A 114480-nucleotide genomic window follows, 5' to 3' on the forward strand; every position below is an offset into this window, starting at 1 on the left:
CCGCCTCTACATGCACTACGAGGCCGGACAGCGAGGGAACACCAACATCGCGATCGCGCGGGCCGGCTGACCAGCGGCGGCGGCCGACGTCACGGGCCGGTCGGCTCCGGCGCGGCCGTCGCAGAGGCCGACGGGTCCGGCGTCGGCTCGGCACTCGGACCGGGCGAGGGCTCGGCACTCGGCTCCGACGTCGGGCGGGCGGTCGGGGGCGGCGCGGTGGCCGTCGGCGTCGTCGTGCCACCGCCGGTCGAGCCGGTGCCCCCCGTGGCGCCGCCCTCGGAACCGCCGCCGGAGGCCTCGCCACCGCCGGTCCCGGCGTCGCCCCCGCCCGTTCCGCCCTGGTCGCGCGACGGGCCGGTCGCCGCCGTGCCGTCGGACCCGTGCCCGGCAGGCGACCACGGTGTCGCGGGACCCGGCGCGGCGTGCCGGGCGTCCGCGACGTCGGCCGCCGCCTCGAGGATGGCCGACCGGCGCGCATCGAGGGTCTCGACGTAGTGAGCGGTGCGCGATTCAGGGCTCTCTTCGACCGGTGGCCGCAGCTCCAGAGCCGCCTTGCCCGCATCGAGCGCCTGGCGCAGGCCGCGCAGGACCGCGGAGGACGTCGCACCCCGAGCGGCAGCTCCGGCGTGCGTCGCCTCGCCGTCCTCGACCGCGTCGGCGAGGCGGGTTCGCGCCTCCCCCACCCGGTCCTCCGCCCCGGTGGCGCCGTCCGACGGCCGGTCGCCGATCGCGATGGCCGGCAGGTCCAGGACGCCCACGACCGGCGTGGCGTCACCGACGTCGTTCGGGCGGTCCCCGCGCAGCGCCAGGGCTCCGCCGATACCCAGCGCGACCACCGCGAGCGTCACGCCCCCGGCCACCACGGCCCGCACCCGCGACCGCGCCTGGTCAGGGACGGGGCCGGCCTCGGCACCGTTCGCCGGCGGCGACCCGGGGTCGCCGTCCGCTGCCGGTCCGTCCGTCGGCACCGGGTCGCCCTCCGGCGTCACTGCCCACGCCTGCGCCGACCCCGGTATCGGCGTGCCGACCCGGGCCGGCTCGATGTGCTCAAGGTGGCGGGTCGGCCTCGGATTCTCGATCACGGGGGAACGATAGCGCCTATGGGTGAAATGTCGGTTACATACAGTCCGGCGAACGACCGGCGGACCGCACCGTGGGCTCTCTCAGTGAGCCGGTGCGCGCTGTGCCGCACGGGACCGAGCCCTGCGGCCGCCGACGCTCGGCGCCCCGTTGGCGCCTCCCGCGTCCCAGGCGCGCGAGACGCCGAGACGCCGCAGGTGGTCGCCGGTCACCGTGACGCCGTCAGGTCCGATCCAGTGCTCGAGACCGAAGCGGTCATCGGTCGCCGCGTCCCAGCGGCGCATGAAGGGCGTGCCGTTGTCGGCGATCACGACCGACCCGTAGGTGGTGGGCAGCACCGTGGCCGGAAGATGGATGAGGGTATAGATCTCCGCGAGGTCCGCCGGGCCCACCGACGACACGCTGTACCAGTTGCCGTCCGCGTCCCGCTGGACCGCATACCCGCTGGCGTCCAGGACGACGCTCAGGCGGGGCAGGTCGGCATCGAGTAGCTCCTGGCTGGTCTGGTAGACGGTGCCGACCTGGGCTCCCTGGGTCATCGCGCGATCTCCTTGCCGTCGAAGGTGGTATTCGCCTATCAAAGCGGATTCGTCGTGATTCGGGGGTTCTGGCGGTGATGGCCGGTCAGGAACTTCAGCAGGGCGCGCTCGTCGGCGTCCATCCAGCGGGACGTGCGGACGGCGTTGGCGCCGGACCGCTCGATCAGGCGGTCGAGCTCCTCGCGGTCGTCGGCGAGGATCGCGGGGTGGATGTAGCTCTTGCGGCAGACCGCAGGAGTGTTGTGGAGGTGGGCGGCGGCGATCCGGACCGCCTCGGCGCGCTGCTCGTCGTGCTCGCGCCCGTTCGCAGGCTCGAGGCGCCGCAGATGGCCGAACGCGACCGCGCTGGCACCCCACGTCCGGAACGTCTTGGCCGTGTAGTCGGCGGCGGTCACGAGCCCGAGGTACTCGTTGACGTCGCGTGACCCGATGCTCCGGACCTCGTCACCGTCCACGTACTGCAGCAGCTGCTGGCCGGGCAGCTCACGGCAGCGGCGGACGATGTTCGCGACCCGTCGGTCATGGACCACGACGTCGTGGGGCGTACCCGACTTGCCGGGAAAGCGGAACCGCACCTCGGCCCCGTCGACCGTCGCGTGCCGGTTGCGCAGCGTCGTCAGCCCGAACGACTCACCGGACCGCACGTACTCGTCGTTGCCGACCCGGACGAGCGTCGCGTCGAGCAGCCAGACGACCGTCGCGACCACGCGATCCAGGCTGAGACGTGGCGCGCGCCGGTCGGCGTCGACCCGCCTGCGCAGAGCGACCAGCCCCGCACCGAAGCCGACCAGCTCGTGGAACTTGGCGGCGTCGCGGTACTCGCGCCACTGGCGGTGGTACAGGTACTGCTTCCGGTTCTTGGCGTCCCGCCCCGTCGCCTGGACATGACCGGCGGGATCCACGCAGATCCAGACGTCGGTCCACGCGGGCGGGACGGCGAGCGCGCGGACCCGCGCGAGCGTCTCCGGGTCGGTGATCCTGACACCCCGATGGTCCACGTACGTGAACCCCCTGCCGCGCCGGTGGCGGTGGATGCCGCGGTCGGCGTCGCAGCTGTAGGTGAGCTGGTCCCCGACGCTCATCGCCGCTCCCTCCGCACGCCCTGCCCCCACCGGCAGGTCTTGCCTCCAGCCACTATGGCCCGGCGGCCCGTGGCAGGCATCCGGCGTCGCCTCGACCGGTGACCGAGCCAGGTCGGGTCACCGGATTTTGTTTCTGAGAATGATTATCAGTACTGTTCCGTCCGTGCTGCTGAATCCGCCCGCGCGGGCGCCCCGACCTCAGAGCGACGTGGCCGGACCGGTCCCGCCAGGCCGCGTGCGTCGGCGGCTGGTCCGGCGCACGTGGCTGCTCTGCCTCGGGCTGGTCGTGGCCGCGTGCCTGCTGGTGGTGGTCTCTGGTGCCGTCGGGTCCGTTGCGGTGAGCCCGGTGCAGGCGGCGCAGATCGTGCTCGGGCACCTGCTGCCTGGCATGCCATGGATGTCCGACGGGTCGCTGACGCCGCTGCAGGACCAGGCGGTCTGGCAGTTCCGCCTGCCCAGGACCCTGCTGGCAGGCCTTGCCGGTGCCGGGCTCGCCCTGGCGGGCGCGCTGATGCAGGTCACCGTCCGCAACCCCCTGGCAGAGCCCTACATCCTCGGCGTCTCCTCCGGAGCGAGCGTCGGCGCGGTGCTGGTGATCGTGCTCGGCTCGGCCGCGCTGGGCGGGCTCTCCCTGAACCTCGCGGCCTTCGCCGGTGCGCTGGGCGCCTGTGCGTGCGTGGCGACCCTGGCGCGCAAGAACGGCACCCTGTCCCCGACGCGGATGATCCTGGCGGGCGTGGCGCTCGGCACGCTGTTCAGCGCCGTCACGAGCTACCTGACCATCTCCACCAGTGCGCAGAACGTCGTGAGCGTGCTGTTCTTCCTGCTGGGCAGCGTGTCGGCGGCGACCATGTCCAGCCTGATCGGCCCCGCCGTCGCGCTCGCCGTGGCCGGAGTGGTCTCAGCGCTGCTCGCGCGGTCGCTCAACGCGCTCATGACCGGGGACGAGTCGGCGGTCTCCCTGGGGGTGGACGCCGCACGCCTGCGCGGGCTGCTGCTCGTGGTCGCGTCGCTGCTGACGGGCACGGTGGTGTCGGTAGCAGGAGGGATCGGGTTCGTCGGGCTCGTCGTCCCGCACGTCGCCCGCATCGCGGTCGGCGCGGACCACCGGCGGATGCTGCCGGTCACGGTGCTGGGCGGCGCGGTGTTCCTGACCGCCGCCGACCTCCTGGCGCGTACCGTGACGGCGCCGACCGAGATCCCGCTGGGCATCCTCACCGCGTTCGTCGGCGCACCGTTCTTCCTGTGGCTGATGCGCCGCGGGGACGCCGAGCGGGCGGGGTTCGGCCGATGAGGGTGGAGTTCGACGACGTCACCGTGCGCCTCGGGGGCCGCGACGTCGTACAGCAGGCGTCGCTGCGGGTCGAGCCGGGATCCGTGGTCGGCCTGGTCGGGCCGAACGGCAGCGGCAAGTCCTCGCTGCTGCGGACGCTCTACCGGGCCGTGCGCCCCCGGGAGGGAACCGTGCGGATCGACGGGCGGGACGTCCAGCACCTGACGGGCCGCCGGGCGGCCCGCGCGGTCGCGGTGATGCTGCAGGACCCGCCCACCGACTTCGACCTCAGCGTCGAGGAGACGGTGCTGCTCGGCCGCGTCCCGCACCACGCGGCCTTCGGTCGGGACACCTCGGAAGATCTCGACGTCGTCGCCGACGCGATGCGCCGCGCCGGGATCACCGACCTGGCCGACCGCATGGTCGCCACCCTGTCCGGCGGTCAGCGGCAGCGCGTCATGCTCGCGCGCGCCCTCGCCCAGCAGAGTCCGGTGCTCGTGCTGGACGAACCGAGCAACCATCTGGACATCAGCCACCAGCACGAGCTGATGACGACCGTTCGCAGCCTCGGGCGCACGGTGCTGGCGGCCTTGCACGACCTGAACCTGGCGGCCCAGTACTGCGACCGGGTGGTCGTGCTGGACGCCGGCCGCATCGTCGCCGCAGGGCCGCCCGCCCTCGTGCTGACCCCTGACCTGATCCGCACCACCTTCGGCGTCGATGTCCGCGTGCACGGGGACGCCGACGAACCGGTCTTCGCGTTCCGCCGGCTCACCACCGGCGACGACGCCGTCCCGACCCACGACGAACCCCTACCGGAAAGCAGCCTCCCCAGATGACTCGCATGTCGCATGCTCGTACCCGCTCCGCCGGAGCCGCCGTGCTCGCCGCCGGTGCCCTGCTCCTCTCCGGCTGCGGGTCAGCGGTCTCGACGGACCCGGCACGGACCGGCACGGACGAAGCGGTGACCGTGGAGAACTGCGGCCGCGAGGTGACCATCGACGACGCCCCCGAGGCCGCGGTCGGCATGCACCCGGCGCAGACCGAGCTGCTGCTGCGCCTGGGGCTGGCCGACCGCCTCGCCGCGCAGGCGCAGGCCACCGCGCAGGCGCTGCCCGACGACGTCGCCCCGCTCGCCGAGGACGTCCCGGTCCTCGGCGACGCCATGCCTCCGAGCCGCGAGGACCTCCTCGCCGTCGAGCCCGACTTCGTGTACTCGCCGACCACCTACGAGTTCACGGCCGAGCAGGGGTTCGCAGGCATCGACCAGCTCGAGCAGGCCGGGGCGGCCGTCTACGTCGCGACCGGTGGTTGCGCGGAGCGACGCATGACCGGCCAGGTCACCGACCTGTTCGACGACCTGGAGAATGTCGGCGAGATCTTCGGCGTCCGCGAGGAGGCCGCCGGTCTCGTCGCGGACAGCGAGGCAGCGCTGGACGAGGTCGCCACCGCGGTCGCCGACGTCGAGCAGCTGCGGGTGGCGCAGGTGTACGTCGAGGGAACCACGCTGCAGGCCATCGGTGCCGGCATCGAGCACGACATCCTGCGCCTCGCCGGAGCCGACAACGTCTACGGCCCGGACGACCCGGCGTTCGCGGAGTTCTTCGCCGCGACGATCACGCCGGAGTCGCTCGCCGCCGAACAGCCCGACGCGCTCGTGTTCTCGGTCTACGACGAGGAGCACGAGGCCGCGACCCGCGAGTACCTGACGACCACGTTCCCCGACATGCCTGCCGTGCGCGAGAACCGGCTGATCGCCGTCTCGAGCGCCGACGTGTTCCCTGGGACTCTCGGCAACATCTCGATCGTGCGGGAGATCGCGGAGCAGCTCTACCCCGGCGCGTTCTGACCAGTGGTCCACCGCCGCCTGCTCCAGCTCGCCGGGGCCGTCCCTGGCGCGATCCTCGCCCTGGCCGGCCTCGGGGTCGCACTCTCCGCGCTGCACGTGGCGTTCGCGATCGCCACGGGCTCGGTCATCGCGGTGCTCGTCCGGGGCGAGGGAGACCCGCTGCCCGCCGTGGCGGCGCTCGTCGCGATCGCCCTGCTCCGGGGCGTGCTGACCGGGGCGCGTGAACCCGTCGCCGCACATCTCGGCGCCGTCGTGCGGGTGAGGCTCCGCCGACGTCTCCTGGCCCGGCTCGCGGCCGTACCGATTGCCGAGCGCGACTCCGGCCAGGCCACTGCGACGGTCGTCGACGGGGTGGACGGCCTGGACGCCTACTACACGCGCTACCTGCCGCAGCTGCTCGTCGTGCTGGTCGTCCCCGCCGTCGTCGTCACGCTCGTGATGGCGCGCTCGACCGGAGCCGGCGTCGTGCTCGCGATCGCCGGCACGGTCGCGATACTCGCGCCACGGGCGTGGGACGTCCGGCTCCTGCGCACCGGGCGGCGCCGGTGGGACCGGTTCACGCGGCTGTCCTCCGACTACGTCGAGGCGCTGCAGCAGATCCCGCTGCTGCGCGCCTTCGGCGCGACCGAGCGGATCTCCGCACGGCTCGCCGACGACGCCGACCAGCTGCGCGGGTCCACCATGGCTCAGCTGCGTCTCTCGCTCGTCGAGACCTTCGTGAGCGCCGCCGCCATGCACCTGGGCACCGTCCTCGCGGTGATCGCCGCCCTGTCGGCGGTGCTGTCCGGTGACCTGCGCGCCGCGTCCGCCGTGACCGTGCTCCTGCTGGCCCGCGAGTGCTTCCGTCCCGTGCAGGACCTGGGCACCAGCTGGCACGCCGGGTACCTCGGCCTGACCGCCGTCGACGGCCTCGACCAGCTCCTCTCCCGGACCCCGGCCGTCGCGGAGGACGGCACCCGTTCGGCCCCCGCCCGGGCCGGGTCCGTCGACGTGGACGACGTCACCTACCACTACCCCGGGACGGGACGGGGGGTCAGCCGCCTGAGCCTTCGGGTGGGCCCCGGCGAGACCCTCGCCGTCGTCGGGCCCTCGGGCTCGGGCAAGAGCACCCTCGCGCGCCTGCTGGAACGCGAGGTCGACCCGGGCACAGGGCAGCTCCGCATCGACGACGTCGACCTGCGCGACTACACCCGGCGCGCACGCAGCCGGAGCGTCGTTGTCGTGCCGCAGGACCCGACCCTGTTCGCCTGGACGGTGCGCGACAACCTGCGCCTCTACCGGCCGGAGGCATCCGACGCCGAGGTCGAGCGCGCCTGCGCGGTCGCCGACGTCCACGACGTGGTCCGCGCGCTGCCCGACGGGTACGACACGGTGCTGGCCGAGAACGGCGAGCAGCTCTCGGGCGGGCAACGACAGCGGCTCGCCATCGCAAGGGCGCTGCTGTCGCAGGCACCCGTGCTCGTGCTCGACGAGGTCACCTCGGCGCTGGACGCCGACACCGAACGGCGCGTCATGGACGCCCTCGCCACGGTCTCGCCCGCACGAACGACGGTCATCATCGCTCACCGGGAGAGTGCCTGCACGCACGCCGACCGATGGGTCGCCCTGCAGGACGGCCGCACGGTGGCGCACGGCGACGGACCGCCGGCGCTACCGGCGCTCGCCGCGCGAGGTGCCAGGTGAGGGCGGTGCTGCGGCTGCTGCCCGTCATCGCGACCCGCCGCGGCCTGTTCGTCGAGACCGTGCTGTGGAGCGTCATCAGCCAGACCGTCATGCTCACGATCGCGCTCGGTCTCGCCCTTGCCGTCGGACGCGTCATGGCGGGCGAGCCCCTGTCCCTCCGGCTCCCCGCACTCACGCTGTGTGCCCTCGGCATCGTGGCGGCCGCTGCCGCGTGGCGCGAGTCGTGGGTGTCGCACGACCTGGCGTACCGGCTCATCGGGATGCTCCGTTGCCGGGTCTTCGACACCCTGCGCCACGCCCTCCCTGCCCGCACCCGCCACCGGCGCACCGGCGACCTCGTGACGACGATCGTCGCCGACATCGAGACGCTCGAGTGGCTCTACGCGCACACCGCCGCGCAGACCCTGAGCGCGCTGCTCATCCTGTCCGCCAGCACCGCCGTCTCCGTCTCGCTCAGCCCGCTGCTGCTCCTCGTGTGGGTTCCCCTGCTCATCGTCGGCGTCGTCGTGCCGCTGGGCACCGCCCGACTGGCACGCCGCGACGGCGCGGTGCTCGCCGCAGGCTCCGCGACGCTGCGGTCCGACCTGCTCGACACCGTCCGCGGGCTGCGCGAGCTCGCCGGGGCCGACGCCCTCGACGCCCAGCTCGACCGGATCACCGACGACACCCGCGCTCTCGCCCGCACCCAGGTCAGGGAGGCCGCTCGCCTCGGCCTCGAGCGCTGCGTCGCCGACATCACCCTGGCCGCCGCCGCGCTCGGCGCCCTCTGCGTCGTGCTGCTCGACCGTGCCGCGATCGCCCCCGCCGACATCCCGCTCGCCGTCACGGTGGCCGTCGCAGGGCTCGGTCCGGCGGCACAGATCGCCGACCTGCTGCGCAACGCAGGCACCCTGCGCGCGTCCGCCGAACGCATCACGGAGGTGCTCGCCACCCCGCCCGCGGTCGACGGGACCCCTGCCGGGCGCTCCGTGCACGCGGGCGCCGACGAAGCGGGCCTCGTCCTCGACCAGGTCACGTTCGCCTACGACGGGCGCCGTCCCGTGCTCGACGGACTCAGCCTGCACGTCCGGCCCGGCCAGATCGTCGCCCTCACCGGTCCCTCCGGCGCGGGCAAGACCACCGCCGCACGGCTGGCGCTCCGCACCTGGGACCCTGACGCCGGAAGCGTGCGCATCGACGGGACCGACCTCCGGAACCTGCCCGACGCCGAGCTCCGCGGCCTCGTCGCCGTGGTCCCCCAGTCGTCACCCCTGCTGCGCGGGACCATCCGCAGCAACATCACGCTCGGTGACCCGCACGCCACCGACGGCATGGTCGACGTCGCCGCGCGTGCGGCGGGGCTGCTCGACACCTCGAGCGGACTCCCGCTCGGCCTGGCGACCCCCGTCGGCGAGCACGGCGCCGGCCTGTCCGGTGGCCAGCGCGCCCGCGTCGCCATCGCCCGCGCGCTGCTCCGCGACCCCCGCGTCCTCGTCCTCGACGAGCCGACGGCGTCGCTCGACACCGAGGCGGACACCGCCATCATGGACTTCCTCACGCGCCCCTCCGACCGTGCCACCCTCCTCGTCGCGCACCGGTCCGCGACCATCGCCGCCGCCCATGCCGAGGTCGGCCTCCGCCCCGCGCACGAGCGGTGAGCCGCCGCGCTCGCTCACGGTGCGGAGCGAGTGCGGGCGCCGGGTGTCAGGCTGGTGTGATGCCGAACCGCCTGGGGACCGCGACCAGCCCGTACCTCCTCCAGCACGCGGGCAATCCCGTCGACTGGTGGGAGTGGGGCGACGAGGCGTTCGCGGAGGCCCGGCGTCGCGACGTCCCGGTCCTCCTGTCCGTCGGGTACGCCGCGTGCCACTGGTGCCACGTCATGGCGCACGAGTCGTTCGAGGACGCCGGCGTGGCCGCGGCCGTCAACGCTCGCTTCGTCGCGGTGAAGGTCGACCGGGAGGAGCGGCCCGACGTCGACGCCGTCTACATGAGCGCGACGACCGCGCTGACCGGGCAGGGCGGCTGGCCCATGACCTGCTTCCTGACCCCGGACGGCCAGCCCTTCTACTGCGGCACCTACTATCCCCGCGAGCAGTTCCTCGCGCTGCTCGACGCGATCACCGAGGCCTGGACGCAGCGCAGGGACGCCGTCGCGCAGCAGGGCGCTGCGATCACCGACGCCGTCGCGCGCACGTCCGCACGGCTCACGCCCGACGCGCTCGACGACGCAGCGCTCGGCCAGGCCGCGCGGCTCGTCGCCCACGCCGCCGACCCGGTGCGGGGCGGGTTCGGCGGCGCGCCCAAGTTCCCACCGTCCATGACGCTCGAGCACCTCCTGCGCCACCACGCCCGCACCGGTGATCCCGAGTCGCTGCGCATCGTCGGGCGCACGTGCGAGGCCATGGCCCGCGGCGGCATCTACGACCAGCTGGCAGGCGGGTTCTCCCGATACGCGGTGGACGACGCCTGGGTCGTGCCGCACTTCGAGAAGATGCTGTACGACAACGCCCAGCTCCTGCGCGTCTACCTGCACCTGTACCGCGCGACCGGCTCGGCGCTCGCCGGGCGCGTCGCCCGCGAGACCGCCGGCTTCCTCCTGGCGGACCTGCGCACGCCCGAGGGCGGGTTCGCCTCGGCGCTCGACGCCGACACCGACGGCGTCGAGGGCCTCACCTACGTCTGGACTCCAGAGCAGCTCGCGGACGTCCTCGGCCCGGCGGACGGCGCGAGGGCCGCGCAGGTCCTGTCCGTCACGGCCCAGGGCACGTTCGAGCAGCGCGCCTCGACGCTCCAGCTCCCCGAGGACCCCGACCCGGCCTGGTGGAGCGGGGTGCGGGCGCGGCTGGCCGAGGCGCGGGCCGCGCGGCCCCAGCCCGCGCGCGACGACAAGGTCGTCACCGCATGGAACGGCCTGGCGATCGCCGCCCTCGCCGAGGCCGGGGTGCTGCTCGGCGTCCCTGACCACGTCGGGGCGGCCAGGGAGTGCGCAGAGCTCGTCCTGCGCCTCCACCTCGTCGACGGGCGCCTGCGCCGGGCGTCGCGCGGCGGCGTGGTCGGCGCAGCACTCGGGGTCGCCGCCGACCACGGCGACCTCGCCGAGGGGCTGCTCGCCCTGCACCAGGCGACCGGCGAGGCGTGGTGGCTCCAGGCCGCCGGCGACCTGCTGGACACCGCGCTCGCCCGGTTCGGCGACGGGGCCGGCGGCTTCTTCGACGCGGCCGACGACGCCGAGCGTCTCGTGAGCCGGCCGAAGGACCCCACGGACGGACCGGAGCCCTCGGGGCAGTCCGCCCTTGCCGGCGCGCTGTGCACCTACGCGGCCCTGACCGGCTCGGCCCGGCACCGAGCGGCCGCCGAGGCCGCCGTGGCCGCAGCAGGCGCCCTGGCCCGGCAGGCACCACGGTTCGCTGGCTGGACGCTCGCCACCGCGGAGGCGCTCGCCACCGGCCCCCTGCAGGTCGCCGTCGTCGGGCACGACGACGAGGCGCGGGCCGCGCTGGAGCACGTGGCCCGGCGCGCGGTGTCGCCAGGGCTGGTGGTCGCCGTCGGCGGACCCGACGCACCGGGCGTTCCCCTGCTCGCCGACCGTCCGCTGGTCGACGGCCGGGCGGCCGCGTACGTGTGCAGGGGGTTCGTGTGCGACCGGCCGGTGACCTCGACCGAGGACCTGCGGGAGGCGCTGCGCGGTTGACCGGCGGTCAGTGCCGAACGCGTGCGCGGGACCGGGCGACGCTGGCGAGCGTGGCCCGCACGGGTGTCCCGAGGTAGATGCCCAGCGACGCGCCGGCCGCCAGCCCGACGCCGACCGACGCGGCGAGGACCAGGGAGGCCGCACCGCCGCCGGCCGATGCCGGGTCGGCGTGCACCATGCCGAGCAGCCCGTAGAACACGGCGCCGCCGGGCACGAGCGGCACGATCGCCGCCGTCGTCACCGCGACCGACGGCACGTGCAGCTTGTGCGCGATCAGCACGCCGACGAAGCTGGCCAGCAACGCCGCGACGCCGCTCGCGGCCGCCTCGTGCAGCTGTGACGTCAGCGCAACGATGTGGCCGACGGCGGCGACGGCGCCCAGCACGGCGCTGACGGCGAGGATGCGCGCGCCGGCACCGTTGAACAGCGCGACGGCGACCGCGACGATGACCGCTCCGGCGAGCTGGTTCGGCAGCGGGCCGAGCGGTGGCGGGCCGTCCGGCAGGGTCATCCGGAACCCGAGCACGCTGCCGAGCTCCAGCCCGGCCAGGATTCCCACCACCAGGCCGAGGGTCTGCAGCGTGACGTCGAGGATGCGTCCGGCGGCCGTGAGCGCGAACCCGTCGATCGCGTCCTGCGCGGCGCCCACCACGGTGAGGCCGGAGAGCATGAGGACGATCCCTGACGCCACGATGATGGAGGGCGCGACGCCGGCGAACGGCACGACGTCGGCGGCCGCGAGCGCCGAGACAGCCACCGCGACCACCGTGGTGACGAACGCTCCGGCGATCTGGCTGAAGAACGACGGCACCCGCAGCCGTGCGAGCCCGGACTGGGTCGCCGCGGCACCCAGCGCCGCGACGAAGGTGAGCACCACGATCACCGCCGATCCCCCGGCAAGGATGCTCGCACCGACCGCCAGGAGGGCCCGCGCGACCACGACGACCGGCTGCCGGTACCGGAACGGCACGCGACGGATCACCCGGAACGCCGTACGCGCCTCGTCGAGATCCAGCCCCTCGTCGATGTCGACCAGCAGCGCCTGGAGACGCTGCAGCTTCGTGTGGTCGGGGGCCGACACGCGCACGACCCGGAGCAGCGTGTGCGGCCAGCCCTCGCCGCCACGGTGGTACGACAGGGTGATCGACGTGTAGGTGACGTCCACGTGCACGTTCCGGAGCCCGTACGCGTGGGCGACGCGCGTGATCGCCAGGGTCACCTCGTGGGCGGACGCGCCGACCGCGAACATCGACTCGCCGATGCGCATGGCCAGGTCGAGGGCGCGGAGCACCATGGTGTCGTCGACGGCGGGCTGCACCTCGGTGTCCGGTCCCTGTGCCGGATCGGCGTGCAGGACCCTGCGCACCGACGAGTACAGGCTCCGACGAGGTGGCTGGGTCATGCCCTCCATTCTGCAGCCGCGGGCGCTCCGGCATCCGTCGGGGAGGCTCGAAGCCTCCTCGCACCCCTCGGCCGGCTCTGCTACGCCTGGATCGCTCCTTCGAAGCGGTGGGTACCGAAGCCGACGGCGACGGGCGCCGCCGCGCCGGGAACCCACACCTCCGCGGCGACCCCGTAGGGCACCTCGACCGCGAGCAGCACGCGTCCGTCGTCGATCCGCCAGGAGCTCTCGATCCGGCCGTACGGCGAGTCGACGGTGGTTCGCGCGTGCGAGAGCCGACCCGTGACGAGCGGACGCACCTCGACCCGCCGCCAGCCGGGTGCCGTCGGCGCGAGGCCGCCGACGCACCGGTGCAGCCAGTCCGCCACCGCGCCGTACGCGTAGTGGTTGAACGACGTCATGTCGCCGGGGTTGACGCTGCCGTCGGGCAGCATCGAGTCCCAGCGCTCCCAGATGGTGGTGGCGCCCATCGTGACGGCGTACAGCCAGGAGGGCGATGCCTTCTGGAGCAGCATCCGGTACGCGACGTCCGGCCGGCCTGCCACGCACAGCGCGTCGAGGATCAGCGGCGTGCCGAGGAACCCGGTGGCGACCCGGTAGTCGGCGGCGACGACCAGCTCCGCCAGGCGGTCACCTGCGGCGTCGCGCGCTGCCGGGTCCGCGATGAGGTCCCAGCACAGGGCGAGGGCGTAGACCGTCTGGCAGTCGCTGAGCACCCGCCCGCCCGGCGTCACGTACTCGTGGTCGAACGCGTGGGCGATCTCGTCGGCGAGGGCGCCGTACCGGTCGGCGTCCTCGTCGTGGCCGAGCGCCCGCGCGGCGGCCGCGAGCAGGCCCGCCGAGCGCGCGAAGTACGCCGTCGCCACGACGTCGGGGTCTGCCGCCGCCTTCGCCGGCTCGTCGGGCGGCGCCGCCGGATCGAGCCAGTCACCGAACTGGAAACCGGTCCGCCACAGCCTGCTGTCACCGGCGAGGCCTGCGACCTTGTCGACCCAGGCGCGCATCGACGGGTACTGCCGTTCGAGCATGCCGTGGTCCGCGTACGCCAGGTGGAGCACCGACGGCACCACCGTGGCGGCGTCGCTCCATCCCGCTGCGGCCGGTTCCAGCTCCCTGAGCACGTCGGGGACGACGTAGGGCACTCCGCCGTCGGGCCGCTGCTCGGCCGAGAGGTCCTCGAGCCAGCCCGCCAGGAAACCGGACGTGTCGAAGAGCGTCGCGGCGGTCGGGGCGAACACCTGGATGTCCCCCGTCCAGCCGAGCCGCTCGTCGCGCTGCGGGCAGTCGGTCGGCAGGTCGAGAAAGTTGCCGCGCATGCTCCACACCACGTTCTCGTACAGCCGGTCGAGGTCCGGGTCCGACGACTCGAACCACGCGGTGCGGCGCAGGTCGGAGCCCAGCACCAGGGCCGTGACGTCGGCGGCCGCTATCTCGGGCGGGCCCGAGATCTCCGCGTAGCGGAAGCCGTTGAACGTGAACGTCGGGTGCAGCACCTCGACGTCCGCACCGCTCAGCACGTAGCTCGCCGTCGCCTTGGCGCTGCGCAGCGGGCGCATCGCGAGCTCACCCTCCTCGAGCACCTCCGCATGGCGCACCGTGACCTCGTCGCCCGCGCGCCCGCCGCGGACCACCAGCTCCACCCAGCCGACGAGATTCTGCCCGAAGTCGACGATCGTCGCGCCCGGCCCTGACGCCGACGTCGCCGCCACCGGCACCCGCTCCGTCACGCGCACCGCCGGGCCGCGGCGGGCGACCAGCCGCGCGAGGTCCCCGGGCACCACCTCGACGGGCTCGCCGCCCCCGCGGTCGGGAACGTTCGGCACCCGCAGGTCGCGGCGCTCGCCGTCGTAGAGGTCGTCGAAGAGGATGCCGCTCCGGCTCGCCCGCCACGACCCGTCCGTCACGATCCGTCGGCGTGTGCCGTCGGCGAACTCCAGCTCGAGCTGCGCGAGGAACGCGAGCCGCGACCCGTAGCTCGACCGGTTGCCCGGCCAGACCAGCTGGCCGCGGTACCAGCCGTTGCCGATCAGGGCGCTCAGGGTGTTCGGCCCCCTGCGCAGACCGGACAGCACGTCGTGGACCTGGTAGCGCAGGCGGTGCTCGTAGGCGGTCCAGCCGGGCGCGAGGACGTCGTCCCCGATCCGGCCGCCGTTGAGCGAGGCCTCGTAGACGCCGTGCGCCGACGCATACAGACGCGCACGCACCGGCAGCTCGTCGAGGTCGAAGTCGGTGAAGACCAGCGGCGCGCCGTCGTCGAGCCCGCCGAGGGACACGGCGCTGACGAAGGCCGCCGACCAGTCCTCCGGCCCCAGCAGCCCGACCTCGACGGGGACGGCGTCGCTCCACGGCGTCCATCGCTCGCCCGACCCGACCCGGACGCGCACCCAGCCGTGCCGGCGTGACGCGAGCGGTGCGAGCGGCCAGTCGACGAGGACGCTCTCGCCGCCCGGCACCGTGGCCACCGAGGTCGCGCCGGCCGCGTCCTGGAGCTCGACCTCGTACCGGTCCGACGACCAGCCCGGTGCGCGGACGTCGAGCACCCAGGAGAGCCGTGGCGTGGCGGTGCCGAGCACCGCGCCGGGCTCCGACTGCTCGAGACGGAGCCGGGTCACCAGTGCGGTCACTCGAGCCCGGTTCCGACGACGCCCTTGATGTACCACTTCTGCAGCGCGATGAAGACGATGAGCACCGGGATCATCGCCAGCACAGCGCCGGCCAGCCCGATCGCCGGTGAGAGCACCGAGTTCTCTCCTCCTGCGAGGGGTGCGAGCGCCACGTTGATCACGCGGTGCTCGGGGTTCGGGGCCACCACCTGCGGCCAGATGTACATGTTCCAGGCCGTCAGGAAGCTGATCGAGCAGAACGTGGCCAGGGCCGGCCGGGCGAGCGGCAGCGCGATCGAGACGAAGACGCGCAACCAGCCCGCGCCGTCGATCCGTGCCGCGTCGATGAGACCGGGCGGGAGCGTCGCGAAGAACTGGCGGAACAGCAGGATCGCGAACGCGCACTGCGCGGCCATCGGGATGATCAGACCCGCGAACGAGTTGAGCCACCCGAGCTGGAAGGTCACGACGAACAGCGGGATCAGCGTGAGGTTCGCCGGCACGAACATCGGCACGACGAGCGTCGCGAGGATCGCGGCGCTCCACCGGAACGGGATCTTCGCCAGGGCGAACGCGGCCGGGAGCGAGATGAGGAGCTGGAGCCCCACGACGCCGAGGCTGAAGACGAAGGAGTTGCCGATGACCTGAGGGGTGAGGTACTCCCACGCATCGACGAAGTTCTGCCACACGGGAGTCTCGGGCAGCAACGGCTGGGGGAACGCGCTGATCTCGCGTGCGGACTTGAGCGAGCCCGACGCCATGAACAGCAAGGGGAACGCCAGGACGAGCCCGCACACGACGACGAGCGCGTAGCGCAGGGAGTGGTACAGCCGCGTGGACATCAGCCGCGCTCCTTCCGGAAGCGGACGATCGCCCGCGAGAGCACCACGACGCCGATGATGAGGGCGAGCTGGAAGAGGGACAGTGCGCTCCCGTAGCCGATGTCGCGTTCCGTGAACGCGACCTTGTACGAGTACAGCGCGAGCGACTGGGTGGTGCCGAGCGGCCCGCCGTCGGTCATGATCAGCGCGACCTCGAACGAACCGCTGACGAAGCTCACCGCCTGCAGCACCGCGACCAGCACGGTGGTGCCCCACACGTTGGGCCACGTCATGCTCCAGAGCTGGCGCCACCGGCCAGCCCCGTCGAGCGACGCCGCCGCGTAGATGTCGTCGGGCACCCGCTGGAGCCCCGCGAGGTACAGGATGACGACGATCGGCAGCGCTCCCCAGATCATCATGAGCACGAGCGCAGGCAACGCCCAGGTCGGGTCGGCGAGCCAGTTCGGCCCGTCGACGCCGAACAGCGCCAGGAACTGGTTCACCAGGCCGCTGCGGCCGTTGTACAGGTTCACCCAGATGATGGCGGAGACGGCGGCGGAGGCGATCATCGGCGTGAAGTAGAGAACTCGCCAGGCGCCGATGCCCGGCATGTTGACGTTCACGACGACCGCGAGGACGAACCCGACGAGGATCGTCGGGACGACCCCCAGCAGCACGAACATGGCGGTCACGCCGAGCGCCTGCCACATCGCCGTATCGGTGAAGAGCCGGGCGACGTTGTCGAGCCCGACGAACTCGGGCGTGCCGAAGAGGTCCCACTCGAAGAAGGCGAGCACGAGGCCGCCGAGCGCCGGCACGATCACGAAGACCGTGAAGGCGAGCATGGCCGGCGAGATGAAGAGGGCGGCGACGAGCGTGTCACCGCGTCGGTCCTTCCGCCCGGGCGAACGCTCGGGGGGCTCGGCCGGGCGTGGCTCCTCCACCGGGCGCGACGGCGTCGCCGTCACTGGGGTTCCTGTCACAGGTTGTTCCTCCGAACCGAGGCCGGGTGCGGGAGCGCCTGCCCCCGCGCCCGGCCGGCGACCTACTCGGTCTCCTTGACGATGGCGGCGTTGACGGTCGCCTCGGCCTCCTGGAAGGCCTCCGCGACGTCCCGCCCCTCGAGCAGCACTTCCTGGGTCGCCTTCTTCGTGGCCTCTGCCATGACGCTGGCGCTCGCTCCCGGCATCTGCGTGAGCAGCACCGCGGTGCGGGCGGACTCACCGAAGATCTCGATGCTGGCGGGCGGCGGCTCGCCGTCCTTCCAGGTGCCGTTGCTGATGCCGTCCTCGGTCGGCGGGATGACGCCGCCCACCTCCTGCGCGACCTTCATCCCGGCGTCGGTGTCGTAGAACCACGCGAGGAACGCCCACGCGGCGTCCTGGTTCTCGCTCGTCTGGGCGATGGAGAGGCCGTAGGACCCGCCGCCGGCCGTCGAGCTGCCGTCGATCGTGGGCAACACCTGCACGTCCCAGTCGGCGTCGGTGAGCGCCAGCTGCGTCTGCGGGACGGATCCGCGCGAGGCGATCGCCATCGCGATGTTGCCGGACCCGAACTGCAGGGTCGGGTCGTCGCCCGTTGTCGTGTACTCCCCGGACGCGGTGCCGTACGGCTCGAGCAGCGTGGTCCAGGCCTCGACCGCCTCCGGCCGGCCGATACCGGACTTCCCCGTCTCGGCGTCGTACACGTACCCGCCGTAGGCCTGGATCACCGGGCCGTACACGATCTGCGCGGAGCCGTCGGCGAGCGGGGCGGCGAGGCCGGTGACCGCGCCGTCCGACGCGGTCTGGATCTCCTCGGCGACCCGATACATGTCCTCCCAGGTCCAGTCCGCCTCGGGGTACTCCGTGACGCCGGCCTGCTCGAACAGCGACTTGTTGTAGTAGAGCCCGACGGAGTCGGCGCTCACCGGCAGGCCGGTCACCTGCTCCGGGTCGGCGAGCGGGCGGTACTGCCCGACGAACTGGGGCAGGAAGTCGTCCATCGTCAGGTCGCCCAGCTTGCCCTTCTCGATGCCGGGCGCGAGGTCGAGCGTGACGTTGTTCTTCGCCAGCGTGTCGGCGAGGAAGTCGACGTTGAAGAACACGTCGGGCAGGTCCTCGCTCAGGCGAGCGGTCGCGAGCTGCTGCGCGTACTCGGCGCCGTCGTCGGTGGTGCTGCGCACCTCGACCGTGCGGTCGGGGAACTGCTTCATGTACGCGTCGGCGTACTCCTTGAACTGCGGCTCGAGGCTGGTGATGGTCGTGAGGACCAGCGTGCTGCCCTCGACCTCGTTGCTTGCGCCGGGCGTGTTCGAGCTGCCGCACGCGGCGAACAGCGGGATGGCTACGAGGGCGGCGGCGGCCGCCGTCGGCCTACGGACGCGATGGGGACGTGACGTCATTGTCGACAGATCCTCTCCTGTGAGGGCTGCAAGGGGCGCTTCATGGCATCAGCCCCGGGGACCGACGTCGATTGAAACCTTTCATGCGATCGTTCTCCAGGCACGCTCGAATGTCAAGAATAGGAGCGGAAACACGGTGCCAGATCGTTATGATACGTTTCAATCCGCCCACGAAAGGTGAGGTTGCCTGCCATGACAGAGCTGTCAGGACGAGCCGGCGCGGTACCCGGGCGACTGCGCGTCGACGCGCGCTCCACGGCGCGGGACGACCGCTTCATCATCCTCGCCACGTCGGCCCGCCCACGCCTGTCCTGGAGCCTGCCACTCGTGCGCGACGGCCAGGCACAGACCGCCTTCGAGGCCGTCGTGCACACGGGGTCCGGGGCGGCACCCGCGTGGACGAGCGGGACCGTCGAGAGCGCCGACCCCTGGACGCGGGTCTCGGTCGGCCTCGCCCCGCACACCGCAGGGACCTTCACGGTGCGCTGCCGCGACGAGGCAGGGGTGTGGTCGCCGTGGGCGACGCCGGTGCCGCTGGAGACCGGGCCGCACACGCTCGCGGACTGGGGCGGCGCGAGCTGGGTCGCCACTCCCCCGCCGGCCGTCGCACGCCGTACCTTCGAGCTGCCCGGCGCACCCCGCCGCGCGCGGCTCCACCTCACCGCTCAGGGCCTGGTCCGCGCGAGCGTCAACGGCACCCCGGTCAACGCCTCGGCGAGCGACCCCTCGCGCACCGATGCCGGTCTGGCGCTCTACCGCACCTACGAGGTCACCGATCTCGTCGTGCCGGGCGCCAACGTGCTCGACCTCGCGGTCGCCCGGGGCGAGTGGGCACGTACCGGCCTCGACCCACGCATCCTGGCCACGCTCGTCGTCGAGCACGCCGACGGCACCCGCACGTTCCACGGCACCGGAGCCGGCATGCTCGTGGGCGCCGGGCCGGTCACGATCGAGGAACCGTTCTACCTGGAGGCGCACGAGCCCGACCGCGCTCCCGCCTTCGGCACGGCATCGGTCTCGGTACTCTCGCCCGGCGGGTCGGGGAACGACGTCACGGCGCCGCCGCGCACCGTCCTGCCCGACCCCGGACCTCCGCTGCACGGGGTCGAGATCCTCGTCCCGACCCCCGTCGGCGGCACCGACCCGGCGGTACGGCTCTTCGACGTCGGCGTGAACGTGGCCGGCCGAAGCCGGCTGATCCTCGGGGACCCGTTGCCACCAGGAACCGTCGTCCAGGCGGTGCACGGCGAGCACGTGGGCAGCGACGGCCGGCTCGACACGACGAACCTCACCATGCCGTTCGACGACGGACGCGTACGGCAGGCGGTGCGGTACACGATCGGAGCGTCGGCGACCGGCGCAGGCCGCGCACTCGAGCCGTGGTTCAGCTACCACGGGTTCCGCTACCTCGAGGTGACCGGCCTGCCGGCGGACGCGCGGATGCGGGTCGAGGTGCGGACCCTGCACAGCGACCTGCGCCCGACCGGCGACCTCACCACCGACGCGCCCATGGTTGACGCGCTCGTCGCCAGAGGCCGGCGCACCGTGCTCAACAACGTGCACGGCATCCCGGAGGACTGCCCCACCCGCGAGCAGTCGGGCTGGACCGGTGACACCGCCAGCGCCGCGGAGCTCCAGGTCGCGGCGTTCGACATGCAGGCCTTCTTCACGAAGTGGCTGGCCGACCTCCGGACGAGCCAGCGGGCGGACGGCGCGATCCCCGCGATCGCGCCCGACGTACGCCCTGAGCGCGTCCCCGCCGACCCGGTCTGGGGCGCCGCGCTGCAGCGGGTCCTGGAGAACCACTGGCTGCACTACGGCGACCTCGACGTGGTGCTCGAGACCCTGCCCGCGCTACGCCGCTGGGTCGACTTCCAGCTCTCGTGCGCCGGCGACGACGGCACGATCAGCCGCGCCCCGATCAGCTACGGCCACGACTGGCTCGCCCTCGAGCAGACTCCGCCAGAGCTGCACCACACGGCCGCGACGCTCGACGCGCTCCGGGTGCTCGCCCTGTTCGAGAAGCTGACCGGGGCGGCAGAGGCAGCGGGCGCACGCCGGGCACAGGCCGACGCGCTGCGCCAGGCCGCGCGCGCGGCCTTCGTCGACCCGGCGGTCGACCCAGCGGTCGACCCTGCCGTCGACCCCGCCGTCGACCCAACGGCCGACCCGGCGGCCGCGCGGGGCGAGCTCTCGGTGGGCAACGGGTCCCAGGGGTCCCTCGCGGTCGCGGTCGAGAGCGGCTGGCTCACCCCTGCCGAGTCGGCCGTCGCCGTGGCGCGGCTCGAACGCGCCGTCCGCCGGCGTGGCAACCGCGTCTCGTCGGGCTTCGCCACCACCCGCACCGTGGTGCGCGCGCTCGCCCGCAACGGCCGGTCCCAGGTGCTCTTCGACGCCCTGCACCAGCCCGACGAACCAGGCATCGGGGCCATGCTCGACCACGGCCCCGGCACCTTCTGGGAGTGCTGGTGGATCGACCCGGAGAACACGGGGACCGGGTCGCTCGACCACGTCGGCCTCGGTGGCCCGTTCGCCGCGTGGGCGTGGGAGTTCCTCGCCGGGGTGCGCCCCGTCGCGGGCGGCTACGCGCGGTTCGTCGTCGAACCGTGCGTCGTGGCAGGGCTCACCAGGCTCACCCTCGACACCGAGACGGTCCGGGGGCGCATCGAGGTCCGGCTCGACCGGAACGGCTCGCGGCTCGGCCTCGCCCTGACGGTTCCCGTCGGCGCGGAGGCTCTCGTGCGCCTTCCCGGTTCGGCCGAGCAGGCCGCCGGACCCGGCCGGCACCGCTTCGTCGCGGACGTACCCGTGCCACGGCCCGTGCTGCCACCCCCCGAGGCAGGGGCCACGACCGCTCGGTGGGCGCCGACCTCGACGGACGTCGTCGGTGACGCGCTGCTCCTCCAGTCGGCGATAGCGGACCAGCGGTTCGAACCCGCAGGCTCGGCCTCAGCGGTCGCCGTGCTCGAGCACGGCCTGCGCTGCATGCCGGTACCGCACGCGCAGCTCGACGGGCCCGTCCTGCGGGTCAGCGGCGGCGCCACCGGCGAGCCGGCCGGCCCGCTCGCTCGCCTCCGGTTCCCCGGTCCGCTCGACCTCTCGCAGGCCCGGTTCGTGTTCGCGATGTTCGACCTGTGCTCCGACCTGTCCGCCCGTGCGCTGCGCACCGAGCTCCGGCTGATCTCCGCCGACGGCGAGACCCTCGTCACGAGCCATCGGCTCTGGCCGGCGGGCTGGGTGCGTACGACGCTCGCGGTCGCCGGCTGGGCGGGGGCGGACGCCGTGGTCGCGATCGAGGCCGGCCTCCGGTACGTCGACGGCGGCCCGACGGCGCCGTCGGGCCCACCTGCCGTGTTCCATCTCGGCCGGATCGGGTTCTCGCGCGCTCGTCCGACCTGGCCGTGACCCGCGGCGCCCGTCGCACGCGCGCTCAGCGTGGCGCGGAGCTCTCCCGGACCATCAGCTCGGGCGGGAGCCTCAGCTGCTGGTGCTCGTGCTCCGGGTCGTTCGACTCGGCGAGCACCAGCTCGATCGCACGCTCGGCCAGGAGCTCGGTGGACTGGCGGACCGTGCTCAGGGGGACGACGGCGGACTGGGCGTAGTCGATGTCGTCGTACCCCACGATCGCGATGTCTTCCGGCACGCGGATGCCCTCGGACAGCACGAGCGCCTGCAACAGCCCGAGCGCCAGCAGGTCGTTGGCGGCGAAGACGGCGTCGGGCCGTTCGTGCTGGGGCATCGCCTCGATCACGGCACCGGCGGCGCGGCCTTCGGCGATCGTCTGATCACGGGTGTCGACATGGCTGAGGCGGACACCCTGGTTCCCCGCGCAGACGTCCTGCGCGCCGAGCCAGCGGTCCTCCACCTGGTGCCGCGGACCGCCGAGGAAGGCGATGTGCCTGCGGCCCGTCTCGATCAGGTGCCGCGCGACCATCGCCCCGCCGGCCCGGCCGTCGAGAGAGATCGAGCAGAAGCCAGGATCGCCGTGGATGTCGAACAGGACGAGCGGCATCCCCCGGGCGCGCAGCTGCCGCATGCGGGCGGTGATCCCGTCGAGCGGCGCCACGAGCATGCCGCGCACCCGCTGCTCCTCGAACAGGTCGAGGTAGCGGTCCTCCCGCGCCTCGAGCTGATCGCTCGAGCCGAGCACGACCGTCTGCCCGACCCGCTCGCCGGCCGCCTCGCACGCGTGCGCGAGGTCGGCGAAGAACGGGTTGGCCACGTTGAGCACGATCATCCCGAGCGTGGTGCCCGTGCCCATCCGGAGCTGCCGGGCCAGGCCGTTCCGCACGAAGCCGAGGCCGTCCATGACCCCCAGCACACGGTCGAGAGTGGCCTGGGAGACCCGGTCGGGCTTGTTGAGCACGTTGGAGACGGTGCCCACCGACACACGAGCCGCCTCGGCGACCTCGCGAATGCCGACCGACCTGTCCATCACCCCTCCGACCGCTTGACCGAGCCTCCATCCTAGAGGCCGACCCGGGGCCGTCAGCGGCATGCCGTCGGCACCGGCTTCGGTCCCGCTACGAGATGGTTGACAGCCCGGGTCTTCGTCCCTAGCCTACTTGAAACGTTTCATCTTTGACATAGCAACGGAGCTATCCGATGAGCACCAGCGATGACCGTTCCACTCTGAGCCGACGCCTCTTCTTCCAGCGAGCCGGGGTCGTCGCCGCAGCGACCGCGCTGGTCCCCCACCCCGCACGCACGGCCGCTGCGGCGGACGCCGCCTCGTACCGGCTGGAGAACGGGTACGTCCGCCTCTCCGGCGCGCACGGCAAGCTCACCGAGCTGGCCTGCGACCCGGCCGGCACGGGACGCTACGAACCAACGGCCTTCCGGTCGGTGTTCCTCGGCGACTCCGACTTCTTCGACGCCGGGCACAACGGCGACGTCAGCTGGACCACCGAGGGAACGACGCTGCGGCTGTCCGGGATCCAGCTCCCCTCCCCGGCGAACCTCCGCCAGGAGCAGCTCAACGCACCCGTCGCCCTCCCGTCGGGCGGCACCCTTGGCCAGACGTTCGTCGCGACGGCCCACCGCTTCACGCGCGTCGGCGGCCAGTTCCCGACGTGGAACAGCTCGAGCTCCACCATGACGCTGACGCTGTACGCGGGCACCCCGTCCACCGGCCTGACGGAGATCGGCCGTCAGGTGGTCGATCCAGTACGGGACAACGGATGGGCCTACGTCGAGGTACCCGCTCAGCCCGCAGGCACCTACTACCTCGAGGCCTCCGACGGTTCAGGCTCCCCCGGCTGGTGGGCGTACAGCGGTGACACCAGCGTCGACGTCGGCGGCGCCGCCTACAGCGACCGGGCCAGGCTGTCCGGGCGAACGATGACCCTCGACGTCGTCGGCTTCGACGTCGACGGCATCGCGTCATGGGACCTGAGCCTCGACGGCCCCCGGCTGACGATGTCGCACGAGCTGCGGTGGCAGGGTGACCCGCGTGCCGACCTCGGCATGACGCTCAACACGTCCTGGGCCAAGGACGGCTTCTCGGTCGACTACGCAGACGGCGTCCTGTTCAGCCGGTTCATCGGCGACGACGGGTACTACATCCCGGCGCAGCAGCTCAAGCGCCGGACCGCCTGGACCAACCCCGTGCTGGGCACCAAGTGGGTGGGGGCCACCGGCACCGGCCCCTACGACCTCCGGTTCACGGCACCCAAGCCGATCCTCGGCGGCACGATGACCGACGACTCGATGAAGCTCTCGCTGAGCACCGGCAGCACCGAACCGGCGCAGGTGGTCTCGCGGTCGGTCACGATCGACGTGCAGGCCCACACCGAGGCGCTGCCCGACGCGTTCCCCGAGTTCCTGGCGTCGGACCAGGTCCGGGCGGCGCAGCTCTCGACGTTCTACTGGGAGCGCGCCCTGAGCTTCCGGTTCAGCGGGCACGCGGCCGACTGGGCCGACTGGGAGGGACGCGTCCTGGACTGGACGGGCACCGTCGGGGCGGCGGAGCAGTCGGCGAGCCTCCTGAACACCAAGCAGGACGACGACGGGTACGTCTGGTCCTGGACGGACTCACAGGGCTGGCCGTTCCCCGATCCCGAGCTCTACGACAGCAGGCACTTCACGTCCAACGCCATGTACATCCTTGGTGCCTGGCGCTACTTCTCCTGGACCGGCGACTCGGCGTTCCTGAGCACGATGCTGCCCCGCGTCCGGCGTGCCATGGACTTCTACCTCGACTCGCTCGGCGGCAGCAGCGGCGTCGTCACCATCGACTCGCCCGACCACGACGCGCGGGACGGGGCGGTGCCCTCCAACTACTGGGACATCACGTCGCACGGCTACCTCGACGCCTACGCCAACGCGTACTTCTACGGTGCCCTGAAGGCGATGGCCCAGCTCGAGGACTTCGTCGGCAACAAGGACCGGGCGAACGAGCTGAACGCCCTGCGCCCGACCGTCCGGGCGCGGTACAACGAGCTGTTCTGGAACGACGCCGACGGCCGGTACGTGCAGTCGATCGATGTCGACGGCGTGGTGCACGACTACGGCGCGACCTACGTGAATCTCGAGGCTGCGTCGTTCGGGCTGCCGTCGGCGGCACAGGCCGACCGGATCTTCGACTGGCTCGACAACGGTCGTACCGAGCTGCAGGACTCGGTGGTGCTCATCGAGGGCGGGAGCCAGGCGCCCAAGATCGAGCCGGGGCACACCATGGGGCAGAGCTTCACCGCCGACGCGCCGTTCACGAGCGTCGCGGCCCGGTTCCCGACCTACGGTGCGCGCGGGGCGGAGTTCACGATGACGCTCTACCGGGGCCTGCCGGGCAGCACGCCGCAGGACAAGGTCGCAGAGCAGGAGTTCAGCGACTGGGGCGACGGCGGCGTGGCGCACATCGAGGTGCCGAGCCAGGCACCGGGCGTCTACTACGTGGAGGTCTCCGACGTCACCGGGTCGCTCGCGTGGTGGTCGTCGGCGACCGCAGTGACCGGCGCGGCGGCCTACTCCGACGGCGTTCCGGCGACGGACTCCCGCTCGCGGTTCGTCGTCGCGCTCGGCGAGCACTACGAAGGGCCTGCGGACATCTACTCGACGTGGGTGTTCGCGCCGCGGGCGACCACCCGCCGGAACAGCTACTGGTTCTTCCTGAACAACCTCAACACCCCGTGGGGGCACCAGGTGCAGGACGGCGGTGCCATCCTCTACACCTCGGGGTTCGACGTGATGGCTCGTGCCAGCTATCGCTCCGCCGACGACGCATGGGCCCGGCTGACGGCGATCCTCGATCGCTGGAGCGAGCCCGACCACATCTCGGGCGGCACACCGCTGTTCCGCGGTGAGAGCACCGTCGACAGCGGCACGGGCAGCACCTCGGTCGGGACCGACATCCCGTTCCCGGAGAGCGGGCTGGCGCCGGCCAGCTTCATGTACGCCTTCGTGGGGGTGGAGGCAGAGCCGGACGGCCTCGTGATCACCCCCAACCTGCCCTCGTCGCTCAGCCACGTGGGCGTCCGAAACCTCTACTGGCACGGCAAGCGGCTCGAGCTGACGGTGACCCGCGACAGGATCACGCTGCGGGGCAACGGCGTCCGTATGAGCCGGCCGTACAAGCCCGGCAGGTCGGTGCGGCTCAGCTCCAAGCTGCTGTCGCGCTGACCCGACCGGCCCGAGGCGGAACCGGTCCGGCCTCGGCGACGTGAGACCGAACGAAGTCGTCAAAGGAGACGTCTGTGCTGATCACGAACTTCCGGCAGGCCGTGCGGCGAAGTCTGGCACCCGCCCTCGCAGCAGTCCTGGTCGGTGTCTCGCTCACCGGGACCGCCGCCGTCGGCCGCGCGGAGACCGGCGACCCCGGTGCGGTCACGGTCGGGACGCTGTCCGTGAACCACCTGGAGGACGCCCTCGGCATCCCCACGGACCCGCCTGTCTTCTCCTGGCACCTCGAAGGGCCCGGACGCGGGATCGTGCAGACGGCGAGACAGGTTCAGGTCGCGACGTCGGCCGACGGCTTCGACGACCCGGACGTGTGGGACAGCGGCCGGGTGGAGAGCAGCGAGTCGGTGAACGTTCCGTACGGCGGCGACCAGCTCGAGGCGACGACCCGCCACCACTGGCGGGTCCGGGTGTGGGACGGCGACGGCACGGCCACTCCATGGAGCGACCCGAGCTCGTTCGAGACCGCGCTGCCTGCCGACGCCACCAGTGCCCGGTCGTGGGATGCGAAGTGGGTCGGCGGCCCCCAGGACGGGGTGCTGGGCACCGAGTGGAGCGACTACACGCTGCGCATCCGGACCAGGAACATCACCGAGGCGCTCGGGATCGTCTTCTACTCCGACTCCGGGGCGGACAACGCCTACATGTGGCAGCTGTCCGCACGGGGCGAGCCAAGTCTGCGGCCGCACAGCCGGACCAACGGGAGCTGGGCACTGCTCGACGACGTCCCGGTCCCTGACGGGGCCCTGCCGGGCGGTTTCGCCGCCGAGCACGAGATCGCCATCGCCCTGGCCGACGGCCGGGCGACCACGAGCATCGACGGACAGGTCGTCGACTCGCGGGTCGTCCCCCTGCGGTCGTCCGGCACCATCGGGTTCCGGACGGCCCAGGGTGAGTCCGGCGACGTCGACGAGGTGACCGTCGTCCGGGGTGGCGAGACGCTCCTCCACACGGACTTTTCTGACGGGGTGAACCCGTTCGCGATCGGCAGCGTGGAGGACGGACGCCTGAAGGTCTCCGGCGTGGTGGAGGACGGCGTGCTCACCAGCGAGGAGCGTGCGCTGCCGCTGCTGCGCAGGGACTTCGGGATCGACGGCCCCGTGGCCTCCGCCCGGCTCTACTCCACGGCGCTCGGCGTCTACCGCGCCGAGATCAACGGGAGCCGGGTCGGGGACCACGAGCTGGCGCCGGGCTGGACCGACTACAGCCAGCTGGTCCAGTACCAGGTCTACGACGTCACCGAGCTGCTCCGGCAGGGGGAGAACACGATCGGCGCGATGCTCGGGACGGGCTGGTACGCGGGCCACCTCGCCTGGGTCGGCCAGCATCGTTACGGAACCGACCCCGCGTTCCTCGGCCGCCTCGAGGTCACCTACGAGGACGGGACCACCTCTGTCGTGACCACCGACGCGTCGTGGGAGACGGCGCAAGGGCCTGTCCTCGACGCGGACATCCTCATGGGCGAGACCTACGACGCCCGCAGGGAGATGCCAGGGTGGAGCGAACCCGGCAGCCCGGGCGACTGGACCCCTGCCCGCGTCTCCACTCCCCCGGTCGGTGACCTGCGGGCCCAGACGGATCCGCCGGTGCGCGTGACGGAAGAACGGCCCACCGAAGCCGTGACCACGCCCGCCGACGGCGTCACGGTCTACGACATGGTCCAGAACATGGTCGGCTGGGTCCGGGCCCGGCTGACCGGGCAGCCCGGCGACGTCGTGACGATCCGCCACGGCGAGGTCCTCAACCCCGACGGCACGCTCTACACCGCGAACCTGCGCACAGCCCGGGCGACCGACACGATCACCCTCGGCGCCGACGGGACCGCCGAGTACAGCCCGACGTTCACCTTCCACGGGTTCAGGTACGCCGAGATCACCGGTCTCGACTCTCCGCCCACCGCCGACGACGTCACCGGCGTCGTCGTGGGCACGGACAACCGCGCGACGTCGACGTTCGACACGTCCGACCCCATGCTGGACCGGCTGCACTCGAACATCGTCTGGGGTGTGCGGGGCAACTTCCTCTCCGTGCCGACCGACACGCCCGCCCGCGACGAACGGCTCGGCTATTCCGGTGACCTCAACGTCATCGCCGAGACGGCGACGTTCAACCACGACGCCTACGCCTTCCTGACCAAGTGGCTGCGGGACATGCGGCTCCGGCAGGCGCCGAACGGGGCGCTCCCCGGTGTCGCTCCCGGCACCGAGCCCGGCGTCGGCGAGAGCAACGTCTCGGCCGGCTGGGGCGACGCCGGCGTCACTGTCACCCATGCGACGTGGAAGCAGTACGGCGACGCCCGGGTCATCGAGGACAACTGGCAGATGATGGTCGACCTCGTCGGCTTCTGGAGCTCCGTCGCGCAGGACGACATAGTCCCGGAGGGGCACGGGATCGGCGACTGGCTGAACCTCGACGACGCCACCCCCAACACGCTGATCGCCACGGCCTACTACGCCCACGACGCACGGCTGCTCAGCGAGATGGCGCGGGCGACGGGCCGCGACCGGGAGGCCGACGAGTACCGTGCGCTGTTCGAGCGGGTCCGCGCCGCCTACGGCGACCGGTTCATCGCCGCAGACGGGACCATCGGGAGCGGCTCGCAGGCGGGGTACACGATGTCGATCGACATGGGGCTGGTCCCGGAGGACCGGCTGGCCGCGGTGGGCGACCAGCTCGTCGCGGCCGTCGAGGCCCGCGACTGGCACCTGTCCACGGGGTTCCTCGGCACTCCGCACCTCCTGCCGGCGCTGTCGGCCGTGGGTCGTGACGACGTGGCCTATCGGCTGCTGCTGGAGAAGGAGTACCCGTCCTGGCTCTACGAGGTGACGATGGGCGCGACCACCACGTGGGAGCGCTGGGACTCCATCCGTCCGGACGGCTCGTTCCAGGACCCCGGCATGAACTCCTTCAACCACTACGCCTACGGCGCCGTCGGTGAGTGGATGTACTCCTCGATCGGCGGCATCAGGGCGACCAGCCCCGGCTACTCGACCTTCGACGTCGCGCCTCGACCCGGTGGCGGGCTCACCCACGCCTCCGTGAGCCACGACTCGCCCCACGGAGCGGTCCGCTCCGCGTGGAAGGAGCGCTCCGACCACGAGCTCGCGCTCGACGTGACGGTCCCGGCCAACACGGCGGCACTGGTCCACGTCCCGGCGACCGGTCGGCACGCTGTCTTCGAGGGCGGCGCCCTCGCCGCCGACGCACCCGGCGTCCGGTTCGTGCGGATGCAGGGCGGGGCGGCCGTCTTCGAGGTCGGGTCAGGCACGTATGCGTTCGAGTCGCACGATGTGCGCGGCCACATCGGCAAGGCCGCCGACGAGGCCACGGCCTTCCACCAGGAGACGGCAGGGCTCGTCTCGTCCGGCGCGGTGGACGGCAGGGCCGCCACGCGCCTGCGCGCCGAGGCGTCAGCGCTCGAGCACGTCGTCGAGTCCGGCCGTGAGCACGTCTTCGCCGGCCGCGACCGCGCCGGCCTTGAGCTCGCGACGAAGGCCCTGGCCAGGGTCGCCGGCCTGCGGAAGTCCCTCGAGCGCTGGGCGGACGACGGCTCGGTCGGCGAGGGCGACGCCGAGGTGCTGACCGCGTCGCTCGACCGGACCGGCGCCGCGCTGTCCGCGGCGAGCACGCTGCTGCTCGGCGTGACCGTCACGCTCGAGCTCACGGAGCCGGACATCGTTCCCGGCTCCACCGCCCACCTGGTGGCGGCCCTCGTGAACGGAGGTAGCTCCCGGCTGACCGAACCGACCCTGACCCTCGACCTGCCCGCCGGCTGGTCGGCAGAGCCGGGGACCAGCCCTCGGACGGTGCGGCCCGGTACGTCCGCCGTGCTGCCGCTGACCCTTTCGGCAGGGGCCGACGAGCCGGTGGCCGACGGAGTCACTCTCGACGGCGTCGTGACCTACCGCTACGGTCGGGCCACGGTCACCGTGCCCGTGACGTCGGTCGTGGACGTGGTCTCCCCGGTCGAGATCGTCTCCGTGGTGGCCGAACCGGACGTGCTCGAGGAGCCGGGCGACTCGACGACGGCGGTCGTCACGATCCGCAACCGTCGTACCGCCGCGCCACTGACCGGCGTCGTCGAGCTCACCGGGCCTGACGGGTGGAGCCTGGACCCGACGACGATCCCGTACGACCTCGCCGAGGGCGCGGAGACGAGCCTCAGCACGTCGGTGACGTCACCGGACGGCGCCGGCGCGCAGGCCGGAACGATCGAGGTCACGGCTCGCTACGGCGACGCGGGGACGCCGGGCGAGCGCGCCGACCTCAGGATCACCACCGCCATCGAGTCGTGGGACTTCGAGACGGACGGTGATGCCGAAGGGTGGGAGCCGACGAACCACCTCGACGGCTTCACGGTGGCGGACGGCGAGCTCCGCGCCACGTCCACCGGCGGCGACCCTGTCCTGTCCTTTCCGGGGCCGATGTCGCTGGACGCCTCGGCGGGTGCGACCGTGGAGATCACCATGTCGTCGTCGACCGACGGTGAGGGACAGATCTTCTGGGGCACGGCGGACCAGCCAGGGGCCGCGGAGAGCAGGAGCGCCCGCTTCGGGGTCGGTGCGGGTGGGCCGCAGGTCTACCGGGTCACCGTCCCACCACAGGCGAGCCCGATCGTCGCGCTCCGGTTCGACCCGCTGAGCACCGCTGGTGACGTCCGGATCGAGAGGATCCGCGTGCTGCGCTAGCGACGTCGCGCGGTGGACTGGCCCAGCCCCGCCCCGCGAGCCACGGCCTCAGCGCTCGCGCAGCGCCGCCGCCAGCTCGCGCCGAGAGGCGATGCCGAGCTTGGCGAAGACCTTGCCCATGTGCCACTCCACGGTGCGCGGGCTGAGGAACAGCTCCGCACCGATCTCCGGGTTGGTCCGGCCGGCCACCGCGAGGCGCACGATCTGCCCCTCCTGGGCGGTGAGCTCGTCTGCCGCACCGGCGCTGCGCTTGCGCACCGTCTCACCGGTGGCCGCCAGCTCTCGGCTCGCCCGCCCGGCGAAACCGTCGGCGCCCGCCGTGGCGAACACCTCGTACGCGGCGCGGAGCTGGTCCCTTGCGGCGGTGCGCCGCTTCTCCCGGCGCAGCCATTCGCCGTACAGCAGGCGGGCACGGGCCGTCTGCAGGTGCAGTCGGGTGGCGCCGAGCCGCTCGACCGCCTCGCGGTACCGGCCGTCGGCCTCGGCCGGGGGTCCGGCGAGCGCATCCGCGACGGCCTGCGCGCCCAGGGCCCAGTCGGTTCCCGCAGCGCTGGTCCGTTCGGCGAGCCGCCCGCGTGCGTCCCCCGCGGAGCCGACGTCGCCGGCTCGCGCGGCAGCCTCGACAAGCTCGCCGAGCGCCCAGCCGGAGAGGGCGAGGTCGTCATGCTCGACCGCGTGGCGGGCGGCCTCCAGGGCCGCCGCGTACCGGCCGAGCCCGTTGTAGAGCACGGCCTCGGCGTAGCCGGCCAGGCCGAGCCAACGGCCCTCACCGCGGGCCTCTGCCTCTCGTACGGTGGCGTCGATCAGCCGCATCGTGGGTAGCTCCTGGCCCTGGTGAGCGGCGAGGACCAGCGCGGCGGACGGATGCGTGCCCGGCCCGGTGGCGTTCGCGAACGACTCGGCCTCCGTGAGCAGGTCCGACGCCGCGGCGAGCTGCCCTGCGGACACCAGCGCGACGGCCCGGGAGTCCAGGGCCGTCGGCAGCAGCGAGCGGGCGCCGGTGCTCCGGGCCGAGCTGAGCGCCTGCTCGGTGAGCCGCTCCCAGGTGCCGTCGTCCCACACCTCGATCGCTACCGGTGCGGTCAACCACAGCAGCGGCAGGTCCGTGTCGGTCAGCGCCTCCAGCGCCGTGCGCAGGTGAGGGACGGCCGCGGCGTACCCGGCGGAGGCCCGGACGGTGAGGCCGGTCAGGAACAGGTCGGCCAGGTCCTCGCCCGGCGGCACCTCGCGCGCGGCGTCGACCGCCCGGCTCAGGTCACCGCTCCTCAGCCGGCCGGCGTACTGGGCGGCGCCGAGCGCCAGGAGATAGGTCGCCCGGGCCGATGCGGGATCCAGGTCCTCCAGCCGGCGCGCGGCCTCCAGCAACGGCGCGCCCGCCCGGCCGCGGTCGAGCGTGAACGTGACCCGTGCCCGCAGCCGCTCCACCGCGGCGCGCTGCAGCGGGTCGAGCGGGCCGAGCTCTGCGGCTGCCAGCAGCGCGGGTACCGTGGTGACGGCGCCCGAGGCGAACCGGGCTCCCGCGGCGGCCAGGGTCCGCGCCGCCCGCGCCTTCGGGTCAGAGGTCAGCTCTGCGGCACGCTCCAGGAACGAGGCGGCAGCGGACCTTCCGCCGCGGGCGAGCGCCCGGTCGGCAGAACGCTCCAGCTCACCGGCCACCTCGTTGTCGGGTCCTGTCGCCGCGTGCGCCCGGTGCCAGGCATGGCGGTCGGGGTCCTGGCCCTGGTCGGTCACGTCGGCGAGCGCCCGGTGCACCTCCCGTAGCTCGGGTGCGGTCGCCGACCGCCAGCAGGCCGAACGCACCAGCGGGTGGTGGAACTGCACCCGGGTGCCGATCCGGAGCAGCCCGTCCGCCTCCGCGGGTGCGGCGGCGGCCGGCACGACGTCGAGGCGGTCCAGTGCCCGCCACAGGAGCGGCACGTCACCGACCGGCTCGACGGCTGCGGTGAGCAGCAGCCGCCGGGTGTCCGCGGGGAGCGCGGTGATGCGTCGCTGGAAGCCCTGTTCGACGCGGTTCACGAGCGGCGTCGAGCTCGGCGCGCCGAACCCGAACGCGAGCTCCGCCGGAGTCAGGCCGCGCGGCAGCTCCAGCAGTGCGAGCGGGTTGCCGCGGGTCTCGGCGACGACGCGTGCACGGACGTGGTCGTCGACCAGCTCCGGCAGGACCGTGTCGAGCAGCTCCCTGGCGTCCGCCGCCGGCAGCCCGTCCACGAGCAGCGTGGGCAGGCCGGAGAGGATCTCCCCGTCCCCTGGGCTGCGCAGCGCGAAGGCAAGGGCGACCGACTCCGCCTGCAGGCGGCGGGCCACGAAGGTCAGGATCACCTCGGACATCCGGTCCACCCACTGCATGTCGTCCACGATGCACACCAGCGGCCGCGTCGACGTCGCCTCGGCGAAGAGCCCGAGCACGGCGAGGCCGACCAGGAGTGCTTCCGGCGGGTCGCCCGCACCCAGGCCGAAGGCGGTGGCGAGCGTGTCCCGCTGTGGTTCGGGGAGCCGGTCAAGATGGGTCAGGAGCGGAGCGCAGAGCTGCTGGAGCGCCGAGTAGGCGACCTCGGCCTCCGGCTCCACCCCGGCCGCGCGGAGCACCGTACCGGTGGGGGCGTGCGCCGCGAGGTAGTCCAACAGCGCGGTCTTGCCTGAGCCCGCCTCGCCGCGCAGGACGAGCACCCGGCTCTGCCCGGCACCGACGTCACGGAGCAGGCGGTCGAGCGTCTCCGTCTCGCCCCGCCGGCCGCGCAACCCGGTACCCGCCGTATCACTCAGCAAGCGAACCTCCCCACGGAGGTTACCCCGGGGCGCCGCCGCGTAGCTCCGTCAGGGCCCGACCGCCGTGGCCCGGCTCACGAGCCCGGTGTCGGGACGAGGACGTCGCGGTCAGAAGCCGAACCCGCCGATCCCGCCAGGAGCTCCGTCACCGTCCGGGTCGTCCTCCCCCGATGCGGCCCACGCTGCCCAGACGGCCGACGACGCGGCGTAGGCGGCGACGGTCCAGAGGATCGCAGCGCCCACCGCTTCACCGAGGGCGAGCCCCGCAGGATCCGTGCCGAGCAGCCGCGCGACCGCGCCAGCCTGCCGGGCCTTCCGGCGGCGCGGAGCCGAGCAGCTGTTCGTAGCGGCTGAGCGCGAGAGGGTTGGGTGCCGCCGCCGTCGGCCCGGCCTGCTGGCCGGACCGACGGCGGGCCAAGCGGTCAAGGATGCCCATGACCGGCTTCTCCGGGCCCGTCGGCGGCCGTACCGCCGACGGGCACGATGCGGTAGCCCTGCCGGGCGAGGGCGTGTGCCATGTGCTCGGCGTACCACTCGGGCCAGGCCTCGTCGTAGACGCCGCCGAGGTTCTCCCGCTCGTGGATGCCGTGCGCGGCCGCCGCCCCTTCGAGCAGGCCGCGCAGCAGTGCGGTGGTGTCACCACCGGTCGGTACCTGCACAGAGGTCTCCATCGTGGTCTCCGCCGCCCCTGCGCCGTCAGCGGCCGGGGAGCCGGTCGACGACCTGCTGAAGCACCCACTCGTTGCCGTCCGGGTCGGCGAACGACGCGAACGAGGCGTAGCTGTCGTTCTCGGGGTGGGCGCCCGGCACCCGGTTGGTGGCGTCGGCCCAGTGGAAGACGCCGTCCTGGTCGTGCCAGATCTCACTGACCTCGGCACCCCGCTCGGCGAGCTCGGCACGCGCAGCGGCGAGGTCGGTGACGACCAGGTGGAGGCCTCGGACCGAGCCTGGCGTGGCGTCGGTGAGGTGCTCCCCGAAGATGATCGACGCCGGCGAGCCCGGCGGGGTGAGCTGCACGACGCGCAGACCGCGGTCGGTGGCGAAGTCGGCATCGTGCCGCCACCCGAGACCCTCGTAGAAGGCCTTGGCGCGGTCGACGTCGGAGACGGGCAGGACGACTACCTCGAGCTTGAGTTCCATGATGTTTCCTCCTGGTGGACGACTGTCTGCTGGATGGTGTCGTACCCAGAGTCGCCCGGCCCGGCCCGGTTCGAGCCGGTGTATCCCCCTGGTGCACACCCTGGTGTCGCAGGCCGGCGGCCCCGCGACGTCCCTGCGGCCCGTGGACGGGGCAGGCGCGGTACGGTCGTGTCCGAGAGCACCACGGAGGGCAGCGAATGAGCACCGACACCCCGCGCCACACCGTCACCGCGACGACCCACGTCGCCGAGCCGCCCGAGCGGGTCTGGGCCGAGCTCGTGCACCCGGGGGCGCGCTGGATGCTCGGCGCCAACATCGAGACGGACTTCCGCCCGGGGAGCCCGATCACCTTCGAAGGCCACTTCTTCGGCCGGGTGTTCGCCGACAAGGGCCGGGTCATCGCGGTCGAGCGGCCGCGGCTGCTGCACTTCACGCACTTCGCGCCGCTCAACGGGCTCGCGGACGTCCCCGCCAGCTACCACGAGATCCGCATCGTGCTCGAGCCCGACGACGACGGCACGCTCGTCACGGTGGTGGAGGAGAACTTCGACACCGAGCGGCACGCGGCGGACGCCGAGAAGCACTGGAAGGACGCGCTCGCCACGCTCGCACACCGTGACGACGGAACTCCCACGTCACACCGGTGAGTCCGGCCCGGTACGGCGACCCCACGGGCCTGGCCCGCGCCGTGGGGTCAGGTCAGGTGGTCGAAGTCGCCCCTGGTCCAGGCGGCGTGCCGTTCTGCGGAGCGCAGGACGACGGCGCGGGCGTCGGTCGGGATGACGCCGTCGAAGTTGTTGTAGAGCCGGTCGAACGCGAACCGTGCCACGTGGTGGGCGACCCGCTGGACCACGGGCCCGGACAGCGGGATCCGGTTGGGGTAGCTGCGCATGAAGGAGACCGAGGTGCGGTCGGGGTTGGCGAAGATCGTGTCGCCGCTGAGCAGGACGCCCTTGCCGGAGGCGCCGGAGGCCCAGTGCGCGACGCAGGAGCCGGGGAAGTGTCCGCCGGGCTGGCTCAGGGTGATGCCGGGCAGGATCTCGCGGTCGCCCTTCCATGGTTCGACGGCGGTGTCGGTCCGGGCGAGCCAGTCCGTGTCGGCTTCGCTGACCAGGATGGGTACCTGGCCGAGGCGGCGGCTCCACTCGACCTGGACGCCGTACATGTGGGGGTGGCTCGCCACGATGTACGCGAGGCCGCCGAGGTCCTGCACGGCGGTCACGGCGGCGTCGTCGAGGTAGCCGGGCACGTCGAACATCAGGTTCCCGTGCGGGGTCCGGACGATCTTCGCGGTGGGGCCGATACCGACGTCCGGCACGGTCCTGAGGCCGAACAGGTCGGGCTCCAGCTCCCGGACCTCGATGCTCTGCCCCCTGGCCGCGAGCTCCTCCAGCGTGGTCCAGCGCTGCCCGTCGGCCGGGACCAGCTCACGCTCGTCGGCGCAGATGGCGCACACGGCGGGCCGGGACGCGTTCTCCACGCCACATCTCCGGCAGATCCAGAACGTCATTCGACCGCACCCTCCACCCGGTTGTCACCTGCGCGGCGACCTCAGCAGAAGTGTTGGTCAGGCGGTGCTCGCTCGCACTGCGGCGGTGGCCCGGCCTGCGGGGCACGTGCACCGCAACGCCGTCCCCGCTCGCGGGCGGATCCCGAGCACTGGCGACCGCCGTGGATCGTGGGCACCCTGGACCGAAGCCGATGGAAGGGGTGGACGGTGGGCAGCGTCGAGGCCTCTCAGCGCGGGGCGGACCACCGCCCCGAGGTGGAGCCGGGCCCGTGGTGAGGACCGTCGACGCGGTGGTCGTCGGCGCCGGTCCCAACGGGCTGGTCGCTGCGAACGCGCTCGTCGACGCGGGCTGGGACGTCCTCGTGCTCGAGGCGCAGGACACCTTCGGTGGCGCGGTCCGCACCGCCGAGTCCGTGGCGCCAGGGTTCCGCACCGACCTGTTCAGCGCGTTCTACCCGCTCGCTGCCGGTTCGCCGGTGATCAAGGGCCTGCACCTCGAGGATCACGGGCTCGCGTGGTCACGCGCACCGTCGGTCCTCGCCCACGTGCTCGACGACGGCGAGGCCGCCGTGCTGCACGCCGAGCCCGAGGACACCGCCGCCGGTCTCGAGCGGCTGTGTCCGGGCGACGGCGACGCGTGGCTCCGGCTGTTCGCCGGCTGGATGCGCGTGCGGGACCCGCTGCTCGACGCGCTCTTCAGCCCGCTGCCCGCCGCGCGCCCGGCACTGCGGCTGCTCCGTCGGCTGGGCACCGGCGGAGCACTGGATCTCGGTCGTCTCGCCGTCCTGCCCGTGCGCCGGCTCGCGGACGAGACGTTCCGAGGCGAGGGCGGCGGGCTCCTGCTGACGGGCAACGCGATGCACTCCGACGTACCGCCGGACGCGGCAGGCAGCGGCCTGTTCGGCTGGTTGCTCGCGATGCTCGGCCAGGACGTGGGCTTCCCCGTGCCCGTTGGCGGTGCGGGGTCGCTCGCCGACGCGCTCGCCGCACGGGTGCGGGCGGGCGGCGGCGAGCTCGTCACCGGGACACGCGTCGAGCGGGTGCTCGTCGCGGGCAACCGGGCGGTCGGTGTGCGGACCGCGCACGGCGCGCTCGTCCGGGCCCGGCGCGCGGTGCTCGCCGACGTGAGCGCACCTGCCCTGTACCGCGACCTCGTCGGGACGGCGCACCTGCCGCCCCGCCTCGTGCGCGACCTCGACCGGTTCCAGTGGGACCACCCGACGTTCAAGGTGAACTGGGCGCTCGACCGACCGCTCCCCTGGACCGCCGAGGCGGCTCGAGGTGCCGGGACCGTGCACCTCGGCGTGGACCGCAGGGGCTTCGTCGACGTCGCCGCCGCTCTGTCGAAGGGCGAGGCTCCCGAGCGGCCGTTCCTCGTCCTGGGGCAGATGACGACGTCGGACCCGACCCGCTCGCCGCGCGGCACGGAGTCCGCGTGGGCCTATTCGCACGTGCCCCACGGCGTCGACTGGACGGCCGACGCCGTCGCCGACCAGGGGCAGCGCATGGAGGACGCCCTCGACCGGGTCGCGCCGGGTTTTCGGAGCACGGTGGTGGGCCGGTCCGTCCAGAGTCCCGCCGACCTCGGGGCGGCGGACGCCAACCTGGTCGGCGGCGCGGTCAACGGCGGGACGTCGGGGATACACCAGCAGCTGGTCTTCCGGCCGACGCCTGGGCTCGGCCGGCCGGAGACGCCGGTCGACCGCCTGTACCTCGCCAGCGCGTCGGCCCACCCGGGTGGTGGCGTGCACGGCGCGTGCGGGTGGAACGCGGCGCGCGTCGCGCTGGCCGCGTCGAACCCGCTGGGCACGCTTCCCCGAGCGCTCGCGCGCAGCGTGTGGGGACGGCTGCTGCGCGACACCTGACGGCGCCGCATGACGCCGCGCCGTGGACCGTGCCCGCCCCGGTCAGCTTGAGCGCTGCTCGGGTGCCCGCCGCTCGGCGAGGAAGATGAGCCGCCGCAGCGTCTCGACGTTCCGCGGAGCGATCACCGCGCTGCGCACCGGCCGTGGCACGGCCGTACCGGGCCCCTTGTCCGCGTCCTCCGTGACGCGGATCCTGCACCCGCTGCCGCCGTGCTGCGGCTCGACCTCGATCAGTACGCGCGCCTCGCCGGCAGGCCAGCCTCTTGCCTGCAGCTCGATCGAGCGCCCCGCGTCCCACCCGCGGACGACCGTCTCGTCGTCGAGCAGCGCAGGCCACAGGCCGACGGAGTGGAGGATCCGGGCGCCCGGCTCCGGCCACGTCGAGTCGACCGCTCGCACGCGTGCCGTGCCGACCACCCAGCTCGAGTAGGACCAGCCGTCAGCGAGCACGCCGAGGACCGCGCCCGGGGTGCATCGGGCGGCCCGCGTGACGGTCACCATGCCTTCACGGTAACGAAGTACCGGGCACTGGCAACCGGTTACGGCCCCGGCCGCGACCGCCGCACCGGTCCGCGAGTGGCGCGTGCCGAGCCGGGTGCGTGCGGCGCGGAACGTGCCTAGGGTCGAAGGGACGGCTTCGAGACGAGGAGCGAACCCGACAGAGGCGGCGCCAGATGACCGAGCACGCACCCCTCCGCGCTGACGGCCCCGCGGCCAGCCCGAGGGCCGCGCTCGTCACCGGAGCGTCCAGCGGCATCGGGTTCGCCATGGCGCGCGAGCTCGCGCAGCGGGGCTACGACGTGCTGGTCGTGGCGGACCGGGGAGTGGACGAGGCCGTGCACCGGCTGCGCGAGCACACGGGCACCCCGGTGACCGGCCTCCAGGCCGACCTCACCCTGCCCGCCGGCGTCGAGGCGACCGCAGCCCGTGCCAGGGACCTCGAGGTGCGGACGTTCGTCCTCAACGCGGGCGTCGGCGTCCACGGACCTTTCCTGCACACGCCCCTGCAGGACGAGCTGCGGCTCGTCGATCTCAACGTGCGCTCCGTGGTGCACCTCGCGCACCTCGTCGTCCCCGACCTGGTCGCCGCAGGATCGGGCCGGATCGTCGTCGTCTCGTCGATCGCCGCGACGATGCCGGCCCCGCTCTTCGGCACGTACGCCGCGTCGAAGGCGTTCCTCCGCTCGTTCGCCTGGTCGCTGCGCGGCGAGCTCGCGGGGACCGGCGTCAGCGTGACGACCGTCCTGCCCTCGGGAACCCGGACACCGTTCTTTCGCGCGGCCGAGATGGAGCGCACCCACATCGGGCGGGCTCCGAAGGCCAGCCCCGCGATGGTGGCTCGGCGGGCGGTCGACGCACTGCAGGACGGCCGGGCCGAGGTCGCGACCGGACTGCAGGCCAAGGCGCTGGTCGCGATCGCCCGACTGCTCCCGCAGCCTGCGCGCGCGGCGTTCCATGGCTGGTTCTATGCGCCGGGCGCCCCACCGCCCTCGTCCCCGTCATCGAGATGACGCAGACCGGCGGCCGGTTTGCCGGCTCGGGCGCCAGGGCCGGGCCCGCCGCGTCGCCGGATCAGGTCGCCATCCCCCGCCAGACCACGTCGAACGCGGCCCGCAGCCGGTCACGGGTGACCGGGTCGTCGAACCGGTCTCCCCGCACGACGGCCTGGTAGTAGGCGGCACCGGCGAACGCGTCGAAGCACGCGTCCACGTCGAGGTCCGCGCGAAGGATGCCACGGGCGATGCCTGCACGGAGGGCCTTCTCCATGGGCACCCGTCGGCGGGCGACGTGCGAGGTCCAGTACGCCTTCTGCAGGGCACGGTCAGCCATCACGAGGCGGATGCGCTGCCGGAACCGCACCTCGGAGTAGCCGCTCGCGCTCAACGAGGCGGGATCCCCGAACATCGCCGCGAACACCGACTCGCGCAGGTCCCCGTGGGTCGGGATGTCCGGGGGTACGGCTCGTCCGACGTCGAGCGCGGCCGCGATGAGGGTCGTCAACGACGGCCACCGCCGGTACAGCGCCGCCCTGCTGACTCCGCTGCGCGCGACGACGCGGGAGACGGTGACCTCGTCCTCCGCGTCGATGAGGCCGAGCGTGGCTTCGATGATCTGGGCGTCGAGGTCCTCGTCACGCGGCCGGCCAGGACCACGACGGGCCGGCGTCCCTGCATCCGCCGTCATGCGGCGAGCGCCCGCTGCCGAAGTCTGGCGATGGTGTCGTCGCCGAGACCCGCGGCGCGCAGCGGTCCAAGGGCGTCACCGTGTCGTTCCCGGAGGGTGGCCAGGAGGATGCGCATCGAGGTCTCCATCGGGCCGTCCTGTCCGTCGCTCTCCACGACGGCGCTCCGTTGTGCGTCGACGTCGAGGCCGAGCCGCAGGAGCAGCACGCCCATGGAGCCGCGGGTGCGCTCCATGATGGCCGTCATGTTGGCTCCGGTCCGTGCGTAGTCGGTGACGATGTCGTCGTCGGTGGCGCCGAGCACGAGCAGCAGGACCGCCGCGAGAACGCCCGTGCGATCCCGGCCGGCCGCGCAGTGGAACGCCGTGGCCCCCGGGGCGTGGGCGATCACGTTGAGCGCCGTGACGAGCTGCGGAGCCGCTCCCTCGACCATGCCGACGTACATCTGCCCCATCGCCGTGTGGTCGATGACGGGAACGCCCTTCGGCATCGAGGCCGACATGGAGTCGCTCACGTTCGGGATGAGCGGCAGGTGGTGGTACGCCACCGGGTACCCGGCGAAGGGCCCGCGGCCGGTGATGGCCACCTCCTCCGGTGACCGGAGGTCGATCACCGCGGTGAGGCCGCCGTCCACGAGCTCGCGCGCCGCGGCTTCCGTGACGATCGAGAGGTCGTCCGCACGGACCGCCAGGCCGTGGCGGAGCACGCCGCCCGTGATGGAAATGCCACCGAGGTCGCGCAGGTTGACCGGTGCGCTGAGCTCGACGTCGATATCTGCCGTGGTCATGTGATTCTCCTTCGGATGAGGGCGCTGCCCTGGTCGATGACCGTGACGAGCACGATGATGCAGAGGATGATGGCGCTGAGGTGTCCGTAGTCGTACATCCGCATCGCGGTGGTGAGCTCGAGCCCGATCCCGCCGGCGCCGACGAGGCCGAGGATCGTCGCACCGCGCACGTTGCCCTCGAAGAGGAGCAGCGTGTACGACACCAGGAGCGGTGCGGCCTGCGGCAGCACTCCGTACTGGATGACCTGCCGCTTGGACGCCCCCACTGCTTGCATGGCCACGATCGGTCCGCGGTCGACGGACTCCATCGCCTCGGCGAAGATCTTGCCGATCGAGCCGAGCGAGCCGAGGGTCATCGCGAGGATGCCGGCGAACGGCCCCAGGCCGACGGCGGAGACGAACATCAGGGCGAACACGAGGTCGGGTACCGAGCGGATGATGTTCATCAGCCACCTGGCCGGGTAGTACACCGCCCTCGGCGCGATGTTGGCTGCCGCGGCGAACGCGACGAGCAGGGACAGCGCGGCGCCGAGCACCGTGCCGACGATCGCCATCTGGAGCGTCTCGACGAGCAGCTCCAGGATGACGCCGAACTTCGAGAAGTCGGGCGGGAACAGCCGCGAGAGGAACTCGCCCATGTTCACAGCGCCCTCGCCGAGCTTGACGAAGTTGAACTCCGCGCCGCCCATCGACCAGACCAGGACGACGACGGCGACCGGGATTCCGAGGAGGAACCGGGTCCGTGGCATCGAGACAGCGCGTTCGAGCCGTGCCCGCTCGGCCACGGACAGATCCACCGGGTCCGTCCGGCGGGTGCCCGGGTCAGTGGTCGTCGTCATCGTGCCGGCCTTCCTCGTCGTACAGCACGGCGAGCTTGGTGGGGTCCAGCTCCGCGGTCGGCGCGGAGACGAGCATCCGGCCGTGCCGCAGACCCACGATGCGGTCGCTGTGCGTCAGGGCGAGAGGGAGCACGTGGAGGCTGACGAGCACCGGGATGCCGTCGTGCGTGGCGATCTCGCGCAGCAGCCGCAGCACGGAGCCGGCCAGCTTCGGGTCGAGAGAGGCGACCGGTTCGTCCGCCAGGAGGACCTTCGGCTGCTGCATCAGTGCCCGGGCGATCGCTACTCGTTGCTGCTGGCCCCCGGACAGCGAGCGCGCCGGCATGGTCGCCTTGTGGGCGATCCCCACCCGGTCGAGGAGCTCCATCGCACGCCGGCGATGCGCGCCGGAGAACCCGCCGACGGCGTTGATCGCGCCCGCGCCGTGCAGGGCACCGGTGAGGACGTTCGTGAGCACGCTCAGTCGCGGGATCAGGTTGAACTGCTGGAACACCTGACCGACCTGCGACCGCAGCACGCGTAGCTCGCCGCGCGCGAGCTGCGTGACGTCGTGTCCGGCCACCCGTGCCGACCCGCTCGTGACGGGCGCGAAACCCGTGAGGCTCTTCATCAGGGTCGACTTGCCCGACCCCGACGCGCCCAGCAGGGCCACGAGCTCACCGGGGAACAGGTCGAGGTCGAATCCCTCCAGCACCGCCTGCTCGCCGTAGGAGACGTACAGGTCGCGCACGGTGACCAGCGGCAGCCCGTGCTCCGTCTCGAGCGACCGCAGCCCGCGAGCCGCGTCCGGCGACCCCGCCGTTCTGACCGCCGCGCTCATTCGAGGTCCTCGAGCTCCACCCCGGCGACCGCAGCGATGTCGGCGAACGAGGTGAAGATGCTCGGCTCCGGGGCGGTGACGACGTCAAGTCCGATGAAGGAGCTGTAGGCGGCAAGCTTCTCGGCGTTCTCCTCCGCGAAGACCTTCGGGATCGCTTGCTCGAGCAGCGTCCGGGTCTCGTCGTCCAGGGACTGCCTCGCCAGCACCGTCCCCATCACCTCCATGGAGGGGCTCTCCCCGACGGCACGCCACTCCCCCTCGGCGAACGGGAACGTCGGCGCGCCCATCTCGGTGAGCACCACCGCGGTGCATGCGGCGTCCACCTGTCCCTGCTCCAGGGCGACGAAGCTGCCCTCGTGCCCGCCGGCGAAGATGGCCTCGTAGTCCTTGCCCTGCTCGAGCCCGGCCTCGTGGAGCATGTAGACGGGCATGAAGTAGCCGGAGCTCGACGCCTGGTCGGCGAACGCGACGGTCGCCCCCTCCAGGTCGGCCACGGTCCGGATGGGCGAGTCGTCGAGCACGACGCACGTCGAGACCGGCTCGTCGCTGCCCTCCCAGGCCAGGAGTGCGTCGACCTCACCGGTGTTGACCGCGAGCGCGGACGGGAATCCGCTCATGATGCCGATGTCGACATGGTCCGAGCGGATGGCCTCGACGACGCTGAGGTAGTCGGGCACGTCGGTGACCTCGACCTCGCGGCCGGTCTCCTCCTCGAGCAGCTCGACGAGCGCATCGGTGGGGTTGGCCTGGGTCGGGTCGTCCGAGACCGGCAGGGTGGCGATCGTGATGGGGGTGTCGGACGCCGACGCCGTGCTGCCGTCAGATGCCTGGCAGCCGGTGAGGGCGAGCATGGAGATGCCGAGCACGCCCACCGCCGGGATGGTGTAGCGACGCATGGTGACCTTTCGGATGAGTGACGGGCTCTCGGAATTCCGAGAACCCCCGTATCTCAACCGGGCAAGGTGGCGTGCAATTACGAGACCGCCGTACTGCGAATAGAACGCTGCGTGAACAGCCAGTTGCGCACGGGCCGCCGGGTGCGCGGCTAGTCGTTGCCGCCGGCGAGGAGCCCGAGTGCGGCCTTCATCTGGTCCGCTTCGGGGAGACTGTCCGGGTCGATGAGGAACTGCGCGACCAGGCCGACGGTGAGGGCGTGGGCCAGAGCGCCGATTCCTGCTTCGGCCACGGTGGGGGCTTCGGGCCCGCCGCCCCTCTTGCCCGTCAGCAGAGCGGCGAACTCGCGGCGGGCCTCCGTCGCCCCGACGGCGAACTGCTCGCGCAGCCCTTCGTCGAACTGAGCCTGGGCGAAGGCCTGGATGCTCGCGGACTGGAGGTCGCGAGTATCGGGGAGCGTGGCGCGGATCGCGGACAGGGCCGCTGCGAGCCGTTCGACGGGAGACTCGCCGTCCGCCTCGCGGACCAGGCGGGTGATGGTGTCTCCCCAGTCGCTGCTGAGCTCCAGGACGGCAAGGTTCATCAACCGGTCCTTCGACCCGTAGTGGTAACCGATCGAGCCCAGATGGGCACCCGAAGCCTCCGCGATGTCACGGGCAGTCGTCCGCCCGTACCCCTTCTCGACCAGGCACCGCTTGGCACCGGCCAGGAGATCGTCCTTCTGTCCCATGCCACGACCCTAGCCGACCGTTGGAACGTGCGTTTTGCACGTACGTTCTTGCAAAGTGGCACCGGGCGTGCGTAGGCTCTCTGATATGAACGTACGTACAAATCCGGTCGCAGCGACTCCCCTCGCCACGGTGCGTCAGTGGTGGGGGCTCGTCGTGCTGCTCCTGCCGGCACTGCTGGTGTCGATGGATATCTCGATCCTGTTCATCGCGGGCCCCGCGCTCTCCCGGGACCTGGCCCCCACGGCGACGCAGTGGCTGTGGATGATGGACAGCTACAGCCTGGTGGTGGCCGCTCTGCTGGTGACCATGGGGAGCCTTGCGGACCGCATCGGTCGGCGACGGCTGCTGATGACCGGTTCCGTGGCCTTCGGTGCGGCCTCTGCGTTGCTGGCCTTCGCCCCGTCACCCGAGCTCTTCGTGGCAGGCCGCGTGCTGCTCGCCGTCGGGGCAGCGACCTTGGCGCCGTCGACGCTTGCCCTCGTGCGCAGCATGTTCCTCGACGCGGATCAGCGCCGGAAGGCCGTGGCGGCCTGGACCATCGCCTTCACCGGCGGTGCCGTGCTCGGACCCATCCTGGGCGGGCTCCTGCTGGAGCGGTTCTACTGGGGCTCGGTCTTTCTGATCAACCTCCCGGTGATGGTGCTGCTGCTCATCGCAGCACCCCTGCTGATCCCGGAGTCCAAGAACCCCGGCGGCGCACGGTTCGACATCCCAGGAGCCCTGCTCTCCCTCAGCTCGCTCGTCGCTCTCGTCTACGCCATGAAGCGCTTCGCCGAGCACGGCTCCGAACCGGAGGCCTGGATCGTCCTGTCCGGGGGCCTGGCTCTCCTGGTGTGCTTCATCCTCTGGCAGCGCCGGGCAGCTCACCCGCTCATCGACGTCGAGCTCTTCCGGCGCCCCGCCTTCACCGGGGCAGCCCTGGCGAACCTCCTGGCGACCGTGGCGATGACAGGCCTGGGGCTGCTGGCCTTCGCCCTCCTGCAGTCGGTGCACGGCATGAGCCCGCTGCACGCCGGGCTCGTGGCACTGCCCACCTTCTTCGGCACGGCGGGCGGAGCCGTGCTCGGGTCGGCACTGGCCAGACGGATCAGGCCCGGCGCCATCGTGGCGGCCGGACTGACGATCGCCGCCGCCGCGATGGCATACATCGGTCTGACGATGCAGCCAGGATCGGTCTGGGCGTTCCTGGCCGGGTACGTGGTGCTGACCTTCGGTATCGGCATGGTCAGCACCCTGGCCAACAGCCTGATCCTGACCACGGCACCCAGCGAGCACGCGGGTGCGGCGGCCAGCATCTCCGAGACCGCCATCCATCTGGGGAGCTCCCTCGGCATCGCGGGGTTCGGCACCATCTCCGCCACCGTCTACCAGAGGCACATGGAGGACGCGTCGATTCCCGGCATGCCTGCGGACGCCACCGGGTCCATCGGCGCCGCCGAGGCGATCGCCGCCGAGCTGCCCGGCGCGCAGGCCGCCCAGCTCCTGGACCTGGCCACCACCGCGTTCTCGCACTCCGTTGCCGCGGTAGCTCTGGCCGCGAGCGCGGTGCTCGTTGCGGCCGCGATCGTCACCGGGACGCTGCTACGCCGAGTCCCCTCCACGACGACGACCACCGACGGGCACGCCCACTGATCCTGCGCGATCCTCGGTCTCTCCATGCGGTCAGCGTGTGCTCGTGCTTTCACGCTCCGGCTGCCGTAGGATGCGCTGTGCGAGGGGAGTACTTCCCAAACATCGTCCGGTCATTACGGCGCACCAGCGACCTCGGGCGGCGACCCTGCTGTGCAGGGTGAAGGAGACCTCGGAGCCATCTACAACGGAGACTCCTTGCTCGCCACCAGCACAGCCACTTCCTCTGCCGTGACCTCTGTCGCCACCCCCACCATGTGGCTCGTCACCATCCTCGCCGTCCTGGCCCTGCTCGCCGTCGACTTCCTCATCACCCGACGCCCGCACGAGGTGTCCATGCGTGAGGCCGTGGGCTGGAGCGCCTTCTACATCGCCCTCCCGCTCGCCTTCGGCGGATGGATCTGGGCCACCTTCGGCTCGAGCACCGGCGTGCAGTACCTCACCGGGTACCTCGTCGAGAAGTCGTTGTCGGTCGACAACCTGTTCGTGTTCATGCTCCTGCTCACCGCCTTCGCGGTACCGCCGGCGCTCCAGCAGCGCGTGCTCCTGCTCGGCATCGTCGGAGCCCTGGTGCTCCGTGGGATCTTCATCGCGCTCGGCGCGGCCGTCCTGGCCAACCTCAGCTGGGCGTTCCTGCTCTTCGGCGCGATCCTCCTGGCAACTGCGGTCAAGATCCTGATCGACCAGCTCCGCGGCGGCTCGCACGACGTCGACGTCGCCGAGCTGCGCTCGGTCAAGCTGATCCGCCGCTTCATGCCGGTCACGGAGGACTACCGCGGCCCGCGGCTGTCCGTCCGTGAGAACGGGCAGCGCATGCTCACCCCGCTGGCGGTCGTCGTCGTGGCGATCTTCGCCGCCGACGTCGTCTTCGCCGTCGACTCGGTCCCCGCCGTGTACGGCATCACGAGCGACCCGTACCTGGTGTTCGCGACCAACGCCTTCGCCCTGCTCGGTCTGCGCGCGCTGTACTTCGTGCTCCAGGGCGCTCTGAGCAAGCTGGTACACCTCGGGTACGGGCTCGCGACCATCCTGGCGTTCATCGGTGTCAAGCTCGTGCTGCACTGGGCCCACGGCATCTGGACGAGCGTCCCGGAGATCCCGACGCTCGCGTCGCTCGGCGTCATCCTCGCCGTCCTCGCCATCGTCACGGCGACCAGCCTCTACGCCACCAGGGGGTCCGGGGACCCGCACGACTCGGCGCACCTCGCCGAACCCGGTCGGCACCCGCACGACTCCATGGGGCGCCAGGCCGACGTCGACGAGGCACCGAGCGTGTCCGAGCCCGAACCGCGGTGACCGGCACGGGCTCGGCGGTCGGCACCAGCGGCTGACCGCTCCGAACGGCTCGCCCCTCAGGGCGTCGGCACCGGTCCGGTGCTGTCCCGCACGATCAGCTCGGTCGGCAGCGTGTGCGACGACGCTTCGCGCCCGCCGAGCAGATCTGCGAGGGCGCCCGCGGCCAGGTGCCCCTTGGCCGTGACGTCCTGCCGCACGGTGGTCAGCGCGGGAAGACCCGCAGTGGCTACCCGGCTGTCGTCGTAACCGACGACCGACAGGTCGTCCGGCACGGACCGGCCCAGCGCGGTCGCTGCCGCGATGACGGCACGGGCGAACACGTCGTCGAAGCACAGCACCGCCGTGACGTCCGACGACTCCAGCAGCTCGGTGGCCGCCACGAGGGCGGCAGACACCGGCAGGAGCGTCGTCCGTGCGATCACAGGCTCCACACCGTGCTCTGCGAGAGTCTCACGCCACCCGAGCAGCCGGTCCCGGTTGGGTGGGTCGAGGGCGAACTGGTCGGTCAGCGCAAGAACTCCGATCCGGCGGTGGCCCAGGTCGAGCAGGTGCTGCGCTCCTGCTCTGGCACCGCCGAGGTCGTCGACGCCGATCGTGGTGACGTCCTCCCCCAGGTCCTGGTCGACTGCGACGACGGGCAGCTTGCGCCGCCCGAGCCACGCGACCCCGGCCGAGGCCGGGTCGCAGGTGTAGACGAGGGCGCCGTCGACGGCGACGTCGCGCGCGGGGAGGAATCCGTCGTCCTGCGGCGGGGGCAGAACGGTCAGCGCCAGGCCTCGGCGGGTGAGCTCGTCGGCGACCGCGGCCACGAACTCCGCCGACACGGCGTCCTCGAACGACTCGCTGAGAGGGCCGTTCAGCAGGAGCCCGACCGAGCCCGTGCGCCCGCGCGCCAGAGCCCGGGCGGCCGGGTCAGGCCCGCTGTAACCGAGCCGCTCCGCGGTCGCGAGGATCCGCTCCCGTAGTTCCTTGGACAGCTGGTCGGGGCGCGAGAAGGCGTTCGAGACCGTCATCCGGCTCACGCCCACCTCGTCCGCGACGGACTGCAACGTCACCTTGGCCATAGCCAGGTCAGTATCGCTCACGCTGCTCCCCGCGGGGGCCCGCCACGGCGAGCGACACGGTCTGGGTCGTGGCGCACGGTGGATCGAGCCAGGCCGCCGTCCTGCGCAGCGCTCCGGCGAGCGTCGCCCGCAGCCGAGCGCGATCGCTGCGCCGACGACCTGGCGGACCGTCCACGACCGGAGCGTTCGGGCGAGCGCTGTTCACCTCGGCGATCATGCGCCGCAGCGCGAGGTTACCGCCGGTGTACTCGTGCATCCTTGCCACCTCCAATGGCTTCTTGACCGGTACAGTACTGCCGTGTTTCTGTACCGGTCAAGACGCGGCGCGCACAATGTCGGAACACAGCGGCACTGCCCGGGAGAGGTCCGCTCAGACAGGGGGTGACGGAACGCGTCGCTCGACGGCACGGGACGGCGGCGAGTCGACGGCCCAGGCGGCGGTGCGCGAACGGAGTGCGGCGCCCAGCGCGGCGACCACCGCCGACGTCACGGCCGACCCGTCCAGCGAGCCGTGCCAGTAGCGCACGAGGAGCGTGGTGCGCGCGGAGTCGGCGGCGACGTGCAGTACGTCGGGCGCAGGAGCGGCCAGGACGCCCGGTGCGGCCGAGACGGCGGGCAGCACGACGCTGTCGAGCTCGTCGTCTCGGAGGTCCGCGAGCCGGACCTCGACGATGCTGCGGCGCGTCCCGATGGCCGTGCCGTTCACGAGCGGCTGGGAGATGACCGCCGAGTTGGGCACGTGCACGCGGACGCCGTCGTAGGTCTCGAGCACAACGGCGCGGCTGTTCAGGGACGTGACGACGCCCGTCCAGTCACCGAACACCAGCTCCTCGCCCACCTTGACCGGCATCCTGGTCTGCAGGAGGATGCCGGCGCCGAAGTTGTCCGCCAGGCCGCGCATGGTCAGCACGACGACGATGCCGACCACGACGACAACGGTCAGGATCGGCTGAGTCTGCGCCCCGAGGAACGTCAGCGCGAGACCGATCCCTGCGAGCAGGACGAGATATTTGACGGCGCCGACCACCAGGTCCTGGACCTGGGGCGTGAGGCCCTTGATCCGCGCCGTCGCGACGAGCGCCGCCCGGCGGGCGTACCGGGTGGCCAGCCATGTGGCCAGCAGCGTCAGCGCGGCGAAGAGCACGTCCCAGCCGTCGAGGCTGTCCGTCGAGAAGAACCGAGCGAGCGCGTCGGCCACGGTGGCCTCCCTTCCGGCCGCTGCGGCCACGTCACCGTGCGCGACGTTCGGGCACCCCTCGTCGTCGGAGCCGGCGCTGCCTCCGAGAGTACGTTCGGGCGGACGGCAGCGCGCGCCGGTGACTCCCCCGGCGAGCGGTCCTACGCCGTCGTCGGGGAGGTCTCGGCGACCTTACGTCCGCTCGAACCCGTCCTCGGCGGCGAGCGCATCGGTGAGCAGCGTGACGAGGGCTTCCAGCTGCACGTCCGTGGACGACGCCGCGTCCTCGTCGCCCGCCCCGTCCAGTGCCCTGGCGGCCAACCCTGCCTTGCTGTCGATCAGCTCGGCGATCGTGGAGTCGATCGTCTGGGCGGCGATGATCCGCCAGGCGGTGACGGGCTCGGCCTGGCCGATCCGGTGGATCCGGTCGATGGCCTGGGTCTGCTCGGCGTAGGTCCAGGACAGCTCGGCCAGCACCAGGTTGGACGCCACCTGGAGGTTCAGGCCAACTCCGGCGGCCGTCAGGGAGCACACCACGATCGACACGTCGGGGTCGCCGGTGAACGCGGCGATGTTCCTCTCGCGCACCTTGGGCGTCTGGTCGCCGCGGATCGAGGCGTAGCCGATGCCGCGGTCGGCGAAGGTCTGCTCGGCCTGATCCATCACGTCGACGTGCTTGGCGAAGAACACCACCTTGCCGACGTTGCGGGCCAGCTGTGCTGCGTAGTCGGCGGCCAGCCCGGCCTTGGCCTGGCCGATCCGGCGGACCATGGTGAACACGTTCTCGCCACCGGTCCGCGAGCTCGAGTCCTTCAGCTCCGCGGCCGCCACTCTGCGCGCGAGGTCGGTGTCGACCGCGCCCACTGCGACGTCGCCGCCACGCGCCTCGACGGCGGAGCGGTAGCGGCCGACCAGACGGCGGGCGAGCGCGGCCTCGGCGGCGCGGATCGAGCGGGCCGCCGGGCCGTCGAGCTCGACCGGCAGGTCCGCCACGCGGCGAGCGGGGATGTCGGCGACCACGTCGGCCTTGCGCCGGCGCACGATACCCATGTCGATCACGCTGGCCCTTGCGGCGCCGTAGAACCCCGGGTCCGCCGGGGTGAGCCCGGTGTCCTCGAGAGCTGACAGCAGTGCGCCGAGCGGCTTCGCGTCGTCGATCCAGCCGAGGAACTGCCAGATCGCCCGGAAGTCCTCGATGTCGTTGATCAGCGGCGTGCCGGTGAGCGCCATCAGGAGCGGCCGGGCGGTTCGGGCACGGATCCGCTCGGAGACGGCGAGCACGTGCCGGGAGCGCTGGGAGCCCTTGTTCTTGATGAAGTGCGCCTCGTCGACGATCATGCCGCGGAACCCGAGGTCGCCGAGCCAACCGACGTGCCGGTCGAGGAGCTCGTAGTTCACGATCACGACGTCCGCGAACCCGTCGATCCGCTCGCCGTCGCCGTGGACCACCGTCGGCCGACGCTGCGGGGTCCACATCTCGACCTCGTGCGCCCAGTTGGTCTTGACGACGTTGGGCGCCACGACGAGCAGCGGGTAGGCGTCGGCCGCCTGGGCGGCGAGCAGTGCCTGAGCGGTCTTGCCGAGCCCCGGCTCGTCGGCGAGCAGGAAGGTGCGGTGCCCGCGAGCGGTGGCCTCGACGACCTGGGCCTGGTGCGGCATCAGCTTCCGGCCCTGGGGAGCGGACACCGAGCGGGCGTCGGGCAGCGACATGCAGGCGGGTGCGCCGGGGCCGGCGTGCTCGAAGGACCGGAAGAGCGGCTCCAGCAGCTCCCAGCCGGCCAGCCGGCGCGCCCGCGGGGCCAGCCGCTCGGCCGCGGCCTCGAAGTCAGGGGCGAGGAACGGGTTCGCCAGCTGGCGCGAGATCACCGAGCGGGGCACCACACGCTTCTCGGCGCCGGGCGGCGGCGCGGCGGGCGGGGCCGGCGGGGGCTCCTCGGGCGGCTCCAGCCCGCCGGCGCGCATCATGGTCGCCTTGAAGGCACGCGCCGCGTCGGAGACCCGGGCGTCCTCGGCGAGCAGCTCGAGCAGCGACGTGTCCCGGGCGGCGATCTTCGCCAGGAGCGTCGCCACCTCGTCGAGCCGCTTGAGCTGCTGGGTCCGGCGGGACGGGGACAGGGTGTCGTCGGCCCGCACCCGGGCCCGCTCCTCCCGCATGAGCAGGGCGACCACCTGGAACTTCGTGCGCACCGCCTGGCTCGTCGGCGGTCGCCGCACGGCGCCGTCGACCTCGCGGGCAACCTCCGCGAGCACCGGGATGATCCCTTGCTCGGTGGGCCGCGGGGAGCGGCGGCGCTGGGCGCCGGACCCGGTCCGCGCGCGACCGGACCTGCGTTGGCCTGGTCGGGCCACATCTCCTCCTTCAGTACATCCGTACCGCAACTGAGGCGCTGCGCGCCCCGGACCGGTCGAACGTCGGATAACCCGGCCGTGGGGCGGGCAGCCCGGGCCAGGGCGCTACGATCGGCCGCCAGGTCACCGCGCAGCGTCTCCACCTGCGCCGGCTGCGCCCCGTGCTCACGCCGATGGTGACACGCCGCCGGGTGTCCTGGTGAATCACCCGCTGGGCATGGTCATGGTCCTGCTTGATCGGCGCAGAACCCGGAGTCTACCGCCGGACACCCCTGCCCAGTGTGCACCGCCGTCTCCCAGCACGCCGCGGCGAAGGAAGGGGCTGTGACCATCATCCCACGTGAGAGGCTGATCGCAGCGCCTGCCGCGGTGTCTCCTGAAGCGGTTGCACGAGAGGCCGGTGCCCGGCTGGAGGCAGCATTGCAGACCCCTGACCTGTCCCGCGGTGGTCGCCTGGCCGCCAACGGCGCCGTCTCCACAGCCCTGTCGCTGTGCAGTGACCGCAGACTGCGTGAGCTCGTGGACGCGGGCACACCGATCGGTTCCGGTATCGGCGGGCAGACGGTCCTGCTGGACGTCGAGGGAACCTCGGTCTTCGTCAAGCAGGTGCGCCTGACCGACCTCGAGCTCCGGCCGGAGAACGTCCGCTCGACAGCGAATCTGTTCGAGCTCCCGGTCTTCTGCCACTACGGCGTCGGCACCATCGGTGGCCCAGGGTTCGGAGCCTGGCGGGAGCTGGCCGTGCACGCCATGACGACGAGCTGGGTGATCGCGGGAGACTACGAGGGTTTCCCCCTGATGTACCACTGGCGGGTGCTGCCGGACTCCGGCCGGCCGCTTCCCGAGGAGCTGGCCGACGTGGAGCGGGCTGTCGCCTACTGGGGAGGCGGACCGGAGATTCGCCGCCGCATCGAGGCTCTGCAGCAGTCCTCGGCGAGCGTCACGCTGTTCCTGGAGTACATCCCGCAGAACCTGCACGACTGGCTGGGCGTCCAGGTAGGGGCCGGTGACGAGGCCGCAGAGCAAGCCTGCATCATGGTGGACGACGAGCTGAGAGCCGGCATCTCGTTCATGAACGCCCGCGGGCTCCTGCATTTCGATGCCCACTTCGAGAACATCCTGACGGACGGCAGGCGGCTCTTCTTCGCCGACTACGGTCTCGCGATCTCCTCCCGCTTCGAGCTCACGCCCGGCGAGAGCGGTTTCTTCGACGAACATCGCGGCTACGACCGGTACTACGCGGTCACGCACCTGGTGAACTGGCTGGCCGTCGCCCTGTATGGGTACAGCCCGGACGAGCGCAAGGCGTTCGTGCGCTCGTGCGCCCAGGGGGTGCCCCCGGTCGGAGCTCCAGCGGCGGTCGCGGCGGCTCTCCTCCGCCACGCGCCGGTTGCCGCGGTGGTCGGGGACTTCTATCGCCGGTTCCAGCGGGAGAGCCGGGAGACGTCCTACCCGCTGGAGGCGATCCGTCGGATCGGCCAGGATCGGACAGGAGAAATTCACCCGTAGGTGGGGGTGGCGTCGGGTCCGCGTCGACCGGGCGGGTGAAGATTTCCCCCGGTATTCCCAACCGAGAGGGAGATCAGCGTGTCCGAGAACCTGCCTGAGAAGGTGTCCGAGAAGAACAGCATCGTGACCAGCCTGGTCAGGATGCTCGTCGTCCTGACCGCCATGGTCGGCTTCGTCGCCGGCGGTGTCGCCGTCGCGCCCGCGTCCGAGGCGAACGTCTATGACTCCTGCACGCACAGCGGCTGCGCGGAGGCGTACTCCTCGAACTCGATCTGGAGCTCCAAGGGCTACCCGAGCACGCGCGGCTGGGTCAGCTGGCCGAACGGCCAGTGCAACTTCGCGGGTGGCACGCACTACAACAGGGAGGGCCAGCTCCCGGCCGGCCACTCCTACCTCGAGTTCGACGTCACGCCGCGTGCCTGCGGCGCGGCGCGGCAGTCCTACCGGCTCGTCCTGGACCGCACCGCCGGCGTCGTCTACTTCTCGCCCAACCACTACGGCGACTTCTACCGGATGTGACAAGGCCCGTGCGCTGCGTCCGGCCCTGCCAGGGGCTGGACGCAGCGCTCGGGTACGGCTCTGAGCGGGACGGATAGCCTCGGACCATGACTCGTGACCTCCCCGTGCTCGTCGTCGACGGAACGCGGTTCGACGACCTCGACGGCTTCGCCCGCGAGTTCTCCCGGCTGCTGAGCGGGTACACCTGGCGAGGAAACCTCGATGCCCTCAACGACGTCCTCCGCGGGGGGTACGGGACGCCCACGGACGGCTGGGTACTGAGGTGGGTCGGCTCGGAGACGTCCCGGGCGGCGCTCGGCCACCCCGAGACGGCCCGGCGGCTCGAGCGGCTCCTGCCCAGCGTCGATCCGTCGAACCGCGCGGCCGTCACCGCGAGGCTCGATGCAGCGCGCCGCGGCGAGGGACCGACGTTGTTCGACGAGATCGTCGCCATCATCCGCGACCACGGGCCGGGCGGCCGGGAGTCGGCGGACGGGATCGAGCTCGAGCTGAGCTGAGCTGAGCCGGGAGGTGGGTGACCGGCCCAGGTCCGGTTCGCGTCGGAGTGCTACTGCCGGACGCCGGTTCGCGCGGCCTGCTCGACCCGGGCGACCAGGCGGCTGTTGTGGGCGGCGTGCGCGAATCCCGGGGTGCGGTGGGTGTTCTCCGCGATGTCGCGCGCGAGGCTCGCGTACACCTCGCCCACGTTGATGGCGGCACCGGCCCAGATCTCGGCCGCGGCCGGTCCGGTTCCCGTGGCGACAGGGAGGTCGGGTTCCTCGAAGTCCGCGCTCGAGGTCAGCGCGAGGTCGCCGACCTGGACACCGGCGGGGTGGTTGCCGGTCAGCCTGAGCCAGCCGTCGGCGCCACGGACCTCGAGGCTGAACCGGGCGTCGGGCACGGGCACACCGGCCAGGACCTGCACTCCCACCGGGGCACCGGAGGCGGTCTTGACGATCGCGTCGAGGTGGTCCGGCACCTCGCGGGTGGTGGTCGTGCCGGTGTCGGCCAGCTTGACCTCCGGCCAGAGCAGTTCCGTGCGCGCGTCGATCTCGGTGATGTCACCGAGGATCGTCTCGACGACGTCCAGGACATGGCCCACGGCGATCGTCATGAAGCTCGCTCCGGCGGCCGCCTTGTCGAAGTACTCGTAGGCGCTCACCGACTCCGGGCCGTTCCCGAAGGTCGTCGCGGTGACGCGCGCCGACAGCAGCCGCCCGAGCCGGCCCTGGGCGACGACCTCGGCCGCACGGCGTACTGACGGGTTGAGGCTGCCCTGCAGCCCGATCGCCGTGTGCAGGGAGCCGGCCGCCGCGGCCATCTCCTCGGTCTGGGCGACGCTCGCGCCCAGCGGGGACTCCGAGTACACGGCCTTGCCCGCCGCGAGGGCAGCGAGCACGAGCTCGCGGTGTGCCGGGACCTTGACGGCGACGGTGACGAGATCGATCGACGGGTCGCTGATCAGCTCGTACGGGTCGGCGTACCAGCGCTCGGCGCCGAACAGCGCGGCAGCCTCTCGTGCGCTCTCCTCACGCCGGGTCGCCACCGCCGCGAGCACGAGCTGCGGCTGGGCCGCCAGCGCGGGTACGTGCGATGCCCCGGCCCAGCTCGCCTTCGTATCCGCGCCGATGATCCCGACACGAATCACACTGCTTGCCATGATCTGCTGCTCCATTCGGTCTGCTGCTCTGTCTGTTGCTCGGCCCGGCGCGGTTGCGGCACGGTCGTCTCGTGCGGTGCGGCTTGTCGCCGGGGCGCCTCTCACCGGTCGATGGCGGCCATGCCGCCCCGGTCATGGCGGTCGCCGGACGCGGGTGCCAGGTTGTTCAGCCGGCCGATCTGGTCCGGGGTGAGCCGGATCCTGTCGGCGGCGATGTTCTCCTCGAGCCGTTCGATGTGTCGGGTGCCGGGGATGGGGTTGATGTCCTCGCCCTGGGCCAGGAGCCAGGCCAGGGCGATCTGGGCGGGGGTGGCTCCGGCCTCGGCCGCCACGGCCCGGACCTCGTCCACGATGCGCAGGTTGCGTTCGAGGTTGCCGCCGGTGAAGCGCGGGTTGGTGCGACGCCAGTCGTCGGCGTCCAGACCGTCCAGAGAGCGGATGTTCCCGGTCAGGAAGCCGTGGCCCAGCGGGGAGTAGGCCACCAGGCCGATCCCCAGCTCGCGCAGTACCGGAAGCACCTCGGCCTCGGGGTCCCGCGTCCAGAGCGAGTACTCGCTCTGGACCGCGGCCACCGGGTGGACCGCGTGCGCGCGGCGGATGGTCGCCGGGCCCGCCTCGGACAGGCCGATGTAGCGGACCTTGCCCTGAGTGACCAGATCGGCCAGGGCGCCGACGGTGTCCTCGATCGGGGTGCCCGGGTCGACCCTGTGCTGGTAGTACAGGTCGATGTGGTCGGTGCCCAGGCGCCGCAACGACCCCTCGACCGCGAGGCGGATGTTCGCCGGGCTGCTGTCTGCGTCGGGCCGGCCCGTGTGGGACACCAGGCCGAACTTGGTAGCGAGTACCACCTGGTCCCGTCGCCCTCTGACCGCCCGGCCGAGCAGGGCCTCGTTGGCGTAGCCCCCGTACACCTCCGCGGTATCGAGGTGCGTGACACCGAGGTCCAGAGCGCGCCGGATGGTGCGGACGGAGTCCTCCTCGGACTCCCCCTTACCCGTGTAGAAGTCGGACATCCCCATGACTCCGAGACCGATACGCGAGACGTCGAGCCCGCCGAGTGAGGTGGTCTGCATCGAATTCCCTCTCCTGGATCGGTTCGCCAGGCCCGCATCCGCTGCACACACGGACCGAACTTGACGCATCAATATCAACTTGATGCGTCAAGTTCTATCCTCTTGAACTTGATGTGTCAACAACTGTCGCCGTAGGCTGGCCGCGTGGCGAAGACAGCGGATCCTCAGCAGCATGGTCGGGGGGACGGGCACAGCAGCCCGGCATCCCGTGCATCAACACCACCAGCCGCAAAAAGGGCTGGCGCCACAAAGCCCGGCACGGACACGCGCCCCGGTACGGACGCGCCCGTTGGAGCAGACGCCGAACCTCGATGGCTGAACCACGACGAACTAGCGGCGTGGGTGGCCAACTCCGCGATCATGATCAGCTTGCCTGCCGCCCTGGACGCGCGGATGCAGCGCGAGTCCCAGATGACCTTCTTCGAGTACATGGTGCTGTCGGTCCTCTCCGAGGAGCCGGACCGGACCATGCGGATGAGCGCGCTGGCCGCGCGCACGTCGGCGTCGCTGTCACGGTTGTCGCACGTCGTCGGGCGACTGGAGAATCGCGGACTGCTCACACGATCACGCATTCCCGGAGCAGGCAGACGCACCAACACGACGCTGACCGACGCCGGATACGACGTCGTCGTGGCGGCGGCACCTGGGCATGTCGCAGCGGTCCGCGAGTACCTGATCGACGAGCTCGAACCTCACGAGCTGAAGACCTTGCGGCGGATCGGCACGGCAGTCGAAGCGGCCATCAACCGTGGAAGGCCCGGCTCAGCGCCTGCGCTGCCGACTCTCCCTGAGGCAACCGCGCCGTAGCCGCCCCGCGCCGCACCGGCCAGCGCGTGACCCGAGGACTACGGCGACCAGCGCGACCGGGTCGCCAGCGACCGACCCAGGCCGCTCGTCCCTCCCGCGCTGCGGCGCCGTCCTTCGAGATGGACGCGCATGGATGGCGGTAATGCGTACACGTGTGAGGATGATGACGCGGTCGGCGCGCGTCGACCGGATCGGAGGCGGGTGATGCAGCGACCGCATCAGGTGGTGGTCCTCGTACTCGACGGGGCGCTCCCGCTGGACGTCGGGATCCCGACGGAGGTGTTCCATCCGGAGTCGGGGTTCCCCTACGAGGTGTCGGTCTGCGGGGTCACCGCCGGAACGGTGCCGTCCCACGGGGGCTTCGGCTACGCCGTCCCGCGGGGCCTGGACGCACTGGGCGACGCGGACACGATCGTCGTCCCGGGGTACGCTCCGGCGGGTCGGCCGATACCGGCGGAGGCACGCGAAGCGCTCCGGAGCGCCGCATCCCGCGGGGTGCGCATCGCGTCCATCTGCTACGGCGCATTCGCCCTCGCGGACGCCGGCCTGCTCGACGGCCTGCGGGCGACGACGCACTGGGACGCGGCGGAGAAGCTCGCGGACCGGCATCCGCAGATCACGGTCGAGCCGAACGTGCTCTTCGTCGACGAGGGATCCATCCTCACCTCGGCGGGGGCCGCCGCCGGTCTCGACCTGTGCCTGCACATCGTTCGGCGCGACATCGGCGTGAGCGCGGCGAACGAGATCGCACGAGGACTCGTCACCGCGCCCTACCGGACCGGGGGTCAGGCCCAGTACCTCCCGAGGACCAGCTCGGCAGCCCACGGCGAGACCCTTGCCGCGACGCGCGAATGGGCCATGGCGCGGCTCGACCAGCAGCTCACGATCGCCGGGCTCGCCGCCCACGCGCGGATGTCGCCCCGCACGTTCCTGCGCCGCTTCACCGAAGAGACCGGCCGCACCCCGCTGCAGTGGATCCTCCGGGCGCGGGTCGACACCGCCCGTGAACTCCTGGAGAGCACGCGGCTGTCGGTCGACCGCATCGCGGAACAGGTCGGCCTGGGCACCGGGTCGAACCTCCGACTGCATTTCCGCCGGCTCCTGGATGTATCCCCCTCGGAGTACCGCGCCACGTTCTCCGGGCGAGGCTGACCACCGTGATCATCGCGCGAGTGCCTGGCGCGCTGCGCTAGGAGATGCGAGGGGGAAGTGCGACGGCTTCGCCCGCCACATCGATCGCGACCTTGCCGCGGAGCACATACGACCGCCGGTTCTCCAGGAGCTCGTGAGCCTCGCCCATTCGAGCGAGCGGAAGGGTCGCGCCGATGACCGGCTTCACGAGACCGCGCTCGACGAGCGTGGTGAGCGCGTCCAGCTTGCCTCGGTTCTGGCGGGTGAAGACGAAGTGGTAGGCGGCGTTCCTGCCCCATGCCTCGATGAGGTTCTGCGGCTGCGCGATGTCGACGACGCTGACCACGCGCCCGAAGTCGGCGAGCGCCAGCGGGCTCCTTGCGAGCGTGTCGCCACCGATCGCGTCCAGGACGACGTCGGCCCCCTTTCCTCGCGTCATCTCGGCCACGGCGTCGACGTAGTCCGTCGAGGTGTAGTCGATCGCCGCATCCGCTCCGAGAGAGCGTACGAACTCATGGTCGCCGGCTCTCGCGGTGGTGATCACTCGTGCGCCGATCGCCTTCGCGACCTGGATCGCGATCGTGCCGACACCGCCCGTGCCGCCATGGATGAGGATCGTCTCCCCGACGGCGAGCTGAGCTCGCGTCACCAGGGCCTCCCAGACCGTTCCGCCGACGAGAGTCAGGCTCGCCGCCTCCAGGTGGCTGAGGTTCTCCGGCTTCCGGCCGACGAGGTCGACGTCGGCGACGTGCTGCTCGGCGTAGGAGCCTGGACCGCCGAAGATCCGGGGCGTGTAGTACACCGCATCGCCGACGCGGAACTCGGCCACGTGGGATCCGATCTCCTCGATCACGCCGGAGATGTCGTGCCCGGTGATCGCCGGGAGCGGCACATGGTCCGCGTAGTCTCCCCGACGGATCTGATAGTCGAGCGGGTTGACGGCGGTCGCATGGACGCGCACCCGTACCTGGCGGGGCCCGACGCGCGGAACGGAGACGTCGCGCAGCTCGAAAGCATCGGCCCCTCCGAAACGGGCGAGCACGACGGCCTTCATCAGATCAGTCATAGGAGTGTTCCTCATCGTGGTTCTGGGTGCGCAACACGCCGGACCGGCGGTGCTCCCTCAGTGTCGTGCGCGCGATCCACGCGATCCAGTGGCGACAATGCCAGTATTCGCGAGGATAGTGACACGCCGGTGGCACGGCGCTCGGACACGCCCCTTCCGCGGATGGTGAAGTACCGGCCGACCTGTTCCGGCACAGGGGTTCACTCAGGGAATCCGAACCCGGTAGACGCTCGGCGAGCTTGCCGCAGGAGCAACCTTCTACCTGGAACGTCGTTCGATGAGCGCTTCGATCCCGTCAAGTATGCGGTCGAGCCCGAAGAGAAAGATCTTCTCCGCGGCATCAGGACTGCCGGTCCCGGGGGTGAGGATGTGCTCGTCGACGATGACGCGGAGCGCCGGGAATCGTTCGGCCTCGACCACGGCGTCCATGGTGCGGGCGTAGACGTCGTCCTGGTCCTCGTTCGACCGACCCGCCGCCGCTCGGCCTTGTGCAAGCTGGGTGCTCGTCGTCGCCTCGGTACGGGCGTGCCCGTTGAGGAGCACGATCACCGACAGCCGCTCTTGGTGGGTCAGCGGCGTGTGCGCGAGGATCCGGAGGGCGTAGTCCATCCAGGCGATGTTTCGCGGCATCGCGGGAAGCTGGGACACCGGAACCTCGGTGAGCCAGGGATGCCGGCGGAAAGAGCCTGAGGCGCCGTTCGCCCACACCGTGAGGTTGGTACGCCAGTCGCCGTCGAGCGGGTCAGGTATCTCCGGGTCCCCGAGAGCGGCGTCTGCCATGAGCTGCACGAGCTCGTCCTTGGAGCGCACGTACCGGTACAACGACATCGGGCTGACCCCGAGGTCTGACGCGACCCGGTTCATCGACAGTGTTGCCAGCCCTTCGGTGTCGGCAACGACGATCGCGGCCGCGGTGATCCGGTCCAGGTCGAGGCGGGGCTTGCGGCCCCGACGCGGCCCTCCGTCGGCGCCCCATGCCAGCGCTACCTCGCGCGGCAGCTCGAAGCTGCTTTCCATCGCCCCACCTTCCCTCTTGACACGCCCACGCTACCAAAAGAATATAGGCGTACCGCATACGCATAAGGAGACAGCGTGTCCATCATCTCCATCCGAGGCCTGACGAAGGCCTATGGCAAGAACCAGGTACTCGCCGGTATCGACCTCGACGTCGAGCCCGGGACCGTCCTTGCGCTGCTGGGACCGAACGGCGCGGGCAAGACGACGGTGGTCAGCATCCTGTCCACCCTGGTCCGGGCCGACGGCGGCACGGTGGTCGTCGACGGCCATGACGTCGGGAGCGAGGCGGACGGCGTACGGGGTGCGATCAGTCTCACCGGCCAGTTCGCCGCCGTCGACGAGATGCTCACCGGGCGCGAGAACCTCGTGCTGATGGCCCGGCTGAACCACCTGCCTCGCGCCACCATCGCCACCCGGGTCGACGAGCTGCTGCGTCGCTTCGACCTCAGGGACGCACAGTCGCGCCTCGTGAAGACCTACTCGGGGGGTATGCGACGCCGCCTCGACATCGCCGCGAGCCTGCTGTCCACCCCGCGCGTGCTGTTCCTCGACGAGCCGACCACCGGTCTCGACCCGCGCAGCCGCAACGAGGTCTGGGCGCTGGTGCGCGAGCTCGCCGTCGACGGCGTCACGGTGCTGCTCACCACGCAGTACCTGGAGGAGGCGGACCAGCTCGCCGACCGTATAGCGGTACTCGACCACGGCCGCATCATCGCCGAGGGGACACCCGACGAACTCAAGCGCCGGGTCGGAGCCGACCGGGTGGTCATCACGCTCGCCGACCACACGACCGAGAGCCTCGAGGCCGACGGCACCCTGGACGGGCTCGTCCGCGTGCTCGGCGACATCGCCGCCAGCGACCGGGACGTGACGAGCGTCGACCTACGCAAGCCCAGCCTTGACGACGTGTTCCTCACCCTCACCGGCCAGCCCGCCGCCACGACAGAGAGCGGGACAGCGAACGAGACGTCCACGTCACCGAGGCACGACCAGAGGGAGGCGGCAGCGTGAGCCGCTCTGCCCGGGTCGCCCGCCACCCGTTGGCGGACTCGATGACGATGACCGGCCGCAGCTTCCGGCACGCACTCAGGAGCGTCGACTCGCTCCTGCTCAGCGTGCTGCTGCCGTTGATGCTGCTCGTCCTGATGACCGTCGCGTTCGGTGGCGCCATGAACACGGGCGACGAGAGCTACATCGACTACGTCACCCCCAGCATCATCCTGCTCTGCGCCGGCTACGGCGCCACCATGACGGCGACCAGCGTCACCAAGGACATGACCGAAGGGATCGTGGACCGGTTCCGCACCATGCGCGTCGTCAGCTCCGCTGTCCTGACCGGACACGTCGTCGTCAGCGTGCTCCGCAACCTTCTGTCCACCGTGATCGTGATCGCCGCCGCGTTCGCGCTCGGCTTCCGCGCTCAAGCCAGCCCTGCAGAGTGGCTGGGCGCGTTCGGCCTCCTGACCCTGTTCATCCTCGCCCTGACCTGGCTCGCGGCCGCCATCGGCCTCTTTGCCCGGAGCGTCGACACGGCATCCGCGCTCGGCTTCTTCATCCTCTTCCTGCCCTATGTCTCCAGTGCCTTCGCCCCCGTCGAGACGATGCCCCGGTGGGTTCAGGGCTTCGCCGAGCACCAGCCCATCACACCCGTCGTCAACACGGTCCGCGGGCTGCTCCTCGACACCCCGGTCGACGACTACTGGTGGACCGCCGTCGCCTGGTGCCTCGCCATCCTCACCGTCTCCGCCGTCGGATCGGCAGTGCTTTGGCGTCAGTCACGCGCGCGATAGGCACTCCCCCAGCCCGGCAACCCGTTCGGCACGACCGAAAGGAAAACCACATGAGGTACAAGCTGCTCGGGCGAACCGGGCTCCGCGTCTCGGAACTCTGCCTCGGGACGATGACCTTCGGGGAGGCATGGGGCTGGGGCACCGACGCCAGGGAGAGCGCCCGCATCCTCGACCGCTTCGCCGAGGCCGGCGGCAACTTCGTGGACACCGCCAACATCTATACAGGCGGCGAGAGCGAGCACATCCTCGGGGACCTCGTCCGCTCGGACCGGGAACGATGGGTACTGGCCACCAAGTACGCCCTCAGCACCGACCCACACGATCCGAACGCCGGTGGCGCCCATCGCAAGTCGCTGGTGCGCGCCCTCGACGCGAGCCTCGAGCGACTCGGCACCGACTACATCGACCTGTACTGGATTCATGCCTGGGACGCCTTCACCCCCGTCGACGAGGTGGTCCGCGCGCTCGACGACCTGGTCACGTCGGGCAAGGTGCGCTACGTCGGGGTCTCCGACACGCCCGCATGGGTGGTGTCGCAGGCCACCACGCTCGCCGACCTGCGCGGCTGGAACCGCTTCGCCGGCCTTCAGGTCCCCTACAGCCTCATCGAACGCACCTGTGAGCGCGACCTCCTACCGATGGCGCACGACCTCGACCTGACGGTGACCACCTGGGGACCGCTGGGCGGCGGCTTCCTCAGCGGTCGCTACGGGACAGACCGGCAGCGACCGACCGACAGCCGCATCGAACAGGACGCGGGCTACAACGCGCGGTCGATCACCGACCGGAACCTCGCGATCGCCGACGCCCTCAACGCGATTGCGGAGAACCGCGAGGTGCCCGCCTCCCAGATCGCTCTCGCCTGGGTCCTCGCGCAGCGCGAGCGCGCCGTACTCGTGCCCGTCATCGGTGCTCGCCGGGCTGATCAGCTGGACACCATGTCAGCGGTCGACATCGTGCTGACGTCGGCAGAGCTCGGTGCCCTGGAGCAGGTCAGCTCCATCCCGCTCGGCTTCCCGCACGACTTCGAGGGGCGCAATCTCGTCTACGGCGACGCTCTCGGCCTCATCGACGACCACCGCCGGACGTCCCTCATCCGTACAGACAGCACCGAGACGGGTGTGCCGGAACCGCCGCAGCATCAGAAGGCCAGTACTGCGACCGTCGTGCCGTAGGCCAGGGCCAGCCCGATGCCTTCGAACCCGACTCTGGCCGGCCCGCGGTTCTGCCGGACCAGGAGCCCGGCCAGGACGATGACGGTCATCAGGATGCTCGCGACGGTGAGGAAGAGCGAGTCCGGTGTCGCCGCGTGGTAGATCGAGCCGCCGGTGTAGAAGGCGTCGCCGATCGCGACGTTGAGCACGTCGAGCGTGTTGCCGCCCAGGATCGCGGCGATCGCGAGTGTCAGCGCCCCGCGTCGGACGGCCGCGATGGCAGTCACGGTCTCGGGCAGGGCGTTGACGGCGCCCATGAGAACCGCTCCGACGAAGCCTTCGCTCAGGGCGGTCTCGAGCACGATCTGCTCGGCGGCCCAGGCGATGGCGGCGCCGCCTGTTCCGACGACGAGGCCGACCGCTGCGAACTCGGTCCACAGGCCACGCAGCCGTCGGCCGGGGGCGGTGTTCTCGTCCGCGGTGTCCTGGCGGGTCTGTTCGGTCCTGACCGCGCGCCACATCGGCCGGGCTGCTGAGCGGCGAATCAGAAGTAGTCCTGCGCCGTAGACGACGACGAGCGCCAGGGTGGTCGGATGGAGGGGGCCGAGCATGAGCTCGGGGGTGAAGCTGCCCATGAGGGTGATGGCGAGCATGGCCAGGAGCAGGCAGCCGAAGAGCATGTTCGGCAGGGAAGCGGCGGCGTGCTCGAGGTTGGACCCGCGGTAGAAGAGGTCCGCGACGGCGATCGCGAACGTCTGCGCGGCGACGCCGCCGACGGCGTTGGAGTAGGCGAGCTCCGGATAGCCGTCGGCGGCGGACACTGCGGTCATGACGATGCCGCTGAGCGAGGTGAAGACCCCGAAGAACACCGCGCCGAAGATCGCCTCGCCCCACCCGGTGCGGTCTGCCAGCACATCGCCCAGCCCGGCCAGCCGGATGCTGCCCAGCACCGTGATCAGGGCAGCACCGGCGAAGACGAGGATCGCGAGCAGCAGCAGCGGCGTCATCCGGTCCTTCCTGGCCGGCTGCCCCTCAGGCGGCCGCGATCGTGCGCGGGAAGATGCGGGCGAGCACGTCCGCCAGGGTGACCACACCGCGCCCGTCCTGGGTGGATACGACGGCGAGGTGGTTGCGGGTCTCGCGCATCGACGCCAGCGCCGTGTGCAGTGGCGTGGCCGGATCCAGGGTGTACGCCGGGCGTGCCAGCTCGGTGACGGGCCGGTCGCCCGGTTCCAGGAGCACGTCGCGCACGTGCACGACACGGGTCGGGTTGCCGTCACTGTCCAGGACCAGGATGCGCAGGTGTCCGGACCGGTCCGCGGCGGCACGCACGTCGGCGGCCGTGGCCGTGCTCGGGACCGCGACGAGCGGGGCGTGGCCCGCCACGAGGTCCGCGACCGTGAGGCGGCGCAGATCAAGGGCACCGGCGAGCTGATCGGAGTACACGGCATCCAGCGCGCCCACGTTGGCCGAGTGCTCCACCAGGTGACGCAGGTCGTCCGGGCTGCGCCCCGAGGCAACCTGCCCGGTGGGCTCAACACCCACCCGCCGCAGGCACCAGTTCGCCGCCTCGTTCAGCGCGATCAGCGCGGGCCGGGTCAGCCACATGAACGCGCGCATCGGCAGTGCCAGCAACGTCGCCGATGTCTCCGGGTGGGCGATCGCCCACGACTTCGGCGCCATCTCCCCGACCACCAGGTGCAGGAACGTGACGATGATCAGCGCCAGCACGAACCCGGCGACGTCGGCCACCCAGTACGGCGCGCCCCACATCTCCACGACGGGCGTGATCCAGTGGTGTACCGCCGGCTTGGTGATCGCGCCGAGCGCAAGGGTCGCGACGGTGATGCCGAGCTGGGAACCCGCCAGAAGCACGGTCAGCTCGTTCGAGGACCGCAGCGCGGCGCGCGCCGACCGGCTGGACGCGGCGGCGTCCTCCAGGCGGTGCCGCTTGGCGGCCAGCAGCGCGAACTCGATCGCCACGAAGAATGCGCTCGCGGCGATGATCAGGACCGTGGTGACAGCCACGATGACAGGGTCGTTCATCGGGTTGCCTCCTCGGCCTTGGTGGTGGCTTCCTGGGCCACGCCGCGCGGGCGTTCCTGCACCGTGACGCGCACCTGCGCGGGCACGTGCCGGGTGACTTCCAGGACCTCGACGTGGAGCACGCGGTCGGGTGGCGGCTCGTTGGTGGCCAGGTCGGCCGGGTCGTCGGGCAGGTCGATGTCGACCGACTCGCCCACGGTGAGCAGCGAGCCGTGCGTCGCGACGGCAAGGCCCGCGATCGTCTCGTGCTCGGTCTCGGGCAGGTCGTATCCGACGGCACGCTCGATCTCGTCCAGGTGCACGTCGCCGGCCATGGTCCAGATGCCGTCGTCGTCGGAGGTCAGCAGCGGCTGCTCGGGCTCGTCGTGCTCGTCGGTGATCTCACCGACCAGCTCCTCGGCCAGGTCCTCCAACGTGAGCACCCCGGCGAAGCCGCCGTACTCGTCCACGACGCACGCCATCTCGTTCCGGCTGGTCGCCAGCTCGCGCAGCGCGTCGGGCAGGGCCATGGCGGTCGGCAGGACCAGCGGCGGGCGGGCGACGGCGGTGACCGGGGCGTCATCGGGCACGTCACCGGAGAGCAGGTCGGTCAGGTGCACGACGCCGACCGCGTCATCGTGCGTCACGACCGGATACCTGGAGTGGCTGCGCGCCATAAGTGCCTTGACCTCGCCCACCGTCGCTTCCGGCTCGACGGTGTCCACGCGGGCGCGCGGGATCATGGCGTGCTCGACGTCCTGGCGCGGGAAGTCGAGGATGCGGTCGAGCAGGTTGGACAGGTCCGGCGGCAGGTCGCCGCTCTCGCGGGAGTCAGCCACGATGTGCTCCAGGTCGCGAGCAGTCGCGGAGTGCTCCACGTCGTGCACCGGCTCGATCCGCAGCAACCGCAGCAGGGCGTTCGACGCGGCGTCGAACACGCGGATCAGCCAGCCGAAGCTGGTCAGGTACATGGTGGTCGAGCGGGCCAGCCAGAGCGAGACGGCCTCGGGGCGGGCGATCGCGAGGTTCTTCGGGAACAGCTCGCCGAAGAGCATCTGCACCACCGTGGACAGCAGCAGCGCCGCTACCGTGCCGATCGCAACGCCCGTGCCGGTCGGCACACCGACGTCGTTCAGCCCGTCGCCGACGGCCGCGCCGACCAGCGGTTCTGCCACGTAGCCGACCAACAGGCCCGTCACCGTGATTCCCAGCTGCGCGCCGGACAGCATGAAGGAGGTGCGTCGGGTCACGGAGAGGGCGCGGCGGGCGGCGGTGTCGCCGGATTCGGAACGGGCCGCCAGGCGAGAGCGGTCGACCGCCATATAGGCGAACTCCTGCGCCACGAAGTATCCCGTGAGCGCGGTGATGGCCAGGATCACTACAACGCCGAGCAACAAGGAGAGCACCCAGATCATCGAGCGCACCTCCCGAAGAGTCGCGCGCGTGCCTGGGTGTTCGTACTTCGACTGTCGTCCATGGTCCTTCCGCGGGTTGCCAAGCCTCGGGGTCGACCCGGGCTCAGAGTGTCAAAGGCAGCACCCACAAAAGGGCACCGCCGATCCCAACGTACCGGATACACGGTGAGTTCCACCCGACGACCGGTCGGGCCTCACCTTGCGGAGGACACCGCACCATTCACTGCCGATCCGGACCGCACTGACGTGCAGAGGCTCGACGTCCCGTGCCGGGCCCGCCGAGTCCTCAGCACCTGCGTGACACTCGATGACCTACTTGTCCTTGTCGAGAGCGTCCTTGGCGTCCGCGGCCGCGTCCTTGACCTTCTCCCCTGCGCCCTTGACGTCAGCCTTGGCCTGATCCGTCTTGCCCTCGGCAGCGAGCTCCTCGTCATCGGTGGCATTACCGACCGCTTCCTTCGCCTTGCCGAGGCCCTTCTCCGCTGCGTTCTTGGTCTTGTCCTCTGCGCTCATCAGTTTTCCTTCCATCCTCGGTCCCGGGTCCCGGGAACCTCAACCAGACGATGCCTGTGTCACCGGGCCACCTGCCGACAGCTCAGTGGTCGGGCAGTTCACCCTGTGCACAGTCACAGGTTGGAGCCGGCGGGACTCACTCGCCTCTGGGGCCGGCCGAACGACCGCTCTGGGCACATCACCTGGCTCGTCCGGCTCGACCGCGGACGGGAGTGCCGTGCGCCGTGGCCACGTTCGAGTGGGGGCCCGGCCCCACCGGCCGGCGACCTTGACCTGGAGCGGGCTCCAGCTCCTAGCGTGCGCCGCATGACACCCACAGCTCCCCACAGCTCCGGTTTCGGCCATGACAGCACGGCCACCGAGGTGCTGCAGGGCATCGACCTGCACGGCAGGTTCGCCGTCGTGACCGGCGGGTCCTCCGGGCTCGGCCTGGAGATGACGCGATCACTCGCCGCCGCAGGGGCGGACGTACTCGTCCCTGCCCGCCGCCCTCAGGCCGCACGTGCGGCTCTGGGCGACCTGGCATCCGTCGCACCCTTGGACCTCACGGACCTGCCGGCGGTCCGACGGTTCGCACAGGACCTCCTCGATCGCGGACGCGGCATCGACATCCTGATCAACGGCGCCGGCATCATGACAGCTCCGCGCACGATCGTTGGCCCCGGCTGGGAGGCTCACCTGGCGGTGCACCACCTCGCCCCCTACCTGCTCACCAACCAGCTCCTGCCCGTGATCTCGGCAGGCGCGCGAGTGGTCGGCCTCTCCTCGTCCGCACACTTCCTGTCCGACATCCGCTGGGACGACCCCCACTTCCGGCGTACGACCGACTACGACCAGTGGACCGCCTACGGACAGTCCAAGACCGCCGTCGCACTGTTCGCCCTTGGACTCGACGCCCGGCTCACCGAACGCGGCGCCCACGCCTTCGCCGTGCACCCCGGGAGCATCCTCACGCCGCTGCAGCGAGAGATCCCGACCGCCGAGCAGCACCGCCTGGGCTGGATCGACGATCACGGACGACCACCCGCGGGATTCAAGTCCGTCGAGCAGGGCGCGGCGACCGCGGTCTGGGCTGCCACCGCTGCCCTGCTCGAAGAACACGGTGGTGCCTACTGCCAGGACTGCGACGTCGCGCGACCGGCCACCACCGACGACATGCTCGTCGGTGGAGCCAAGCCCTGGGTAATCGACCGGGACGCCGCCGAACGTCTGTGGGACCTGACCACCCGGGCCGTCACCGGCCTGACCTGACCACCCGGCCGGTCGCGCGACACTGCAGCACCTTCTGGATCAGCCGCCGTTGGACTGCCTTGCACCCTCGGCGAGGGCGTCGAACCGGTAGATGTATCCACCGGCGGGTCCACTGATCGTCGCGTACGCGACCGTGGTTCCGGGCCGGATCGCGATATTCGTCGCCGAATCCAGGCCCTCGTCCTTCTCGGGCACCGTGATCGTGGCCCGGTGCGTACCGTCCGGCCCGTAGACGAGGATCCTCGGCTCGCCATGCACTCCGAGGTAGACGTTCCCGGCCGCGTCGACGGCGTTCGAGTCGGTCTGGGCCATGCCGCCGTCGACGTACATGCCGGTGTGACCGGCCGTGACGGCGGTGCCGTCCTCGTTCAGGGTGAGGCGGTCGACGCGGTTGGCATCGAGCTGGCTCACCCAGAGCGCCCCGCCGTCCAGGTCGAAGGAGATCCCGTTGGGGTTGGGCTGATGGTCGGCCAGCACGCTGCCCGTACCCGTGTCCGCGTCGAAGCGCAGCACCCTCCCGCCCGGTTCGGCGTCCGGATAGGTGGTGTACCGGGAGTCGGTGACGAACATGTTGCCCGCCTCGTCGAACGCGAGGTCGTCGGGCTGCATCTTTCTCCCGTCGACGGGGCCCTCCGCGACCACCTGGGAGCGCTCACCGTCCGGCGTGACGCTGATGATGCGACCACCCGCGTAGTCGGTGAGGTACAGCCGCCCGTCGTCAGGGCTGAACTGAGCCGACGTGAACGCGCTGCGCTCATCGGTGAACACCGTGCTGACCTCTTCGGTGTCGAGGTCGACGGCCATGACCTTCGGACCGCCCGGGGGCGCGGTGACGTCCACCAGGTAGAGGCGGCCGTCCTCGCCGAACGTCGGCCCTTCGAGCAGGGTCATACCCGTCGCCTCGTGCACGGTGCTGATCTTCAGAACCTCCTTCGCGGTCTGGGACCGGTGCGTCACCCGCTCCTTCGAGTACCCGTGCACCTCGGCCGGATCTGCCGGAACGGCGGACGCCGTCGCGCACCCGGCCAGGGCGAGCACCGCTACCGCGGCGCTACCCACGACCGCCGGGTACCGCCGGCCGCTCGTCGCGCGCCTCATGCGTCCACCTCCGCCATCGCCGCGGCGGGCTCGTCAGAGCCGGCCAGCACGTCGCCCAGGCCACCCTCGCGCCACTCGGCCAGCAGTCGGTGGAACGCGACCGGTCCCGGCGTGTACGAGGTGGGCGCTGCACGGCGGGTGCCCTCACCGTTGTAGTAGCCGGGAGTGCACTCCGCGAGGAACGCGGAGTTGTCGACGCCGAGCCGGGTGATCGTGTCGCACCAGGCCTGCTCGGCCTCACGGGTGGGCTCCACGTAGCGGGCACCGGCCTTGCGCGCGCCCGCGACGACGGCGGCGATGTGCGCGGCCTGCTCGGCGAGGATGTGCACGAAGTTCACCGAGTTGGCGTTCTGCATCGTCCCGAGGTGGAACAGGTTCGGAAACCCGTGGCTGTAGAAGCCGTGCAGCGTGCGCGGGCCTCTGCCCCAGGCCTCGAGAAGCGTCGTACCGCCGCGCCCGTGCACCGGCATGGTGCCGGAGACGACGCCGGAGACGCCGGTCTCGAACCCGGTCGCGAAGATGACGCAGTCCACCTCGTACTCCGCTTCACCGACGACCACGCCGCTCTCGGTCATCCGGGTGATGCCACCATGATCGGCCGTGTCCACGAGGGTGACGTTGTCGCGGTTGAACGCCTGCAGGTACTGGTCGGAGAATCCCGGACGCTTGCACATGTACCGGTACCACGGCTTGAGGGCCTCGGCCGTGGCGGCGTCCTCGACAACGTCGTCCACCCGGGCACGGATCTGGTTCATCTTCGCGAAGTCCGCCAGCTCGTCGAGGCGCTCGCGCTCGGCCGGGTCGAGGGTGGTGTCGACGGCACCGGTGAGGATCTGTCGCTGCAGCCGCGCCGTGGAGGTCCACCCGTCCTGCGTGAGGTCCTCGGTGACGTCCTCCCCCGCGAGGATCGCGAGGAAGTTCTCCATGCGCTCGCGCTGCCAGCCGGGCGTGAGCGACGCCGCCCACTGCGGATCGGTGGGCCGGTTGTCGCGCACGTCGACCGACGACGGCGTGCGCTGCATGACATACAGGTGGCGGGCATCCCTGGCGACGCACGGGATGGCCTGCAGGCCCGTCGCGCCCGTACCGACGACGGCGACCCGCTTGTCCGCAAGCCCGGTCAGACCACCCTCGGCGTCGCCGCCCGTGTACCCGTAGTCCCACCGGCTCGTGTGGAAGGTGTGCCCGCCGAAGCTCTCGATCCCCGGGATGGCGGGCAGCTTGGGCTGCGAGAGCGTGCCGGACGACACCACGACATGGCGGGCGCGCATCGAGTCCCCGCGGTCGGTACTCACCAGCCAGTCGGCAGCCTCCTCGTCCCACGTCAGCTCGGTGACCCGGGTGTGGAAGACGGCGTCGCGGTAGAGGCCGTAGTGCTCGGCGATCCGTACGGCGTGCTGCCGGATCTCCTCCCCTGGCGCGTACCGCCACGCGGGGACGTAGCCGGTCTCCTCCAGCAGCGGCAGGTACACGTACGACTCGATGTCGCAGTGGATGCCTGGGTAACGGTTCCAGTACCAGGTGCCGCCGAAGTCGCCGGCCTCGTCCATCATCCGCACGGACTCGACGCCGGCCTCGCGCAGCCTGGCCCCGGTCAGCAGGCCGCCGAAGCCTCCGCCCACCACGAGAACCTCGACGCTGTCGGTGAGCGGTCCGCGCTCCGTTCGTGGCGTGTACGGGTCCTTCGCGTAGTACCCGTACTCCCCCGCCGCCCGCCTGTACTGCGCCATGCCGTCGGGCCGGATGCGCCGGTCACGCTCCTGGCGGTACTTCTCGCGCAGCGCGTCGGGGTCGAACCCGAGATCTGCGGCAGGGTCGGCCGTGCGGCTGGTCATGTCTGTCACGGGTAGGTCCCTCTCGTCGGTCGGCTCACGGTCCACAGGTGGCGCCTGGTCACCCGGGTGATTTAAACGTACATCAATGTACGATTCCTGAGGAGGCCGTGCAGCGACGTCGTGCGATGGCTACCCTCGGGCGATGGCAACACCTCTGCGACGCGATGCCGCCCGCAACCGCGAGCGCCTCGTCGACGCCGCACGGCGCTGCTTCGCGGAGCTCGGGCCGAACGCCCCGCTGGAAGACGTGGCCCGGGCAGCGGGGGTGAGTCGCACCACGCTGCACCGGCACTTCGACGCGCGGGAAGACCTCGTGGCCGCCGTCCTGGAACAGAACGTCGCCACCATCGAGTCCGAGGCCGCGCGGCTCGTCGATGCGCGGGACGGCCTGGAGCGCCTGTTCCACTACTTGCTCGACGTGCAGGCCGAGGCGCCGTGGCTCGCACACGTCGCGGCAAGTGGACCTGTGCCTGCCGGGACGCGCGCGCTCGCCGACCGGACGGCAGCAGCCCTTGAGCCGCTGGTAGGCCAGGCAAAGGACAGGGGCGTCCTACGACCTGAGCTGGGAGCCGAAGACGTTCTGTTGACCCTCCCGATGGCGATGGCCGCCCAGGTCGCGCGGGAGCACCCGGCAGGCCGTCGTGGTTCGGACCACCTGCGCGCGATACTGCACCACGGCCTCTTTACGACCGAGCCTCCCGAGGGGCGGGCGCCTGCCGGAACCACGGGCACACCGTCGACGAATGAGTCCGCACCGCGGCGACGATGACCGCCAACGGGTCGGGACCGACCAGGTCGTCTCGACGCAGTACCTACCGGCTGACCGTCAGCTCAGCGCTGCCGCCCGGGCCTCCGTCTGTCGCCGCGAGCGCACCGTCCGTCTGATCGACCAGGCCACGGTCGCCAGGGAGGCCAGGGCGAAGACCGCGAAGATGGGCCGTTCCACGAAGAACGTGGGCGACATCGTGAACGACTGCCGCATGGTCTGCTGGAGGGCCGGCCCGAGCACGAACCCCATGACCAGCGGCGCGACCGGCAGCCTCGCCTTGTCGAGCAGGAGCGCCAGGAACCCGAAGGCGGCGCACACGCCGACGTCGAACAGGCTGTTCCGTTCCAGCAGGGCACCGGCGAGGCAGCACACCACGACGATGGGCCCCATGATGCTGAACGGCACGCGGGCGATCTTGGCCCACAACCCGACCAGCGGCAGGTTCAGCAGGAGCAGGATCACGTTGGCGACGAGGAAGCTGGCGATGATCCCAGCGGTGAAGTCGGCCTCCTGCGTGAACAGCATCGGCCCGGGCACGAGCCCGTAGACGAGGAGCGCGGCAAGGATGAGCGCCATCGACGGGCCGGTGGGGATGCCCAGGCTGAGCAGCGGGACGAACCCGCCCATGGCGGCGCCGTTGTTGGAGGCCTCGGGACCTGCGATGCCCTCGATGGCGCCGCGGCCGAACGTCGAGGTGCCGCGGCGCTCGGCCCGGCGGCGCTCCCAGCTGTAGTTGAGGAATGACGTCACCGACGGCAGCATCCCGGGGATCAGGCCGAGGAAGAACCCCTGGAAAGTACCGCGCACGGTGGGGCCGACGCTCGCGCGGCGCTCCTCGCGCGTGGGCAGGAGGCTGCCGACCTTCGCGATGCTGGCGTCGGGCTCGCTGCGCAGGAGGGTCTTGAGGATCTCCCCGATGCCGAACAGCCCGATCATGACGGGCACGACGCTGAACCCCTGCGCGAGGGTCCATGAGCCGAACGTCAGCACCTGGACCCCGGAGATGGCGTCGTAGCCGACGAGCGAGAGCAGGATGCCGAGTACGCCCATCGACAGCCCTTTCACGAGGGAGCCGGAGACAAGTCCAGCGATGGCCGTGAGGCTGAACAGGATGAGGCCGAACTGCTCGGGCGGCCCGAAGGCGAGGGCGAACCTGGCCAGCGTGGGGCCGAGCAGCATGACCCCGAGGGTCCCTACGACCCCGGCCACGAACGACGAGACCGCGGCCGTCGCGAGCGCCGCCCCGGCCCGTCCGCGTCTGGTCAGCGGGTAGCCCTCCAGCGCGGACGGCAGCGAGGACACCTCGCCGGGGATGTTCAGCAGGATCGCCGTCGTCGAGCCGCCGTACATGCCGCCGTAGTAGACGGCCGCGAGCATGAGGATGCCCGATACCGGGTCGAGGTAGGTGGTGAGCGGGAACAGGACGGCGATGGCGGTCACCGGGCCCAGGCCGGGAAGCACGCCGAAGAACGTGCCGAGGAAACAGCCGAGGAAGGCCACGAGCAGGCGCTCGGGGGTGAGGATGTCGGCGAAGCCGCCGAGGATCACGTCGGGGGTCATGGTTACTCCTGGGCGCGGGTCAGGTCGCGGTCAGATCAGGTACCAGAGGGCACCGGCGGGAAGCAGCACACCGGCGAGCTCGAACAGCGTCGTGAGCCCTGCCGCGATGGCGACGCCCGCGACGAGGGCGACCCACAGCCTCCGGCGGGCGACGAGGCGGATGAAGCAGAGGCAGAACAGCCCGGTCACGAGGCCGAAGCCGATCCACTGCACGAGCGCCACCCAGCCGAGGATCAGCGCACCCGCGACGACCAGGTTCCGGGTCGCCCTGGTCGCGGGGAGTGGTTCGGCCTCGATGCCGATCCGGTCGTCGACGGCGCGGCCCGCGTCCTCCTCCTCGTGGATGATGTCGGTGGCGAGCTCGCTCACCACCGACTCACCGGCGCCGCGCGCGTCCTGCCGTAGCGACAGTGCTACGAGCAGGACCAGCACCGCGCCGGTGACGCCGATGAACCAGCCCGCTGCGCTCCTCGGCCCGGTCCAGGCGGCCTGCGCGGCGAGCACGGCGCCGTCGACGAGCGCGACCAGGCCGACGGCCGCGAGCAGGACGTACGCCCAGCTCTCCGGGTTCCGGGCCAGGCCGAGGAGGCGCGTCATGGTCAACCCGCCAGCTCGTTCAGGTCGGCGAAGGTGGCCGCCTCGTCCTCGACCAGGCCTCGCAGCTTGTCGCCGGTGACGACGTCGACGGTCATGCCCAGCTTGGCGAAGCTCTCGTCGAGCACGCCGTCCTCGGCGGCCTGGCCGATCGCGTCGGCGAGCGGGTCGACCACCGTCTCCGGGAGGCCGGCCGGGCCGGAGAGCCCCACCCAGTACGTCATGTCCAGCCCGGGGTAGCCCTCGTCGGTGGTCAGCGGCACGTCCGGGAAGTTCTCGTCGGGTGCGGTCAACGCGAGCGGCACGAGGTCGCCCGAGCTGTACAGCGAGGCGATGGCGCTGGTGCCGCCCGTGGCGAGGTCGACGTCGCCTGCTGCGGCCGCCTGCATCGCGTCGCCGGAGCCCTCGAAGGGCACCTTGATCACCTGGTCCGGGTCGACGCCGATCGCGTCGAGCAGCTGCAGCGTGGCGAAGTCGCTCGTGGAGGTGCCGTTGAGCCACGCCACCCGGAACTCGGACGGATCCGCAGTGGCGACGTCGGCGAGCTCGTCGATGGTGGTGACGCCGCTCGTGGCGCCGACGGCGTACGCGTGCCCGCCCGTGGCGACCCGGGCGATGAACGTGCGGTCGTCCCACTCGTACGGCAGGTCGGGCAGCAGCGACTGGATCGAGGAGGACCCGCCGCCGTCGGCGAGCAGCGTGTAGCCGTCCGGGGCGGAACCTGCGACCTCGCTGACCGCTGTGACCTGCTGCGCGCCGGTCTGGTTCGCCGCGTTGAACGGCTGGCCGAGCTCGTCGGACAGGGCATCGGCCATGGCCCGGGCCGCGATGTCGGTGGAGCCGCCCGCGCCGAACGGCAGGACGAGGTCGATCGCCCGGGTGGGGTAGTCGGCATCACCGCCGCCGGCGCCGGGCAGGTCCCCGGCACAGCCGCTCAGCGTGAGGGCACCTGCGGCGACGGCCGCGGCGACGAGTCGGGTTCGGAGCTGTTGCATGGGTTGAGCCTCTCGTGAGTGTTTCGAAGGTAGGTCGGGCGGGCTCAAGGAGTCCGCGTGCGTCTGAGGTCCGCGGTGGCCTCGGCGTCGGCCGCGCCGTGCTCGTCGAGCACGACCCCGTAGACGTCACGGGCGGCGCGGGGGCTGACCCGGCCGTCGAGCACGTCGTCGGCCACGGCCTGGGGATCACGATCCAGGGGCGAACCGAAGCCGCCGGCGCCGGGACTCTGCACCCGCATCACGTCACCACGACGCAGGGCGACACCGCTCACGCGTCCGCCCGGCAGGACGATCTCGTCGTCCTCCCCCGGCCGCACCGTGAACCGCCCGGCCGTGCCCTCGGCACCGCCGGCGTAGCCGGCCGGTGCGAGCGACTGCCGGTCCGCGTGGGCAGAGAACTCCGCGCCGTCGCCGAGGATCCGGATGTCCCTGCGGATCGCGAGACCGCCCCTGAACCGCCCGGCACCGCCCGAGTCGGGCACGAGCTCGTACGCCTCCACCAGCAGCGGGTACTCGGTCTCGAGCGCCTCGATCGGCAGGTTGCTGGAGTTGGTGACGTGCACCTGCACGGCGTCGAGGCCGTCGGCGTCCGGCCGCGCGCCCCCGCCGCCGGCGACGACCTCCGGGTAGACGTAGAAGTCGCTGCCCAGCCCGGAGAAGTTCACGTAGGTGATGCTGCTGTGGCTCCCGGCAGGGATCCGGTCGGGCAGCGCCTGCGCGAGCGCGCCGAAGAGCGCGTCGACCACCCGCTGGCACGTGTCGGTGCGCGCGGCGACCGGGGCGGGCAGCCGGGGGTTGAGGATCGTCCCCTCCGGCGCGGTGATCTCGACCGCGTCGAAGAACCCGCCGTTGGCGGGGATACCGGGGTCCAGGGCTGCCTTGAGCGCGTAGAAGACCGTCGCCTCCAGGGCGCTGCGCACGACGTTGACGGCCACGGCGGCCTCGCGGCCCGTGCCGGTGAAGTCGACGGCTATCCGCTCGCCGTCGACGGTCACGGTGGCGACGATCGGGATGCGCTCCTCGCCCTCACGGTCGGGATCCAGCCAGTCGGTGGCGGTGTACGCGCCGTCCGGCACGGCGGCGACCGCCAGGCTCAGACGCCGCTCCGCGTACTCAAGGAGCTCGCCGCTTGCCGCCGCGACGACGTCGGTGCCGTACTTCTCGTGCAGCTCGACGAGGCGGCGCGCACCCGTCGCCGCGGCCGACTGCTGGGCCAGCAGGTCGCCGTAGCGCTCCTCGGGCAGCCGCGAGTTCAGCAGCACGAACGCGAGCACGTCGTCGACGAGCCGCCCCTCGTCGACGATCTTCACCAGGGGGATGCGCAGCCCCTCCATGAACAGCGTGGTCGAGTCGCCCGAGTTGCTGCCGGGCACGTGTCCGCCGACGTCGGAGTGGTGCGCGATGTTCGCGCTCCACCCGACGAGCTCACCGCCCAGGTGGACGGGCGCGACCATCGTGATGTCGGGCAGGTGGGTCCCGCCGCCGGCGTAGGGGTCGTTGGTGATGAAGACGTCCCCCGGGCGCACCGTGGTGGCCTCGTAGCCGGGGATGCGGCCGCTCAGCCGGCCGACGGCGCCCGCCATGGAACCCATGTGCATCGGGATGTGCTCGGCCTGCGCGACGAGCCGGCCCGCGGCGTCGAACAGCGCGGTCGAGCAGTCGGCGCGCTCCTTGATGTTCGTCGAGTAGCTCGCCCGGCGCAGCATCGTCCCGGCTTCCTCGGCGACCGACAGCATGGCGTTGCCGATCACCTGCACGGTGATGGGGTCGATGGCCTGGACCGCGGCAGCGAGGGCCGGCGTCGGTTCGGTAGTGGTCACGCGTTCACCTCCACGATGAGCGTCCCGTAGGGGTCGACCACCGACCGGGTGGCCGGTGGCAGTACGGTCGTCGAGTCCTGCTGCTCGACGACGGCGGGGCCGGTCAGCACGTCGCCCGCGCGCAGCAGCTCGCGGCGGTAGATGGCGGCGTCGACGGCGCCGGTGTCCTCGAACAGGACCCGGCGGCGGGCGACGACGGGGTCGGCGTCGCCCGTGCGGCGCTTCACGAGGAGCGGCGCACGGGGCGTCTCGACCGGCTGGGACGCGATCACGGTCACCGTGACGACGCGCACCGTGCTGTCGGGGTGCGCGAACCCGTAGCTCCTGCGGTGGGTCTCGTGGAACCGGTCGACGACGGCGGGCAGGTCGGCGTCCGTCAGGTCGCCGTCGCCGACGTCCACGGGGAGCTCGAAGTTCTGGCGCTGGTAGCGCATGTCCAGCACGAACCGTGTACTGCGCTGGTCGGCGGGGATGCCCTCGCGCTCGAACCACTCGACGGCCGCCGCGCGCAGGTCGCTGATGACGGCGCGCAGCCCCGTGACGTCGCCGTCGAGGTCGATCAGGCTGGACCGGACGATCTCGGTGCGGGCCTCGGTCACCAGCAGACCGAGCGCGCACAGCGTCCCGGGGTTCGGCGGCACCAGCACGGTGCGGACGCCGACCTCGCGAGCAACCTCGACGGCGTGCAGCGGGCCCGCACCGCCATAGGCGACCAGGGCGAGGTCGCGCGGGTCGTCGCCCGTGTCGACACTCACCCGGCGCACGGCGCGCGCCATGTGCGAGTTCGCGACCCGCACGATGCCGAGCGCCGCCTGCTCCGGGTCGGAGGCGAGCCCCGCCGCGACCTCCCCGACCACCCGGCGGGCGGCGGCGAGGTCGAGGTGGAGGTCGTCGCCGATCACCTGGTCGGGGTTCTGCCGCCCGAGCAGCACGTTCGCGTCGGTGACGGTGGCCACCGTCCCGCCGTGCCCGTAGGCGGCAGGCCCCGGCCAGGCGCCCGCGCTGCGCGGGCCGACCTGGAGCGCGCCGGCACCGTCGACCCGCGCGATCGAGCCACCGCCCGCGCCCACGGTGTGCACGTTGGCACTCGGGGTACGCACCACGTAGCCGTCGATGCTGCGCTCCTTGGTGACCAGCGCCCGCCCGTCCCGCACCAGGCAGACGTCGGTGCTCGTGCCGCCCATGTCGAAGGTGACCAGGTCGCGGAAGCCCGAGTGCTCGGCGATCCAGGCCGCACCAAGGACCCCGGCGCTCGGTCCCGACAGCAGCGTCGTGACAGGGCGCCGCACTATCGAGTCGGGCGAGACGAGGCCGCCGCTGGACTCGATGATCTTCGGGGCCACGGGCACACCGAGCTGTCGGGTCCGCTCGCCCAGGCGCGAGACGTAGCTGCCCATCCGCGGCCCGACGAAGGCGTTGATGACCGTGGTCGACAGCCGCTCGTACTCGCGGAACTCGGCGGCGACCTCGCTGGAGCGCGTCACGTAGCGGTCGGGGAAGCGTGCGGCGACCGCGTCGGCGACGCGCCGCTCGTGGCCGCTGTCCCGGTAGCTGTGCAGGAAACAGATCGCGACGGCCTGCACGTCGACGGCCGCGAGCCCGTCCAGGAGCTCCGCGAGGTCGTCGTCGCGCACCGGGCGGATGACCGTGCCGTCGCCCGCGAGCCGCTCGTCGATCTCGAACACGAGGCGCCGCGGCACCAGGATCCGCGGTTTGTCCGCGAAGAGGTCGTAGAGGCTTGGCCGCTTCTGGCGCGCGATCTCCAGCACGTCGCGGAACCCGCGGGTGACGACGAGCGCGGTCGGCGAACCGTCGAGCTCGAGCAGCGTGTTCGTGGCCACCGTCGTGCCGTGGCCCAGGTAGTCGACGTCGGCGGCAACGGCGCCTGCACGCTCCAGGACGCCGCGGACGCCGTCGGCGAGCGCCAGCGACTGGTCCTGCTGGGTGCTGGGGATCTTGCCGATGTGGAAGCCGCCGGCGTCGTCCAGCGCGGTGATGTCGGTGAAGGTACCGCCGATGTCTACTCCGATGCGCATGGCGCGTGGTCCTCTCGCAGAGGTTGGTGGTGCTGGTGGTCGTCTCGTGGGTGGTGGTTGTCGTGGGTGGGGTTCATGGGCCTGCGACGGCTTCCGTGGGTGCGGCAGCGAGCCCGCGGACGACGCCGTGCAGGTCGAGCGGCGGCTGCTCGCCGAGGATCCGCGCTACCGCGTGCTCCGCGAGCGCCGGGGCGAGCTTGAACGCCTGTCCGGAGCCGCCGGCCAGGAGCCAGGCGTTCTCCCGGCCGGCGATACGGTCGAGCAGGATGCGGTAGTCGGGCGTGTAGCTCTCGACGTAGGCGGCGCTGTGGGTGCGCGCACCCAGGGCGGGCAGGGTCGCGCGCAGCGTCGCCTCGTGCGGCCCGGCGTAGTGGTCGGGCACGGGGTTCACCGGGGCGTCGGCGTCGGGCACGGTGAGCTTGGGGACGTGGAAGTTGACCTTGACGCCGCGACTGTCGGTCTGCGGGAAGAAGGAGTACCGGATGCCACCCGCGCTGCGGCGGACGCCCACGGGGAACCGGTCGGGCCCGTACGCGGCAGGGTCCGGCGTGGCGTACCACTGCAGGACCACCCGGCGCAGCTCGACGGCGGCCGCGTACTCGGGGGCGAAGCGCGCCGTCCACGCTCCGGCCGAGACGAGCACGCGGGTGGCACGGATCCGGTGGCCGGACGCGGTCACCACCTCGTGCCCGCCAGGTACCGGATCGATCCGCGTCACCGGGTCGTCGTACCGGAGCCGGGCGCCCGCAGCGGTGGCTTCCCTGGCGACGACGGCGGTGATCGACCGCGGGAGCAGGAGCGCGCCGGCCGGGTCGGCGACGGCGATGTCACCGTCGAGCAGGCGGTGCTGCGGCCATCGGACTGCGAGCGCCGCAGAGTCGAGGACCTCGTGGCCGATACCGTGTGCGCGCGCCGACTCGACGGCCGCGGCGATCTCGGGGTCGGCCGGGTCACCGATCGTCAGGGCGCCGTGGCCGTGTCGAACGCTGCCAGGGTGCCGCCGCTCCAGCGCCGCCCAGGCGTCAGCGGCGCGCAGGAGCGCGGGGAGATAGTCCCCGCCGAACGTATAGACGAGCCGGAAGATCCGGGTGCTGCCTCCGGTCGCGCCGCGCTCGTGCGCGGGACCGAACGCCTCGAACCCTGCGGTGCTCAGCCCGCGCGCGGCCGCCTCGGCGGCAACGTGCACGCCAAGAGCGCCCAGCCCTACCACGGCCAGATCGCGCATCCCGGGCCCCCTCGTTGGTCGTCCCGCTACAGGGTGTTGCATTTGCTACACGTAAGGCAAGCGCTGTAGTGTTTCAATCAGATTTCGGGCGCCGAACAGCTCTGTGAAAGTCCGACCCCGGGCGTCCGCTCGCCGTAGCATTCCCGCACAGAGACTTCGCAGTGCGGCCAGAGGAGATTCGATGCAGCGCGACGCCGTGCCGGACGGGGACTCCCTCTACACGCGTGCCACCCGGCTGGGGCCCGACCTGCCGGGCTCGCTCGCGCAGGTCGCGGCGTACTTCGCCCTCCACCCCGACCGGGTGGCGGGCGGCTCGGCACGAGACATCGCGGGGGCCGTCGGCACCAGCGACGCCAGTGTCGTCCGCACGGTGCGGGCACTGGGCTACCAGAGCATGAAGGAGGTGCGGCACGCCGCACTCGACCTCGTCGCCAAGCGCGCCGACCCAGGCGAGGTGCTGCAACGCCGCATGCACAGCACCGCTGACGGCAGCCACCTGCGCCGGGTACTCGACGACACGGCTCGCGCCGTCGAGCAGTTCCGCGCCACGCTCGACGAGCTGGACTGGAACGCCGTCGTCGACGACATCGCCGGCGCGGACCGGGTGTTCTGCTACGGGCTGGCGCCCGTCGGCTACATCGCCGAGTACCTCGCCTTCTTCCTCGCCCGCACCGGCGTCGATGCCCGCAGCTCGCGCATGACCGGGGTGCTGCTCGCCGACGAGCTGTCCGGGATCCGGCCCCGCGACGCCGTCATCGTCTTCGCGCCCATCCGGCAGTTCGACGAGGTCGTCGCCACCGTCCGCGCCGCCAAGGCCCAGGGCGCGCCGGTGGTGCTCATCACCGAGGCGATCGGCATGCCGATCCGCACCGAGGCCGACCACGTCATCACCACCGCACCGACCTCGCTCACCGCGGCCAGCGACGCGAGCATCCCGCTCGCCGTCGCGCAGGCCGTGGTCAACGCCGTCGCCGCCCGGCACCCCGAACGCGCCCTGGCCGCCATGGACCGGCTCAACGCGCTACGACCCACCGTGTCGCACCAGAAGGTCCAGCTCACCGCGGACCGGCTTGGCATCCAGCCCTATACCGAGCCCACGGCCAGCGAGAACGGAGAGGGCTGAGCCGGCCCTCACAGCCGTCGTCACGAAGCAGATCAAGAGCGTCCCACCTGGGTACTCACCACCCAGGTGGGACGCTGATGCTCCCGACGGGTCCGGGGTCGGTGGTCCCGTCCTGAGCGACGCACTTGCCGCCTTGCCATGGTCAGGACCGGATGCCCCGATGTCGCCCAGGTAGCTTCTGCCGTCGATCGTCGGCTCGCCGAGCTGACGTTGCCGGCACCTGCGCCGGCTCCGACGCTTGAGGGACGGACCACGCCTGGCGACCGCACGGAGGTGCACGGTGAAAGGTCAGACGTTGCAGAACGCTGCGCGCGAGGTCGCCGAGGAACTGCCGTCGTCGTCGATGGGGCATCCCTTCGGGCCCGAGTACGAGGTCTTCAAGGTCAAGGGCAAGGTCTTCATGCTGCTGACGGAAGTCCCCGGTGGTCCCATCGTGGTCCTCAAGGCTGATCCGGAGGACTCCAAGGCGCTGCGCCAGTCGCACGACGGCATCGCGCCGGGCTATCACATGAACAAGCAGCACTGGATCACGGGGTGTCAGTGGCCGTCTCTACGATCGCCTCATGACGGTACGCATCGGCCGCACTTCCCTTCTGGCCAAAGACATCCGGGTGACCGCGGAGTTCTACCGCGAGGCGTTCGGCTTCCGGACGATCTACGAAGGGGACAACCACGGGTACCCGCTCCTGCACATTGGCCCCGGGGGCCTTGCTGACGGCGGCCTCTGGCTTCATCGGGCGCGCGAGGGCGCGCCCCTCGGCCGGCAGGCGGGCGACAGCCCGTTCCTCGTGCTGTATCTCGACGACGCAGCGGAGATGGATGCCGTGCTGAAGCGTTGTTCACGCCTGGGCGTGGAGCCCCACTCGCCCCTGCGCGCCGACGACGCCACGGGCGACCTCTACGCGCACGTGCGCGACCCGGACGGGGCTGAGATCATCTTGGCGGTGATCACCACTTCGTAGTGCTACTGCCGTGGGTCGGGTCACTGACCAGCGACGGGGTTGCTCCGTTGAGCTCGTCGTGAAAGACGGTGCCCAGCTTCTCGGCAATACCATGCCTGCGGGCTTCATCGCCGAGGTGCTGGAAGTGCAGCACGGTCGCTCTTTCCCACCCACCAGGTGTCCACCTGCCTCCTGCGGGGGAACTCTGGGAGAACGGGCGGCCTCAGTGGGCCATTCCTGTCCACCGCAGTCCCACAGGACCCGAGGCGAAATCGCAGGCCACACTGCGTTTCCGCTGATCAAAGGATCAGCCGGAAATTCGAAAGATCCTCAGACGTTGAACTGTGCATTGTTGCCCTGGCCTGCTGGTTCACCGTCCAGCGGAGCACTGTGGGGGAACCATTGGGGAATCAGGGCTGCGCACCCCCCCCGCCAACGAGGATCAGCTCGAACAGCGGCGGTTGTCATGATGTTGGCGTTACGAGGTTGCAGCGCCACCTGGACCATACGCCAGGAGCCGAAGGAGCGCGGGTTCCTTAGCGGTTAGCGTCGAGGGGCCGAATGTCCGGGCGAGCGCTTCACGTGCCGCCACGGATGCCGGGCTTCCGCAGGGGATTCCTGTCAGTCACCAGCAGCACACTCGAGGTCATGAGTCCGGCCGATCCGGGAGCGTCACACACCCGCCGCCATGTGGGCCGACCACCACCTCGCGCCTTGCTCTAGACCGCACGCCAGACAAGACCCGGGGCGCCGGATCACGAGACGAGGCTGTTCTTGTGAGCTGGCGGACGATCAGCCTTTGCTCATCGCAACTTCGTACGCGGCGATCGCTGCTTCGATCACGGTCTCGACCTCTCGCCGTCTAGCGTGCCGCAGCGCACCCCCCTCTTCCTCAGGGAGCTCGACGTGTTCCAGGTCACGGAACCGGTGCAGAGCAGCGAGGATCTGTTGCTGCTCACGCTGCCCGACCTCGTACTGCGCCGCGAACCACCTGGGACCCGTCATTGCACTCGACTGGCGCTCCACAACGAAGTCGTGCTGAGCAAGCGCAGCGACAAGGAACCTGCTTCCGCGTGTGCGGCAAGCATCAGGCCGTGCCCCGTCGTTCCCGGGCCACGGACTCGCGCACGGCCGGCGCCACCTCGGCCGCAAACCGTTCGGTGGTCGGGACGTCATCGCCACCAATCAGGTACGCGGTGACTCCGTGCTCCAGCGCCAGGCCCGTGAGCTGCTCGACCCACTGGTCCACCGGCCCGTCCAGGAGCCCTCGTCCGGTCGCGGAGAAGCGCACGTTCATGAAGTTCATGAGCCGTCGGACATCGTGCGTCGACCGACCGGCGTCCGTCGCCGCGTCGTCGATGCGGGCGTTCAGCGCGGGCAGGGAGTCCACGCCGCGGGGAAGGTACTCGATGGTCGGCAGCCACCCATCGGCGTGCGCCCCGGTGAGGCCGAGCATCTTCGGCTTGTAGGCGCCGACCCAGATCGGGATGTCGTGTGCGGGTGCCGGACCTCGTTTGGTGCCGGCGACCTGGTAGTACTCTCCGTCGAGCCGCACTCCCCCGCGCGTCTCGGTGTCCCAGATGTTTCGGATGATCGTGATCGCCTCGCGCAGGGCGTCGACGCCCTGCCCGGGCGTCAGGCGACGTCCGCCCATCGCCTGGATGCCGTCCCAGAACGCTCCCGCGCCAAGGCCGAGCTCCAGGCGCCCACCGCTGAGCACGTCCAGGGACGCCGCGGCGCGCGCCAGCACCGCCGGGGGGCGCAGAGGCAGGCTCAGCACGTTGCCGCTCAGGTGCACTCGTTCGGTGCGGGCCGCCGCATAGGCAAGCAGGGTCCACGTATCCAGGAAGGCCGGCTGGTACGGGTGGTCTTGGAAGGTCACCAGGTCCAGCCCTTCCCGGTCGGCCGTGACGGCAAGGTCGAGCACGTGGTTCGCGCCCTGGGCACTGGGCGTCACAAAAGTGCCGAACAGCAGGTCGTGTCCGTAGTCGGTCATCATTCTCGTCCTCTCTCGTCGTCGCGGGTGGCTCCGGAGCTGCCGCGCGGGTCGATGTTGAAGTTGTCGCGGAACAGATTTGCGGGGTCGTAGCGGCGCTTGAGGTCTCGCAACCGTCCTAGCACCGGCGGCGGGAACGCGTCGTGCAGGCGCTCGGACCGCTGGTCGGTGTCAAAGCTCAGGTAGAGACCGTCGAAGTGCCCGGCGAGCCGGTCCCACCGTGCGTCGAGGTCCGCCTGGTCGACTCCCATGGCCGTGACCTGGAACGCGGGCGTGCGGTGGGTGAAAGCCGTCTCTTCGGCGGGTACGTCTGCGATCGCGCCACCCATGGGACGCAGCTCGAAGAAGAAGACCCGGCCGCTGTGCAGCAGCTCTGCAGTGTCGTGCGCGTACTCGGGCGTGATCGCGGGCAGGAAGGCGGACCGCGACACCGGTTCACCCTGGCCATGGTGTCCGTCGGGACCCACGTCCGCCGCCTGGCCCATGATGTCCTTGTAGCGGGCCAGGTAGACCTCCTGCTGCACCAGGGTGCCGAGATCCAGGAACGGCGTGAGTCGCTCGACGACGACCTGGGGGTCGGGCGAGTCCACGATGGCGTACAGCTGGATTCCCGACTGTCCCTGTCGTGGCCGCCCGGTGACCAGGAAGACCGTGGTGTCCCGCGGCGCCGCACCGGCCACCTCACCGAAACGGAGCAATGACTTCTCGATGTCGGTGCTCGCCAGGGTGAGTTTTGCCCAGCCGACGTCGCCCACGTCGTAGACCTCGAACTCGAACGCCGTGGCGATGCCGAAGTTCGCCCCCGCACCGCGTACCGCCCAGAAGAGGTCGGGATGCTCGTCGCGGGTGGCTCGCACCTGGCTCCCGTCGGCAAGCACGAGCTCGACCGCGCGAAGGTGGTCGATCGTCAGACCGTGCTCGCGCCCCAGGAGGCCGATACCGCCTGCGGTGGCCAGGCCGCCGACACCCACGCCGCCGTAGTCACCCGACCCGAGCGCCCATCCGTACGGGTCCAGGGCCGCCGCGACCTGCTTCCAGGTCGCCCCGGGGCCGATCCGCACGAGCCGCCGCGTCTCGTCGAGCACCTCCACCCGGTGGATCCGGCCGACGTCGATCACCAGACCGCCGTCGTTCGTCGACCGTCCGCTCACCCCGTGTCCCCCGCTGCGAACTCCGAGCGGGAGGTGGGTGTGCGAGCGTGCGAACGCGAGCGCGTCCGCCACCTGGTCCGGCGTCTCGGGTCGCAGCACGATGCCGGGCGCCCCGCCCCGGAGGTAGTTCGAGCTGACGGCGAGGTAGTCCCGGTCCCCGGGCTCGACTGCCGTGCCGAGGAGGGACCGGGGCACGGCGTCGTACTCGATCCCGTCGCGGCGCAGGGCCCGAGCCGCGGTCGTCCTGCGCGGTCCGACGGCGGGGCCGTCCTGGGCGACCATGTCCACGAGGCGGGCGACGTCGTCCCGGCTGCGCACCGGGACCACCACCGGCAGCCCGTCCCCGGCCAGGTTCGTCAGGTCAGCCCGTCCGGCGTCGTCGGGCGCCACCACCCAGCCCCCGCGGGTGAGGAGCCGCGGCCCGGCGAGTCGGGCGAGGCTCTCCCGCGCCTTCTCGACCACCGAGGGCACGGGCACCTCCGGGTCGGCGACGGCCGGAGCAGCGCCCGGTACCGCGGCTCCCTCCGGACGTGCGCCGCCCTCGGACGCCGCCGTCCAGGAGTCGGACACACCGATCTGGATGCGCTCTGTGGCGCCCGATACCCATACGGCAGCCGTCCACGGGTCGAACCCCGCGGTGACGCCACCCTCGTCCGCCCGCACCACGACGAGGTCGAGGCCTCCCGCCTCAGCCTGCCGCGCAAGGTCCGCAGCGGTGTCCTCCCTTGCGACGGCCGAGGGGTCCATCATGATCCCCAGCTCGAATTCCATCCTGTGCCTCTCCGATCTCATGACGGGTAGCCGCGGCGCCCGGCGGGTGATGTGGTGATCGCGCCGGTACCGGCCGTCTCGCCGATCTCCGCGTCGACCATCGGCTTGACCTTCGTGCCGAACAGCTCGATCGCGCGCAGATGCTCCGCCTGGGGCAGGCCACCCCAGTCCATGTGGATGAACTGGCGGACATGGCCCCACCGACGCTGAAGGCGCACGATGCGCTCGGCGATCTCCTCCGGTGAACCCACCAGGAGCGCGCCGTCGGACGCCGTGCCGTCGTCGTACGCCGGCCGGCCGGGCGGGACGAATCCGCGCTGTTCGCCGACGGTCTTCATGAACTGGCGGTAGTGCGGCCACCATGTGTCACGGGCCGCGTTCCCGTCGTCGGCCACAAATCCTGGGGTGCCGATCATGACGCGCGTCTGCTCGGCCGTATTGCCCAGCTGGGCAGCCGCGGCCCGGTAGAGGTCCGCGATCGCGGCCGAGCGGATCGGGTCGCCGGCCAGCAGCCCGATCGCCATCGGAAGTCCTCGTTGCGCGGCCCGCACGGCGGACGACGGTGTGCCACCTACCCCGAGCCACACGGGGAGCCGCCCGTGCTCCGCCCGCGGCGGGACATACTCGCCGTTCAGCGGTGGACGGGTCGCGCCCTTCCATGTCACCCGCGGCGAGCGGTTCACTTCCAGCAGGAGGTCGAGCTTCTCCGCGAAGAGCTGGTCGTAGTCCTCCAGGGAGTAGCCGAAGAGCGGGAAGGACTCGGTCGAGGAGCCGCGGCCCGCGATGATTTCAGCCCTCCCGTTCGACAACGCGTCGATCGTGGAGAACTGCTGGTAGATGCGTACGGGATCGTCGGTTCCGAGCACGGTCACGGCGCTCGACAGCTTGATCCGGGACGTACGTGCCGCGACCGCGCCGAGGATCGGCCCCGCCGCTGACGCCGGGAACTCCGGTGTGTGGTGCTCCCCGACACCGAACCAGTCGAGCCCGACCTCTTCTGTCAGGACGGCCGCCTCCTGGATGTTGCGGATCGCCTGTGCTTCCGAGACTCGCTGCCCTGTTTCTGGGTGCGCGCTCGCATCGCCGAATACCGCGATGCCCAGTTCCATAGCTGTCTCCCTCTCGACCAGCCCGCAATCGGACCGCGGTCCGCTTGATGTCAGAGAGCGTAACGGACCACGGTCCGGATATGTTCCCGCCCGAGGGGGGCTGGTTACGCTCGGGCACATGAGCGCACGAGACTTGCCGAGGATCACCCTGGCGGACCGATCGCCGAGGGAGCGGGCCGACGCCGCGCGCAACCGCAGCAGGCTGCTCGACGTCGCCGCGCGACTGGTGGCCGAGCACGGCGCTCAGAACGTCACGATGGACGAGGTGGCCGCCGGAGCCGGTGTCGGCAAGGGCACGGTATTCCGTCGCTTCGGCGACAGGTCCGGTCTCATGCGGGCCCTGCTCGACCACGCGGAGAAGGAGTTTCAGCAGGCGTTTCTCGTGGGCCCCGCCCCGCTGGGGCCTGGTGCCGCGCCCGCCGACCGCCTCCGGGCCTTCGGCATCGCGGCGATCGAGCACCGGCTCCGGTACCGGGACCTGTACCTGGCCGCCGAGCAGCCGGCCGCCGACCGCTATGCGCACGACCCACCGCGCGACCTGCTCGGGCGACACATCGTGGCCCTCTTGGACGCTGCGGGCACGACCGGCGACATCGAGCTGCTCACCGAGGCGCTGCTCGCCTATCTCGACACGACGTTCATCACCTACCTGCACGCGCGGCGCGGCATGTCTGCCCCACGGCTCGAAGCAGGATGGACCCAGTTGATCGACCGCATCATCGGGCCGGACGAGGCGCGTTCAGCAAGGTCTCCCAATAGCGAGGGGTAGGACGGCCGTCGCTCACGCGCTAGACGGGCTACGCGAGCTTCCTGGACCGTGCGCCCGGCGACCCAGGGCCCTTCTGAACGGATCCGGACCGCCTGGCCTGTCGGCGCCAGCTCACTCGCGGCCCGCCGGGCGAAAGCCTCCATGCCCATGGACTCGAACATGCGGTGCGCCGTCCGCAGCTGGGTCCGCGCTGAGGACCGTCGGCGCGTCCGACGGAGCCAGGTCCGTATCGAGCTCGACGTCGAGGGGCCGAACACGCTCGCGACCGGCTACTCCGAGAACGACAGCGAGATGCTGGGCTGGGCCGCACGGCCGGGCCGGTGGCCGGTCCGACCTCGACATAGGCGATGTCGAGGACGTCGGTCAGGGCGTGCTTGATCGGGGTGATCGGGATACCTCTCGTCTCGCGCGCCGCGGCGCAGCGCCCTCGTTCCCGGTCCGACCGCGTACGTCGTCGGTTTGTGACGCCGCACGCCCGCGCCTCCTCGACACGGTCCCGGCGAGCGCCGGCCGGTGGCGTCGAGCGTGGTGTGCCTTTAGACAGTGGCATAAGCGGCCGCAGGCCCGGCTATCGGGAAAGTCCGATCAGAAGGGCCAGATCACCGGCACGTACCAGACCGCGGCCACGAGGAAGAGGAGGGCGAGCGGCAGCCCGAGCCGCCAGTAGTCGCCGAACCGGTAGCCGCCGGGCTGCAGCACCATGAGGTTGACCGGCGTCGCGATCGGGGTGAGGAACGCGGCCGCCCCCACCACCGCGAGGGCCATCATGAACGGTTGGACGCTCACGTCGAGCGTCTGGGCGAAGGACACCGCTACCGGCGCCATGACGAGCACGGTCGCCACGTTCGAGATGAACTGACCCAGCACGAGCGTGAGCGCACACACCGCCAGGAGCGCGAGATGCGGAGACGCGCTCCCGGTGACGCGTATCAGGAGCTCAGCCATCGTGTCGGCCGCACCGGAGGACACGAACGCCGCCGACATCGGGATGAGCGCCGCGATGAGGATCACCGTGTCCCAGGAGACCGCGCGGAGTCCCTGGGGCACGGAGATCACCCTCAGCAGCACGAGAGCCCCTGCTGCCAGCAGCCCGACGATCACCGGAGGGACGCCGCCGGTCGCCAGAAGTGCGATCGCCGCGATCAGCACTCCGAGGCAGCGCTTCCAGCCGGCCCCCAGCGGCACACTCCGTTGCAGGCTTTGCGACGCTTCGACGGCGATGACGTCCGGGGACCGGGTGTAGCGGTGGAGCGCGTCCCACGGTCCGCGGACCAGCACCGAGTCACCGGCCTGCAGCGGTAGCGCGGCCGACCGGGCCGAGGAACCGCTCGGGGAGTCGTTGGCCCGGCGCAAGGCGACGACGACGAGGTTCTCGTCCCGGGTGGTCATACCCGGACTGACGCGACGGCCGATCAGGGTCGAGCGCGGAGCGATGAGCACCTCGACCACACCGGTGCTGTCCGTGAAGAGGCGCGCCGCGTCGAGGTCCGCGGCATAGCTCTCCTGCCACGAGCGCACCCGGTCGCGAGGATCGGCCGCGACGTCGCCCAGGTGCTCCGGAGTGCGCTCCGGCAGGAGGCGGTCGCCAAAGGTGAGTACGAGGAGCATCGTGACCACGACGAGCGGAAGGCCTACCAGCGCGAACTCGAAGTACCCGAACTCCCGGCCGCCCGCTTCGGCAGCTACCTCGGACACGATGACATTCACCGGGGTTCCCGTGAGGGTCAGCATCGACCCCGCACCGGCGGCGAACGCCAGGGGGATGAGCATCATCGAGGGCACGATGCCGGCCCGTGCGGCGGCGACGACGGCGACCGGCAGCAGCGCCGCGACTGCCCCGTTGATGCTGATGATCGCTGCGAGAAGCGCACTCCCGCCGACCATGGTCGCGAGCAGCCCGGTGCGACCGAACGACGAGCACCGTTCGAGCTGCGTCCCGATCCACGCCGTGATCCCCGTGGTCGCCAGTGCTTCGCTGAGCACGAACAACGTCGCGATGAACAGGACGATCGGATCGCTGAACCCGGCCAGCGCGTCACCCAGCGGCAGCACGCCCGTGGCCCACAGCGCCACAGGGACGAACATCGCCACGATCACCAGCGGTATCCGGTTGGTCGCGAAGCCGAGCACCGCCAGCGACAGGATCGTGAACGTCGCGACGAGAGTGTCGATCACGCCCGGGCGTCCCGTGCGTGGTGGTGAGGAGCCCGTCCCTCGTCGTCCATCGTGTGCTCCTTCAGGGCAAGGGACGCATGCCGGTGTCGTCCGCTCAAAGAATAGCCACACGGAGCCGGCGATTACGCCTGCCAGCAGCACGGCCAGTCCTCCCCCGCGTGGTGCGGGCGGCACACCTGCCCAGCGCAGACATCACCGCGCTCAGGGAGAACCGCCATGCTGACCACCTCCACACCGCCGCCCACGCTGCCTCGGTCGCCGCTACACACTCCGCCGAGCACACCAGCCTGATAGCGACCAAGCTCGCAACCCGGCTGCCCCAGGCCGTGGTCGCCCTGATCATCGCCGCGATCGTGTGGGCGTTCGGCGCCAACAGCTCCAACCCGCATCTGGCTGGCCGTGGCAAGACCGGGATCCTGGTCGCCGCAGCGTCCGGCGTCGTGTGCGGTGCCGCCGTGGCGCTGATCAACTTCGGCTGGGACCTCGGGCAGCAGATCTGATGGACATCTGCTCTGTAGGGATCCATCGAAAATGTCACTCGAAGCGGTGTACTTGTCCCCAAGTTGTCACTAGGACGACCTACTTGTCACTGGCTTCCGATGCGAGTTTGACTTCGGGGCCGTAGCTGGCAGCAGCCTTTACTCGATCATCGGGGCCTTCCTGATGATTCCCTGGTGGTCGCCGTGGCGATGCTGGCGGTCTGCGGCTTCGTCTGGGCCGTCGTGTCCGCCGCAGGCAGTTGGCAGGTCTCCGTCAAGGCTCGCATCGGCGCCCTGGTGACGGTGACGGTACCGTGCTTGCCGAGACGAGAGAGGCATGGACGAACTGGCTGATCGACCTCGGCTCCACGGTATGAGGTCCCGGCGTCACCGGATGCGGCCGATGGTGGTCCGGTCACGGCTGCACCTGTCCGGTCACTAGCCGATAAGTCCCGCGGTATCGAAGACAACCCCGACAACGCCGATCCCGAACAGCAGGATCGCGAATCGTCGTGCGACCTCGGAGCGCAGTGCCTCGACAATCCTGGCCGTCGTACGAAGCAGTGCGAACAAGGTGGCGTCGCGGATCTCGCGATCCTCGAACGTGATCCAGGTGGCGAGCGCAAGGCTCACGAGCACGACGCCAATGACGATCAGCGGATGTGGCCGTTCCGCGAAAGCAAGGAGGACCACCGGGCTGAGCACCAGCACCGAGAACCCGGCTGCGGCACCGATCGCCTTGGCCGGTCCCACGCGCACCGACCGCTCGGTACGTGTCGCCGCTCGAAGCTCGACGTACTTCATCACGGCGGAGTGAAGCTCGGCACCGCGAGGGCTCTCAGATGCGAACTGCTCGGTGCCGGTGGGAAAGAAGTATGCCGTGATGCGGTCGTACACGTCCTGGTAGTCAACGATGCTCGTCGCCAGGCCCTTCGGCACCAGATCCGGAGGGTCCTGCGCGCGGCGATACAACTCCGTCGTCACGGTGACTGGCTCCCCCAAGATCGGGTCGTTCTCGATCGAGCCTCCGTGGACGAACTCCGCGTCTGTCACGTCGTCCAGGACCCGCTGGGCGACCTTCCTGTGACGGTTGGCGTCGTCGATCGCGGTGGCTCTGGCGAGGACCGCATCGGATCGGGCTCTCAGTGCGCTGGCCCAGCGTCGCAGCGTGCGGGCACCTCGCCGGTTCAGCAGCTCAAGCCCAAAACCGAGGATCCCGAGAACTTGAGCGACTGCCTCGGCCACCTCCCATGCGCTCGGCATCGCGGCCCCCCTGGTCTTCGTCACGCGCGCACGGCACCCACCTGCACCGGTGAGGCTACTCGGCCGCCCCCCGACCTGCCCCCCCCCTGAGCCCGGGGGTCATCGCCGTGGCCAGCTGGGTCGGCATCACCGGGACCACGGACCTCCCCCTGTATCTCCGGGAGTCAGCCCGTGCCGTGGCCCCACGACCGGTCAGGCCCACGGGTCGGTCGTACGTTCGTCGTCCGCTACGCGGCCTGGGAGATCGACAGGACCGCCCGGGCGCGAACACGACCGGCCTTGCTACAGCAGCCGCCCGCCCGTGACACCGATCCTGTCGCCGGTGATATAGCCCGACTCCTGCGATGCGAAGAACACATACGCCGGCGCCAGCTCGGCAGGCTGGCCCGCCCGACCGAGCGGCGTGTCGCCACCGAACTGTTCCACCTTCTCGTCCGGCAGCGTCGCGGGGATCAGGGGTGTCCAGATCGGTCCCGGCGCCACCGCGTTGACACGGATGCCCTCCGGCGCAAGCTGCTGCGCCAGCCCCTTCGTGAAGTTGAGGATCGCCGCCTTCGTCGTCGCGTAGTCGAGCAGCTGCGGGCTCGGTTCGAACGCCTGGATCGACGTCGTGTTGATGATCGACCCACCCCTGGGCAGGTGACTCAGCGCCGCCTTGGTGATCCAGAACAGGGCATAGACGTTCGTCTTCAGCACGCGATCGAGCTGGTCGGTCGTGATGCCGCGGAGCCCCTCGTCCTGGGACATCTGGTAGGCGGCGTTGTTCACGAGGATGTCCAGGCCTCCGAGGCCGTCCACCGCGTCGGCGACGAGCCGGTGACAGAATTCCTCGTCGCGGATGTCGCCCGGCAGCAGCACCGCCTTGCGGCCTGCGTCCTGGACCCAGTGCGCCGTCGTCCGGGCATCCGGTTCCTCCTCCGGCAGGTAGGAGATCGCGACATCTGCACCCTCGCGGGCGAACGCGATCGCAACCGCCCGCCCGATGCCGGAGTCGCCACCCGTGATCAGCGCCCGCTTGCCGCCCAGCCGGCCGGAACCTCGATAGGTGTCCTCGCCGTGGTCTGGCTCCTGCGACATGTCACCGGTGCGACCCGGAGGTTCGAGCTCGTCCGCCGGCTGCTCCGGTCGCGGGTGCTGGGTGGTCGGATCCTGCGGCGTGGTCTGGTCGGACATGCACAACTCCCCTGTCGACTCGAGCAGAGCCTCCAGAATGGAACCAGCGACAGTCACTCGCACGACAGGACCCCAGGTTCGACGTTCTCTCGCTGTGCGGGCCATCGCCTCAACAGCCACCTTCGCAGCCAGACGTGTACCAGTTCGCCACGGACTTCGATACACCCGCACACATTCGGACGACGGCCCGCGACCTGCGGGCTCATCTCCGGTCCCGTGGACCTCAGTGGGACTTCGTGTGGCCTCCCGAGACCACTCCTGTCCGCTTCCGTCCCACGGCTAGAAAGAGAAACAGCAGGTCAGGTAGCATTTCCCAGTTCAGGGACCGAGGGTCACCGCACCACGCTCCCGAGCCCGTCGAGAAAGGCTGAGATCCGGTCGGTGGTCGCGGCGGGGTTCTCGAGCGGCGGAAGGTGACCCGAGCCCGGGACGGAGTCGACCGTCGACCCGGGCACCTGGTCGGCGATCTCCTGCATCGACGCCCGCGGTGTCCGGGCGTCGTGCTCCCCGATGAGCAACAGGGTCGGTGGTGCGGACGAGCGAAGGACCGGCAGTGCGTCCGGCCGGTCGCGCATGGCTTCGAGGGCGCCGACGATCCCCGCGGGCGCGGGGCAGCGCATCATCGCCCGGAGCTGCCGGCGCACGTCCGCGGGTGCGTCGTGCGCAAGGAACGTCGGGGCGAGCTCGTCCAGCAGGCCGCCGACGTCGCCGTGCCGCACCCGGGCGATCATCTCGGTGCGGCGCGCCCTGCGCTCCGCCGTGTCCGCCTCCGCCCGCGCGTCCAGGACGACGAGGGCCGCCACCCGCTCCCGGTGCCTGCGCAGCAGCTCGAAGGCGACGTAGCCGCCCAGGCTCAGCCCGCAGACCACGGTGCGCTCCACGCCGAGGGCGTCGAGCAGGCCCGCGAGGTCGTCGGCGTAGACGCTCACGTCGTAGGGCTGCTCGGGTGCCTCGCTCCGGCCCATGCCGCGCAGGTCCGGGGCGATCCGGCGCAGCCCGTCCAGCGTGCGGACCTGATGGCGCCACATCGTGCGGTCGAGCAGGAAGCCGTGGACGAACAGGATCGCCGGCCCGTCACCCAGGTCGTCATAGGCGAGCCGCACACCGTTCACGACGATGTGCCGCGGGTCGCCGGGCGGCCCCATCCGCGTCGTGCCCGGAACCGGCGCTACAGCGTTCGGTCGGCGCGGTGGTCCGCGAGGCCCGCCGTCTCGTGCCGGGTGACCTCCACCATGTCCATGTCGACGCCGCCGCCGGGACGCCGCTCCAGCCCGTAGACCTGCTGCGCGAAGTCCATCCGGCTGAGGACCTCATCGATCTCGTCGTCCTTCTCGGGCGGAAGGACCTGGGCGGGGTCACCGACCGCCACCCACTTGATCGGGACGAGCGACCGAGGCGGCAGGACGCTGCCGACATGCACGACGCCGTCGATCCGAACCTCCGTGCGCTCGCCGACGCGAGCGCCCTGGTAGATCCGCACGCCCGTGGCGAGGAAGGACTGGTCCTCCACGGTGCAGCCCTTGAGCGACGCGTGCGGTCCGACCAGCACGTGGTCACCGATGGTGACCGCGTCGCTGCTGGTGCTGCGGATGTTGAGGTTCTCGCGGATCACGCACTGCGCGCCGATGCGCACCGGTGCGCCGTGCGCCTCGATCACGGCGCCGAACGAGACGTGCGTGCGAGGTCCGATCGTCACGTCTCCGCAGACCACGGCGGTCGGGGCGACGTATGCGGTCGGGTCGATGCTCGGTCGTTTGCCTTGGTGCTCCAACAGCATGGGCGACAGCCTCCATCGGGTGGCGCGCTGGGTGGTTCGACCATCTCAAGTCTAGCGAGAGGTCTGCGAGCGCTCATCAGCGCAGCGGTTCACCCCTCGTCGCTGGCCAACCGGCATCCGGCCTGGTCAGGAGACCAGGCCGGACTCCGGCCGATGCTCAGACGTTGAACCCGAGCATCCGCAGCTGCTCCTTGCCGTCGTCCGTGATCTTCTCCGGACCCCACGGCGGCATCCAGACCCAGTTCACGCGGAACCCGTCGACGATGCCTTCGAGCGCCTGCGCGGTCTGGTCCTCGATCACGTCCGTCAGCGGGCACGCCGCCGACGTGAGCGTCATGTCGATGGTGGTGTGGTTGTTCTGGTCCACCTGGATGCCGTACACCAGGCCCAGGTCGACGACGTTGATGCCCAGCTCGGGGTCGATCACGTCGCGCATCGCTTCCTCGACATCCACCGCGGTGGTGGGCGAAGGGCCCACCCCGTCAGCGGGAGCGGCCGGGGCTTCCTGCCCGACCTCGGTGCTCGCCTCAGTCATCGGTCTCTCCTCACCTCGTTGCCAGCGCGCCACTGCGCGCCAGCGAGTCCTTGAGCGCTGCCCAACCGAGCAGCGCGCACTTGATTCGCGCGGGGTACTGCGACACGCCGGTGAAGGCAGCCGCGTCGCCGAGGGCGTCCTCGGCCTCGTCGTCGTCCAGGCCCTTGCCACGGGACGACATCAGGTCGTGGAACAGCCCGTCGAGCCGCGCCACCTCGGCGAGGGGAACGCCCTCCACCAACGATGTCATGACCGACACCGACGCCTGGGAGATGGAGCATCCCTGCCCTTCCCACGAGACGCCCGCCACCGTGCCCTCCGGCGTGACGTCGACCCGGAGGGTCACCTCGTCACCGCACGTCGGGTTCACCTGGTGCGACTCCCCCGCGAGGTGCCCTTCTGCCGACGCAAGGTCGACGAGCCCGTGGCCCACCGGACGCTTCGCGTGGTCAAGGATCACCTGCTGGTACATCTGCTCGAGCGTGCTCACGACGCTGCCTCTCTCGATCTTCCGAACAGTCTTGCCGAAGTTCTCACTCTGCTCCGAAGAACGCGCGGACCCCCGCCAACGCTTCCCGGAACGCCACGACCTCTTCGACCGTCGTGTAGACCGACGCCGACGCGCGCGCCGTTGCGGCCACGCCGAACCGGCGGTGCAGCGGCTGCGCGCAGTGGTGCCCCACCCGGACGGCGATCCCCTTGTCGTCGAGCACCTGTCCGACGTCGTGCGCGTGCACGCCGTCGACCACGAACGAGACCACGGCGAGGCGATCCGCCGTGTCGAGCGGACCGATCACGCGAACACCGGGGATCTCGGCGATCTTCAGCATCTCCGCCGCGAGCTCGGTCTCGTGCCGGGCGACGCCGGCCATGCCGAGCTCGTCGAGGTACTGCGCTGCGCAGCCCATGCCGACGGCCTGCGCGACCATCTGGGTGCCCGCCTCGAAGCGCTGCGGCGGCGGCGCGTAGGTGGTGCTCTCCATGGTCACCACCTCGACCATGGACCCGCCCGTGACGGTGGGCGGCATGGCCTCGAGCAGCTCGCGCCGCCCGTACAGCGCGCCGACGCCGGTGGGACCGAGCATCTTGTGCCCGCTGAACGCGGCGAAGTCGACGCCGAGCTCGTGGAAGCTCACCGGCATGTTCGGCACCGACTGGCAGGCGTCGAGCACCGTGACGGCGCCCACGCGCCGCGCGGCCGCGACGAGTGCCGAGACGGGCGCGACGGCACCGGTCACGTTCGACACGTGCCCGAATGCCAGCACCTTGGTGCGCTCGGTGAGGAGCCCGTCGAGGTTCGACAGGTCGAGCCTGCCGTCGTCGGTCACCGGGATCCAGCGCAGGGTGGCGCCCGTGCGGGCGCACAGCTCCTGCCACGGGACCAGGTTGGCGTGGTGCTCCGCCTCTGTCACGAGGATCTCGTCGCCGGGCGCGAGCCGGAACGGCGCGGCCGCTTCTCCCCCGCGACCCAGGGTCGCGTTGGAGAAGGCGTAGGCCACGACGTTGATCGCGGCCGTAGCACCCGGCTGCCAGACGATCTCGTCATCGTCCGCGCCGACGAACGCGGCGACCGCCGCGCGCGCCCGCTCGAACGCCTCAGTGGCTTCCTCGGCGAGCTGGTGCGCACCGCGGTGGACCGCGGCGTTGCGCTGCTCGTAGAAGTCCACCTCGGTGTCGAGTACGACCTGCGGTTTCTGGGACGTCGCGGCGGAGTCCAGGTACACGAGGGGTTGACCACCCCGCACCGTGCGCTCGAGCAGCGGGAAGTCCGCCCGGACGGCGGCCAGCTCGGTCGTCGAGATCTCGACGACCGGCGCGTCGCCCGGGGCGGTGTCGCCCGGACGCACGGTGGCGGTGGTGGTCATGATGTCCCTTCGCGGTACGTCAGCAGTGGATCAGGCCGAGACCGTCTTGTTCGCGCCGAGGTACTTGTCGTAGCCCTCTTCCTCGAGGCGGTCGGCCAGCTCGGAGCCGCCCTCCTCCGCGATCTTGCCGTCGACGAAGACATGCACGAAGTCCGGCTTGATGTAGCGCAGGATGCGCGTGTAGTGCGTGATGAGGAGGATGCCGATGTCGGTCTCCTCCTTGGCCCGGTTGACGCCCTCGGACACGACACGCAGCGCGTCGACGTCCAGACCGGAGTCGGTCTCGTCGAGGATCGCGAAACGGGGCTTGAAGAGCTCCATCTGCAGGATCTCGTGGCGCTTCTTCTCACCACCGGAGAAGCCCTCATTCACGGAGCGCTCGGCGAAGGCCGGGTCCATGCGGAGGTTCTCCATCGCACCCTTGACCTCCTTGCCCCACGTACGGAGCTTGGGGGCCTCGCCGGAGATGGCGGTCTTGGCGGTGCGCAGGAAGTTGGCGACCGACACGCCGGAGACCTCGACCGGGTACTGCATGGCGAGGAACAGGCCGGCGCGGGCGCGCTGGTCGACGGTCATCTCCAGCAGGTCCTCGCCGTCCAGCGTGGCGGTACCCGAGGTGACCGTGTACTTGGGGTGGCCGGCGAGCGCCGACGCGAGGGTGGACTTGCCCGAGCCGTTGGGGCCCATGATGGCGTGGGTCTCACCGCTGGCGATGGTCAGGTCGACACCGCGCAGGATCGGCTTGGGGCCTTCCTTGGTCTCGACGCTGACGTGCAGGTCGCGAATCTCGAGGGTGGGCATATCGGTTACTCCAGGGTTAGCTTGCGAAGTCAGTTGTTCAGGAGACAGGCACGGTCACGTCGATGTCGACGAGCACCCGCTCGCCGTCGACGGTCACCGGGTAGACGGGCACGGGGCGCACCGCCGGAAGCTGGACGGGCTGACCCGTCCGCAGGTCGAACTGCGAGCCGTGCAGCCAGCACTCCACGAGGCAGCCCTCCACCTCGCCGTCGGACAGCGAGACGGCGCCGTGGGAGCAGATGTCGGAGATGGCGTGGAAGGTGCCGTCCGCGTCGCGCGCCACGGCGACCGGGACCGGGGCACCGTCTGCGCCGTCGAGCTCGACGAGCATCGCTTCCTCCGGTCCCAGGTCGTCGGTCATACAGGCGAGCTGCGCGGTCATGCGGTCGGCGCTCCGGTGATCACGCTCATCGACTTCTCCAGCTCGGCCTCGATGGAGGCGAGCAGGCGCTCCTCGACGGAAGGCACGCCGATCTCGTGGATGAGCTCGGCGAAGAAGCCGCGCACGACGAGACGACGAGCCTCGATCTCGGGGATGCCCCGGGCCTGGAGGTAGAAGAGCTGCTCGTCGTCGAACCGGCCGGTGGCGCTCGCGTGGCCGGCGCCGGCGATCTCGCCGGTCTCGATCTCGAGGTTGGGCACCGAGTCCGCGCGCGCGCCGTCCGACAGGACCAGGTTGCGGTTGAGCTCGTAGGTGTCCGTGTTCTCGGCGGCGGCCCGGATCAGGACGTCGCCCACCCACACGGTGTGCGCACCGGAGCCCTGCAGGGCGCCCTTGTAGGTCACGCGGGACTTGCAGTCCGGCACCGCGTGGTCCACGAAGAGGCGGTGCTCCTGGTGCTGGTCGGTGTCCGCGAAGTAGAGGCCCACCATCTCGACCTCACCACCCTCTGCGGTGAACTCGGCGTCCGGGGTGACGCGCACGACGTCGCCGCCGAACGTCACCACGACGTGCTTGAGCTTCGCGTCGCGGCCCAGGCGGGCCCGGTGCGAGGAGGCGTGCACTGCGCCGTCGGCCCAGTCCTGGACGCTGACGACGGTGAGGTGCGCGCCGTCCTCGACGACGATCTCGACCGTCTCGGCGAGCGTGCCGGATCCGTCGTGGTCCAGGACCACCACGGCCTCGGAGTGCCGCTCTGCGCGGACGAGCACGTGGGCGGCCGTCGCGTCCTGCGACACCCCCGTGAGGCGCACCGAGGTGACCTCCGAGGCCACGGCCTCCTTGGGGATCGTCACGATCGTGGCCTGCTCGAAGGCGTTCCACGCGGTGACGGCCGTGCGGTCGCCGGGCTTGCCTGCGGTGCCGAGGCGGGCGTCGTCGCGGGCGACGGTCTCCACCACTACCTCGGGGGCAGCGGACACCTCGACGGTGACGCCCGAGGTGCCGAGGTCAGCCTGGAACAGCGGCTGGAGGCGGTCGGCCGGGGAGAAGCGCCACTCCTCCTCGCGGCCGTTGGGGATGGGGATGTCCTCGAGGGAGAAGGACGTGCGGCGCTCTGCTCGCGAGCCCTGGGGCTTGACGGCGCCGTGTGTGTGGGCGCCGTCGGCAACAGCGCGCGAGTGATCGGTCGTGAGAGTCATGTCAGCCGACGGACCCTTCCATCTGCAGCTCGATGAGGCGGTTGAGCTCGAGTGCGTACTCCATGGGCAGCTCACGCGCGATGGGCTCGACGAACCCGCGCACGATCATGGCCATGGCCTCGGTCTCTTCCATACCTCGGGACATGAGGTAGAACAGCTGGTCCTCGCTCACCCGCGAGACCGTGGCCTCGTGACCCATGGACACGTCGTCCTCGCGGACGTCCACGTAGGGGTAGGTGTCGCTGCGGGAGATCTGGTCCACCAGCAGCGCGTCGCAGAGGACGTTCGACGCGGAGTGGGAGGCGCCCTCGAGCACCTGGACCAGACCGCGGTAGGACGTGCGGCCGCCGCCGCGCGCCACGGACTTGCTCACGATCGACGACGAGGTGTTCGGCGCCGCGTGCACCATCTTGGCGCCGGCGTCCTGGTGCTGACCCTCGCCCGCGAAGGCGATGGACAGCGTCTCGCCGCGGGCGTGCTCGCCCAGCAGGTAGATCGCCGGGTACTTCATCGTGACCTTGGAGCCGATGTTGCCGTCGACCCACTCCATCTGAGCACCCTCAGCGGCCGTGGCGCGCTTGGTGACCAGGTTGTACACGTTGTTCGACCAGTTCTGGATCGTCGTGTAGCGCACGCGGGCGTTCTTCTTCACGATGATCTCGACGACTGCGGAGTGCAGGGAGTCCGACGTGTAGATCGGCGCCGTGCAGCCCTCGACGTAGTGCACGTACGAGCCCTCGTCGGCGATGATCAGCGTGCGCTCGAACTGGCCCATGTTCTCGGTGTTGATCCGGAAGTAGGCCTGCAGCGGGATCTCCACGTGCACGCCCGGCGGCACGTAGACGAACGAGCCACCCGACCACACGGCCGAGTTCAGCGCGGAGAACTTGTTGTCACCGGAGGGGATGACCGTGCCGAAGTACTCCTGGAAGAGCTCCGGGTAGTCGCGCAGGCCCGTGTCGGTGTCGACGAAGATGACGCCCTGCTCCTCCAGGTCCTCACGGATCTGGTGGTAGACGACCTCGGACTCGTACTGGGCGGCGACGCCCGCGACGAGGCGCTGCTTCTCCGCCTCGGGGATGCCGAGCCTGTCGTACGTGTTCTTGATGTCGTCCGGCAGGTCCTCCCAGGAGGTGGCCTGCTTCTCCGTGGAGCGCACGAAGTACTTGATCTTGTCGAAGTCGATGCCCGACAGGTCGGAGCCCCAGCTCGGCATGGGCTTCTTGCCGAAGAGACGCAGCGCCTTGAGGCGCTGGTTCAGCATCCACTCGGGCTCGCTCTTGAGCGCCGAGATGTTGCGGACCACTTCCTCGCTCAGGCCACGCTGCGCGGACATGCCCGCGGCATCGCTGTCGTGCCAGCCGTACTCGTAAGAGCCGATCGACGAGATGATCTCGTCATCGGTCTGCCGGCCGGAGCTCTGTTCTGGCGCTTGCGTTTCTGCGCTCATCACTTTCCTTCGGTGGGGGTCGTCGCGGGGATGTTCGTCGCGGGGGTGTGCAGAGGGAGGTTCACGGGGATGTTGGTCGTGCAGGCGTGTGCGCCACCGGCGATGGTCGCGAGACGCTGGACGTGCGAGCCGAGCAGCTCGCTGAACGCGCGCGCCTCCTGCTCGCACAGCTCGGGGAACTCCTCGGCCACGTGCTGGACCGGGCAGTGCCCCTGGCAGAGCTGGACCGCCCGCGCCACGGTGCCGGCCGTCGGGCCGGTCAGCGGAGCAGGAACGGGCCTGACCGAAGCGGCATAACCGTCGGCGGACAGCAGCTGGACGAGCTGGGCGGCCCGACCCTCCGCGGTGTCAGCGGTGAGGTGCGGCGCATAGCTGCGGGCGACGGCGTCGAACCGCTCCTTGGCGAAGCCGGCCACCGCCTCGCTGCCGCCCGTCTCCCGCAGGAACCGCAGGACCTGGCGGGCGATCTCCTGGTAGCCGCCGGCCAGCTCCGACTGGCCGCCGCTCGTGACGACGTACCGCCGTGCGGGCCGCCCACGCCGAGGGACGCCCGACCGGGAGGCCTCGTGCACCGTGATCTTGCCGTCCTCCTCCAGGAGGGTGAGGTGCCTGCGCACGGCCGGGGCCGTCAGCTCGAGCACCGCGGCGAGGGCGCCGGCGGTGACCGGGCCTCGGGACGCGACGAGCTCGAGCACTCGCCGGCGCGTGGTGCCATCGGTCTCGTGGCTGGCCACGTGTCCGACCTGCACCTCTGTCGGTGCGCTCATGCTGGTCACCTCCCTCACGTCGGTCCGGGGGCATGCTTCACCCCCGGGTATGCACGCCTTCCTAGACGCCAATGCTTTTGAGAACATCCTTGTTCCCTAATTCGAGATGCGCAAGGAAGGCGAGCCTCAGTTCGGGTCGATCGCGACACATCTCACACGTGTGGTCCACACCCGGGTCACGTAGTGCGACGACGCTCCCCGCACCGCCGCCTACGATTGTGCGGTGCCCCTGTCCGACGCGCCCGCGATCGACCCCGCCCAGGCGGCCACCGCGGGCGCCACCACAGCCAGCCCCGCCGGTGCGACCGCCAGCTCCCACCGCGAGGTCGCCGTGGAAGTGCGCGGCCTCGTCAAACGCTACGACGGCCGCGCAGTCGTCGACGGTCTCGACCTCGTCGCCCGCCCTGGCGCCGTCACCGCCGTTCTTGGACCGAACGGCGCAGGCAAGACGACCACCATCGAGTGCTGCGAGGGCCTGCGCTCCCCCGACGGCGGCACCGTCCGCGTGCTGGGCCTCGACCCCGTCGCCGACGCCCGCGCCCTGCGCCCCCGCGTCGGCGTCATGCTGCAGGACGGCGGCCTGCCCACCGGGGTGCGCGCGCTGGAGCTGCTGCGCCACGTCGCCGCCATGTACGCCGCGCCGCGTCCCGTCGACGAGCTCGCCGAACGACTGGGCCTGCACGGCTTCGCCCGCACCACGGTGCGCCGCCTGTCCGGCGGGCAGCGTCAGCGTGTGGCCCTCGCCGCGGCAGTCGTCGGCCGGCCCGACGTCGTCTTCCTCGACGAGCCCAGCGCCGGCATGGACCCGCAGAGCCGGCGCGCCGTCTGGGACCTCGTGCGCGAGCTGCGCGCCGACGGCGTCGCCATCGTCCTGACCACCCACCTGATGGACGAGGCAGCCGACCTCGCCGACCACGTCCACATCGTGGACCACGGCCACCTGATCGCCTCCGGCAGCGTCCGCGAGCTGACCGACGGCGACGCCGGCCCCGGGACGGTGCGCATCGAGGCCGCCCCGGGCCTGGATCTGACGGATCTGCTCACCACCCTCGGCCCCACCCCTCCGCAAAGCCCTCACCCGAGCGGGGAGGGGTGGGTGGGCACCGAGAGCGAGGCCGGCGTGTACACCGTGACCGGACCGGTGGACGCCGCGGCGCTCGCCGCCGTGACGGCGTGGCTCGCCGACCGCGGGGTGCTGGCCCGGTCGGTCACCACCGGCCGCCGCACCCTCGAGGACGTCTTCCTCGACCTCACCGGGAGAAACCTGCGATGAGCGTCCAGACCACTCCAGCGGCGGCCCCAGCGGTCCGCCGGATCGCGGCTCAGGCCTCGTTCGAGGCGCGGGCGATCCTGCGCAACGGCGAGCAGCTGCTCGTGACCATCGTGCTGCCGGTCCTGGTGCTCGTCGGCCTGGTCCGGACGTCGTTCGTGGACCTCGACACGCAGGGGTACACGCGCATCGACTTCGTGACGCCCGGCGTGCTGGCGCTGGCCATCATGTCCACCGCGTTCACGTCCCAGGCGATCGCCACAGCCTTCGACCGCCGCAACGGCGTGCTCCGTCTGCTGGCCACCACTCCGCTGGGCCGCACCGGGCTGCTGGCCGGCAAGGTGCTTGGCGTGCTCGCCGTCGAGGTGGTGCAGGTGATCGTCATCGCAGGCGTCGCGCTGGCGCTCGGCTGGCGGCCGGAGCTGGGGGCGCTGCCCGCCGTCGTCGGCGCAGGGCTGCTGGGTACCGCCGCGTTCACCGCCCTGGCCCTGCTGCTGGCCGGGACCCTGCGTGCGGAGGGCGTGCTCGCCGTGGCCAACCTCGTGCTCGTGCTGCTCACCGTGGGTGGCGGTGTGCTGCTGCCCGCCGCGCAGCTCGCCGGCCCGCTGGCCCATGTCGCGGTGCTGCTGCCGTCGGGCGCCCTGGGCGAGGCGATGCGCGGCGCACTGCTGCACGGGTCGGTCCCTGCGTTCTCCGTGGTGATCCTGCTGGGCTGGACGGCGGCGCTCGGCGCGGGTGCGGCCCGGCTCTTCCGCTGGCACTGACCCACCTCCACCCCCTTCCGTTGAGTGCTGGGCTCCGTCGGTGCTCCGCTTCGCGGGCCGGCCTCCGATGAGATCGCGCGCTTGTCACGCCAAGCCAGGTGAGGTCGGTCCCTTGACACCACGATCCAGGTGAGTTCGGTCGGTTGACATGAGATCGGTCCATCGATGGACCGATCTCATGTCAAGGGACCGAACTCATCCCGGCACCCGTGCAAGGGACCGAATCCAGCGACCCGCCCGTTCGCCGGTCCGCGAAAACACCTACCCTCACGCATAGCCGCGCGGTATGACTCTTTCGTGAGTATGCGGGTGAAATTTACCCTTTTAGGGTTCACTTCACCTACATTCCCCAGGGAGGCAGCGTGACTTCCACTCACAGCAACCGCCGTCGGCTGATCGTCGGCGCCGGTATCGCACTCGCCCTCGCAGCGGCTCCAGCCGCTGCAGCCATGACGTACGCGACGCCGGACGAGGCCCCTGCGCCCGTCGCGGGCGCGCTGATCGAGGACTCGTACATCGTCGTGCTCAAGGACTCCGACGTCGCCAAGGCGGAGGTCAGGAGCACGGCCAGGGGCCTCGTGCAGAAGTACGGCGGCGAGGTGCGGCACTCCTACACCAACGCGGTGCGCGGCTTCTCCGCGTCGATGTCGCCGGGTCAGGCCAAGAAGCTCGAGGCAGACCCGTCGGTGGCGTACGTGGAGCAGAACCGTGTGATGACGGCCGACGACACCCAGTCGCCGGTCCCCTCCTGGGGCCTGGACCGGATCGACCAGGCCGAGCTGCCGCTCGACGACTCGTACACGTACGAGAGCACCGGGTCCGGGGTGACGGCGTACATCGTCGACACGGGCATCCTGACCACCCACGAGGACTTCGGCGGTCGCGCGGTCAGTGGCACAGACACCGTGGACGGCGACGACGACGCCACCGACTGCGCCGGCCACGGCACGCACGTGGCCGGCACCGTCGGCGGTTCGGCCCACGGTGTCGCCAAGGACGTCTCGCTCGTCGCGGTCCGGGTCCTCGACTGCGGCGGCTCGGGCAGCTTCGACGGTGTCATCGCGGGCATCGACTGGGTGACCGCCGACCACGAGGCCGGCGCGCCGGCCGTGGCCAACATGTCGCTCGGCGGCGGCTTCTCGCAGGCCGTGAACGACGCCGTCTCCGCGGCTGTCGCTGACGGGGTCACGTTCGCCCTTGCCGCCGGCAACGACAGCGGGGCCGACGCCTGCGACGGTTCGCCGAGCTCCACGCCGGAGGCGATCACGGTGGGCGCCACCGAGGACACGGACGCCCGCGCGTCGTACTCGAACATCGGCACCTGCGTGGACCTCTTCGCGCCGGGCAGCGGCATCACGTCGGCCTGGCACACCGGGGACACGGACACCAACACGATCAGCGGCACCTCGATGGCCACGCCGCACGTCGCGGGTGCGGCGGCGCTCGTGCTGTCCGGCAACCCGGCGGCCACCCCGGCCGAGGTCGGCGACGCCCTGACGGGCGCGGCTCTGCCGGACGTCGTGACCGACCCGGGCACCGGCTCGCCGAACCTGCTGCTGAACGCCAGCGGGCTCTGACAGCCGCACCCACCGCTCACGAAGGGACCCCGGCATCCAGCCGGGGTCCCTTCGTGGTTCCCGGACCTGTCAGGCGAAGATGCCGGCCGTCCCCATCTCGACCCGGCGACGCCCGGCCCGCTCGTCGTCACCGAACCGGTCGACTCCCCAGGACAGCGTCGTGGCCAGCTCGAAGACCTCGTCACGGGTGACGGCGTCGACCGCGTCGCCCGACGACTTCGCGGCGTCGAGCAGGTCGCCCGTCCGCACGAGCAGCGGGTTGCACGCGGAGTAGAGCGGCGACTCCGGGTCGTCGTACGCGGTGGCGACGCAGAACGGCAGGTCGTGCCAGATGCGCAGCTGCCACGTCAACAGCACCAACCACTCCACGAGCGCCTCCCGCGGGGGGTGGGCGCGAGCCAGCTCCTCGGCCTCGGCCAGCGCCGTGCCGATGTAGTCCTCCATGACCGCTGCCAGCAGGTCGTCCCGGGTGGGGAAGTTCCGGTAGAGCGTGGCGTTCCCCACCCCGGCCCGCAGGGCGATGCCGTCCAGCGAGGCGAGCACGCCGTCCTCCTCGAAGGTCTCACGGGCCGCGCGCAGGACCGCGTCGCGATTGCGTCGCGCATCGGCCCGCAGGGGCCGCGGCGCCGGTGTGGGAGCACCTCGAGCAGCAGGCACGGCATCTCTCCTTGCGTAAACGGGGAAAGTCCCCACATACTGATCCGGGGACACTCCCCACATGATCGAGGAGTATAGATGAACCAGACACTCGACGGCCGGACGGTGCTCGTGACGGGCGCCAACGGCGGCCTCGGAGCGCAGTTCGTGCAGCAGGCGCTCGAGCGCGGGGCCCGCAAGGTCTATGCGGCGACCCGTTCCCCCGGGCACTGGACGGACCCACGGATCCAGGAGCTGGCCCTCGACCTCACCGGCCGGGACGACGCCACCCGAGCGGCCGCCACCGCCTCCGACGTCGACCTGCTGGTCAACAACGCGGGCATCGCGCCGGCCGGTGACTCCGTCTCGGGGCCGGAGGACGAGCTGCGTCGCACCTTCGAGACGAACTTCTTCGGCACGCTGCGCGTCGCGAACACCTTCGCGCCGGTGCTCGCGGCCAACGGCGGCGGAACCCTCCTGAACATCCTGTCCGCTGCTGCCTGGAGCAACGTGCCGACCGGCTACGCGGCGTCGAAGGCTGCGATGTGGTCGGCCACCAACGGTCTGCGGCTCCAGCTGCGGGCCCAGGGCACGCACGTGATCGGCCTCCTCGTCGGCATGGTCGACACACCGATGACTCAGCGGTGGGACGTCCCGAAGGTCAGCGCGGAGAGCGTCGTCGCCCAGGCGTACGACGGCGTCGCGGACGGCGCGCTCGAGGTGCTGGCCGACGAGCCGACCCGTGACCTGAGGTCCCGGATGGGCACCAGGGCCGAAGAGCTCTACCCCTGGCTCGACGACCAGCTCGGCGCGTTCGTGCCCTGACCGGGAGGACCGACCCAGGAGGGGTCGGCCCTCTCCGGTCCGACCCCTCCCCCGCCCGGGCACAGATCACACCCGGTCAGGGCCCCACGCGGGGCGCGACGACGCCGTCGGCCGCTAGCGTTGGGCTGTGACCGCAACCGCCGCCCCCACGTCCCGGTTCGCCGCGTTCGCCGGCCGGATCGACCGCTTCCGCCACTGGACGCGCGCCATCCTGGTCGCGAACCTGATCGGCCAGATCGGCATCATCGGGACCGGCGGTGCCGTGCGCCTGACCGAGTCCGGACTGGGCTGCTCGACCTGGCCGCAGTGCGAGCCCGGCCAGTTCACGCCGCAGTTCCACGAGGCCACGTCCCTGCACCCGTACATAGAGTTCGGGAACCGCACGCTCACCGGCGTGCTGGCGCTCATCGGGGTCCTGCTCGCCGTAGCGGTCTGCACCGACCTGAAGCGGTCGTCGTCCTACCGCCTGCTCGGCCTGGTGCCCATCCTCGGCGTGCTGGCGCAGGCCCTGATCGGCGGCGTCGTGGTGCTGCTGCACCTGCACCCGGGCTGGGTCTCCCTGCACTTCGGCGTGTCGGCCGCCCTCGTGGCGGCGTCGCTGTACGTGCTGCACCGGCACGACGAGGGCGACCGGGCCCCCGCCCTCGTGGTCGGGCCGCGCGTGCGCGCCCTGGCCTGGGCGCTGGCGGGGTTGACCGCTGTCGTGGTCGTGCTCGGCGTCCTGACCACGGGTGCCGGCCCGCACAGCGGCGACGCCGAGGTGGGCTACCGGATCGCCGTCGACCCGGCCCTGCTGACCAGGTGGCACGCCGCAGCGGTCTGGGTGTTCGTGGCCGCTCTGATCGCCTACCTGGTGGCGGTTCGGGGCGGACCGGCACCGGTGCGCCGCGCCGCACTGATCCTGTTCGTCATCACGCTGGCGCAGGGCGCCATCGGGTACGTGCAGTACTTCACCGACCTGCCAGAGCTGCTGGTGGGGCTGCACATGATCGGCGCGGCCGTCCTGATCGCGGGCACCACGCGGGTCTGGCTGACGACCCGGGTGCGCTGAGCAACAGCGCTGCACCGATCTCGGCGCGTCACGCCGGCTGAGCGGATCCCGCCGGTGCGGCTACTCCCCCGCGCGTAGCTCGGTGTCACCGCGCCCGACGAGGCGGTGGTCGTACGCGGCGATGACCAGCTGGGCGCGGTCCCGAGCGTGCAGCTTGGCGAGCAGTCTGCCGATGTGGGACTTGACGGTTCCCATCGAGATCGTCAGCGCCCGGGCGATCTCGGTGTTCGAGAGGCCCCGGCCCACCTGTGTCAGCACCTGGATCTCCCGCTCGGTGAGAACGTCCGGTCCACGCCCCGCCGGGCGGGATGCCGGCTCCGGGGTGCGTGGCCGGGGCTGGTCGACGTAGTGCGCGACGAGCCGGGTGAGGATGCTCGGCGCAAACAGGGACTCGCCGGCGTGGGTACGGCGGATCGCGTCGACGAGCCGGGCAGGCTCGGCGTCCTTCAGCAGGAAACCGCTGGCGCCGGCGCGCAGCGCGGCGTGCACGTACTCGTCCAGCTCGAACATGCTGAGCACCAGCACGCGAGTCTCGCTCAGCACGGAGTCCGCGGCGATGAGGCTCGTCGCCTCGATACCGTCGCCCCCTGGCATCCGGATGTCCATGAGCACGACGTCGGGGCGCAGCAGCACAGCCTGCCGGACGGCGCCCGCACCGGTGTCGGCCTCGCCCACGGCGGAGAGTCCCGGCGCACCGTCGATGACGATCCGCAGACTGTGCCGGATGAGCGGCTGGTCGTCCACGACGAGCACGCCGACCGGGGCGGTCACCGCTGCACCGTGCCGGGCAGGTCCCGCGGGAGATCCTTCGACAGCCCACCCGGTGTCCGGCCCGGGACCGCGTCCGACCCTGTGTCGGGGAGGCGTGCGGTGACCCGGAACCCTGGCCCGGCAGCTTCCGTGCGCAGCGAGCCCCCGACCGCGGCGACGCGCTCTCCGAGGCCGGTCAGCCCCTGCCCTGCGCCGGGGTGCGGCTGCCAGCCCGGCACCGGGCCGTCGTCCTCGACGACCACGGTGACCGCTCCGTCGGCGCGTCGCACCGCTACCCGGGCCCGCGCGGGCCCGGCGTGCCGAGCGGTGTTGGCGAGAGCCTCGCGGACCATGGCGCACACGGTGAGCTGGACGCCCGCCGACACCTCACCGAGGTCCTCGACGTGCAGGGTGGCGGTGACGCCGCCGACCCGGCCGGCCTCGACGATCCCGGCCAGGTCTGCCAGGGTCTCGGCGGGGCCGAGCGGCGCGACCTCGGTGCCGGGAGACCGCAGGACGCTGAGCATGCGACGCAGCTCGGTCGTTGCCGCTCGGCCCGTCCGTTCGATGTCCGCGAGCGCCCGTGCACGTTCTGCGTCGCCGGCCGCGCCGTCCAGGGTCTGCGCGGCCGCTGCACGGACGGTGATGAGGCCGAGTCCGTGAGAGGCGAGGTCGTGCAGGTCGCGGGCGATGCGGAGGCGCTCGGCCTGGGCCGCCTGCTCGGCGGCCCAGGCGGTCAGGTCCTCCTCGTGGGCGCGGCGCTGCTGCCCGGAGCGGACGAGTGCCCAGATGAGCACCGCGAACGCGACGACGCCGGCGACCAGTACGGACGCCACCACGGCGACCGGTCGCTCGACCCCGACCGTCGCGAGCACAGCACCGACCGCGGCGAGGGCACACGCCGCGGTGAGCCATACCCGCGAGCGCAGCACGGGCCGAGCAGTCGTCTCCACCGGGCTGAGTCTAGGTTTCCGGCGGCTGCCGCACATCGGACCTGGGTCTGATGGACCGTGGTCCGACCGATCGTGTGAAGTCCTGCCCTGGGTCCGATGACGCGGCCGGTCAGAGGGGCTGGGATAGGGACATGATCCTGTTCGAACACCTCGTCAAGCGCCACGGCCCGCGTACCGTCCTGGACCGGATAAGTTTCCAGGCCCGGCAGGGCCGGGTGACCGCCTTCCTCGGGCCGAACGGGGCAGGCAAGTCCTCGACGCTCCGTATCCTGCTCGGCCTGGACCGGGCGGACGGCGGCCGCGCCCTGGTCGGCGGGAGCAGGTACCGGACGCTGGACGATCCGCTGCGCACGGTCGGGTCGATGCTCGACGGGTCCGGTGCGCACCGCTCCCGGACGGCGCGGAACCATCTGGCGTGGGTCGCACGGAGCAACGGGATCCCCGGTGGGCGCGTCGACGAGGTGCTGGAGCAGGTGGGGCTGGCCGACGCGGCGCGGGTTCGCGTCGGGCGGTACTCGCTCGGTATGGGTCAGCGGCTCGGGCTGGCCGCCGCTCTCCTGGGCCGGCCGGACGTGCTCGTGCTGGACGAGCCCGTCAACGGCCTGGACCCGGAGGGCATCCGGTGGATGCGCGGTCTCCTGCGTGGCCATGCCGACGGCGGAGGCACGGTACTGCTGTCCAGCCACCTGATGGGCGAGGTGGCCGGGATCGCGGACGACCTCGTGGTGATCTCGGGCGGGCGGATCGCCGCCGAGGGGACGCTGGCGGAGGTGACTGCTGGGCACGCGAGCCTGGAGGACGCCTTCTTCGCACTCACGGACCCCGCGCAGGAGGCGGCGAGATGAGCTTCTGGACGACGTGGACGGCCGAGCTGCGCAAGGCAGCCACCCTGCCCGCGAGCTGGGTCGCCGTCGCGGTCACGTTGCTCGGCTCGGCGGGGGTCACAGCGCTCAATGCCTTCGCCGCCCGCTCGGCCCTTGGCTCGGGTGCGCAGCAGGACGGTGAGTTCTTCTCCGCGTTCGGGACCGCGTACGCGGCAGTGCCCCTCGGCACGGTCGGCGCGGTGGTGCTCGGTGTCGTCGTGATGAGCAGCGAGTACACCGCGAACAGCACCGACGCCGGGAGCGGCCGGCAGATCACCACCACCTTGGCGGCGGTCCCCCGCCGGCCGCGTCTGCTCGCGGCGAAGGCGCTGACCGTCGTGCTGCTCGTCATGGCGACCGCCGCTGTCACGATTCCCACCGGGGTCGGGGTCGCCTGCCTCATCATCGGCGAGGGCGCGCCGGAGACCGTGACGCTCGGTGACGCGCTCGTCCGGTCGCTCGGCGCCACCCTCTACTGGACACTGACCGGGCTGATAGCCCTCGCTGTCACGGTTCTCGCCCGCAGCGGGATCATCCCGCTCGTCGTCCTGATCACGAACAGCTCGCTCGTCTCGTTCTCCCTGCTGCTGACCAACGTCACCCCGCTGGCCCACTGGTTGCCCGACATGGCCGGCCGCAGGCTCTTCGGCGGCCTGTCGACGGTCGAGGGTGGGCTGGACGCTGCGCCCGGAGCACTCGTGATGGCCGCCTGGACCGTCGGCCTGCTGGCCGTGGCCGGCGTGGTGCTCTCCCGGCGGGACGCATGAACGGGACACGGCTCGTCAACGTCACCGGTGCCGAGCTCGACAAGCTCCGCACCCTGCCGGTCCCGCTCCTTGCGGCAGCAGGCAGCACGGTGCTCGGCGCGGTGATCGCAGCTGCCCTCACCGTGCACCTCGTCGACCAGGGTGTGCCCCTCTCCGGCACCACGGTCACGATCCAAGCAGTCCCGTACGTGCAGACGGGACTGATCCTGCTCGGAGTCCTTCCGGTGGCCCAGGAGTATGCGGGTGGACAGGTCCGCACCACGCTCGCCGTCGTACCCGGGCGGGGCCTGCTCCTCGTCGGCAAGACGATCGCGGCGCTCGTCGCGGTGGTGCTCACGGCCTTGGTGGCCGTCGGCGGGATCGTGGCCGTCACCGCGCTGACGCACCATCTGCTCGGCGCGCCGTCGGCAGGGCACGGCATCGAACCCTTGCCGGTCCTCGGTGCTGCTGGCTACCTCGCGCTGATCGGCCTGCTCTCCCACGCCGTCGCCCTGCTGGTCCGCCACCTCATCCCGGCGCTCGTGGGGGTGCTCAGCCTCGTACTGATCGTCTCGCCGCTGCTCGCGTCGCTCTCGGAGCATGCTCGATGGCTGCCCGACCGCGCGGCCATGCAGCTCTACTCCGCGGCGGACCCCGTGCTGACGGCGACCACGGGAACGCTCGTCATGCTCGCGTGGATCGCCCTGATCGGCGGTGCGGCTGCCGTGGTGTTCTCTCGGCGCGACCCGTGACGGCGGCCCGGTACCGCGCGCTACGCCCTACGCCCTACGCCCTGGGGACCATCGGCAGCACGGGCGGCGCCCAGCTCGCGAACCGCTCCATGGCACCGAGCATGGCGCCCGACGGGAGCGCACGCAGCAACGCGTTGCGCATGCCCACGAGCGCAGGGTTGGCCAGCTGCTCGCCGAACCGCGCGCTCGCCCAGGCGGAGCGCAGCACCCCGGCGGTCCGGGGACGCCGCACGCGGTCGTAGTCGGCGAGGCCCTGGACCACCGAGGCGGCGCCGGAGACCGACGCCGCGAGCACCACGGCGTCCTCGATCCCCTGGCCGCCGCCCTGGCCCACGTTCGGCGGCATCGCGTGCGCCGCGTCGCCCACCAGGGCGACCCGGCCTCGCGCCATGCGCGGGATCGGTTTCGGAAAGCCGTAGAGGTCGAGCTGCAGCAGCCGCTCCGGCGGTGTCGCGGCCAGGACCTGCGGAATGGGGTCATGCCACCCCGCGAAGGCGGTCCTGGCGGCGTCCAGGTCGGCGACCGGGTCGCCCGTCGGCCGACCAGGGGGGCCCACCTGCGTCCCGTACCAGTAGAGCTGCCCGTCGGCCAGAGCGATCAGGCCGACCTCTCCGCCGGGCCCCCAGGTCTGGGACATCTCCGTGATCCCGGGGTTGTCGAGCACGGCGAGCCAGGTCGTCGACCCGACGTACGTGGGCTCCGTCGCGTCCGGGGCGACGGCCGCGCGCAGGTTCGACCGGACGCCGTCTGCGGCGACCACCAGGTCCGCGCTCAGCGTGGAGCCGTCCTCGAGGGTGACGGTGGCGGGTCGTGCGGCGTCGCCGGGCTCGACCGCGAGCGCCCCCGCGCCGTAGGTGACGCGGGCCTCGCCGAGGGCCGCCAGGAGGGCCTCCTGGAGGCGGGGCCGGTGAAAGGCGATCGCGATGGTGCCGAGCCGTGCGGCGATCTGCTCGGCCGACAGGTGGACCAGCGCCCGGCCCGAGCCGTCGCGGAGCAGCCCCGGGGAGATCGGCCTGCCCGCCGGCCGCACCGTGCCGCCCACTCCTGCCGCGTCCAGGCCGCGCAGCGCGTTGGCCATCAGCACGATGCCTGCCCCCGTGGTGCGGGGTTCTGGCGAACGTTCGAGCACCTGGACGTCCCATCCGCAGCGCAGGAGCGCGTTGGCCGTGGTCAGCCCGGCGATCCCCGCTCCGACGACTACCGCTCTCCTGGTCATCAAGCCTCCTTGGCGACTGTTCGTAATACCACTACGCACGTAGTAGTACACATGGTGCCATACTCGAGAGGTGCCCCGTACCAACCCGGCCCGACGCCGCGCCCTGACCGACGCCGCCATCTCCCTGCTCGTGTCCGACGGTGTGCACGGACTTACCCACCGTTCCGCCGAACGCGCCGCAGGTCTACCGGCGGGCACCGCCTCCAACTACTTCCGTAACCGCGAGGAGCTGCTGGTCGCGGCAGCGGAGCGGATCCTCGAGCTCCACCTCGAGGAGATGGACCGCGTCAACACCGACGCCGTCCGCGAGGGCGCCGACCGGGCACCGGACCTCGCCGAGCTGATCGGGATCTCGCTCGAGACCGCGTCGTCGTCCCTGCGCGACCGGTACCTGGCGATCTTCGAGCTGGTGCTCGAGTCGCGGCGCCGTCCCGCGCTCGCCACGGCCATGTCCCGCCTCGCCGGCGGTGCCGCCGCCTTCACCGGCGACCAGCACGCTCTGCTGGGACTCGACCTGCCCCCACGGGCTGCCCCGATGCTCATCACGCTCTACGGTGCCGCGTTGTTCGCCCTCGTCACCTCCCCCAGCGACGCCGGCGTCCCGTCCGCACACGAGCTCGCGCGGGCTCTCGTCGCAGGCACGCTCGCCACCACCGTGGACGCCGGGCGAGGCACCGACCGCGGCCCGGAAGAACCCAGCACCGGCCCCGT

General features: G+C 71.5%; 101 protein-coding genes and 1 pseudogene (2 of these 102 running past the window's edge). 40 read left to right on the plus strand and 62 right to left on the minus strand.

Annotated features, from left to right (window positions below; genetic code table 11):
* Positions 1-70, plus strand: partial view of a hypothetical protein gene (locus ACFS27_RS19920; protein ID WP_377186378.1) — the end only. Its footprint begins 908 nt before the window's first position; only the last 70 of its 978 coding nucleotides appear in the window; its start codon lies beyond the left edge, outside the window; the stop codon is at positions 68-70.
* 19 nt (positions 71-89) lie between these two features.
* Here ACFS27_RS19920 and ACFS27_RS19925 read toward each other — a convergent pair whose 3' ends face one another.
* The 3 genes from ACFS27_RS19925 to ACFS27_RS19935 form a co-directional block, all read right to left on the minus strand.
* Complete coding sequence (locus ACFS27_RS19925) at positions 90-1082, minus strand: hypothetical protein (RefSeq protein WP_377186381.1); 993 nt, start codon at positions 1080-1082, stop codon at positions 90-92.
* An 81-nt stretch (positions 1083-1163) separates the two neighbouring features.
* Positions 1164-1619, minus strand: coding sequence for a hypothetical protein (locus tag ACFS27_RS19930; protein WP_377186384.1), 456 nt, complete (start codon positions 1617-1619; stop codon positions 1164-1166).
* A gap of 38 nt (positions 1620-1657) precedes the next feature.
* On the minus strand, positions 1658-2701 hold the full coding sequence (locus ACFS27_RS19935) for a DNA topoisomerase IB (RefSeq protein ID WP_377186387.1): 1044 nt from the start codon (positions 2699-2701) through the stop codon (positions 1658-1660).
* A gap of 163 nt (positions 2702-2864) precedes the next feature.
* Between ACFS27_RS19935 and ACFS27_RS19940 the strand changes: the two genes are divergently transcribed.
* The 6 genes from ACFS27_RS19940 to ACFS27_RS19965 are packed head-to-tail and all read left to right on the plus strand — an operon-like array spanning position 2865 to position 11179.
* The gene (locus tag ACFS27_RS19940) at positions 2865-3995 is read left to right on the plus strand and encodes a FecCD family ABC transporter permease (protein WP_377186390.1); all 1131 of its coding nucleotides are present in this window, start codon (positions 2865-2867) and stop codon (positions 3993-3995) included.
* Entirely contained in the window at positions 3992-4813 is an 822-nt protein-coding gene (locus ACFS27_RS19945; RefSeq protein WP_377186393.1) for an ABC transporter ATP-binding protein, read from the plus strand. Before ACFS27_RS19940 ends, ACFS27_RS19945 begins: the two co-directional genes overlap by 4 nt.
* Positions 4810-5823 carry an ABC transporter substrate-binding protein gene (locus ACFS27_RS19950; RefSeq protein WP_377186396.1) on the plus strand — a complete coding sequence of 338 codons (1014 nt, stop codon included), beginning with the start codon at positions 4810-4812 and terminating at the stop codon, positions 5821-5823. Before ACFS27_RS19945 ends, ACFS27_RS19950 begins: the two co-directional genes overlap by 4 nt.
* A gap of 3 nt (positions 5824-5826) precedes the next feature.
* Complete coding sequence (locus ACFS27_RS19955; protein WP_377186399.1) at positions 5827-7506, plus strand: ABC transporter ATP-binding protein/permease; 1680 nt, start codon at positions 5827-5829, stop codon at positions 7504-7506.
* Positions 7503-9143: an ABC transporter ATP-binding protein gene (locus ACFS27_RS19960; RefSeq protein ID WP_377186402.1), complete on the plus strand. Its 1641-nt coding sequence runs from the start codon at positions 7503-7505 to the stop codon at positions 9141-9143. Before ACFS27_RS19955 ends, ACFS27_RS19960 begins: the two co-directional genes overlap by 4 nt.
* A 59-nt stretch (positions 9144-9202) precedes the next feature.
* Positions 9203-11179: a thioredoxin domain-containing protein gene (locus ACFS27_RS19965; RefSeq protein ID WP_377186405.1), complete on the plus strand. Its 1977-nt coding sequence runs from the start codon at positions 9203-9205 to the stop codon at positions 11177-11179.
* Positions 11180-11186: 7 nt separating this feature from the next.
* On the opposite strand, the gene ACFS27_RS19970 is transcribed toward ACFS27_RS19965, so the two are convergent.
* The 5 genes from ACFS27_RS19970 to ACFS27_RS19990 all read right to left on the minus strand — a co-directional run bounded on the left by ACFS27_RS19970 (position 11187) and on the right by ACFS27_RS19990 (position 18388).
* Positions 11187-12581 carry a threonine/serine exporter family protein gene (locus tag ACFS27_RS19970; protein WP_377186408.1) on the minus strand — a complete coding sequence of 465 codons (1395 nt, stop codon included), beginning with the start codon at positions 12579-12581 and terminating at the stop codon, positions 11187-11189.
* A gap of 80 nt (positions 12582-12661) precedes the next feature.
* Positions 12662-15205: a family 78 glycoside hydrolase catalytic domain gene (locus tag ACFS27_RS19975; protein ID WP_377186411.1), complete on the minus strand. Its 2544-nt coding sequence runs from the start codon at positions 15203-15205 to the stop codon at positions 12662-12664.
* Positions 15202-16026: a carbohydrate ABC transporter permease gene (locus tag ACFS27_RS19980; protein ID WP_377186414.1), complete on the minus strand. Its 825-nt coding sequence runs from the start codon at positions 16024-16026 to the stop codon at positions 15202-15204. The genes ACFS27_RS19975 and ACFS27_RS19980 overlap by 4 nt, the downstream gene beginning before the upstream one ends.
* Positions 16026-16988: a carbohydrate ABC transporter permease gene (locus ACFS27_RS19985; protein ID WP_377186417.1), complete on the minus strand. Its 963-nt coding sequence runs from the start codon at positions 16986-16988 to the stop codon at positions 16026-16028. The genes ACFS27_RS19980 and ACFS27_RS19985 overlap by 1 nt, the downstream gene beginning before the upstream one ends.
* A 62-nt stretch (positions 16989-17050) precedes the next feature.
* Positions 17051-18388 carry an ABC transporter substrate-binding protein gene (locus tag ACFS27_RS19990; RefSeq protein ID WP_377186420.1) on the minus strand — a complete coding sequence of 446 codons (1338 nt, stop codon included), beginning with the start codon at positions 18386-18388 and terminating at the stop codon, positions 17051-17053.
* Between the two features lie 192 nt (positions 18389-18580).
* Between ACFS27_RS19990 and ACFS27_RS19995 the strand changes: the two genes are divergently transcribed.
* The gene (locus tag ACFS27_RS19995) at positions 18581-21793 is read left to right on the plus strand and encodes a family 78 glycoside hydrolase catalytic domain (protein WP_377186423.1); all 3213 of its coding nucleotides are present in this window, start codon (positions 18581-18583) and stop codon (positions 21791-21793) included.
* Positions 21794-21818: 25 nt separating this feature from the next.
* On the opposite strand, the gene ACFS27_RS20000 is transcribed toward ACFS27_RS19995, so the two are convergent.
* The gene (locus ACFS27_RS20000) at positions 21819-22823 is read right to left on the minus strand and encodes a LacI family DNA-binding transcriptional regulator (protein ID WP_377186426.1); all 1005 of its coding nucleotides are present in this window, start codon (positions 22821-22823) and stop codon (positions 21819-21821) included.
* 170 nt (positions 22824-22993) lie between these two features.
* On the opposite strand from ACFS27_RS20000, the gene ACFS27_RS20005 reads away from it, so the two are divergent.
* Together ACFS27_RS20005 and ACFS27_RS20010 are read left to right on the plus strand one after the other, a co-directional pair.
* Positions 22994-26005 carry an MGH1-like glycoside hydrolase domain-containing protein gene (locus ACFS27_RS20005; protein WP_377186429.1) on the plus strand — a complete coding sequence of 1004 codons (3012 nt, stop codon included), beginning with the start codon at positions 22994-22996 and terminating at the stop codon, positions 26003-26005.
* Positions 26006-26079: 74 nt separating this feature from the next.
* Positions 26080-30750, plus strand: coding sequence for a family 78 glycoside hydrolase catalytic domain (locus ACFS27_RS20010; RefSeq protein ID WP_377186432.1), 4671 nt, complete (start codon positions 26080-26082; stop codon positions 30748-30750).
* Positions 30751-30798: 48 nt separating this feature from the next.
* Here ACFS27_RS20010 and ACFS27_RS20015 read toward each other — a convergent pair whose 3' ends face one another.
* The 4 genes from ACFS27_RS20015 to ACFS27_RS20030 form a co-directional block, all read right to left on the minus strand.
* The gene (locus tag ACFS27_RS20015; RefSeq protein WP_377186435.1) at positions 30799-33516 is read right to left on the minus strand and encodes a helix-turn-helix transcriptional regulator; all 2718 of its coding nucleotides are present in this window, start codon (positions 33514-33516) and stop codon (positions 30799-30801) included.
* Between the two features lie 108 nt (positions 33517-33624).
* Positions 33625-33759 (minus strand): hypothetical protein, encoded by a 135-nt coding sequence (locus ACFS27_RS20020; protein ID WP_377186438.1) that lies wholly within the window; start codon positions 33757-33759, stop codon positions 33625-33627.
* A gap of 179 nt (positions 33760-33938) precedes the next feature.
* On the minus strand, positions 33939-34187 hold the full coding sequence (locus ACFS27_RS20025) for a hypothetical protein (protein WP_377186441.1): 249 nt from the start codon (positions 34185-34187) through the stop codon (positions 33939-33941).
* A 25-nt stretch (positions 34188-34212) separates the two neighbouring features.
* Positions 34213-34656 carry a VOC family protein gene (locus ACFS27_RS20030; protein WP_377186444.1) on the minus strand — a complete coding sequence of 148 codons (444 nt, stop codon included), beginning with the start codon at positions 34654-34656 and terminating at the stop codon, positions 34213-34215.
* Positions 34657-34853: 197 nt separating this feature from the next.
* Here ACFS27_RS20030 and ACFS27_RS20035 point away from each other — a divergent pair, with 197 nt between their 5' ends.
* A complete protein-coding gene (locus ACFS27_RS20035) occupies positions 34854-35303 on the plus strand; it encodes an SRPBCC family protein (RefSeq protein ID WP_377186447.1) in 450 nt (149 codons plus the stop codon).
* A gap of 47 nt (positions 35304-35350) precedes the next feature.
* Here the strand turns inward: ACFS27_RS20035 and ACFS27_RS20040 are convergent, their stop codons facing one another.
* The gene (locus tag ACFS27_RS20040; protein WP_377186450.1) at positions 35351-36166 is read right to left on the minus strand and encodes a hydrolase; all 816 of its coding nucleotides are present in this window, start codon (positions 36164-36166) and stop codon (positions 35351-35353) included.
* Between the two features lie 269 nt (positions 36167-36435).
* Here ACFS27_RS20040 and ACFS27_RS20045 point away from each other — a divergent pair, with 269 nt between their 5' ends.
* Complete coding sequence (locus ACFS27_RS20045) at positions 36436-38031, plus strand: phytoene desaturase family protein (RefSeq protein WP_377186453.1); 1596 nt, start codon at positions 36436-36438, stop codon at positions 38029-38031.
* 42 nt (positions 38032-38073) lie between these two features.
* Here ACFS27_RS20045 and ACFS27_RS20050 read toward each other — a convergent pair whose 3' ends face one another.
* Positions 38074-38532: an SRPBCC family protein gene (locus ACFS27_RS20050; RefSeq protein WP_377186456.1), complete on the minus strand. Its 459-nt coding sequence runs from the start codon at positions 38530-38532 to the stop codon at positions 38074-38076.
* 173 nt (positions 38533-38705) lie between these two features.
* Here ACFS27_RS20050 and ACFS27_RS20055 point away from each other — a divergent pair, with 173 nt between their 5' ends.
* Positions 38706-39542 (plus strand): SDR family NAD(P)-dependent oxidoreductase, encoded by an 837-nt coding sequence (locus tag ACFS27_RS20055; protein ID WP_377186458.1) that lies wholly within the window; start codon positions 38706-38708, stop codon positions 39540-39542.
* 61 nt (positions 39543-39603) lie between these two features.
* Here the strand turns inward: ACFS27_RS20055 and ACFS27_RS20060 are convergent, their stop codons facing one another.
* From ACFS27_RS20060 to ACFS27_RS20085, 6 genes are all read right to left on the minus strand, one after another.
* The gene (locus ACFS27_RS20060) at positions 39604-40215 is read right to left on the minus strand and encodes a TetR/AcrR family transcriptional regulator (RefSeq protein ID WP_377186460.1); all 612 of its coding nucleotides are present in this window, start codon (positions 40213-40215) and stop codon (positions 39604-39606) included.
* Positions 40212-41000, minus strand: a complete 789-nt coding sequence (locus ACFS27_RS20065; RefSeq protein ID WP_377186463.1) for a tyrosine-protein phosphatase — start codon at positions 40998-41000, stop codon at positions 40212-40214. Before ACFS27_RS20065 ends, ACFS27_RS20060 begins: the two co-directional genes overlap by 4 nt.
* On the minus strand, positions 40997-41839 hold the full coding sequence (phnE, locus tag ACFS27_RS20070; RefSeq protein WP_377186466.1) for a phosphonate ABC transporter, permease protein PhnE: 843 nt from the start codon (positions 41837-41839) through the stop codon (positions 40997-40999). Before phnE ends, ACFS27_RS20065 begins: the two co-directional genes overlap by 4 nt.
* A complete protein-coding gene (locus tag ACFS27_RS20075; RefSeq protein ID WP_377186468.1) occupies positions 41823-42659 on the minus strand; it encodes a phosphonate ABC transporter ATP-binding protein in 837 nt (278 codons plus the stop codon). Before ACFS27_RS20075 ends, phnE begins: the two co-directional genes overlap by 17 nt.
* Positions 42656-43555, minus strand: a complete 900-nt coding sequence (gene phnD, locus ACFS27_RS20080; RefSeq protein WP_377186471.1) for a phosphate/phosphite/phosphonate ABC transporter substrate-binding protein — start codon at positions 43553-43555, stop codon at positions 42656-42658. Before phnD ends, ACFS27_RS20075 begins: the two co-directional genes overlap by 4 nt.
* A 149-nt stretch (positions 43556-43704) precedes the next feature.
* A complete protein-coding gene (locus ACFS27_RS20085; RefSeq protein ID WP_377186474.1) occupies positions 43705-44283 on the minus strand; it encodes a TetR/AcrR family transcriptional regulator in 579 nt (192 codons plus the stop codon).
* An 85-nt stretch (positions 44284-44368) separates the two neighbouring features.
* Here ACFS27_RS20085 and ACFS27_RS20090 point away from each other — a divergent pair, with 85 nt between their 5' ends.
* Positions 44369-45916, plus strand: coding sequence for an MFS transporter (locus ACFS27_RS20090; protein WP_377186477.1), 1548 nt, complete (start codon positions 44369-44371; stop codon positions 45914-45916).
* Positions 45917-46168: 252 nt separating this feature from the next.
* The gene (locus ACFS27_RS20095) at positions 46169-47209 is read left to right on the plus strand and encodes a TerC family protein (protein WP_377191100.1); all 1041 of its coding nucleotides are present in this window, start codon (positions 46169-46171) and stop codon (positions 47207-47209) included.
* Positions 47210-47265: 56 nt separating this feature from the next.
* Here ACFS27_RS20095 and ACFS27_RS20100 read toward each other — a convergent pair whose 3' ends face one another.
* The 4 genes from ACFS27_RS20100 to ACFS27_RS20115 all read right to left on the minus strand — a co-directional run bounded on the left by ACFS27_RS20100 (position 47266) and on the right by ACFS27_RS20115 (position 51799).
* Positions 47266-48294 (minus strand): LacI family DNA-binding transcriptional regulator, encoded by a 1029-nt coding sequence (locus tag ACFS27_RS20100; protein ID WP_377186480.1) that lies wholly within the window; start codon positions 48292-48294, stop codon positions 47266-47268.
* On the minus strand, positions 48281-48529 hold the full coding sequence (locus ACFS27_RS20105; protein WP_377186483.1) for a hypothetical protein: 249 nt from the start codon (positions 48527-48529) through the stop codon (positions 48281-48283). Before ACFS27_RS20105 ends, ACFS27_RS20100 begins: the two co-directional genes overlap by 14 nt.
* A 114-nt stretch (positions 48530-48643) precedes the next feature.
* Positions 48644-49471: a mechanosensitive ion channel family protein gene (locus tag ACFS27_RS20110; protein ID WP_377186486.1), complete on the minus strand. Its 828-nt coding sequence runs from the start codon at positions 49469-49471 to the stop codon at positions 48644-48646.
* A 171-nt stretch (positions 49472-49642) separates the two neighbouring features.
* Complete coding sequence (locus ACFS27_RS20115) at positions 49643-51799, minus strand: DEAD/DEAH box helicase (RefSeq protein ID WP_377186489.1); 2157 nt, start codon at positions 51797-51799, stop codon at positions 49643-49645.
* Positions 51800-52123: 324 nt separating this feature from the next.
* Between ACFS27_RS20115 and ACFS27_RS20120 the strand changes: the two genes are divergently transcribed.
* From ACFS27_RS20120 to ACFS27_RS20130, 3 genes are all read left to right on the plus strand, one after another.
* The gene (locus ACFS27_RS20120) at positions 52124-53308 is read left to right on the plus strand and encodes a protein kinase family protein (RefSeq protein ID WP_377186492.1); all 1185 of its coding nucleotides are present in this window, start codon (positions 52124-52126) and stop codon (positions 53306-53308) included.
* 78 nt (positions 53309-53386) lie between these two features.
* Entirely contained in the window at positions 53387-53827 is a 441-nt protein-coding gene (locus ACFS27_RS20125) for a ribonuclease domain-containing protein (protein ID WP_377186495.1), read from the plus strand.
* An 86-nt stretch (positions 53828-53913) separates the two neighbouring features.
* Positions 53914-54324: a barstar family protein gene (locus ACFS27_RS20130; protein WP_377186498.1), complete on the plus strand. Its 411-nt coding sequence runs from the start codon at positions 53914-53916 to the stop codon at positions 54322-54324.
* Between the two features lie 50 nt (positions 54325-54374).
* Here ACFS27_RS20130 and ACFS27_RS20135 read toward each other — a convergent pair whose 3' ends face one another.
* Together ACFS27_RS20135 and ACFS27_RS20140 are read right to left on the minus strand one after the other, a co-directional pair.
* The gene (locus ACFS27_RS20135) at positions 54375-55466 is read right to left on the minus strand and encodes a Gfo/Idh/MocA family protein (protein ID WP_377186501.1); all 1092 of its coding nucleotides are present in this window, start codon (positions 55464-55466) and stop codon (positions 54375-54377) included.
* A 101-nt stretch (positions 55467-55567) separates the two neighbouring features.
* The gene (locus ACFS27_RS20140; RefSeq protein ID WP_377186504.1) at positions 55568-56539 is read right to left on the minus strand and encodes an aldo/keto reductase; all 972 of its coding nucleotides are present in this window, start codon (positions 56537-56539) and stop codon (positions 55568-55570) included.
* Between the two features lie 360 nt (positions 56540-56899).
* On the opposite strand from ACFS27_RS20140, the gene ACFS27_RS20145 reads away from it, so the two are divergent.
* Complete coding sequence (locus tag ACFS27_RS20145; protein ID WP_377186507.1) at positions 56900-57346, plus strand: MarR family winged helix-turn-helix transcriptional regulator; 447 nt, start codon at positions 56900-56902, stop codon at positions 57344-57346.
* A gap of 204 nt (positions 57347-57550) precedes the next feature.
* Positions 57551-58498 carry a GlxA family transcriptional regulator gene (locus tag ACFS27_RS20150; RefSeq protein WP_377186509.1) on the plus strand — a complete coding sequence of 316 codons (948 nt, stop codon included), beginning with the start codon at positions 57551-57553 and terminating at the stop codon, positions 58496-58498.
* Positions 58499-58535: 37 nt separating this feature from the next.
* Here the strand turns inward: ACFS27_RS20150 and ACFS27_RS20155 are convergent, their stop codons facing one another.
* A complete protein-coding gene (locus ACFS27_RS20155) occupies positions 58536-59543 on the minus strand; it encodes a zinc-dependent alcohol dehydrogenase family protein (RefSeq protein WP_377186512.1) in 1008 nt (335 codons plus the stop codon).
* A gap of 258 nt (positions 59544-59801) precedes the next feature.
* Entirely contained in the window at positions 59802-60560 is a 759-nt protein-coding gene (locus ACFS27_RS20160; protein WP_377186515.1) for a TetR/AcrR family transcriptional regulator, read from the minus strand.
* Between the two features lie 75 nt (positions 60561-60635).
* Here ACFS27_RS20160 and ACFS27_RS20165 point away from each other — a divergent pair, with 75 nt between their 5' ends.
* The 3 genes from ACFS27_RS20165 to ACFS27_RS20175 are packed head-to-tail and all read left to right on the plus strand — an operon-like array spanning position 60636 to position 63525.
* On the plus strand, positions 60636-61571 hold the full coding sequence (locus tag ACFS27_RS20165; RefSeq protein ID WP_377186518.1) for an ATP-binding cassette domain-containing protein: 936 nt from the start codon (positions 60636-60638) through the stop codon (positions 61569-61571).
* Entirely contained in the window at positions 61568-62350 is a 783-nt protein-coding gene (locus ACFS27_RS20170; RefSeq protein ID WP_377186521.1) for an ABC transporter permease, read from the plus strand. Before ACFS27_RS20165 ends, ACFS27_RS20170 begins: the two co-directional genes overlap by 4 nt.
* A gap of 50 nt (positions 62351-62400) precedes the next feature.
* Complete coding sequence (locus ACFS27_RS20175) at positions 62401-63525, plus strand: aldo/keto reductase (protein WP_377186524.1); 1125 nt, start codon at positions 62401-62403, stop codon at positions 63523-63525.
* On the opposite strand, the gene ACFS27_RS20180 is transcribed toward ACFS27_RS20175, so the two are convergent.
* The 4 genes from ACFS27_RS20180 to ACFS27_RS20195 all read right to left on the minus strand — a co-directional run bounded on the left by ACFS27_RS20180 (position 63492) and on the right by ACFS27_RS20195 (position 67457).
* Positions 63492-64511, minus strand: coding sequence for a sodium:calcium antiporter (locus ACFS27_RS20180; RefSeq protein ID WP_377186527.1), 1020 nt, complete (start codon positions 64509-64511; stop codon positions 63492-63494). The two genes, ACFS27_RS20175 and ACFS27_RS20180, sit on opposite strands and share 34 nt — an antisense overlap.
* A gap of 25 nt (positions 64512-64536) precedes the next feature.
* Positions 64537-65550 (minus strand): CNNM domain-containing protein, encoded by a 1014-nt coding sequence (locus ACFS27_RS20185; RefSeq protein WP_377186530.1) that lies wholly within the window; start codon positions 65548-65550, stop codon positions 64537-64539.
* Positions 65547-66944 (minus strand): hemolysin family protein, encoded by a 1398-nt coding sequence (locus ACFS27_RS20190; protein WP_377186533.1) that lies wholly within the window; start codon positions 66942-66944, stop codon positions 65547-65549. Before ACFS27_RS20190 ends, ACFS27_RS20185 begins: the two co-directional genes overlap by 4 nt.
* 312 nt (positions 66945-67256) lie before the next feature.
* The gene (locus tag ACFS27_RS20195) at positions 67257-67457 is read right to left on the minus strand and encodes a CsbD family protein (RefSeq protein WP_377186536.1); all 201 of its coding nucleotides are present in this window, start codon (positions 67455-67457) and stop codon (positions 67257-67259) included.
* A 306-nt stretch (positions 67458-67763) separates the two neighbouring features.
* Here ACFS27_RS20195 and ACFS27_RS20200 point away from each other — a divergent pair, with 306 nt between their 5' ends.
* Positions 67764-68708: an SDR family NAD(P)-dependent oxidoreductase gene (locus tag ACFS27_RS20200; RefSeq protein WP_377186539.1), complete on the plus strand. Its 945-nt coding sequence runs from the start codon at positions 67764-67766 to the stop codon at positions 68706-68708.
* A gap of 39 nt (positions 68709-68747) precedes the next feature.
* On the opposite strand, the gene ACFS27_RS20205 is transcribed toward ACFS27_RS20200, so the two are convergent.
* Both ACFS27_RS20205 and ACFS27_RS20210 read right to left on the minus strand, forming a co-directional pair.
* A complete protein-coding gene (locus ACFS27_RS20205) occupies positions 68748-69806 on the minus strand; it encodes an SMP-30/gluconolactonase/LRE family protein (RefSeq protein ID WP_377186542.1) in 1059 nt (352 codons plus the stop codon).
* Positions 69803-71641: a flavin-containing monooxygenase gene (locus tag ACFS27_RS20210; protein WP_377191102.1), complete on the minus strand. Its 1839-nt coding sequence runs from the start codon at positions 71639-71641 to the stop codon at positions 69803-69805. The genes ACFS27_RS20205 and ACFS27_RS20210 overlap by 4 nt, the downstream gene beginning before the upstream one ends.
* A gap of 142 nt (positions 71642-71783) precedes the next feature.
* Here ACFS27_RS20210 and ACFS27_RS20215 point away from each other — a divergent pair, with 142 nt between their 5' ends.
* Complete coding sequence (locus ACFS27_RS20215) at positions 71784-72410, plus strand: TetR/AcrR family transcriptional regulator (protein WP_377186545.1); 627 nt, start codon at positions 71784-71786, stop codon at positions 72408-72410.
* A gap of 57 nt (positions 72411-72467) precedes the next feature.
* Here ACFS27_RS20215 and ACFS27_RS20220 read toward each other — a convergent pair whose 3' ends face one another.
* From ACFS27_RS20220 to ACFS27_RS20245, 6 genes are all read right to left on the minus strand, one after another.
* Positions 72468-73970: a tripartite tricarboxylate transporter permease gene (locus tag ACFS27_RS20220; protein WP_377186548.1), complete on the minus strand. Its 1503-nt coding sequence runs from the start codon at positions 73968-73970 to the stop codon at positions 72468-72470.
* A 30-nt stretch (positions 73971-74000) separates the two neighbouring features.
* Entirely contained in the window at positions 74001-74567 is a 567-nt protein-coding gene (locus tag ACFS27_RS20225; RefSeq protein ID WP_377186551.1) for a hypothetical protein, read from the minus strand.
* Between the two features lie 2 nt (positions 74568-74569).
* Positions 74570-75559: a Bug family tripartite tricarboxylate transporter substrate binding protein gene (locus ACFS27_RS20230; RefSeq protein WP_377186554.1), complete on the minus strand. Its 990-nt coding sequence runs from the start codon at positions 75557-75559 to the stop codon at positions 74570-74572.
* A 44-nt stretch (positions 75560-75603) separates the two neighbouring features.
* Complete coding sequence (locus ACFS27_RS20235; protein WP_377186557.1) at positions 75604-77379, minus strand: hydantoinase B/oxoprolinase family protein; 1776 nt, start codon at positions 77377-77379, stop codon at positions 75604-75606.
* The gene (locus tag ACFS27_RS20240) at positions 77376-79415 is read right to left on the minus strand and encodes a hydantoinase/oxoprolinase family protein (protein ID WP_377186560.1); all 2040 of its coding nucleotides are present in this window, start codon (positions 79413-79415) and stop codon (positions 77376-77378) included. Before ACFS27_RS20240 ends, ACFS27_RS20235 begins: the two co-directional genes overlap by 4 nt.
* 73 nt (positions 79416-79488) lie before the next feature.
* Positions 79489-80640: an FAD-dependent oxidoreductase gene (locus ACFS27_RS20245; RefSeq protein WP_377186562.1), complete on the minus strand. Its 1152-nt coding sequence runs from the start codon at positions 80638-80640 to the stop codon at positions 79489-79491.
* Positions 80641-80821: 181 nt separating this feature from the next.
* Between ACFS27_RS20245 and ACFS27_RS20250 the strand changes: the two genes are divergently transcribed.
* From ACFS27_RS20250 to ACFS27_RS20260, 3 genes and pseudogenes are all read left to right on the plus strand, one after another.
* Positions 80822-81763 (plus strand): MurR/RpiR family transcriptional regulator, encoded by a 942-nt coding sequence (locus ACFS27_RS20250; RefSeq protein ID WP_377186564.1) that lies wholly within the window; start codon positions 80822-80824, stop codon positions 81761-81763.
* 280 nt (positions 81764-82043) lie between these two features.
* Positions 82044-82283: pseudogene (locus ACFS27_RS20255) on the plus strand (MmcQ/YjbR family DNA-binding protein); the annotation flags it as partial.
* A 43-nt stretch (positions 82284-82326) separates the two neighbouring features.
* Positions 82327-82725: a VOC family protein gene (locus ACFS27_RS20260; protein WP_377186566.1), complete on the plus strand. Its 399-nt coding sequence runs from the start codon at positions 82327-82329 to the stop codon at positions 82723-82725.
* Between the two features lie 771 nt (positions 82726-83496).
* Here the strand turns inward: ACFS27_RS20260 and ACFS27_RS20265 are convergent.
* The 4 genes from ACFS27_RS20265 to ACFS27_RS20280 all read right to left on the minus strand — a co-directional run bounded on the left by ACFS27_RS20265 (position 83497) and on the right by ACFS27_RS20280 (position 87731).
* Positions 83497-83709 (minus strand): hypothetical protein, encoded by a 213-nt coding sequence (locus ACFS27_RS20265; RefSeq protein ID WP_377186567.1) that lies wholly within the window; start codon positions 83707-83709, stop codon positions 83497-83499.
* Positions 83710-83791: 82 nt separating this feature from the next.
* Positions 83792-84700: an LLM class flavin-dependent oxidoreductase gene (locus ACFS27_RS20270; protein ID WP_377186569.1), complete on the minus strand. Its 909-nt coding sequence runs from the start codon at positions 84698-84700 to the stop codon at positions 83792-83794.
* Positions 84700-86622: an FAD-binding oxidoreductase gene (locus ACFS27_RS20275; RefSeq protein ID WP_377186571.1), complete on the minus strand. Its 1923-nt coding sequence runs from the start codon at positions 86620-86622 to the stop codon at positions 84700-84702. Before ACFS27_RS20275 ends, ACFS27_RS20270 begins: the two co-directional genes overlap by 1 nt.
* A 17-nt stretch (positions 86623-86639) precedes the next feature.
* Positions 86640-87731 (minus strand): LLM class flavin-dependent oxidoreductase, encoded by a 1092-nt coding sequence (locus tag ACFS27_RS20280; RefSeq protein ID WP_377186574.1) that lies wholly within the window; start codon positions 87729-87731, stop codon positions 86640-86642.
* Positions 87732-87849: 118 nt separating this feature from the next.
* Here ACFS27_RS20280 and ACFS27_RS20285 point away from each other — a divergent pair, with 118 nt between their 5' ends.
* Entirely contained in the window at positions 87850-88500 is a 651-nt protein-coding gene (locus tag ACFS27_RS20285; RefSeq protein WP_377186577.1) for a TetR/AcrR family transcriptional regulator, read from the plus strand.
* 585 nt (positions 88501-89085) lie between these two features.
* On the opposite strand, the gene ACFS27_RS20290 is transcribed toward ACFS27_RS20285, so the two are convergent.
* Complete coding sequence (locus ACFS27_RS20290) at positions 89086-90675, minus strand: SLC13 family permease (RefSeq protein ID WP_377186580.1); 1590 nt, start codon at positions 90673-90675, stop codon at positions 89086-89088.
* A 158-nt stretch (positions 90676-90833) separates the two neighbouring features.
* On the opposite strand from ACFS27_RS20290, the gene ACFS27_RS20295 reads away from it, so the two are divergent.
* Positions 90834-91175: a DUF6112 family protein gene (locus tag ACFS27_RS20295; protein WP_377186583.1), complete on the plus strand. Its 342-nt coding sequence runs from the start codon at positions 90834-90836 to the stop codon at positions 91173-91175.
* A gap of 183 nt (positions 91176-91358) precedes the next feature.
* Positions 91359-91508 (plus strand): DUF6112 family protein, encoded by a 150-nt coding sequence (locus ACFS27_RS20300; RefSeq protein ID WP_377191104.1) that lies wholly within the window; start codon positions 91359-91361, stop codon positions 91506-91508.
* Between the two features lie 84 nt (positions 91509-91592).
* Here the strand turns inward: ACFS27_RS20300 and ACFS27_RS20305 are convergent, their stop codons facing one another.
* The 12 genes from ACFS27_RS20305 to ACFS27_RS20360 all read right to left on the minus strand — a co-directional run bounded on the left by ACFS27_RS20305 (position 91593) and on the right by ACFS27_RS20360 (position 102366).
* Positions 91593-92399: a hypothetical protein gene (locus ACFS27_RS20305; protein ID WP_377186586.1), complete on the minus strand. Its 807-nt coding sequence runs from the start codon at positions 92397-92399 to the stop codon at positions 91593-91595.
* 300 nt (positions 92400-92699) lie between these two features.
* Positions 92700-93590: an SDR family oxidoreductase gene (locus tag ACFS27_RS20310; protein ID WP_377186589.1), complete on the minus strand. Its 891-nt coding sequence runs from the start codon at positions 93588-93590 to the stop codon at positions 92700-92702.
* A 332-nt stretch (positions 93591-93922) separates the two neighbouring features.
* Positions 93923-94735, minus strand: a complete 813-nt coding sequence (locus tag ACFS27_RS20315; protein ID WP_377186592.1) for an alpha/beta fold hydrolase — start codon at positions 94733-94735, stop codon at positions 93923-93925.
* Between the two features lie 23 nt (positions 94736-94758).
* Positions 94759-95367 (minus strand): gamma carbonic anhydrase family protein, encoded by a 609-nt coding sequence (locus ACFS27_RS20320; protein WP_377186595.1) that lies wholly within the window; start codon positions 95365-95367, stop codon positions 94759-94761.
* 157 nt (positions 95368-95524) lie between these two features.
* Entirely contained in the window at positions 95525-95902 is a 378-nt protein-coding gene (locus ACFS27_RS20325; protein ID WP_357469914.1) for a metal-sulfur cluster assembly factor, read from the minus strand.
* Between the two features lie 10 nt (positions 95903-95912).
* A complete protein-coding gene (gene sufU / locus ACFS27_RS20330) occupies positions 95913-96392 on the minus strand; it encodes a Fe-S cluster assembly sulfur transfer protein SufU (RefSeq protein ID WP_377186600.1) in 480 nt (159 codons plus the stop codon).
* 43 nt (positions 96393-96435) lie between these two features.
* A complete protein-coding gene (locus ACFS27_RS20335) occupies positions 96436-97767 on the minus strand; it encodes a SufS family cysteine desulfurase (RefSeq protein ID WP_377186603.1) in 1332 nt (443 codons plus the stop codon).
* A gap of 30 nt (positions 97768-97797) precedes the next feature.
* Complete coding sequence (gene sufC / locus ACFS27_RS20340; protein WP_357469922.1) at positions 97798-98568, minus strand: Fe-S cluster assembly ATPase SufC; 771 nt, start codon at positions 98566-98568, stop codon at positions 97798-97800.
* A 37-nt stretch (positions 98569-98605) separates the two neighbouring features.
* The gene (locus ACFS27_RS20345) at positions 98606-98950 is read right to left on the minus strand and encodes a non-heme iron oxygenase ferredoxin subunit (RefSeq protein ID WP_253868456.1); all 345 of its coding nucleotides are present in this window, start codon (positions 98948-98950) and stop codon (positions 98606-98608) included.
* The gene (gene sufD, locus ACFS27_RS20350; protein ID WP_377186608.1) at positions 98947-100149 is read right to left on the minus strand and encodes a Fe-S cluster assembly protein SufD; all 1203 of its coding nucleotides are present in this window, start codon (positions 100147-100149) and stop codon (positions 98947-98949) included. Before sufD ends, ACFS27_RS20345 begins: the two co-directional genes overlap by 4 nt.
* A gap of 1 nt (position 100150) precedes the next feature.
* Positions 100151-101599: a Fe-S cluster assembly protein SufB gene (sufB, locus tag ACFS27_RS20355; protein WP_377186611.1), complete on the minus strand. Its 1449-nt coding sequence runs from the start codon at positions 101597-101599 to the stop codon at positions 100151-100153.
* A complete protein-coding gene (locus tag ACFS27_RS20360; RefSeq protein ID WP_377186614.1) occupies positions 101599-102366 on the minus strand; it encodes a helix-turn-helix transcriptional regulator in 768 nt (255 codons plus the stop codon). Before ACFS27_RS20360 ends, sufB begins: the two co-directional genes overlap by 1 nt.
* A 223-nt stretch (positions 102367-102589) precedes the next feature.
* On the opposite strand from ACFS27_RS20360, the gene ACFS27_RS20365 reads away from it, so the two are divergent.
* The 3 genes from ACFS27_RS20365 (at position 102590) to ACFS27_RS20375 (ending at position 105977) form a co-directional block, all read left to right on the plus strand.
* Positions 102590-103639, plus strand: coding sequence for an ABC transporter ATP-binding protein (locus tag ACFS27_RS20365; protein ID WP_377186617.1), 1050 nt, complete (start codon positions 102590-102592; stop codon positions 103637-103639).
* A complete protein-coding gene (locus tag ACFS27_RS20370; RefSeq protein WP_377186620.1) occupies positions 103636-104400 on the plus strand; it encodes an ABC transporter permease in 765 nt (254 codons plus the stop codon). Before ACFS27_RS20365 ends, ACFS27_RS20370 begins: the two co-directional genes overlap by 4 nt.
* 362 nt (positions 104401-104762) lie before the next feature.
* Positions 104763-105977, plus strand: coding sequence for a S8 family peptidase (locus ACFS27_RS20375; RefSeq protein WP_377186623.1), 1215 nt, complete (start codon positions 104763-104765; stop codon positions 105975-105977).
* A gap of 69 nt (positions 105978-106046) precedes the next feature.
* Here the strand turns inward: ACFS27_RS20375 and ACFS27_RS20380 are convergent, their stop codons facing one another.
* Positions 106047-106634: a TetR/AcrR family transcriptional regulator gene (locus ACFS27_RS20380; RefSeq protein WP_377186626.1), complete on the minus strand. Its 588-nt coding sequence runs from the start codon at positions 106632-106634 to the stop codon at positions 106047-106049.
* A gap of 78 nt (positions 106635-106712) precedes the next feature.
* On the opposite strand from ACFS27_RS20380, the gene ACFS27_RS20385 reads away from it, so the two are divergent.
* Together ACFS27_RS20385 and ACFS27_RS20390 are read left to right on the plus strand one after the other, a co-directional pair.
* On the plus strand, positions 106713-107438 hold the full coding sequence (locus ACFS27_RS20385; protein WP_377186629.1) for an SDR family oxidoreductase: 726 nt from the start codon (positions 106713-106715) through the stop codon (positions 107436-107438).
* 127 nt (positions 107439-107565) lie between these two features.
* Positions 107566-108489: a COX15/CtaA family protein gene (locus ACFS27_RS20390; protein WP_377186632.1), complete on the plus strand. Its 924-nt coding sequence runs from the start codon at positions 107566-107568 to the stop codon at positions 108487-108489.
* Between the two features lie 60 nt (positions 108490-108549).
* Here the strand turns inward: ACFS27_RS20390 and ACFS27_RS20395 are convergent, their stop codons facing one another.
* Together ACFS27_RS20395 and ACFS27_RS20400 are read right to left on the minus strand one after the other, a co-directional pair.
* Positions 108550-109260, minus strand: a complete 711-nt coding sequence (locus ACFS27_RS20395; protein WP_377186635.1) for a response regulator — start codon at positions 109258-109260, stop codon at positions 108550-108552.
* Complete coding sequence (locus ACFS27_RS20400) at positions 109257-110192, minus strand: sensor histidine kinase (RefSeq protein ID WP_377186638.1); 936 nt, start codon at positions 110190-110192, stop codon at positions 109257-109259. Before ACFS27_RS20400 ends, ACFS27_RS20395 begins: the two co-directional genes overlap by 4 nt.
* Before the next feature lie 131 nt (positions 110193-110323).
* Here ACFS27_RS20400 and ACFS27_RS20405 point away from each other — a divergent pair, with 131 nt between their 5' ends.
* The 3 genes from ACFS27_RS20405 to ACFS27_RS20415 are packed head-to-tail and all read left to right on the plus strand — an operon-like array spanning position 110324 to position 112553.
* On the plus strand, positions 110324-111037 hold the full coding sequence (locus ACFS27_RS20405; protein WP_377186640.1) for an ABC transporter ATP-binding protein: 714 nt from the start codon (positions 110324-110326) through the stop codon (positions 111035-111037).
* Positions 111034-111822 (plus strand): ABC transporter permease, encoded by a 789-nt coding sequence (locus ACFS27_RS20410; protein WP_377186643.1) that lies wholly within the window; start codon positions 111034-111036, stop codon positions 111820-111822. The genes ACFS27_RS20405 and ACFS27_RS20410 overlap by 4 nt, the downstream gene beginning before the upstream one ends.
* Positions 111819-112553 (plus strand): hypothetical protein, encoded by a 735-nt coding sequence (locus ACFS27_RS20415; protein ID WP_377186646.1) that lies wholly within the window; start codon positions 111819-111821, stop codon positions 112551-112553. Before ACFS27_RS20410 ends, ACFS27_RS20415 begins: the two co-directional genes overlap by 4 nt.
* 34 nt (positions 112554-112587) lie before the next feature.
* On the opposite strand, the gene ACFS27_RS20420 is transcribed toward ACFS27_RS20415, so the two are convergent.
* Positions 112588-113769, minus strand: a complete 1182-nt coding sequence (locus tag ACFS27_RS20420; RefSeq protein WP_377186649.1) for an FAD-dependent oxidoreductase — start codon at positions 113767-113769, stop codon at positions 112588-112590.
* A 70-nt stretch (positions 113770-113839) separates the two neighbouring features.
* Here ACFS27_RS20420 and ACFS27_RS20425 point away from each other — a divergent pair, with 70 nt between their 5' ends.
* Positions 113840-114480 carry the 5' portion of a TetR/AcrR family transcriptional regulator gene (locus ACFS27_RS20425; protein ID WP_377186652.1) on the plus strand. Its footprint extends 46 nt past the window's final position, so only the first 641 of its 687 coding nucleotides appear in the window; the start codon lies at positions 113840-113842; its stop codon lies off the right edge, out of view.

The organism is Promicromonospora vindobonensis (assembly GCF_042685865.1).
Classification (GTDB): Bacteria; Actinomycetota; Actinomycetes; order Actinomycetales; family Cellulomonadaceae; genus Promicromonospora; species Promicromonospora vindobonensis.

Excerpts from the sequence above, each read along its gene's own strand:
- ACFS27_RS19930 (WP_377186384.1), bottom strand. The coding sequence starts at position 1,619 with ATGACCCAGGGAGCCCAGGTCGGCACCGTCTACCAGACCAGCCAGGAG.
- ACFS27_RS19935 (WP_377186387.1), bottom strand. The coding sequence starts at position 2,701 with ATGAGCGTCGGGGACCAGCTCACCTACAGCTGCGACGCCGACCGCGGC.
- ACFS27_RS19945 (WP_377186393.1), top strand. The coding sequence starts at position 3,992 with ATGAGGGTGGAGTTCGACGACGTCACCGTGCGCCTCGGGGGCCGCGAC.
- ACFS27_RS19950 (WP_377186396.1), top strand. The coding sequence starts at position 4,810 with ATGACTCGCATGTCGCATGCTCGTACCCGCTCCGCCGGAGCCGCCGTG.
- ACFS27_RS19965 (WP_377186405.1), top strand. The coding sequence starts at position 9,203 with ATGCCGAACCGCCTGGGGACCGCGACCAGCCCGTACCTCCTCCAGCAC.
- ACFS27_RS19970 (WP_377186408.1), bottom strand. The coding sequence starts at position 12,581 with ATGACCCAGCCACCTCGTCGGAGCCTGTACTCGTCGGTGCGCAGGGTC.
- ACFS27_RS19980 (WP_377186414.1), bottom strand. The coding sequence starts at position 16,026 with ATGTCCACGCGGCTGTACCACTCCCTGCGCTACGCGCTCGTCGTCGTG.
- ACFS27_RS19990 (WP_377186420.1), bottom strand. The coding sequence starts at position 18,388 with ATGACGTCACGTCCCCATCGCGTCCGTAGGCCGACGGCGGCCGCCGCC.
- ACFS27_RS19995 (WP_377186423.1), top strand. The coding sequence starts at position 18,581 with ATGACAGAGCTGTCAGGACGAGCCGGCGCGGTACCCGGGCGACTGCGC.
- ACFS27_RS20000 (WP_377186426.1), bottom strand. The coding sequence starts at position 22,823 with ATGGACAGGTCGGTCGGCATTCGCGAGGTCGCCGAGGCGGCTCGTGTG.
- ACFS27_RS20005 (WP_377186429.1), top strand. The coding sequence starts at position 22,994 with ATGAGCACCAGCGATGACCGTTCCACTCTGAGCCGACGCCTCTTCTTC.
- ACFS27_RS20025 (WP_377186441.1), bottom strand. The coding sequence starts at position 34,187 with ATGGAGACCTCTGTGCAGGTACCGACCGGTGGTGACACCACCGCACTG.
- ACFS27_RS20030 (WP_377186444.1), bottom strand. The coding sequence starts at position 34,656 with ATGGAACTCAAGCTCGAGGTAGTCGTCCTGCCCGTCTCCGACGTCGAC.
- ACFS27_RS20035 (WP_377186447.1), top strand. The coding sequence starts at position 34,854 with ATGAGCACCGACACCCCGCGCCACACCGTCACCGCGACGACCCACGTC.
- ACFS27_RS20040 (WP_377186450.1), bottom strand. The coding sequence starts at position 36,166 with ATGACGTTCTGGATCTGCCGGAGATGTGGCGTGGAGAACGCGTCCCGG.
- ACFS27_RS20050 (WP_377186456.1), bottom strand. The coding sequence starts at position 38,532 with ATGGTGACCGTCACGCGGGCCGCCCGATGCACCCCGGGCGCGGTCCTC.
- ACFS27_RS20055 (WP_377186458.1), top strand. The coding sequence starts at position 38,706 with ATGACCGAGCACGCACCCCTCCGCGCTGACGGCCCCGCGGCCAGCCCG.
- ACFS27_RS20060 (WP_377186460.1), bottom strand. The coding sequence starts at position 40,215 with ATGACGGCGGATGCAGGGACGCCGGCCCGTCGTGGTCCTGGCCGGCCG.
- ACFS27_RS20065 (WP_377186463.1), bottom strand. The coding sequence starts at position 41,000 with ATGACCACGGCAGATATCGACGTCGAGCTCAGCGCACCGGTCAACCTG.
- phnE (WP_377186466.1), bottom strand. The coding sequence starts at position 41,839 with ATGACGACGACCACTGACCCGGGCACCCGCCGGACGGACCCGGTGGAT.
- ACFS27_RS20075 (WP_377186468.1), bottom strand. The coding sequence starts at position 42,659 with ATGAGCGCGGCGGTCAGAACGGCGGGGTCGCCGGACGCGGCTCGCGGG.
- phnD (WP_377186471.1), bottom strand. The coding sequence starts at position 43,555 with ATGCGTCGCTACACCATCCCGGCGGTGGGCGTGCTCGGCATCTCCATG.
- ACFS27_RS20085 (WP_377186474.1), bottom strand. The coding sequence starts at position 44,283 with ATGGGACAGAAGGACGATCTCCTGGCCGGTGCCAAGCGGTGCCTGGTC.
- ACFS27_RS20090 (WP_377186477.1), top strand. The coding sequence starts at position 44,369 with ATGAACGTACGTACAAATCCGGTCGCAGCGACTCCCCTCGCCACGGTG.
- ACFS27_RS20095 (WP_377191100.1), top strand. The coding sequence starts at position 46,169 with ATGTGGCTCGTCACCATCCTCGCCGTCCTGGCCCTGCTCGCCGTCGAC.
- ACFS27_RS20105 (WP_377186483.1), bottom strand. The coding sequence starts at position 48,529 with ATGCACGAGTACACCGGCGGTAACCTCGCGCTGCGGCGCATGATCGCC.
- ACFS27_RS20130 (WP_377186498.1), top strand. The coding sequence starts at position 53,914 with ATGACTCGTGACCTCCCCGTGCTCGTCGTCGACGGAACGCGGTTCGAC.
- ACFS27_RS20135 (WP_377186501.1), bottom strand. The coding sequence starts at position 55,466 with ATGGCAAGCAGTGTGATTCGTGTCGGGATCATCGGCGCGGATACGAAG.
- ACFS27_RS20140 (WP_377186504.1), bottom strand. The coding sequence starts at position 56,539 with ATGCAGACCACCTCACTCGGCGGGCTCGACGTCTCGCGTATCGGTCTC.
- ACFS27_RS20145 (WP_377186507.1), top strand. The coding sequence starts at position 56,900 with ATGATCAGCTTGCCTGCCGCCCTGGACGCGCGGATGCAGCGCGAGTCC.
- ACFS27_RS20150 (WP_377186509.1), top strand. The coding sequence starts at position 57,551 with ATGCAGCGACCGCATCAGGTGGTGGTCCTCGTACTCGACGGGGCGCTC.
- ACFS27_RS20155 (WP_377186512.1), bottom strand. The coding sequence starts at position 59,543 with ATGACTGATCTGATGAAGGCCGTCGTGCTCGCCCGTTTCGGAGGGGCC.
- ACFS27_RS20160 (WP_377186515.1), bottom strand. The coding sequence starts at position 60,560 with ATGGAAAGCAGCTTCGAGCTGCCGCGCGAGGTAGCGCTGGCATGGGGC.
- ACFS27_RS20175 (WP_377186524.1), top strand. The coding sequence starts at position 62,401 with ATGAGGTACAAGCTGCTCGGGCGAACCGGGCTCCGCGTCTCGGAACTC.
- ACFS27_RS20180 (WP_377186527.1), bottom strand. The coding sequence starts at position 64,511 with ATGACGCCGCTGCTGCTGCTCGCGATCCTCGTCTTCGCCGGTGCTGCC.
- ACFS27_RS20185 (WP_377186530.1), bottom strand. The coding sequence starts at position 65,550 with ATGAACGACCCTGTCATCGTGGCTGTCACCACGGTCCTGATCATCGCC.
- ACFS27_RS20190 (WP_377186533.1), bottom strand. The coding sequence starts at position 66,944 with ATGATCTGGGTGCTCTCCTTGTTGCTCGGCGTTGTAGTGATCCTGGCC.
- ACFS27_RS20195 (WP_377186536.1), bottom strand. The coding sequence starts at position 67,457 with ATGAGCGCAGAGGACAAGACCAAGAACGCAGCGGAGAAGGGCCTCGGC.
- ACFS27_RS20200 (WP_377186539.1), top strand. The coding sequence starts at position 67,764 with ATGACACCCACAGCTCCCCACAGCTCCGGTTTCGGCCATGACAGCACG.
- ACFS27_RS20205 (WP_377186542.1), bottom strand. The coding sequence starts at position 69,806 with ATGAGGCGCGCGACGAGCGGCCGGCGGTACCCGGCGGTCGTGGGTAGC.
- ACFS27_RS20210 (WP_377191102.1), bottom strand. The coding sequence starts at position 71,641 with ATGACCAGCCGCACGGCCGACCCTGCCGCAGATCTCGGGTTCGACCCC.
- ACFS27_RS20215 (WP_377186545.1), top strand. The coding sequence starts at position 71,784 with ATGGCAACACCTCTGCGACGCGATGCCGCCCGCAACCGCGAGCGCCTC.
- ACFS27_RS20220 (WP_377186548.1), bottom strand. The coding sequence starts at position 73,970 with ATGACCCCCGACGTGATCCTCGGCGGCTTCGCCGACATCCTCACCCCC.
- ACFS27_RS20225 (WP_377186551.1), bottom strand. The coding sequence starts at position 74,567 with ATGACGCGCCTCCTCGGCCTGGCCCGGAACCCGGAGAGCTGGGCGTAC.
- ACFS27_RS20230 (WP_377186554.1), bottom strand. The coding sequence starts at position 75,559 with ATGCAACAGCTCCGAACCCGACTCGTCGCCGCGGCCGTCGCCGCAGGT.
- ACFS27_RS20240 (WP_377186560.1), bottom strand. The coding sequence starts at position 79,415 with ATGCGCATCGGAGTAGACATCGGCGGTACCTTCACCGACATCACCGCG.
- ACFS27_RS20245 (WP_377186562.1), bottom strand. The coding sequence starts at position 80,640 with ATGCGCGATCTGGCCGTGGTAGGGCTGGGCGCTCTTGGCGTGCACGTT.
- ACFS27_RS20250 (WP_377186564.1), top strand. The coding sequence starts at position 80,822 with ATGCAGCGCGACGCCGTGCCGGACGGGGACTCCCTCTACACGCGTGCC.
- ACFS27_RS20260 (WP_377186566.1), top strand. The coding sequence starts at position 82,327 with ATGACGGTACGCATCGGCCGCACTTCCCTTCTGGCCAAAGACATCCGG.
- ACFS27_RS20265 (WP_377186567.1), bottom strand. The coding sequence starts at position 83,709 with ATGACGGGTCCCAGGTGGTTCGCGGCGCAGTACGAGGTCGGGCAGCGT.
- ACFS27_RS20270 (WP_377186569.1), bottom strand. The coding sequence starts at position 84,700 with ATGACCGACTACGGACACGACCTGCTGTTCGGCACTTTTGTGACGCCC.
- ACFS27_RS20275 (WP_377186571.1), bottom strand. The coding sequence starts at position 86,622 with ATGGAATTCGAGCTGGGGATCATGATGGACCCCTCGGCCGTCGCAAGG.
- ACFS27_RS20280 (WP_377186574.1), bottom strand. The coding sequence starts at position 87,731 with ATGGAACTGGGCATCGCGGTATTCGGCGATGCGAGCGCGCACCCAGAA.
- ACFS27_RS20285 (WP_377186577.1), top strand. The coding sequence starts at position 87,850 with ATGAGCGCACGAGACTTGCCGAGGATCACCCTGGCGGACCGATCGCCG.
- ACFS27_RS20310 (WP_377186589.1), bottom strand. The coding sequence starts at position 93,590 with ATGTCCGACCAGACCACGCCGCAGGATCCGACCACCCAGCACCCGCGA.
- ACFS27_RS20315 (WP_377186592.1), bottom strand. The coding sequence starts at position 94,735 with ATGGGGCCGCCCGGCGACCCGCGGCACATCGTCGTGAACGGTGTGCGG.
- ACFS27_RS20320 (WP_377186595.1), bottom strand. The coding sequence starts at position 95,367 with ATGCTGTTGGAGCACCAAGGCAAACGACCGAGCATCGACCCGACCGCA.
- ACFS27_RS20325 (WP_357469914.1), bottom strand. The coding sequence starts at position 95,902 with ATGACTGAGGCGAGCACCGAGGTCGGGCAGGAAGCCCCGGCCGCTCCC.
- ACFS27_RS20335 (WP_377186603.1), bottom strand. The coding sequence starts at position 97,767 with ATGACCACCACCGCCACCGTGCGTCCGGGCGACACCGCCCCGGGCGAC.
- sufC (WP_357469922.1), bottom strand. The coding sequence starts at position 98,568 with ATGCCCACCCTCGAGATTCGCGACCTGCACGTCAGCGTCGAGACCAAG.
- ACFS27_RS20345 (WP_253868456.1), bottom strand. The coding sequence starts at position 98,950 with ATGACCGCGCAGCTCGCCTGTATGACCGACGACCTGGGACCGGAGGAA.
- sufD (WP_377186608.1), bottom strand. The coding sequence starts at position 100,149 with ATGACTCTCACGACCGATCACTCGCGCGCTGTTGCCGACGGCGCCCAC.
- sufB (WP_377186611.1), bottom strand. The coding sequence starts at position 101,599 with ATGAGCGCAGAAACGCAAGCGCCAGAACAGAGCTCCGGCCGGCAGACC.
- ACFS27_RS20360 (WP_377186614.1), bottom strand. The coding sequence starts at position 102,366 with ATGAGCGCACCGACAGAGGTGCAGGTCGGACACGTGGCCAGCCACGAG.
- ACFS27_RS20370 (WP_377186620.1), top strand. The coding sequence starts at position 103,636 with ATGAGCGTCCAGACCACTCCAGCGGCGGCCCCAGCGGTCCGCCGGATC.
- ACFS27_RS20385 (WP_377186629.1), top strand. The coding sequence starts at position 106,713 with ATGAACCAGACACTCGACGGCCGGACGGTGCTCGTGACGGGCGCCAAC.
- ACFS27_RS20405 (WP_377186640.1), top strand. The coding sequence starts at position 110,324 with ATGATCCTGTTCGAACACCTCGTCAAGCGCCACGGCCCGCGTACCGTC.
- ACFS27_RS20410 (WP_377186643.1), top strand. The coding sequence starts at position 111,034 with ATGAGCTTCTGGACGACGTGGACGGCCGAGCTGCGCAAGGCAGCCACC.
- ACFS27_RS20415 (WP_377186646.1), top strand. The coding sequence starts at position 111,819 with ATGAACGGGACACGGCTCGTCAACGTCACCGGTGCCGAGCTCGACAAG.
- ACFS27_RS20420 (WP_377186649.1), bottom strand. The coding sequence starts at position 113,769 with ATGACCAGGAGAGCGGTAGTCGTCGGAGCGGGGATCGCCGGGCTGACC.